The sequence below is a fragment of the Streptomyces sp. NPDC051940 genome (assembly GCF_040680895.1).
GTDB lineage: Bacteria > Actinomycetota > Actinomycetes > Streptomycetales > Streptomycetaceae > Streptomyces.
Genome location: NZ_JBFAXR010000016.1, coordinates 1 through 89,367 on the forward strand (window position 1 = coordinate 1; position 89,367 = coordinate 89,367).

Below are 89,367 nucleotides of genomic sequence, written 5' to 3' on the forward strand. Positions count from 1 at the left end.
ACCTCCTCGGGGGTGGCCTGCGAGCGATCCCCGCGCGGCTGGTAGTCGTCGTGCGCGGCCTGTGGTCGGGCGGCGAGCTCCTGGTGGTGGAAGCACCTGCGGCGGGGGCGGCGCGGGGCCTCGGCCCGGGCGTTGCGTTTGCGCCTGCGGCGGAGCGGCCCGAAGGGCGCGCGCCGCGCGCACACCTGCGGCGGGGGTGGCGTTGCGTTTGCGCCTGCGGCGGGGCGGTCCGAAGGGCGCGCGCAGCGCGTACACCTGCGGCGGGGGCGGTGCGGGGCCTCGGGCCGGGCGTTGGCTTTTGCGCCTGCGGCGGAGCGGGGGCATGCGGGTGTGTCGCCTGGGACGGGTCCGGGGCCTCGGGAGGTACGTCGCGCCTTCGGCGGGATTCGGGGTGCGTGCCGGTTTCCGGGATGCCGCGCCGGCGCGTTGACCGGGTTAGCGTCGGGTTCCGTCTGCCGCGGGCGCGGGGCCGCGCGTCGGGGTTTCGAAGCAACTCGAGCCCCACCACAGGCGAAAGCCCAACGCACGCCCTGAGCCGCCCCGCCCAGGCGCAAGCGCGACACGCGCCGAGCAGACCGCCCCGCCGAAGGCGAACCCACACTCGAGAACCGCCCCGCCAGAGGCGAAAACGCGACGCGCGCCAAGCAGACCGCCGCGCTGCAGGCGAAAGCGCAGCGCACACCCTGAGCCGCCCCGCCGCAGGCGAAAGCACAACGCACGCCCGAACCCCCCGCCGCAGGCGTAAGCGCAACGCACACCCGAGAACCGCCCCGCCGCAGGCGAAAGCGCGACACGCGCCAAGCAGACCACCCCGCCGCAGGCGACAGCGCAACGCATACCCAGAGCCGCCCCGCCGCAGGCGTAAGCGCGACGCACCCCCGTAGACCCGAAACCGCGCCGGAGGCGGGGGTGCACCGCGTCGGACCCGGGGACCCCGTGGTGGGCCTGCGGTGAGGCGGGCCGCGGTGCCGGGTCCGACGCGGGGTGGCAAGGGGTGACCGGCCCTCGCCTCCCGAGGGGGCCGCTGACAGGACGGCCCGTGAGCCACGGGGCCCCGGCCGGGGACGGCCGGCCGGGCCCTGCGGGCCCCGCCCCTCCCGTACGCGGAAGTCAGCTGCCCGTTCACCCCGAGGTCTCACCGCACAGCATCGCGCGGAGCCCCCCGCGCCGATAGGGGCCGGTCGACCCCAGGCCGCGGGGCCCACCGGCCCCACCACCGCGGCGAGTCGGTTTCCGGACAGGTCTGGGCCGAACGGCCCTACCGTCGCTCCAGGCACACGGCTTCTACTGGCGTCGTCAGTCCTGCCGCTCTGGCCCTGGCCTCCGGCCGAGCGCAGCGTGGCGGGCCCCGCACGCAGGAGGCACGGCACATGAAGACCCAGCGCCACCAGTCCGCCGGTGCCCGCCGAGAGGTGGTACGTGACCGCGGTGCCCACCGATGAGTAGCCCTGTGCAGTCCCCCAGACTCCTGCAGCTCAGCCGTGCAGAATCGCTTCAGCTGCTGACGGAGACGGCCGTGGGACGGGTCGCCTTCTCCCATCGCGCGCTGCCGGCGATACGCCCGGTCAACTACGTCGTCCACGACGGCTTCGTCGTCGTCTGCACCCACCGGGACAGCGATCTGCCCGGCCCCTCCGCGTTCAGCGGGGTCGTCGCCTTCGAGAGCGACGCGATGGACCCCCACACCCGTACCGGCTGGAGCGTCGTGGTCACCGGCACCGCGACCCCGGTGGCCGACGAGGACCTGCGGGCGCGCTACCGCGATCTGCTCGACCCGTGGCTCGGCGTGGACGTGGACCAGCTCGTCACGATCACCACCGACATGGTCAGCGGGATCCGGCTGGTGAACGAGCGCCGGGAGGCGAAGCCGCGCTAGCGGCCCCGACGACCGCCCCCGGCCGGTCAGTTGTGCGGGATCACCGCCACCGGGCACACCGCGTGGTGGATCACGGCGTGCGCGACCGCGCCGAGCCGGGTGCCCAGCGGCGGCCGGTGGCGGCGTCTGCCGACCGCCAGCAGGGCGGCGCCGGACGTGGCGGAGAGCAGGCGTGCCGCGGCGTTGCCGCTGACGACCTGGGCGGTCAGCCGGATCTCGGGGAACTTCTCGTGCCACGGCCGCAGCACGGCGAGCAGTGCGCGCTCGGCCTCGTCCCGCGCCGGCAGGCTCGACCGGGGGTGCGCGAACGGCAGCGGCGGCTGCCAGACGTTCAACGCCAGCAGGGACGCCGAGCGGCGGGCGGCGGCGTCGAACGCGAACGCGATCAGCTCGTCGCAGGGACGGCCGACGTCCAGCCCGACGACCACCGCGCCCTGGTCCGCGACGGCGGAGGGACGGCCGACGTCCAGGCCCGGGACCGCCGAGCCGCGGCCGTCACCGCCGGCGTGGCGACCGGACCGCTCGGGCCCGGCCCGAACCAGCACCACGGGGCACGAGGCGCGGGCCACGGTGGCCAGCCCCACGGAGCCGACGAGGAAGCCGGCGAACCCGCTCGCCCCGCGCGAGCCCAGGACCAGCAGCTCGGCCCGCACGGCGGCGCGCAGCAGCACCTCGACCGGGGCGTCTGATATCTGCCGTGTCTCGACGTCCAGTTCGGGATGGCGCTCGTGGAGCCGCGCCTGCGCGTCGTCCAGCATCCGGCGTCCCCACCCGGCGGCCGTCTCGTCGGCCGCGAGCCCGGCCACGCCGCGCGGCGGCCACTCCCAGGCGTGGACGAGCCGCAGGGGCAGTCCGCGGCGCACCGCCTCACGGGCCGCCCAGTCGGCGGCGGCCCGGCTCTCCCCCGAACCGTCGAGGCCGACTGCTACGAGTCCCGCCATGTCAGGCTCCTTCCGTGGGGGCTTCGTCCCAGCGTCGGCGCCGGCCCGGGCGCGCGGCAGGGGCCGTTGGTCCCGTGGTGACGAGCGCGAGTGGCCCGCGGCGGCGACGGCGATGGGCACCACCGCGTGAGGCCGGGCGGCGGGGGCCGACGGCCGTCATCCGGCGGGCCGTTCGGGGACCACCGCCACCGGACACGGGGCCCGGTGCAGCAGCGCGTGCACCACGGGGCCGAGCCGCAGCGTGGACCGGGCGCCGGTGCCGCGGGCGTCGCCCAGGACCACCAGGTCGGCGCTGACGGCCGCCTCGAGCAGCACGCGGCGCGCGGGCCCCTCGGCCGCCAGCTGCTGCACCCGCACCCCGGGGTGGCGCCGGCGGCACTCGTCGAGGGCCCCGGCCAGGAACTCGCGGGCGCGCGCGTCGTGGCCCTCGGCCGCCCCCGTGGCCAGCATCAGGTCGCCGATCTCCTCCCGGGCGGGGCAGCGCCAGCAGCGCACCGCCTGCAGCGGGCAGCCGGCCGCCTCCGCCTCGCGGAAGGCGAACCGGAGCGCCGCGGAGTCCGCGCCCCGGTCGCCGACGCCGCACAGGATCCGCCGGCGGCGCGCGGTCACCTCACCTCGTACGACGACGACCGGGCAGTGTGCCCGCGCCGCCACGGACAGGCTCGCGGAGCCCAGCAGGGCGCCGACCAGACCGCCCTGTCCGTGGGAGCCGACGACGAGCGTGTACGCCTTGTCGCCAGCGGCGACCAGCGCGTCGGCGGGCGCGGCCGGCGCCACCTCGGTGCTCGCGTCGACCTCCGGCCGGCGCAGCCGGGCCCGCTCCCGCGCCTCGGTCAGCGTCTGTTCGGCGAGCAGCCGTTCGACGGGCCGGGCGATGCCGAAGGCCGGGGCGAGCCCCTCGTACCGGTCCCAGAGCGAGGCGTGCACCAGTCGCACCGGCCGCCCGTGGAGGGCCGCTTCGTCCGCGGCCCAGTCGACCGCCCGCAGGGCGGACCCGGAACCGTCGACGCCTACGACGATGGGCAGTTCCATGCCGCTCACCTGCCTCTGCCGGGTGCTGTCCGAGCGTGCACGGTCCCACCCTGCTCGCCCGCCCGGCCGAAGGGCAGGGGCCGCGCGGCCCGCGCCGGGGACGTTCGGCCCTGGAACGTCCCCCCAGGCGGCACGGCGCCCGCCGCCCTGCTGCGTCCGGGTGACGGCAGGGCGCGGCCCGGCGGCGCGGGAGGTGATCTCTGAGAGGGTCGCGTGGCGGCCGCGCTGCGGTGTGTCCGGTGACCGGCCCGACCGGAACGCCCGGTCCCCGGGGTGTTGGAGGAGAGACGATGACCCGACTGGCAGTGCGTGCGGCGACTGCGGCCCTGGCGACCGCGGCGGCCCTCTTCGCGGCGCCCCCCGTACAGGCGGACGTGGCCCGTCCCCCGCTGCCGGACGCCACGGACGAGGCGTTCAACGAGGCGTGCCTGACGGCGCACAACGCCTACCGGGCCCGGCACGGCGCCCTCCCCCTCGTCCTGGACGACGCGGCCGTCGCGCACGCCCGGCGCCGCGCGGCGGACGCCTCCACCGTCGAGGGTCCCGGCGCGGTCCCCGGGAGCCGGGCCGGCTACGGCGAGAACCGGTACTGGAGCGCGTCGTACGAGGACGAGGCGGCGGCGTGCGCGGCGGCGGTGGACCTCTGGTACGACGGTGTCGCTCACTACGACTGGGCGAACCCCGGCTTCACCCGCGGCGCGGGCACCTTCACGCAGCTGGTGTGGAAGTCGAGCCGGAAGCTGGGCTGCGCCCGCGCCGCGGGCCGCGCGCCGGGCGCCGAGTGGCACGAGACGTACGTCGTCTGCGCGTACAGCCCTGCCGGAAACATCACCGGCCGCTTCCCCGCGAACGTGGCCGCACCGACCCCCTGACGCACACCCGTGCCGCCCGCGCAGCGGGCCGAACGGCCCTGGAGCCGGACCCTCTCAGCCCCTGCCCGATCCGCACGCGCTCGGGGGATCCTGAACCGGACCGGGTGGCGAGGGGGCCGATCCATGACCGAGTACGCGACGCGGCACCGCGAGATCGGTGCCGTCATGACGCCGGACGTGATCCGGGCGCGTCCCTGGGACACGTACCGGGACGTGGCGCGGCTGCTGCGGGAGAACGGCATCAGCGGTGTGCCCGTCGTGGACGACGACGGGCGGGTGCTGGGCGTGATCTCGGAGACGGATCTGGCCGGGGCGCCCGCCGGCCGGGCGGACCGGCTGATGACGTCGCCCGCGGTCCTCGCCCACGCCGAGGACACCGTCGCCGACGTGGCCCGGGTCATGGCCGTCCGGCGGATCGAGCGGCTGCCGGTGGTGGACGACGAGGACCGGTTGATCGGCATCGTCACCCGGAGCGACCTGCTGCAGGGTGCCGCGCGCAGCGGGGTCTGACTCCGCCCGCCGCCCTCACCCCTCCGCGTCGAGGTACACCCACGCCCCGTCCACCCGCGTGAAGCGGCTGCGCTCGCGCATCTCGCCCGCCTCCCCGTCCTGGGTGTAGTGGGCGCGGAACTCCACCACGCCGGTCTGGTGGAACGCCGAGCCGTCGACCGTGTCGAGGATCTCCAGCCGCCGCCAGCGCAGCCCGGGCTCGAAGTCGACGCGGACCGGCCGCCCCGAGGGGTGCCAGGTGCGCAGCAGGTACGCGGCATCCTGTACGGCGAAGGCGCTGAACCGGGAGCGCATCAGCTGCTCGGCCGTCGCGGCGGCCGCCGTACCGGCGTGCAGCCGGCCGCAGCAGTCGGCGTAGGCGGCGGGGAGGCCGCAGGGGCAGGGCTTGGGCTTGCTCATGGGGGCCATTGTGCCCGCGCGCGGAGCGACGACGATCACAGGGCACCTTCGCGGGCCGGATTATGCAACTGGTTGCAAAACCACTGCGCGCCGCGCTACAACAGACCCATGAGCCACCCCTACCCGCACCTCCTGCGCCCCCTCGACCTGGGCTTCACCACGCTCCCCAACCGCGTGGTCATGGGCTCGATGCACGTGGGCCTCGAGGAGGCCGAGAACGGCTTCGAGCGCATGGCCGCCTTCTACGCCGAGCGCGCCCGCGGCGGCGCCGGCCTGATCGTCACCGGCGGCATCGCCCCGAACGAGGCCGGCCGGCCCTGGGAGGGCGGCGCGAAGCTCACCACCGACGAGGAGGCGGCCCGGCACCGGGTGATCACCGGGGCCGTGCACCGCGCGGACGGGCGGATCGCGATGCAGATCCTGCACTTCGGCCGGTACGCCTACCACCAGGACCTCGTCGCCCCGAGCGCCCTGCAGGCGCCGATCAGCCCGTTCCCGCCGCACGCGCTCACCGACGCCGAGGTCGAGCAGACCATCGACGACTTCGCGCGGGCCGCCGGGCTGGCGCAGGCGGCCGGGTACGACGGTGTCGAGATCATGGGCTCCGAGGGCTATCTGATCAACGAGTTCATCGCCGCGGAGACGAACAGGCGCGACGACCGCTGGGGCGGCTCGTACGAGAACCGCACCCGCTTCCCGCTGGAGATCGTCCGCCGCGTCCGCGAGCGGGTCGGCACGGACTTCATCGTGATCTACCGGCTCTCCATGCTCGACCTGGTGCCGGGCGGCTCGACGCTCGACGAGGTCGTCACACTGGCCAAGGAGATCGAGGCGGCGGGCGCGACGATCCTCAACACCGGCATCGGCTGGCACGAGGCCCGCATCCCCACCATCGCGACCTCGGTGCCCCGCGGCGCGTACAGCTGGGTGACGAAGAAGGTGATGGGCGCGGTCTCCATCCCGCTGGTCACCAGCAACCGCATCAACACCCCCGAGCTGGCCGAGGAGCTCCTCGCCGACGGCCGCGCCGACCTCGTCTCGCTGGCCCGCCCCTTCCTCGCCGACCCGGAGTTCGTGGCGAAGGCGGCGGCGGGCCGCGCCGACGCGATCAACACCTGCATCGGCTGCAACCAGGCCTGCCTCGACCACACGTTCAGCATGAAGATCACCTCCTGTCTGGTGAACCCGCGCGCCTGCCACGAGACGGAGCTGGTCCTCTCCCCCACCCGCACCGTGAAGCGGATCGCGGTGGTGGGCGCGGGCCCCGCCGGCCTCGCCTTCGCGGTGTCGGCGGCCGAACGCGGCCACACCGTCACGCTCTTCGACGCGGCGGACGAGATCGGCGGTCAGCTGAACGTCGCCCGGAAGGTGCCCGGCAAGCAGGAGTTCGACGAGACGCTGCGCTACTACCGCACGCAGCTGTCCACGCACGGCGTGGAGGTGCGACTGGGCGCCGAGGCGGGCGTGGCCGAGCTCTCCGGCTACGACGAGGTGGTGCTGGCGACCGGCGTCACCCCGCGGATCCCCCAGATCCCGGGCCGGGACCACCCCTCGGTGCTCAGCTACCTCGACGTGCTGCGCGACGGCGCCGAGGTCGGCACTCGGGTCGCGGTCGTCGGTGCGGGCGGTATCGGCTTCGACGTGGCGGAGTTCCTCACGGACGAGGGCGAGGGCGCCGCGCAGGACCCGGAGGTCTTCTTCCGGCAGTGGGGCGTCGACACGTCGTACGAGAACGCGGGCGGACTGCGCGCCCCGCACCGCACGAAGGCGCCGCGCGAGGTGTGGCTGCTGCAGCGCAAGACCAGCAAGGTCGGTCAGGGCCTCGGCAAGACCACGGGCTGGATCCACCGCACGGAGCTCAAGCAGCGCGGGGTGACGATGCTCGCGGGCGTCACGTACGACCGGATCGACGACGCCGGACTGCACGTGACGGTGGACGGCACGAGCCGGGTCCTGCCCGTCGACCACGTGGTGCTGTGCACGGGCCAGGAACCGCGCCGCGACCTGCACGAGGCGCTGCGCGCGGCCGGCGTCGAGGCGCATCTGATCGGCGGCGCGGACGTGGCCGCGGAGCTGGACGCGAAGCGGGCCATCGACCAGGGCACGCGGCTGGCGGCGCGGATCTGAGGGCCGCGCCGGCTTCCCGGGGATCCCTAGGATCTACGTCATGTCCCTCCCGCACGCCATCCTCACCGCGCTGCTCGAGAAGCCGTCGTCCGGTCTGGAGCTGACCCGCCGGTTCGACAAGTCGATCGGCTACTTCTGGTCGGCGACGCACCAGCAGATCTACCGCGAGCTGGGCCGGCTGGAGCAGGCCGGGCTGATCCGCGCCCTGCCCTCGGACCAGCCGGCCCGCGGGCAGAAGCGCGAGTACGAGGTGCTGGCCGCCGGCCGGGAGGAGCTCACGGCCTGGGTCGGGACCCCGCAGGAGCCGAGGGCGCTGCGCGATCCGCTGTTCCTGCGGATCCGGGCTGCGGCCGTGGTCGGCACGGCCGGCCTGCGCGTGGAGCTGCTTCGGCACCTCGAGCTGCACCGGCGACAGCTGGCGGAGTACGGGGAGATCGAGAAGCGGGACTTCGCGGCGCCGGGGCTCGGTGCCGCGCAGCGGATGCAGTACCTGGTGCTGAAGGCGGGCATCGGGCTGGAGAGCCACTGGGTGGCGTGGCTGCGGGAGGCGATCGCGGAGCTGGCGGAGATCGACGCGGCGGCGGCACGCGGCGCGGGCCCGGGCGCGGGCCGCTGAGCCCGGTGCGGCGCGCTTCCCGGCCGTTTGCGACCATGGACGTATGACGGAGCGCAAGCCAACCGGCATCGACTTCGAGTCGTGGATCGACCGGCAGATCCGCGAGGCCACCCAGCGCGGCGAGTTCGAGAACCTGCCCGGCAAGGGCAAGCCGCTGACCGACGACGACGCGCCCTACGACGAACTGTGGTGGGTGAAGCAGAAGCTGGCGCGGGAGAACTTCTCCGCGCTGCCCCCCACGCTGGTGCTGCGCAAGGAGGCGGAGGACGCGCTCGCGGCGGCCCGTACGGCCCCCTCCGAACGCGTGCTGCGCAAGCTCCTGGACGAGGTCAACGACAGGATCAGGGAGGCGATCCGCCGTCCCCCGATGGGCCCGCCGCTGAACATGGGCCCCATCGACGTGGACGCCGTGGCCGCCGAGTGGCGGGCGGCACGGCCCGAGGAGCCCGTTACGGAGCCCGAGCCCGCCCCGGCCCCCGAGCGGCGCTCCCGCGCCGCCTTCCTGTTCCGCCGCCGACGGGCGGCCCCGCCCCGGTAAGGGGTCACGCCGAACCGTCGCGCGCAGCCGGTGGCCGCACTCCGCGGGCCACCGGCCGCGTTCAATAGGGCAGTTGCCGGCCGGACGGGGTTCTCAGGTCCAGCTCGCGGTCTCGTCGCGGCACTGGACGGGGTCGTACGCGGATACGGATCTGCTGGTTCATCTCGCCCTCCCTGATCGCGCGCCCTGTTCGCGTCCTGCCCCTCATACCCTCCTCCGCGCCCGCTCATCCCACATCGCCCGGCGGAAGGCTCCCGCCCTCCCTCCCGGGGAGCAGCACCGCTTCCGAAAGTACTCCCGGGGTACGACAATCCGGGCCCGCGCCCCTTCGCGGGACGTAGGGGGCAGGTGTCAGCGGGGCACGGAGGCGCAGTCCATCATCCGGTGCATCACGGACACCGGGACGGCCGGGTTCTCCGCGGCGTCGCGGGCGGTGGCCAGGTCGAGGAGCAGCGGCGCCAGGGACGAAGGCGGCAGCGCGGGGTTGCGCAGGATCGGACCCTGGACCGCGAACGCGGGGTCGCCGAGCAGCCGTACGGCGGACTCCGGGCTGAGCCGCGCGTCCCCGGCCGCGCGGCCCCGCACCTCGGCGTCGGCGTCGCGGCTGAACCGCTCGACGAGTGCGGCGGTGGACGCGGGGTCGTCGAGCGCGAGCATCCGCACCCGCGGGCGCGGATCATCCGCGAAGCGGAGCAGGTCGCGGCGGGGGAAGTGGGGATGGCTGCGGGGGCGGCCGGGGAACGAGAAGCTGCCGTGCCACCAGCTCCACACGTCGAGCAGTACGCCGGCGGTGGCGTCGTCGCAGGATTCCGTGAGGAAGAGCCGTACGACGCGGTCCTCGTCGCCGGCGAGGGCCTCGACGACGTCCGGCGGCAGGTGTGGGGCGCGCGCGACGCTGCGGCGGATCCGGAGCTTGGCGGAGGCGGCGAGCTGCCGCATCGCGTCCGGGTCGTCGTACAGGGCGGCGACCCACCACAGCGCGAACGTGCGGTCGTCCGCGGTGATGTCCGGGACCGCGTCCGCCATCGCGGCGATCTCCGCCGGCGTTCCGGGCGGGCGGGCGCCTAGGTCCGGTGGCCGCTCGATACCGCGGTGGCGCGTCGCGGACGCCCAGGACGGGGGCGGGTCCGCTCGCAGCTCCTGAAGGGCCTCCCGCAGGTCCCGCTCCGGGGTGGCCGCCAGCACCCCGTCCCACTGCGCGGGCGAGAGCCGTCCCGTCTCGGCGGCGGCCACCCGGGGCCGTGGCAGCGGGTGCACCACGGCCGCCTCCAGGACGCCGTCCGGCAGGTCGTCGCGGTAGAGGAAGCGCACGTGCCCGCTGCCGAGCAGCCGGATCAGCACCCCGTCCGGGGCTCCCCTGTTGAACCCCAGGCCGGTGAGCCACTCCTGCACCAGCTCCCGCGAGCGACCTCCGCAGTCGGTCACGGCGCTCCAGGCGCCGTCACCCGCGGCCCGCGTCAACTCCACCCCGGCACCCTACCGTCGCCTCTCCCCCAACCGTTGACATGCCCCCGGAACGCTGCCAACCTGACCGCTCGAAGCTGCGCGTTCACCCCCCACTTCGCTCAACACTGCGCAATCGAAGCCCGTTTCGAACGGAGATGGCCACCTTGCGAAGATTCCGGCACAAACACCAGGCGACCGCCGCCGCCGGCCTGGCCGCCGCCCTCGCGCTCACCCTGCTCGGCGCCCCCGGCCAGACGGCCGGCGCGGCGACGCCGGGCAGCGGGGTGCTCGACGCGGGCAACAAGAGCGTCACCTGGCAGAGTCCCGTGTACGCCGAGGGCAACTTCGGCGGCGCGGGCGACTGTCCGCCCGCCGCGGAGGATCCCGAGAACAAGGTCTGCGACCGGTTCGACCTCACCGTGGACGTGCCGGACGGCTACTGGTCGGACAACCCCGAGGGCGGCGTGCCGATCGCGATCCAGTGGGAGCGTCCGTCGGACGACTTCGACATGTACATCTTTGACGACGCCGGCAAGCAGGTCGCCTCCGCGGCCGGCACCGCCGACCCCGAGGCCACGGTGATCCCGAAGGCCGACGGGCGCTACCACGTGGTGGTCGTGCCGTACGACGTGCACGACAACGCGTACACCGGAAAGGCGTATCTGCCCGAGACCACCGACGCGGGCGACCTGACGGCGTTCAGCGGCGGCGACGGCAGCTACGCGATCGAGGCCGGGCAGCTGAAGGCCCGCGCGGACTTCCTGGAGAACGGTCAGCTGCGGCTGCAGGCGTCCCCGGACGGGGTGTTCACCGACCCCGCCGGCGGGCAGATCATCCGCAACCGGCCCGGGCTGCTGAAGCAGACGTCCGCCTCCGACGAGGGCGACCACTATGCGATCCGTGCGAAGGACGCCGTTCTGCGGGTCTACAAGAAGCCCCTGCGCTTCGCCCTCTACAAGGCCGACAACCGCACGCCCGTCTGGCAGGAGGACGAGCCGCTGCGCTGGTCGACCGGCGGCATGCGGCAGAGCCTGAAGCGGCAGACGGACGAGCAGTTCTTCGGCGGCGGCGAGCAGAACGGTTCCTTCTCGCACCGCGACCGCACCATGTACGTCGCGAACAACTTCAACTGGAACGAGGGCGGTTACAACAACTCCCAGCCGTTCTACCTCTCCTCCGCGGGCTACGGCGTCTACCGCAACACCTTCGCCCCGGGCGTCTACGACTTCGGCCCGTCGGTGAAGACCGGCCAGCAGGAGCGCCGGCTGGACGCGTACTACTTCCTGGGTGACGCTAAGAGCGTCATCGGCAAGTACACCTCCCTCGTCGGCCGGCCGTTCATGCCGCCGGTGTACGGGCTGGAGCCGGGCGACTCCGACTGCTACCTGCACAACGCCAACCGCGGCGAGCGCCACACTCTCGACGCCCTGAAGATCGCCGACCAGTACGTCGCCAACGACATGCCGCTCGGCTGGATGCTCGTCAACGACGGCTACGGCTGCGGCTACGAGAACCTGGAGCAGACCGCCAAGGGCCTGCAGGACCGGAACATGCAGCTCGGCCTGTGGACCCAGGACGGCATCGACAAGCTCGCCGACCAGGTCAAGGCCGGCCAGCGGGTGGCGAAGCTGGACGTGGCCTGGGTCGGCAACGGCTACGGCTTCGCGCTCGACGCCTGCGACGACGCCAAGGCCGGCATCGAGGACAACAGCGACGCCCGCGGCTTCGTCTGGCTGCCGGTGTCCTGGGCGGGCGCGCAGCGCTGCGGCGTGCTGTGGTCCGGCGACCAGTCGCTCAGCTGGGACTTCATCCGCTGGCAGATCCCGACGTACGCGGGCGCCACGATGTCCGGCATCGCGTACAACACCGGCGACGTGGGCTCGATCTACCGCCACGACGCCAAGATGTACACCCGTGACCTGCAGTGGAAGACATTCCTCCCGGCCATCATGACGATGGACGGCTGGGCCCGGGACATCACCACCCGCCAGCCGGCCGATCAGCAGCCGTGGCGCGACCCGGAGCCGTACCGCTCCATCAACCGCAAGTACCTGCAGCTGAAGGAGCGGCTGCTGCCGTACATGTACACCCTCTCCGCCCAGGCGGCGAAGACGGGCGTCGGCGCGGTCCGCCCGCTGTGGCTGGAGTACCCGGACGACCCGGCCACGCTCGGCCCGAACGCCAAGTACGAGTTCCTGACCGGCGAGGACTTCCTGGTCGCCCCGGTCTACCAGGACTCCGAGACGCGCGACGGCATCTACCTGCCGAAGGGCACGTGGACGGACTACTGGACGGGCAAGACCTACCAGGGCCCGACCACGGTCAACGGGTACCACGCCCCGCTCGACACCCTCCCGCTCTTCGTCCGCGGCGGCGCGATCGTGCCGATGTGGCCCGAGGGCACGCTGTCCTGGCAGACCCGCGACCGCGGACAGCTGGGCTGGGACCTGTACCCGCAGGGCCACAGCTCCTACACGCTGTACGAGGACGACGGCGTGACGCGTGAGTTCAAGGGCGGCAAGTCCGCGACCCAGCAGGTCGTGGTCGACCAGGAGACGGCCCGCACGGTGGTACGGGTCGGGGCGAGCGTCGGCTCGTACGACGGGAAGGTCCGCGCCCGCTCGTACACCTTCACCGTGCACGGTGAGAGCGCGCCGCACCAGGTCGTGCTCGGCGGGACAGCGTTGCCGCGCTCGGCGTGGTCGTACGACGCGGGGACCGGCGTCACCACGGTGACGACGCCGTCGCTGCCCATGGACCGCGACTTCACGCTGCAGCTGCTGCGCTGAGCCGCGCCCTTCCAGCGCCCGACGGGGGCGCCCGTGCCGGTCCACCGGCCGGGCGCCTCCGTTCGCCGGGGGTTAAGCCCCCGGCCAATTTCATCTCGTACAGATAACGGGTCTAGTCCAGAACACTCCTCCGAGGCATCCCAAGGAGCCCCGATGCACGCTCCCCTGTCCAGAAGATCCCTCCTCGGCGGGGCCGCCGGCGCGGCCCTGCTGTCCGCCCTCCCGCTCAGCGTCCGCGACGCTCTGGCGGCGCCCGCCCGGCCCGGCAGCCTCCAGGACATCGAGCACGTGGTGATCTTCATGCAGGAGAACCGGGCCTTCGACCACTACTTCGGCACGCTCCCGGGCGTCCGCGGCTTCGGCGACCGCACCGCCGTCCGCGGCGTGAACGGGCGCTCCGTCCTGCACCAGCCGGACGCCTCCCGCGCCGAGGGCCGTCTGCTGCCCTTCGCGATGAACGCCGCGCACACCAACGCCTACCGCCAGGGCGCCCCGGCCTTCGGCTACACCGACTCGATGAACGCCTGGAACGGCGGACTGGCCGACGGCTACGTCGCCCGCCGCAGCGGCGGCTGGCTCGGCCAGGGCTACTACGAGCCGGCCGACATGCCCTTCTACAACGCCCTGGCCTCGGTGTTCACGGTCTGCGACGCCTACTACGCGTCGATGAACTGCAACACCAACCCCAACCGCGACCACTTCATGACCGGTACCAGCGGCGGCACGGTCCGCGATGTGGCGGTCTCCGACAACAGCTACATCGGCGGCGGCTACGAGTGGACGACGTACGCCGAGCGGCTCGAGGCGGCGGGGGTCAGCTGGCAGACCTATCAGGCGATCGACAACTACGACGACAACGCGCTGGCCTGGTTCACGCCGTTCCAGCAGGCGAAGCCCGGGGACCCGCTGTACGAGCGGGGCATGCGCCGGGTGGGCGATCCGGCCCAGCAGGGCGACCCGTTCGCGATGGGCGACGCCCTGGTGAAGGCGTTCTCGGACGACGTCGCGGCCGGGAAGCTCCCCCAGGTGTCGTGGATCGTGGCCCCGGCCGCGCTGTCGGAGCACGCGAACTACGCACCGCCGAACGGCGAGCACCTGACCGCGCGCCTCATCGGGGCGCTGGCCGCGCATCCGGAGGTGTGGGCCAAGTCGGTGTTCATCCTCAACTACGACGAGCACGGCGGCTTCTTCGACCACGCCCTGCCGCCCGTCCCGCCGCTCGGCGAGGGCCGCGGCGCCTCCACGGTGCCGACGGACGGCGAGGTGGTGATGCGCGTGACGAAGGCCGGGAAGACGTACCACCGGATCATGCGGCACGACGGCGCCTACCGGGTGCGGGCGGCCGACGGTTCGCTCGCCTGGTCGGCGGCGCTGCCGGAGGGCGAGACGGTGGTGTCCGGCCCGTATCCGCTGGGGCTCGGCACCCGGGTGCCGATGATCGTGGCGTCGCCGTGGACGCGGGGCGGCGCGGTCGACTCGACCGTCTTCGACCACACCTCCGTGATCCGGTTCCTGGAGCGGCGGTTCGGTGTGCGCGAGCCGAACATCAGCCCCTGGCGGCGGGCGGTGACCGGTGATCTGCTCTCCGCCTTCGACTTCTCCGGCGAGGAGCCCGCCTGGCCGCAGCTCCCCGACACCAGCGGCAACAAGGCGAAGAGCGACGCCGCCGCCTCCCGGCCGTCGATCAAGGTGCCGAGCCCGCAGTCCGTGCCGCGGCAGCAGCGCGGCACCCGCACCCACCGCCCGCTGCCGTACGCGCTGACCGCGACGGCCCGTGTCCGCGACGGCCGGACGGCGCTCACCCTCGCCAACTCCGGGAGCCAGGCGGCGGTCTTCCATGCCTACGCCGAACCGGGCACCCCGCCACTGCACTACACGGTGGGCGCGGACGGCCGGCTCACGGACACCGTGGACACCCGGGACCTGCGGATCCACGGGCCGAGCGGCTCGCTGTGGCATGTCCGCGGCGGCGGGGACGGCCTCGACGCGGAGATCAAGCCGGACGACGGCGCCCTGGAGGTGGAGCTGATCAACGACAGCCCGCGCGCCCGCACCCTGAAGGTCGCCGATCTGGCGTACGGCGGCGGGCTCACGGAGATACGGCTGGCCGCGGGCGAGTCGCGCAAGCTCACGGTGCCGGTGGCCGAACACGGCTGGTACGACGTGGCGGTCACCGCCGCCGACGACCCCTTCCACCTCAACCGGGCCGCCGGGCGGCTGCCGTCCGGGCGCGGCGGGCAGACGGACCCGGCGATGGGCCGGCCCGACCCGCTGACCCTGGACGTCGCCCTGGAGTCGGCCTCGACCACGATCGACGAGCCGATCCTCATCCCGGGCCGGCCGGCCCGGATCGACGCCGTCGCCTCCGCCGCCGCGGCGCTGACCGATATCGAGGCGCGGCTGGTCGCCCCCGACGGCTTCAAGGTCCGCGAACTCACCCCCTTCCCCGCCGAACTGGCCGCGGGCGCCCGCGCGACCGCCGTCTGGGAGCTCACCCCGCCCGCGGACCTGGACCCGAAGGCGAGCCCGCGGCTGCTCGTCGTGTCCCGTGCCGCGGCCGGCGCGGAGCTGGCGCTCGCGGAGGGCGAGGTGCGGGCCCGGATCGCGCCGACGATGGCGGGTCATCTGCTCGGTGAGGACTTCGAGTCCGTCGCCCCCGCCCTGCTGCCGGGCGTCGACCGCCCCGCCCCCGCCGGCCTCCTCGGCTGGACGGCCACCGGGCCGGAGGGCTGGTCGGTGGTGAACGCGGAGGGCATGCCGCAGGGGACGACGGAGCTGCAGGGCTGGACGTTCATGACCAAGCGGCTGTGGTCGACCGGCGGTCAGAACCGGTCCGACTTCACGCGGGGCCTCGGTGTCCTGGCCGTCGCCGACCCCGACGACTGGGACGACAAGGGCGGCCCCGCGAGTCGGGGCCGCTTCGACTCCACGCTCGTCTCCCCCGCCGTCGCCGTCCCCTCCGGCACGCAGCGCCTGCACCTCGGCTTCGACTCGCACTACCGCCAGGAGGCCCCGCAGAAGGCGTCCGTGACGGCCGTGTTCGACACCGGCGAGGAGGTGCGGCTGCTGTCGTACAGCAGCGACACCTCCGGCAACGACAACGCCGGCAAGGACGTGGAGAACGCCTTCGTCGCCCGGAGCTTCGCCGTGCCGTCCGGCGCCGCGTCGGTGCGGCTGAGGTTCCGGATGTACGACGCGGGCAACAACTGGTACTGGGCGGTGGACCACGTCCGCCTGGACACCGCGCCCGTCACCGGCTGACGCTCAGCGACAGCAGGCCCGACGGCGGTACGGCCACCGTCGTCGGGCCGGGCCCCAGCGCCACCCGGGACTCCGTCCGTACGAGACGCCCGCACGCGTCGTGCACCCGCACGTCCGCGCTCGCCGGCCCGCCGGAGGGGACGAGCACCAGCCGGCCGGCGGGCGTCGCGTTGACCACGTCCACCTGCCGGTGCCGCGTCAGGTCCACGCCGACCGCCGCCTGTTCCTGGTGCACGACGACCGCCTGGTGCTCACCGGCGGTCGCCCGGATCACCGGGTACATCTCGTCGGGGCGGCCGGGCTCCAGCTCGCCGTCCAGCAGCACGGGGCGCAGCCGGCGCCACTGGGCCAGCCAGAACTCCACCGTCTGCCGCTGCTCGGGCAGCAGCTCCGCGATCCGGCAGGACAGCTGCGGCACGGCGTGCAGCACGCCGAGCAGTTGCCGGGCGACCCACTCGGGCGCGGCGGCCGGGTCCCACATCAGCATGTCGGAGTGCACCGCCCCGCCGACGGCGCCGAGCGCGATGTCCACGGTGCGCACGCGGTTGGCGACGGCGTCCGCCGGGCAGTCGTTGGCGCGCAGCAGGTTCCCGTACGCCGCCATGCCCGGGCCGAGGTACGGCTGGCGCAGCTCGATCAGCGGACCGGCGGGACACAGCCCGCCCAGCCGGTCGCGGAGTTCGCCGAGCAGCAGCTCCATCGCGCGGCCGATGTCACCGCCGCCGTCGCCGGCGTAGACGCCCGCGTTGTCCAGGAAGTCGATCTTCAGTCCGTCGAGCCCGTACTCCCCGACCAGCCGGGCGCAGGTCTCGACGACGTGCGCGCGCACGGCCGGCTCGCGCGGGTCGAGCACGTGGGCGCGGGGGGCGGTGGGACTGGGCCGGGTCGCGTACGGGGCGAGGTCCGGCCACACCGGCGAGTCCGGGCCGGCGAGCAGCGGCGCCACCCACGCCAGATACGCCATGCCCAGCTCCCGTACGGCGGCCACATGGGCACGCAGATCGGGGAACTTGGCGGTGTCGACCGTCCAGTCGCCCGCCCACGCGTAGCCGCGCTCGCTGCCGCCGCGCTGCCAGCCGTCGTCGAGGATGAGCATCCCGCAGCCCAGGTCGGCGGCGAGCCGCGCCTCGTGCTCGACCGCGTCGGCGGTGAGGTCCTGCCCGAAGGCGTACCAGGTGGAGTACACCGGCACCCGCCCCGACTCGGGCAGGGGCAGCGGGGCCCGCGCGGCGGACGACGCCAGATGCGTACGCAGGGACCGCAGCGCGGCGGCCGGGGTGGCCGAGCGCGGCGCGAGCACCACGGTGCACGGGCTGCCGGTGGCCGTGTACTCCAGGTGGACGACGAAGACGCGGCGCTGCTCCGACACCCCGAAGACCAGCTCCGTCTCGGTCACCGCCTGTTCGGCCGCGAAGGCGAGCAGGGTGGCGCCGGACGCCTCGTACAGACAGCCGAGGGCGTGCCCGTCGATGAGCGAGGTGTGCGCGCGTCCGGTCCAGTCCGGCGGCAGCGACCGCTCCCAGCCGCGTACCGGCGGCCAGTAGCCGACGGCGTCGCGCAGCGGGACGCCGAAGCGGATCTCGACGGGCGTCCCGGCGGGGGCCGTCACGTCCAGGGCCGTGAGCCCGCCGGGCAGCCGGCGGGTGGCGTGGCCGGCGGGTCTGCCGTCCGCCAGTACGGCGACGGTCACCGCGTCGAGCAGCGGGGTCGTGGGGGCGGGCGGGCGCTCGGCGGTGGTCACCGCGCTGGTGGTCACAGGGCTCCTTTGACGGGGACGGGGGTTCCGGTGCGGGCGGAGGCGAGGGCGGCGTCGACCATGGCGAGGCTGCGGAGGTTGTCGCGGCACTCGCCCTGCGGCGGGGCGCCCGTGCGCAGGGCGGTGACGAACTCGTCGAGCGCTTCCGCGAGTCCGGGGAACTCGGCGTCCGACCGGCCGCACGGCACCCGGGCCGGCGGCTTGTGGTCGAGCCGCAGCTCGGGGGCGCCCAGACCGTCCCACAGGGCGGTGCCGTGCTCGCCGGTGAACCGCCACGAGCCGCTCCAGGCGGTCTCGTCGCCGCGGCTGGTCCAGCATCCGCTGAAGGAGAAGCGCAGCCCGCCGCTCATCCGGAACTGGGCGAGCGCCGAGTCGTTGCCCGCGTAGCGGCTCCACGGGGTGCGGAAGGTCTCGCAGTACGCCGACTCCGCCTCCGTGCCGGTCAGGGCGCGCACCGTGTCGAAGAGGTGGATGGCCATCTCCTCCATCAGCGGTTCGGCCGCCGCCAGCACGTAGGGCACCGGCCGGTGGTCGCGCCGGTGCGCGACGCTCACCGAGGACAGCCGGCCCAGCCTCGGCAGCGCCCCGCGCAGGGCCACCACGCCGGGCTCGTAGCGCCGGTTCTGGCTCACCATCAGCAGCCGGCCGACGGCGGACGCGGCCGAGGTGAGCGCCTCGGACTCGGCGAGGGTGGCGGCCATCGGCTTCTCCGACAGCACGGGGATGGCGCGGGTCAGCGCGGCGAAGGTGGTGTGCTGATGGGCGGCGGGGGTGGTGCAGTTGACGAGGAAGTCCGGCCGGGTGCGGCCGAGCAGCCGGCCCAGGGACTCGTCGGCGGGCGCCCCCGTGAGGCCGAGCTCGCCGAGGAGCCGCTCGGCACGCACCGGATCGGCGTCGGCGACCCCCGCGATCCGCACCCGGGGATCGGCCGCCAGCGTCAGCGCCCAGTGCCGGCCCATGAACCCGGCCCCCGCGATCACCACGGTCAGCGGCTCGTCCCCGGGGACGGTCGCGAAGGGGGCGGTGCTCGTCTCGTACGGGGTGGGGTCGGCGAGTGTGCCCCGCGAGGCCGTCGTCATCGCCACCACCCCACCGGGGCCTGCTCGTTGCGCGGCGGCGGCCCGACGGGCGCGGCGGGGGCGGCCCACCAGACGGCGTTGGCGATGACCTGCCGGACCTCGGGGAGGTGGTAGACGGGGCACTCCTGGTCCCCGGGGCTGAACAGGAAGACCCGGCCGGCCCCGCGGGTGTAGCAGGCGCCGCTGCGGAAGACCTCGCCGCCGGTGAAGCCGGAGACGAACACCAGCTCGTCCGGCTCGGGTATGTCGAAGGGTTCGCCGTACATCTCGTCCTCCTCGATCACGAGCGGTTGCGGGATCCCGGCCGCGATGGGATGGCCGGGTTTGACCGTCCACACGAGCTGCCGGTCGTCGCCGTGCCGCCAGCGCACCGCGCAGCTGGTGCCCAGCAGCGCGCGGGTCAGCCGCGACCCGATGCCGGAGTGCAGGACGACCAGGCCCATCCCCCCGAGCACCCGCTCCCGCAGCCGCTCGACGAGGTCCCGCGGCACCTCCTCGTGCCTGAGGTGGCCCCACCAGACGAGGACGTCCGCGCCGAGCACCCGCTCGCCGTAACCGTCCTGGTCCTGGGTGGCGGTGGTCACGTCGTACGGGGTGAGTGCGGCGAGGGACGGCGCGAGCAGGCCGTGGATGCCGTCGGGGTAGCGGGCGCGGACCTCGGGGCGGGTGCGTTCGTGGTGGTTCTCGTTGAAGACGACGACGCGCATGCGGCTCAGCCCTTCGTCGCGCCGCCGGTGAGGCCCTTCACGAACTGCTTCTGCAGCGCGAGGTAGAGCGCGAGCACCGGCAGGGTGGACAGGAACATCAGACCGAAGACCGTGCCGAAGTCGGCCTGGTACTGGCCGATGGCCCGGTAGATACCGGTGGTGATGGTGGTGCCCTGGCTCGGCCCCAGGATGATCAGGGGGTTCAGGAAGTCGTTCCAGATCCAGACCCCGAAGAAGATCACCGAGCTGGCGGTGGCGGGCCGCAGCAACGGGAAGACGACCTGCCAGAAGGTGCGGAACCAGCCCGCCCCGTCGATCGCCGCCGCCTGCTCCAGCTCCACCGGCACGGACTTCACGAACCCGGCGAAGACGAAGACCCCGAAGGGCACGTAGTAGCCGACGTTGAACAGCACCAGCCCCTGCACGCTGGCCATCAGGTCGAAGGTGCGCAGCACCTGGGTGATGGGCAGCAGGATGACCTGCGGCGGGATCATCAGCCCGGAGAGCAGCACCAGGGTGGCGGCCTTCCCCCAGCGGGAGCCGGTACGGGCCAGATAGTGGCCGAGCATCGCTGACAGGACGGTCAGCACGATCACCGACAGGGTGGTGACCAGCAGGCTGTTCCCGAGGCTGACCCAGAACAGGTTGTCCGAGCGGGTCATCACCCGGGTCAGGTTGTCCAGCGTCGGCGGGGACGGCAGGTCCGCCGGGTGCGGGGCGATGTCCGCTCCGGTCTTGAAGGCGTTGGCGAGTACGACGTACAGCGGCACGGCGAAGAAGCAGCCGAGCACGGTGACGGCCAGCGGCCGCAGCCAGAGGGTCCTCACAGCTCCACCTCCCGGCGCTGGAGCAGCTTGAGGGCGACCGCGGAGGCGGTCGCGACGATCACCAGCATCACGATGGCCATCGCGGCGGCGTAGCCCTGGCGGTTGGCGGTGAAGCCGGTCTGCAGGATGACGAAGGCGACGGTGGCGGTGGTGCCGGAGCCCGGGCCGCCGTTGGTGATCACCTGGATATGGTCGTACGCCTTGAACGCCGTGATCAGCATGACGACGGTGTTGATGGTGAGCGCGGGGGCCAGCAGCGGCCAGGTGACGTGCCGGAACCGCGCGAAGGGGCCGGCGCCGTCGATGGCGGCCGCCTCCAGCAGTTCGCCGGGCACGGACTGCAGCCCGGCGAGGTAGACGACCACGCAGAAGCCGAGCATCTGCCAGGACATGATCACGCCGAGGGAGTACAGGGCGAGCGTGGGGTCGGAGAGCCAGCCGACGGGGTCGACGCCGATCCAGCCCAGCGCCTGGTTGACCACGCCGTCGTCGGCGAGGAGGCGGGTCCACACGATGGACACGACCACCGAGCTGAGCACGACGGGCACGAAGAACACCGCCCGCCAGGCGTTGTAGAACCAGCCCTTGCGGTCGAGCAGCATGGCGATCGCCAGACCGCCGGCGTTCGGCAGGACGACGAGCATCACCGTGAGCTGCACGGTGACCTTCAGCGCCTGGTGGAACTCCTCGTCCTCCATCAGCAGCCGGTAGTTGCGCAGGCCCGTGAACTCGGTGGGCGGGTTGAACGGGTTGTAGTTCGTGAGGCTGTAGCCCAGGCTCAGCAGGACGGGCGCGAGCACGAAGCAGCCGTAGACCAGCAGCCCCGGGGCGCCGAAGACGGCGAACCTGCCGAGCCGGGAGCGGAGCCTGCGGCCGCGCCGCGCGGCGGCGGGGACGGGTGTCGCCGCCGGTGCGGGCGGCCGCAGACGTGTGTCGGTCGCCATGGGTCAGGAAGCCTTCTCCCACTCGGCGTCCAGGAACTCGGCCGCCTCCTGCGGGCTCTTGCGGCCGAGGATGACGTCCTGGGCCGAGGCGTGCACCTTGGCGTCCAGGCCGGGCAGCAGGGCGTCGTCGCCGGTCTCCCAGGCGAACGCCTTCACCGTGGCGTTCTGCTGGGCGGAGGCCTGCCACAGGTCGTACGACGCCTGGTAGACGGGTCCGGTGTCGGCGGGCGGGGTGTAGCCCTTGATCGCCGGGTAGAGCGCGTCGGACTTCACCGAGTTGTCGAGGTTGGACTTGTCCAGCTGGAAGGCCAGGGCGAACTTCTTCGCCGCGTCCAGGTGCCTGGACTTGGCGTTCACCGACAGGCCGCCGCCGGTGTAGCCGGCGGAGAGCACGGAGCCGTCGTCGGTGGGCCAGTTGAAGACGCCGATGTCGTCCTTCAGCTCGCTCTTGTCGGCCGCGGCGGCGAACCAGCAGCCCATCGGGTACATCGCGCCCTTGCCCTTGAGGAACGCCTGCTCGGTGGCCGCGTAGTCGAGGGAGACCATCTTCTTGTCGATGTAGCCCTCCTGCGCCAGCTTCTGCAGCTTGGTGAGGGCGCCGACGAACGCGGGGTCGGTGAACTTCACCTTGCCGGCGCGGCGCTGGACCATCCAGTCGGGGGTCGTCTTGTAGACGTCGGTGCCGACGATGCCGGTGAGCGGCAGCACCGTGGGGAAGGCGTCCTTGCCGCCGCCGACGACGAACGGCTGGATGCCCTTCGCCTTCAGCTTGGCGGAGGCGTCGAGCAGTTCGTCGTATGTCTTGGGCGGGGCGGCGATCCCCGCTTCCTGGAACATCGACTTGCGGTAGTAGACGCCGGGGATGGACTGGGTGTTGGCGGGGAGCTGGTAGACGTTGCCGTCGATGGCGCCGCCGTCGGGGACCGTGAAGTCCTTCAGCTCCGCCGGCTTCCAGGAGTAGAGGTTGCCCGCGTCGCCGAGGCCGGTCGGGGCGACGGCGATCATCACGTCCGGGAACTGACCGGACGCCAGCAGCTGCTTGGCGTAGGCGGTGCGGTCGGTGGTGGGGGCGACCAGCTTCTTCACCTTGATGTCCGGGTACTTCTTCTCGACCCGGCCGATGGCCGCGTCCCAGTACTCGGGGGTCAGGTTCGGGGTCTCGAAGGTCAGGAAACTGATCTCCTGCCTGTCCTTGCCGCCGGAGTCCCCGCCGTCGTCGGCGCCCTCGTCGACCGAGCACGCCGCGAGCGAGACGGTCAGGGCGCCGGTGACGAGGGTCGCTGCGATCCGGCGGGTCCGGTGCATCGCGCTTGTGCGTCGGCTCAGCATCACGAGGTCCTTCGGCTCAGGGTCGTGAGCGTTCCCGTGAACGCTCACGGAGAACCATCAGGGCAGTACGGCGATCGGGTCAAGACCCGTGCAGAAGACGGTAGATGGCAGTTGGCGCGGTATGAGATCGGCAGTGCGCGCGACTGTTGACAGCGCGTCACGGGATCCGCATGATGGCCCGTGAACGCTCACGTGACCCCTCACGGAGGACACCTTGCCCGCAGCACCACGGCCCCGGCGACGGGTCACGATCGACGATGTCGCCCGCTCGGCCGGCGTGTCCCGGCAGACGGTGTCCCGGGCGATCAACGACAAACCGGAGATCGACCCGGCCACCCGCGAGCGTATTCTGCAGATCGCCCAGGCGATGGGATACCGGCCCAGCCGCTTCGCACGCGGCATGGTCAGCCAGGGCGTCACGACCCTGGGGCTGGTCATCGCCGATGTGCTGAACCCCTTCTTCCCCGAGGTCGTCGCCGGGGTGATGGCCGCCGCGGACGAACGCGGCTGGCAGGTCGCCGTCTACAGCACCGGCTCCGCGATGGAGCGGGAGCAGGCGGTGGCGCAGACGGTCGCGGACCATGTGGACGCGTGCGTCGGCTTCTTCCTCGACGACGGCGCGATCGACAAGGTGCAGGGCAGCGGCATCCCGTTCGTCCTGCTGGACCACGACAGCCGGCCGCCCGCCATCGGCGGGGTGCGGATCGACTTCGAGGCGGGCCTGCGCCAGGCCATGGAGCACCTCGTGGCGCAGGGCCACCGCCGGATCGCGATGCTCGACGACCGCGGCCGCGAGGACGCGGGCGCCCCGCGCACCCGGCACTCGCTGTTCCTGTCGATAGCCGCGGAACTGGGCCTCCCGGCCGACGAGTCCTGGGTCCAGCCCACCGCCAACTCGATCGCCGGCGGAGGCGACGGCCTGGACGCGGTGCTGGCGGCGCGCCCGGACATCACGGCGGTCGTGGCGTACAACGACATGCTGGCGATCGGCGCGATGCGCCGCGCCCGCAGCCGCGGGCTGCGCGTCCCGGAGGACTGCGCGTTCGTGGGCTGCGACGGGCTCAGCCTGGGCGAGCTGGTGGACCCGCCGCTCTCGACGGTGCACATCGACAAGCAGCAGCTGGGACGCGCGGCGGTGGAACAGCTGGCGGCGCTGATGGCGGGGTCCCGACCGGGCGAGACGGTGATGGTGCCGCGGCTGGTGGTGCGGGGGTCGAGCTGACGGGCGCCCCCGATCCGGGGGGCGGCCTCGCGTCCGTCCCGGGGGCGGGCGCGCGCCGCGTCAAGGGGCGCGCCGCGCGCCGTGTCACGGCTCCGTGACCCCCTGCTCCTCCAGGATCAGCCGCAGCGCCCGCAGGGCGTAGTACGTGCGGGACTTGACCGTGCCCGGGGGGATGCCCAGGCGCTGGGCCGCCTCGGCCACCGTGTGCCGGCGGAAGTAGACCTCCGCCAGGACCGCGCGGTGCTCCGGGCGCAGTCGCTGCAGCGCGTCGCTGAGGAGCCAGCGCTGCAGGGCGTGGTCGAACTCGTCGCCGGTCGCGGGGAGTTCCTCCTCCGGCAGCTCCGTCTCCGGCGGCCGGGCCGCGACCCGGCGGTGCGCGGAGATCGCCAGGTTCCGGGCCACCCGGCGCAGCCAGGGCCAGGCACGTTCGGTGTCGAGGGCGTCGCCGAGCTGCCAGGCCCGCAGGAACGTCTCCTGGACGATGTCCTCGGCCCGCTGGTGGTCCCCGCCGGCCCAGTGCAGCACGTCGGCGTGCAGGGCGCGGCCGTGGCGGGCGTACAGACCGGCGAGCACGCAGTCGTCCTGCGCGGGGTGTGCCGGTGACCTGTCCACAGTAGGGGTACGCGAGTGGGGTGGGCGCGGTTCAACACCCCGGCGCGCGTACGGGCGGCTGTCAGTGGCGGGTGCGAGGATGCGGGGGCAGGAGACCCACACGTACGGCCGACGGAGCGAGGGCGACATGGCCAGGCAATTCCAGGTGACCTACGACTGCGCCGACCCGGGCGCACAGGCGGAGTTCTGGGCCGCGGCGCTGGGCTACCGGCTCCAGCCGCCGCCTGAGGGCTTTCCCGACTGGACGGCGGCGCTGACCGCGTGGGGCGTGCCGCCCGAGCACCACAACGACCGTTCGGCGATCACCGACCCGGACGGGGACGGCCCGCGGGTGTTCTTCCAGAAGGTCCCGGAGCCCAAGACCGCGAAGAACCGCGTGCATCTGGACGTCCGCGCGGCCCCGGGCCTCACGGGCGACGAGCGGATGGCCGCGCTGGAGGCCGAGGCGGACCGCCTGACGGGCCTCGGCGCGAAGCGGTTCGCCCGGGTGGAGCCGGGCGGGCTCGACATGGGGCACATCGTGATGACGGACCCGGAGGGCAACGAGTTCTGCCTGGACTGACCGCGGCGCGGGAACCCGGAGGGCAACGAGTTCCGTCTGGACTGACCGCGGCGCGGGGCGCATACCGGACAGGGGGCTGTTAGCGTGCGCGCATGCCTTCTGAGCGCGCGACCTCGGACGCACCGGAACCCGGGCCGGCGGAAGCGGCCACCAGCCCCGGGCCGTCGCCCTGGCAGGTGCTCGCGCCGCTGACGGACCTGGTGACGCCGATGGCGGTCCGGGTGGCCGCCACGCTGCGGCTGGCCGACCTGGTGGCCGACGGCGTCGAGGACGTCGGGCGGCTGGCCGAGCGGTCCGGCACCGATGCCTGGGCGCTGGGCCGGCTGTTGCGCCTCCTCGTCCGCCGCGGCCTGTTCGCCGAGCCGTCGCCCGGGCGGTTCACCCTCAACGAACCGGCGAGCCTGCTGCGCTCCGACGATCCGTCGGGCATGCGGCTGTGGTTCGACCTGGAGGGGTTCGGCGGCCGGATGGACCTGGCGTTCACGGAGCTGCTGCACACGGTCCGCACCGGGGAGCCGGCCTGGGAGACGGTCTTCGGCGCGCCGTTCTGGGACTACCTCGCCGCCCGCCCCGCGCTGGCGGCGTCCTTCGACGAGACGATGGCCAACTCGCTGCGCACCACGGCGGCGGCCACCGGCCACGACTGGTCCGGGGTGCGGCACGTCGTCGACGTCGGCGGCGGGACGGGCGCGCTGCTGGCCGAACTGCTACGGGCGCACCCGGCCTTGCGGGCCACGCTGGTCGACCTGCCGGAGACGGTCGCCCGGGGACGCCGCTTCCTGACGGACCTCGGACTGGCCGACCGCTGCGAGTTCGCCGGCCAGAGCTTCTTCGACGCACTGCCCGCGGGCGCCGACGCGTACGTCCTCAGCGGCGTGCTGCACGACTGGGCGGACGAGCCGGCCACCGCCGTCCTGCGCCGCTGCGCCGAGGCGGCGGGGCCGACGGGCCACGTCCTCATCCTGGAGTGGCAGGGCGAGGGCGACGACGAGCAGGGGACGCTCGCCGAGATGGACCTGCGGATGCTGGTGCTGTGCGGCGGGCGCGAGCGCGACGCCGACGAGTACGGCGCGCTCGCCGCGGCGGCCGGACTCACGGTGACGGGGGTCCGGACGACGTCCTCGGGACACCGGCTGATCGACTGCCGGGCGGCCTGACCGCCGGGGAGCGGGATCCCGCGTCTCCTTTTGCGACGCCGACTCCACCCTTTTACGACGCCGACTCCACCCGCACCCGCGCGGCATCCCGCGCCGACGCCACCGGACCGCCGGCGTCCTTGCGGAGCAGCCCCGCGCCCAGCAGCAGTCCGCTCGCCAGCACCGTCACCACCCCGAACGACGCCGCCAGGGAGCTGAGATCGGCGATACCGCCGATCAGCGACGGGGCGATCAGCCCCGAGGCGTACGTGATCGTAGCCACGCCCGCGATCGACTGGGCCGAGGACGGGCCGCCGCGGGCCGCGGCCGCCGCGTAGGCCAGGGGTACGACGACCGCCACGCCCAGCCCGATCAGGGCGAACCCCGCGATCGCCGCTGCCGGTCCGGGTGCCGTCACGACCAGGACGCCGCCCGCCGTGGCCATGGCCCCGCCGGTGCGTACGGTGCGCACCGCGCCGAAGCGGTTGACCACGCGGTCCCCCAGCAGCCGGGCCAGCGCCATCATCAGCATGAACGCCGTGGTCGTCGCCGCGGCGAGTCCCGGTGACGCGCCCAGCGCGTCCTTCAGGTACACGCCCGACCAGTCGAGGCTGGCCCCTTCGGCGAACACCGCGCAGAAGGCCACCATGCCGATCAGCACCGCGGACCGCGGCGGCCGGGCGTACCGCGGCGGGGCCTCCGCGTCCGGGTCGGGCCGTACGTCCAGCACGGACCGTACGATCACCAGCCCGGCCACCGTGAGCACGAGCGCCGCCAGCGCGTGGTGCAGCCGGGTGTCCACGCCGAGGTGCGCGGCCAGGGTGCCGCCCGCCGAGCCGATCAGGGCGCCGGCGCTCCACATGCCGTGCAGGCTCGACATGATCGAGCGGTCGAGCCGCTTCTCGGTGTCCGCGCCCACCGCGTTGATCTGCACCCCGGAAGAGCCTGCCGCCGCGCCGAAGAGGAACAGCGCGGCGCACAGCACGCCGAGGTTCGGCGCCAGGCTGGGCAGGGCCAGCGCCAGCGTCCACAGCACGAGCAGCCCGCGCAGCGCCCGGCGGGCGCCGAGGCGGTGGCTGATCGCGGCGGCCATGGGACCGGCGAGCGAGCCCCCGATCGCGGGCAGCGCCAGCGCGAGGCCGAGCTGGCCGGCGGACAGCCCGGCGTGGTCCTGGATCCACGGGATGCGGGTGGCGAAGCTGCCGGGCACGGCGCCGTGCACGCAGAACACCGCGGCGATCGCGATCCTCCCCCGCTTCACCTGCCGCCGGTCGTCGACGGCCTGTTCGCGCGGTTCTCCGCATGGCAATGGCATGACGCCGTCCTCCCCTGGGTCCTGCACCTCTCACGACGTAAACTATCAGGGACCCTTCCAGAAAGAAAAGAAAAAGCAGGAACCCTTCCAGAAAATTCTCCGACCGTCTGACAGGATCGCTCCATGCCACCCGCCACCCCCAGCACCGCGCGCGCCATCAACGACCGCCTCGCCCTGCGCCTCCTGCAGGAGCGCGGCCCGCTGTCGGTGACCGAGCTGAAGGAGCTGACCGGCCTCGCCCGCCCCACCGTCGCCGATCTGGTGCAACGGCTGCAGGACGGCGGGCTCATCGAGATCGCGGGCGCCTCGGAGGTCAAACGGCGCGGTCCGAACGCCAAGTTGTACGGCCTGGTCGCCGACCGCGCCTATCTCGCGGCCCTCGACGTGCGGGAGCAGAGCGTGCACGTCGTCGTCGCGGACCTGGTCGGCGCGGAGCGGGCGCGCGCCGAACTCCCCGTCGCCCGCTCGGTACCGGCCGGCGAGGCCGTGCAGCAGGCGGTCGCGCTGGTCGAGCGCGCGGCGCGGGAGGCCGGGGCGGAGCAGCTGCACAGCATCGCGGTCGGCGCGCCCGGCCTGATCGACCCCGCCACGGGCGACCTGCGCAACATCAGCGGACTCGACTGGCACCGCGAACTCCTCGCCGCGCTGGAGCGGCGGCTGGGCGCCGCGGTCACGGTGGAGAACGAGACGAACCTCGCGGCGGTCGCCGAGCACCGGCTGGGTGCCGCCCGGGGCCGCGACTCGTTCGTGTTCTTCTGGCTGGGCGAGGGCACGGGCGGCGCGGTCTTCCTCGGCGGGCGGCTGCTGCGGGGCTTCTCCGGCGGCGCGGGCGAGATCGCCTTCCTGCCGGTGCCCGGCTCCTCCGGCCTGCCGTCCGCCCGGGACTGCGCGGGCGGCTTCCACGAGCTGGTGGGCGCGGCGGGCCTGCGCGAACTCGCCGCGGCGCACGGCCTGGACGCCACCCGCCCGGTGGAGGACGTGCTGCGCGAAGCGGACCCGGACGGCCAGTTCCTCGCCGAGTACGCCGAGCGCATCGCGATCGGCGCCGCGGCGGCCACGGCCATCCTCGACCCGGGCTGCGTCGTCCTGGGCGGCGAACTGGGCCGCGCGGGCGGCCCGCCCCTGGCCGCGCGGGTCGCGGACCGGCTGGCGACGCTCTCCCCGCTGCGTACGGAGGTCCGCGCCGCGGACTTCGGCGGTACGGGCGTCCTGCGCGGCGCTCTCCTCGCGGCCCGGGAGGCCGCCCAGGAAGCCCTGTTCCCGCCGGTGGGGTGACCCCCGGTAGAGTCGGCCGCGCGGGCCGTGACTGGCGCTGAGGTGGACGACCACCGGGGAGCGGTCCGACAGAGCAGTGCCGCGCGCCTGGGCCGAACGGTGAACGAGCGCCCGGGAGGCACCCCATGACCGCAACGACGACAGCCCGCCTGATGGACGGCACCGGCCCGGCCCGCCGGCTCCTCGACGAGACCGCCGCCCGGGCGGCCGCACTCACCCGCCGTACGGGCGTGGCGCCCTGTCTGGCGACCGTGCTGGTGGGCTCCGACCCCGCCTCCGTCACTTACGTCCGGATGAAGCAGCGCCGCTGCGCGCAGGCCGGCATCGAGTCCCGGCACGTGGGGCTGCCCGCGCAGACGACCACCGCGGAGCTGGTCGCCGTACTCCGGGAGCTCTCGCAGGACCCCGGCGTGCACGGCATCCTGCTGCAGCACCCGGCGGGCCCGCACATCGACGAGCGCGCGGCGTTCGAGGCCATCGCCCCGCACAAGGACGTCGACGGTGTCACGACCCACTCCTTCGGCGCGATGGCCTTCGGCGGGCCCGGGTTCGCCTCGTGCACGCCGGGCGGGATCATGCGGCTGCTGGACGCGTACGACGTGGAACTCGCCGGGAAGCACGCGGTGGTCGTCGGGCGCAGCGCGATCCTCGGCAAGCCGGTGGGCATGCTGCTGCTGGCCCGCGACGCCACCGTGACGTACTGCCACTCCCGCACCGCCGGCCTGTCCGCGCACCTGCGCTCCGCGGACGTCGTCGTGGCGGCGGTGGGGCGGCCCCGGCTCATCCACGGCGACGACATCGCGCCGGGTGCCGTGGTCGTCGACGCCGGGTACAACGCGGGCAACGTCGGGGACGTCGACTTCGACAGCGCCGTCCGCCGCGCCCGGCTGATCACCCCCGTGCCGGGCGGCGTGGGGCCGATGACCATCGCGGTGCTGCTCGCGCAGACCGTACAGGCGGCGGAGGGCCAACTGGCCGGCTGAGCGCCCGCACACACACGAAGGGCCCGCCGCGTGAACGCGGCGGGCCCTCCCCGTATCAGACCGTCAGTCCTGCCCCAGCCACAGGTCCGGGCCGAACACCTCGTAGTGGATGTCCGCCGCGCCGACACCCGCCGCCAGCAGCTGCGCGCGTACGGCCCGCATGAACGGCAGCGGACCGCACAGGTACGCCGTGGTGCCCGGCGGGATGTGCAGGCCCGAGACGTCCACCAGGCCGGTGCGCCCGGCGGGCCACGGGGTGACGGGGTGCTCGTACCAGACGTGCGCCTCACCGGACTTGAGCTTGCCGGTGAGCTGCAGGAGGTCGGTGCGGAACGCGTGCGAGAACTCGTCGCGGTCGCCGTGCACCGCGATCACCCGGCGTGCGGAGTCCGTGGCGGCCAGGTGCGCGAGCATCCCGAGCATCGGCGTACCACCGATCCCCGCGGAGGCCAGCAGCACCGGGCCGTCGCCCCCGTCCAGCGCGACATCGCCGAACGGCGGGCCGACCAGCAGCGTCCCGCCGACGCCGACGTGGTCGTGGAGGTGGTTGGAGACCTCGCCCGCCGGGTCGCCGGCCGCGCGCTTCACGGAGAACTGCAGCGCGCCGTCGGGGTGGCCGGACAGACTGTACTGCCGGATCTGCTGGGCGCCGTCGGGCATCCGCGCCTGCACCGAGACGTACTGCCCGGGCCGCGCGGCGGGCACGGGTCCGCCGTCCGCGGGGCGGACGAGGAACGTCGTGACGTCGGCCGTCTCGGGGAAGCGCGCCAGCACCCGGTACCGGCGCCAGTGCTGCCCGGGCTCCACGCCGGCCTCGGCGTACAGCCGCGCCTCGACGGCGATCAGGGCGTTGGCCATCAGCCAGTACACCTCGTCCCAGGCCGCCGCGACTTCGGGGGTCACGGCGTCGCCGAGCACGTCCACGATGGCGGCGAACAGGTGCTCGTGCACGATCGGGTACTGGTCGGCGGCGATCCCCACCGAGGCGTGCTTGTGCGCGATCCGCGCGAGCATCGCGTCGGGCCGCTCGTCGGGGCGCTCGAGCAGGGCCGTGGCGAAGGCGGCTATGGAGCCGGCGAGCGCCTGCTGCTGGGAGCCGTCGGCCTGGTTGCCGCGGTTGAACAGGTCGCGCAGCAGGTCGGGCCGGGCCGTGAACATCCGCTCGTAGAAGCGCGGGGTGATCTCCCCGATGGCGGCGCCGACGACGGGGAGGGTGGCCCGCACGGTGGCGGCGGATGCGGTGGACAGCATCAGGACTCCTTGGTTGGTGTCTGCGGCAGCCCCAGCAGCAGCGCCGCAGTCGGTGGACCGACGAGGTCGTCGATCGTGAGCGGGTCGAGGGCCGCGTAGAACGCCTCCTGCGCCTGGCGCAGCGCGCCGCGCAGCCGGCAGGCGCCGCGCAGCGGGCACGGGGGGTCGTCCTCGCAGCCGACGACGTCGCCGGCTCCCTCGAGTTCGCGGAGCAGCCGCCCGAGCGACTCCGTCCGGCCGGACGCGGTGAGCGCCAGCCCGCCGCCCCGGCCCCGGCGGGCCTCGACGACCCCGAGGTGCTGCAGCCGGCTGACCACCTTCGCGGCGTGGGTGTACGGAACGGCGACCGCCTCCGCCACCTCGCGGGTGGTCGGCGTGGCGGTGTCGCCGAGTACCGCGAGGCGCATGGCGATGCGCAGTGCGATGTCCGTGCCCTTGGTCAGCCTCACGAGCGGCAGGCTATCTAATGCGCATCTGAAATACCAATTCAGAACCCCCGGCCCCCGGGGGGCCGTTCCGGGTCGGCGGCCCGGGGGGCCGGATGAGACATGCGCCACATCCGGGGAGGCGATGTCACATTCCCGGGCACCGGTTCCGTCTTGTCTCCGAGACCAGGACAGGAGGACCGTCATGCCCGACCACCCGGTGCGGGATCCGGCAGCCGCCACCGAGGTGTTCATGGAGCACCGTGAGCTGTTGTTCTCGATCGTCTACAACATGCTCGGCAGCGTCGCCGACACCGAGGACGTGCTGCAGGACTCCTGGCTGTCCTGGGCCGGGCGCGGCGAGTCGGCTGACATCGCGAACCCCCGGGCGTACCTGGTGCGCATCGCGGTCAACCACGCCCTCACCCGCCAGGCGGCCGCCCGCCGCCGCCGGGAGGCGTACGTCGGGCCGTGGCTGCCGGAGCCGCTGGCCACCGACGAGGCGCCGGACGCGGCCGAGCCGGCGCTGCGGGCCGAGTCGGTGTCGCTGGCGCTGCTGGTCGTGCTGGAGACGCTGTCGCCGCTGGAGCGGGCGGTGTTCGTCCTGCACGAGGTCTTCGGCTATCCGCACGGCGAGATCGCGGCGGTCATCGAGCGCTCCCCCGCCGCGGTACGGCAGCTGGCCCGCCGCGCCCGGGAGCACGTCCAGGCGCGGCGGCCGCGGTTCGAGGCGCATCCGCGCGTCCAGGAGGAGGCCACCCGGCGCTTCGTCGAGGCGGCGCTGGGCCGTGACGTCGAGGCGCTGATGGAGGTCCTCGCACCCGACGTGACGGTGTGGACGGACAGCGGCGGCAAGGTGCGCGGCTCGGCGCTGCGTCCGGTGCACGGACGCGACAAGGCGGTCCGCCTGCTGACCGGTTACGCCCGGCGCGGCACCGCCGAGAACTACGCGAGCCGCCACCAGACCCTCAACGGCGACGCCTCGCTGGTCTTCTTCAGCGAGGGCGCGCCGTACGCGGTGATGATGATGGACCTCACCCCCGACGGCCGTCACGTCACCGACATCTTCATCGTGACCAATCCCGACAAGCTGGGCGGAGTCCCCGGCGAGACGGCCGAGGAGGAGCAGGAGCAATGAGCACCGAGGTACGCCGCGGCAAGGCGCCCGCCGGTGAGCGGGCGGCGGACTGGGCGGACGGCAGGCTGGGGATCTACGGGCTGGGCCGCGCGTATCTGCGCAAGGCCTTCCCCGACCACTGGTCGTTCCTGCTGGGCGAGATCTGCCTGTGGAGCTTCACGGTCATCATCCTGACCGGCGTCTATCTGACCCTCTTCTTCCACCCGTCGATGAACGAGGTGGTGTACGACGGCAGTTACGCCCCGCTGAACGGCGTCCGGATGTCCGAGGCGTACGCCTCCACCCTGGACATCAGCTTCGAGGTGCGCGGCGGGCTGCTGGTCCGGCAGATCCACCACTGGGCGGCGCTGATCTTCCTGGCCGGGATGCTGCTGCACATGATGCGGCACTTCTTCACCGGCTCGTTCCGCAAGCCCCGCGAGATCAACTGGCTGATCGGCTTCACGCTGCTGGTGCTCGGCATGTTCGAGGGCCTCTTCGGCTACTCACTGCCCGACGACCTGCTCTCCGGTACGGGCATGCGGTTCATGGAGGGCGCGATCCTCGCGACGCCGCTGGTCGGCTCGTACGTCTCGATGTTCTTCTTCGGCGGGGAGTTCCCTGGCGACGACGTCGTACCGCGCCTGTACTCCCTGCACGTGCTGCTGATCCCGGGGCTCATGCTCGGACTGGTGGTGGCGCACCTGATCTACGTCTTCTACCACAAGCACACCCAGTGGGCGGGGCCGGGAAAGAACGAACGGGTCGTGCGCGGCGCGCCGTTCTTCCCCCACTACACCGCCAAGGCGGGCGGCTTCTTCTTCCTGGTCTTCGGCGTCATCACGGCGATCTCCGCGGTCGCGACGATCAACCCGGTCTGGCTGTACGGGCCCTACCGCCCGGACCAGGTGTCGACCGGGGCGCAGCCGGACTGGTACATGGGCTTCGTCGAGGGCATGATCCGGGCGATGCCGGGATGGGAGATCAACGTCGGCGGGTACACCCTCGCGCTCGGGGTGCTCATACCGCTGGCGCTGTTCCCGGTGATCCTGCTGGCCATCGCGTTCTATCCGTTCATCGAGTCGTGGGCCACCGGCGACAAGCGCGAACACCATCTGCTGGACCGGCCGCGCAACCGGCCGGTGCGCACCGCGCTGGGCGCCGCGTGGATCGCCCTGTACCTGATCCTCCTGGCAGGCGGCGGCAACGACCTGGTCGCCACCCGGCTGCACCTGTCCATCAACACGATCACCTGGTCGATCCGCATCGGCGTCTTCGTGGTCCCGGTGCTGGTCTACCTCGCGACCAAGCGGATCTGCCTCGGTCTGCAGCGGCGCGACCGTGAACGGGTGCTGCACGGCCGCGAGTCGGGCATGATCAGGCGGCTGCCGCACGGCGAGTTCACCGAGGTCCACGAGCCGCTGTCGCCCAGCGAGCGGTACACCCTGACCGCCCACGAGCAGCCGGTGCCGCTCGACGGTGAGCCGCGGACCGACGCCAACGGCGTCCCGCGCCCGCTGACGCGGTCGATGCGCCTGCGGGCCCGGGTGTCGCGGATGCTGTACGGCGAGGGCGCCCAGGTGCGCAAGCCGACGGCCGAGGAGTACCGGGAGCTGCACGACGGCCGTCCGCACGCCGAGGTCGGCTCAAGCGTCGGCTCGGACGTCAGCTCGAGCGGCGCAGAGGCTCACCCACCTCGTGCATATGCGCAAGGGCCTGACGGTACGAGTCGATGATGCCCGTCTCCGTGTAGGGCAGTCCCAGCGTCCGGCAGTGGGCGCGGACCAGGGGCTGGGCGCGGCGCAGCTGGGGGCGCGGCATGCTGGGGAAGAGGTGGTGCTCGATCTGGTAGTTGAGCCCGCCGAGCAGCCAGTCGGTGACCGCGCCCCCGCGGACGTTGCGCGAGGTGAGCACCTGGCGGCGGAGATGGCCCCAGTCCCGGCCGTCCCCGTCGTACGGCATGTCCATCCCCTTGTGGTTCGGGGCGAAGGACATGCCGAGGTGCAGCCCGAACAGCGCGTGGTGGACCAGGGCGAACACCAGCGCCTGTACGGGGGACATGGCGATCAGCAGCAGCGCCGCGTAGCCGGCGAGGTGGGCGGCGAGCAGCCGCCGCTCCACGCGGCGCTCCGCGGGCGGCAGCTCCTTCAGGTACTGCCAGCCGTAGATCTTCAGGGCGATGCCCTCCAGGAGCAGCATCGGGAAGAACAGGCGGGCCTGGTTGCGGGTGAGCCAGCGGGCGAAGCCCTCCCGGCCGGCGGCCTGCTGCTGGGTCCACACCAGGGCGCCGACGCCGACGTCGGGGTCCTTGTCGACGTGGTTGGGGTTGGCGTGGTGGCGGTTGTGCTTGTCGTTCCACCAGCCGCTGCTCATGCCGACGAGCAGATTGCCGTGGAAGAGGCCGACAGCGCGGTGCAGCCGCCGCTCGCTGCCGATCTGCGAGTGTCCGGCGTCGTGGCCGATGAAGGCGGTGCGGGCGCTGAACACGGCGGCCGGCACGGCCAGGAGCAGGACCCACCAGGAGCCGCCGAGGGCGAGGACGCCGGCCGCGATCGCGGCGAGGGCCGCGAGGTTCACGGCGATCTCCCGCGCGTACCAGCCTGGTCGGCGGTCGAGCAGGCCCTCCTCCTTCACCCGCCGGAGCAGGGGTGCGAACTCCGATCCCCTGCTCCGCTGGACAGTGGCCTGCAGCATGGCGCCTCCGGTCGTCTCGTCGTGACCTTCGACGCTACGGATCACCGCGGGCGGGCGCGCTGGCGCTGGCACCCGAAGCGGCGGTGGGCCCGGTGCCACCCCTAAGGGTGGGGATAACCCCCGGTCACTCCCAGCCGGACTCGGTGCCGCCGTCACCGCCGGCGCCCGGGAGCAGGGTGCCGTCGTCACCGGTACCGGTGTCCTGCTCCGTGCCGCCGGTGCTCTGGCCCTGGTCCTGGTCCGGCTGTGCGGACGGGGAGGCGGCGGGGGCCGTGGGGTCCGCCGGGTCCTGCGGGGTCCCCGTCTCCGGCTCCGCGGACGGCTCCTGGGTCGGGTCCGTGACGCCCATGTTCGGGGGCACCTCGACCGGCTCCTGCATCGGCCGCAGTTCGAAGTCCGCCCACGGCTCGCCGTCCAGCACCTGGGCGGTGTACGCGCCCCAGATCGCCGCCGGATAGCCGCCGCCGTTGATCCGGCTCTCGCCCAGCACGCCGTGCAGCGACTTCTGGGCGCCGGTCTGCGGGTCCTGGCCGAACACCGCGACCACCGTGGACAGCTCGGGGGTGTAGCCCGCGAACCAGGCCGACTTGTTGTCCTCGCCGGTGCCCGTCTTGCCCGCGGCGGGGCGGCCGGCGTCCTGGGCGGCGGTGCCGGAGCCGTTCTCGACGACGCTCCGCAGCACCTCGGTGGTGGTGTCGGCGGCGGTCCGCGAGATCGCCCGGGACGTCTCGTGCGCCGGGAGGGCGATCTTCTCGCCGCCCTTGCCGACCGACTCGACCATGGTGCTGTCGCGGTGCTCGCCGTGCGCGGCGAGGGTGGCGTACGCCTCCGTCATGTCCAGCACGCTGGCTGTGGCCGTGCCCAGCGCGATGGAGGGCGTCGCGGAGAGGTCGGGGGTGTTCGCGGGCAGGCCCAGGTCGATGGCCGTCTGCTTCACCTTCGCCGGGCCGACGTCCTGCGCCATCTGCGCGTAGACGGAGTTGACCGACTTGTCGGTGGCAGTGGTGACGTCGATGTCCCCGTACGACGCCTGGTCCTCGTTCTCCGGGCTGTAGCCCGTGCCCCGGCCGCCGTCCACGACCTCGCGCCCGTTCTCGCCGCTGTAGAGCGTGTCGGGGCCGATCAGCGTGCCGTCCTGGGTGGTGGACCCGTTCTCCACGGCGGAGGCGAACACGAACGGCTTGAACGTGGACGCCACCTGGTAGTCGCGCCGGGTGGCGTTGTTGACGTAGGCCCGGGTGTAGTCGCTGCCGCCGTACATGGCGACGACCTTGCCGGTCTTGACGTCGATGGAGGCGGCGCCGGCCCGTGCCCGGGCGTCGGCGGAGCCGTCGCTGCCGTCGAGCTGGTCGACCAGCTGCTCGTTCACCTGGCGGGTGAGGGCCTTCTGGGCCTTCGGCTCGATGGTGGTCGTGATGCGGTAGCCGCCGGCGGCCAGCTCCTGCTCGCTCACCACGCCCTCGCTGATCAGCTCCTGGTTGACCGCCTCGACGAGATATCCGCGCTGGCCGCTCAGCCCCGCCGGGGCGGTGGACTGCTCCTTCGGCTCGGGGAACGTCAGCTTCTCCCGGGCGGAGGCGTCCAGCCAGCCCTCCTTGACCATGCCGTCCAGGACGTAGTTCCAGCGCGCCAGGGCGCGCTTCTTGTTCTCCGGGTGGGCGGACGTGTCGTACAGGCTCGGGGCGTTGAGGAGCGTGGCGAGGTAGGCGCCCTCGGCGGTGGTCAGCCGGTCGACGTCCTTGCCGTAGTACGCCTGCGCGGCGGCCTGGATGCCGTAGGCGCCCCGGCCGTAGTAGCTGGTGTTGAGGTAGCCCTCGAGGATGTCGTCCTTGCTCACCTCGCTGCCGAGCTTCACCGAGATCAGGATCTCCTTGATCTTGCGGCTGACGGTCTGCGCCTGGTCCAGGTAGTAGTTCTTGACGTACTGCTGGGTGATCGTGGAGCCGGACTGGGTGCCCTTGCCGGTGGCGGTCTTGAAGGCGGCCCGGGCCATGCCCTTCACGTCGATGGCGGGCTGCTTGTAGAACCCGCGGTCCTCGGCGGCGAGCACCGCCTCGCGGACGTTCTCCGGGACGGTGTCGAGGGGGACGTTCTCCCGGTTCACGTCGCCGGTGCGGGCCAGGACGGAGCCGTCGGCGTAGAGGTAGACGTTGCTCTGGGCGGTGGCGGCGGCGTTGGCCGCGGGGATCTGGACGCGGGAGTACGCGAGCGCGACGCCGCCGATGCCGAGCGCGGCCAGCAGCACGGCGGTCAGCAGCGTCGTACGCCAGCCGGGCAGCAGCCGGCGGACCCGGCCGCGCCGCCTCGGCGGCTGTGTCGCCGCGGGGGTGGCCTCCTGCTCCGTCTGCTGCTGCTCGTCGCTCATCATTCAAGGGTCGCTGCTGGGAGGACGTGACGCCCAAGACTGGCATGTCGGATTTGTCACATGGCGGCAGGTTGCAGCCGGTTTCGCGACCGTTGGTGATCATAACGTCACGCGGAGTGGATACCGGCCGGTGGGGCGGTCCGAACCGCCCCGCGGCCGCCCGGATAGGGTCGCCGAATGGATCATCAGCGAGTTCTGGGCGCGTTCGATGCGGAAGGCCTGCGGCTGGCCGAGGAGATGGCGGCCGTGGGCGGCGACGGCTGGGCGCGGCCCACCCGTTGCGAGCCCTGGACGGTGGCGGAGCTGCTGGCGCATGTGCGGATGACGGCCGGCCGCCTCCCCGGCATGCTGGCCGAGCGTCCCGCCCCGGCGCACGCGGAGGTCACGGCGCGGGGGTACTACCGGCCCGACGAGCGGTTCTCGGCCGGGACGAACGCGGTACGGGTGGAGTCCGCGCAGGAGCTGGCGGCGCGGGACACGGGGCACGCCGAGGCGTTCACCGCGACCTGGCGGGAGGCCGCCGGCCTGTGCGCCGCCGAGCCGGAGTCACGGGTGGTCCGCACCCGGCACGGGGACCCGATGCTGCTCACGGACTTCCTGGTCACCCGGGTCGTGGAGCTGGCCGTGCACGGCCTCGACCTGGCGGACGCGCTCGGCCGCCGGCCGTGGACCACGGAGCCGGCGGCGGACGTGGTCGAGGAGCTGCTGCTCGGCGCCCCCGCCCCGCAGGGCCTGCCGGCGCTCGGCTGGGACCGGTCCGTCTTCCTGTGCAAGGCCACGGGCCGGGCGGCCGTCACCGGGGAGGAGAAGGAACGGCTGGCGGAGCTGGAGGTGCACTGGCTCACGCTGGGGTGAGCTGGGCGCGGGGTCGTACCGGGGCGGTACGACCCCACCGTCACCAGGGGCTCGGGGCGTAGTCCTTCAGGAAGCAGCCGTGCAGGTCCTCGCCCTGCTCGCCGCGCACGATCGGGTCGTACACGCGGGCCGCGCCGTCGACCAGGTCGAGCGGGGCGTGGAAGCCCTCGTCGGCCAGGCGCATCTTGTCCGGGTGCGGGCGCTCGTCCGTGATCCAGCCGGTGTCGACGGCCGTCATCAGGATGCCGTCCGTCTCCAGCATCTCCTTGGAGCTGGTGCGGGTCAGCATGTTGAGCGCGGCCTTCGCCATATTGGTGTGGGGGTGGCCCGCGCCCTTGTAGCCGCGGCTGAACTGGCCCTCCATGGCGGAGACGTTGACCACGTACTTACGCCGGGCCGACGCCGCCGCCAGCGCCGGGCGCAACTTGCTCACCAGCAGGAACGGCGCGGTGACGTTGCAGAGCTGGACCTCCAGCATCTCCAGCGGGTGCACCTCGCTCACCGTCTGGATCCAGCTGTTCGACGCGTCCAGGTCGGGGATCAGCCCGCCCGCGTCGATCGCCGTGCCGGCCTCGATGCGCGCCAGGGAGGCGTTGCCCTTGGTCAGCGCGAGCGCCGTCACCGCGTCGGCGTCCAGGCCGCCCGCGCCCTGCCCGGAGGGCAGCGCCTTGGGCGCACCGCTGCCGAAGGCGCCCAGCACGGTCATCGCCGGCAGCTCGCCGGCGGGCAGCGGCGCGTCCTCGGCCGCGACCAGCGAGGCGTACGCCTGCGGGCTGCGGCGCACGGTCTGCGCGGCGTTGTTGATGAGGATGTCGAGCGGGCCCTCGGCCGCCACCTCGTCGGCCAGCGCGACGACCTGGGCCGGGTCGCGCAGGTCGATGCCGACGACCTTCAGCCGGTGCAGCCACTCCGCGCTGTCGGGCATGGCCTTGAACCGGCGTACGGCGTCGGACGGGAAGCGCGTCGTGATCGTGGTGTGCGCGCCGTCGCGCAGCAGTCGCAGCGCGATGTACATGCCGATCTTCGCGCGGCCGCCGGTGAGCAGCGCACGCCTGCCGGTGAGGTCCGCGCGGGCGTCGCGGCGGGCGCGGTTCTCCAGGGCGCAGGCCGGGCAGAGCTGGTGGTAGAAGGCATCGACCTCGACGTACCGGGTCTTGCATATGTAGCAGGACCGGGGCCGCTGCAGGATGCCGACGATCTCCGTGCTCGCGGTGGCCTCGAGGAGCCGGCCGGCCGTCTCGTCGTCGATCCGGTCGGCGGCGCCCGTGGCGGTGGCCTCGGTGACGGCCTTGTCGTGCGCGGTCTTGGCGGCGCGGCGCTCGGAGCGGCGGCGCTGCTTGACCGTGCGGAAGACGTGCGCGACGGACTGGCGGACGCTGATCGCGTCCGGGTGGTCCAGGGGGAGGCCGTCGAGCTCGTCGAGGACGCTCATGAAGAGCTTCAGGCGCTCGGGGTCGATCCCGGGGTGCTCGTGCTCGTCACCCGGGTACTGCTCACTCGCTGTCATTGCCCTGTCGCCTTCTGGTCCTTGCGCTGCGCATACGCCGGATCGACTGTACGGACTGGGGGCCCCTGGCACCAAACCCGTGATCACCGGATCGACCCGCGGGGGCTTCCGCGGCGGTGCCGCCGGTGGCAGGATCCCGGCGAGCCCATGGCCGGACGACCGGAGGAGCGCCGCCGTGACCGCAGACCCGCGCCTGGAGAAGATCACCCCGGCGAACGTCGACGCTGCGTGCGGGCTGCGGCTACGTCCGGGCCAGGAGCGCTTCGTGGCCTCGGTCTCCTTCTCCCTGGCGGAGGCGTACGCGTACGGGGAGACGGCCTGGCCGCGGGTCGTGGCCGACGGCGACGAGGTCGTCGGGTTCGTGATGGCGGGGTTCGACCCCGCGCACGTGGTCCCGCAGTACCGCACCTATCTGTGGCGGCTGGCGATCGCCGCGGACCACCAGGGGCGGGGGTACGGGACCTTCGCCGTCGCGGCGGTCGTCGACGAGGCGCGGCGGCGGGGCGAGCGGGAGCTGTGGACCTCGTGGGTGGAGGGCGAGGGCTGCCCGAAGCCCTTCTACACGCGCCTGGGCTTCCGCGCGACGGGCGAGGTGGTGGAGGGCGAGCCGGTGGCGGTGCTGGCGCTGTAGGGCTGTTCGCCGGCCGGTCGCGGCCGACGGCCTACGGGTGGTCGTGCCAGGCGTAGCAGGAGATACGCCAGCCGTCGGGCGTACGGACGAACTGGATGGCCTGGACGCCCGCGCCCTCGAAGGGCTCCCCGTCCAGGACGCCGGACTTGGCGTACTCCCCGGTGCGGGACGCGACCCCGTCCGCGATGTCGGTGTGCGCGGCGGTCTCCCATTCGGCGAACTCCGTGAGCCGGCCGCCGTCCGCGAGCATGCCCTCGCGGGGAGCGATGAAGTCCTCGACGCCGTAGACCGTGAGCTCGGCTCCGGTGTGGATGATCAGGCCTCCCGGCACGAACAGGCGGCGCAGGCGGGCCAGGTCGGCCTGCTTGCCTCCGCGGTTGTCGAAGGCACCGTAGAACTCCGACGTCAGGACGTCGACCTCGCGCTGGGACATGCCCCGAAGCTAGCACCCTGGGGGTACCCGGGCCCGGGCGGGTCGCCTCGCGCTGCGGAGGCCACTGGCTTCACCGACCGTCGAATCGCTCCAGCACCGCACGCACATGCCTGCTCATGGCGGCACTGCCCTGGTGTCCGGCGTCGTCGACGACCACCAGTTCCGCGCCCGGCCAGGCCCGCGCGAACTCCCACGCGGCACCGAGCGGGCAGCTCAGATCGTGCCGGCCATGGATGATCACACCGGGGATCCCGGCCAGGCGCCCGGCACCTCGCAGCAGCGCGCCGTGCTCGAACCATCCGTCATGGGCGGCGTAATGGGCGCAGATCCGCGCGAACGCCTGCACGGCGTCCGAGGCGTGGTCGCTGTAGGGAGCCGGTCTGCCATGGGGCTCCAGGGACAGGACCGCGTCCTCCCAGGCTGCCCAGTTGAGGGCCGCCCGCGCCCTCACCGACGCGTCAGGGTCTTCCAGGAGCTTCACGTAGCCGGCGACCAGGTCGCCGTCGCGCCCGTCTTCGGGCACGCCGTTCCTGAACCGCTCCCACGCCTCGGGAAAGAGCCGTGCGACCCCTCCCCGGTACAGCCAGTCCACTTCCGAACGGCCCATCATCCAGAACGCGGGAAGCACCAGCTCCGACACTCGGTCCGGATGCCGTTCGGCGTAGGCGACCGCCAGTGCCGAGCCCCACGACCCGCCGAACAGCAACCACTGTTCGACTCCCAGGTGCGCACGCAACCGCTCCATGTCGCCAAGGAGCAGCTCAGCCGTGTTGAGACGCATGTTCGTCGCGGGATCGCCCGCATGCGGCGTGCTGCGTCCGCAGCCCCGCTGGTCGAACAGGATGATCCGGTAGCGCTCCGGGTCGAATGCCTTCGGGGTGCCGGACGGACTCCCGCTCCCGGGTCCGCCGTGGACGATGAGCGCGGGCTTGCCGTCCGGGTTGCCGCGCACCTCCCAGTACACGAGATTGCCGTCCCCGGCGTCCAACATGCCGCGGTCATGGGCCTCGTGCGAGGTGAAGGCGACAGGCATGTGAGAACTCCGACTTCGGTGATCCGGTTGTTCTGGACGGTACACGCCACCCGGTCGGGGCCCCGGCCTCACCCCCGACGACCGCCGACCGACGCCGTCGGCGCGGCCGCTACCCCCGCGGCGGAGGCGCGGCGCGGGGCCGGGCGACGCGACGCGACGAGCACCGCCACACCCGCCGCGCACGCCAGGACCGCGCACAGGGGCCACAGCAGCGATGGCGCCGTGTCGTAGACCGTCGCCCCCAGTGGCGGTGCCAGGACCACCCCGCTCACCGAGACTCCCGCGTACAGGCTCTGGAAACGGCCCTGGGTGTGGGCGGGTGACTGGTCCGCGACGTACGCCATCGCCGGGGTCTTGTAGAGGATCTCCCCCGCGCTGAGCAGCAGCATCATCCCCACCGCCAGCGGGATCGCCGCGCCGCCGACGAGGAGCGCGTAGCCGAGGCCGACCAGCGCCAGCCCGAGGCCGATGACCCGCAGGGGGGCGTGGCGGCGCAGGGCGAAGGAGGCCGGGAGTTCGAGGCAGAGGATCACGCCGCCGTTGATCGCGAGCAGCCAGCCGTACACCGAGGGGTCGACGCCGTGGTCGGTGAGGAAGACGGGGAGCGTGGAGTACTGCTGGCGGTAGACCGTGTCCGTGACCAGCACGGCCGCGAGCATCACGAGCACCGCGGGACGCGCCCGCAGCGCGCTCCACAGTCCGGGCCCTCCGGTGGCCGCCGGAGCGGCGGCGGCACCACGCGCGGGGAGCACCTTCGCGGCGTAACAGGCGAAGAGCAGCGTCCCGATGCCGTTGACCACGAAGAGCCAGCCGTACGAGTAGTGCGCCGCGAGCAGCGCGCCCGTCGGCGGGCCGACCGTGAAGCCCGCGTTCGCCGCGAAGCGCATCACCGCGAACGCCTGCCGGCGGCCGCCCTCCTGCACGGTCACCGCGACGAGCGAGGCGTTGCCGGCGCGGACGACGCCCTGCGCGTACTGGGCGACCGGCAGCACGGCGTACAGCAGCGCGACGGGCGTCGCGGGCAGTGCGATCAGCCCGGCACCGGCGACGACCGCGCCGGTGAGCATGACGCGGCGGTGCCCGAAGCGGTCGCCGAACCAGCCGCCGGTGAAGTTCCCGGCGACCTGGCCGACGCCGGCGATGCCGCTGATCAGGCCGGCCCGGGTGACGGAGAGGCCGCGTTCGGCGGTGAGGTGGACGAAGAGGTAGACGAAGGTGAACGCCACCACGTTGTTGAAGAAGTTCCCCCCGGCCAGCAGCCACACGGTCCGCGGCACGTCGCGCAGCGCGCGCATCCCCCACCCCTCCCATGGCGTGAGCCACCACGCTCGCCGCCAGTCAGTTCCATTTCGGAACTGACTCTGGCATCCTGTGCTCCGGAACGTCAACCACCGCCCAGGAGAAGCCAGAGGAGCCGCCATGCCGGGCCGGACCAGCCTGGAGGACGCCGACTGCGCCATCGCCCAGGCGCTGGACGTGGTCGGGGACTGGTGGACGCTGCTGATCGTGCGCGACGCCGCACGGGGGCTGAGCCGGTTCGACGAGCTGCAGCGGGAGTTGGGGCTGTCCCGGCGGGTGCTGACGGAGCGGCTGCGGATGCTGGTCGACGCGGGGGTGCTGAGCCGCGAGCCGTACCAGGAGCGCCCGCCGCGGTTCGCGTACCGCCTGACGCCGCGCGGCCGGGGGCTGCTCCCGGTGCTGGTGGCGCTGCAGGACTGGGGCGACGCGTGGGTGCTCGGCGACGGCTCGCCGACGGCGACGGCCGGCGAGGCGTCCCGCGAGGCCGCCCGGGTGCACGGCCTGAAGGGCACGCGCGTCCCGCACCTGAGCCTGCCCGGCTCGGACGGCGAGGAGCACGACCCGGCGGCCGGGGCGACCGTCCTGTACTTCTTCCCGGGCGCCTACGCCCGCCCCGAGTCGTATCCGCCCGGCTGGTCGGGCATCCCGGGCGCACCGGGCTGCACGCTGGAGTCGTGCACGTTCCGCGACCGCGGGGCGGACTTCGCGGCGGCGGGTGTGACGGTACGGGGCGTCTCGACGCAACGCCCGGACGAGCAGCGTGCGTTCGCCCAGGCACAGAACCTGGACTTCCCCCTGTTGTCCGACGCCGCCCTGGACCTCACGGCGGCCCTGCGCCTCCCGACGTTCCGCGCGGCGGGGACGACGCGCCTGAAGCGCCTGACGCTGGTGGTGGACGGGGACCGGACGGTGCGCGAGGTCCTGTACCCGGTGACGGACATCGCGGGAAGCGTGGACGCGGCGCTGGCGGCGGCCCGGAGCTGACGCATGGCGTCGGGCTGGGCCGGGTCACCGCTTACGGGCCAGCAGCTGCACCCCCCGCGACCGGTGCCCGTTCATCGTCGCGACCTCGACGCGGTCTTCGCCCTCCAGGTCGAAGTCCGCCAGGAGAGCGCGCAGGGCGGCGAGTTCGTGATGGCGGCAGCGGGCGCCGTCCTCCGTGGTGAACACGCCGTGGACGGCGCCCGGGTCCGCGGCGTACCGGGCGCGGTTGCGGGCGTCGTCCTGGAGGAGGAGGTCGCTGACGTACAGGAGGCCGCCGGGAGCCAGGACGCGGTGCAGTTCCGCGATGAGCGCCCGCTGGTCGGCGTCGTCCGGGACGCACGTCAGCACCGCGAACAGCAGCACGGCGTCGAAGGCCGACGCCTCGCCGGGCATCGACGGCGGGGATTCCAGGACCGCGAGGCCGAGGCCCGGGTGGAGGGCGCGCCCGCGCTCGATCAGCGGGCGGGACACGTCCACGCCCGACACGTCCGTGAAGCCCAGGTCGCCCAACTCCGCCGTCAGGCGGCCGTATCCGCAGCCGTAGTCCAGGATCCGGGCGTCCGGATCCAGCTCCGCCAGCCAGGCGGGGTTCAGGGGGTGGGTGAACGTCTTCGTCGCGCCGACGCCGTCCCAGTAGCCGGTCTGCCGGCCAGAATCAGTCATACGAGCGCAGCCTAGGGCACGGCCCACGCGGTACCCGACGCACCGCGGCACAACAGCGGGCGCCCCCACGCAGCAGGTCGGTGTGGGGGCGCCCGGGTCTTCCGTCAGCGGCGGGTCACTCCGACCACCACACCGTGGTGTCGGGCGCCAGCACCGCCTCGCCCCCGCTCACCGCCGGGGTCTCGCCGCTGGCGAGCAGCACCCGGCCGGCCGGGGCGGGGATGCGGACCGGCTCGCCGGTCACGTTCGCCGTGCAGACGAACGCGCCGCGCCGCAGCACCAGAACGCCCTCCGGCGCGTCCACCCAGGCCACCGACTCGCCGGCGCCCAGGTCCGGGTGCTCGCGGCGGGTGGCCAGGGCGCGGCGGTACAGCTCCAGCGTGGAGTCCGGGTCGCCGGTCTGCGCCTCGACGCTGAGCGAGCCCCACACCTCCGGCTGGGGCAGCCAGCTGCCCCCGGGCCCGAAGCCGTACGACGTACCGCCGGTGGTCCACGGGATCGGCACCCGGCAGCCGTCGCGGAAGCCGTCCTGGCCGGCGCCGCGGAAGTACGCCGGGTCCTGGCGCACCTCGTCGGGCAGGTCGGTGACGTCGGGCAGGCCCAGCTCCTCGCCCTGGTAGACGTACGCCGAGCCGGGCAGCGCCAGCATCAGCAGGGTGGCGGCGCGGGCGCGGCGCAGGCCCAGCGCGCGGTCGCCGGCGTCGCGGATCTGCGTGCCCAGGTGCTGGTCGTGGGCGAAGCGGGTGGCGTGCCGGGTCACGTCGTGGTTGGACAGCACCCAGGTGGCGGGGGCGCCGACGGGTCGCATGGCCTCCAGGGAGTTGTCGATGACGGAGCGCAGCTCCGCCGCGTCCCAGTGGGTGCCCAGGTACTGGAAGTTGAACGCCTGGTGCAGCTCGTCGGGGCGGACGTAGTTGGCGGTGCGCTCCACCGTCGGCGTCCACGCCTCCGCGACGGCGATGCGGTCGCCGTCGTACTCCTCGAGGATCTTGCGCCAGCTGCGGTAGACGTCGTGGACGCCGTCCTGGTCGAAGAAGGGCATCGCATCGCTGCCCAGCAGCTTCAGCTGGTCGGCGCCGCCGAGGTCCGGCAGGCCCTCGGCCTTCACCAGGCCGTGGGCGACGTCGACGCGGAAGCCGTCGACGCCCATGTCGAGCCAGAAGCGCAGGATCGAGCGGAACTCGTCGGCGACGGCCGGGTGTTCCCAGTTGAAGTCGGGCTGCTCGGGGGCGAAGAGGTGGAGGTACCACTCGCCGTCCTCGACGCGGGTCCAGGCGGGACCGCCGAAGATGGACTCCCAGTCGTTCGGGGGCTGGGAGCCGTCCGCGCCCTTGCCCGGCCGGAAGTGGTAGCGGGCGCGGGCCGGCGAGCCCGGCCCCTCGCGCAGCGCGCGCTGGAACCACTCGTGCTGGTCGGAGGAGTGGTTCGGCACCAGGTCGACGATGATGCGCAGGCCCAGCTCGTGGGCGTCGCGGATCAGGGCGTCGGCGTCCAGCAGGGTGCCGAACATGGGGTCGATCGCCCGGTAGTCGGCGACGTCGTAGCCGGCGTCGGCCTGCGGGGAGGCGTAGAAGGGGCTCAGCCAGACGGCGTCCACGCCGAGCTCGGCGAGGTACGGCAGCCGGCTGCGGATGCCCTCCAGATCGCCCATGCCGTCGCCGTCGGCGTCCGCGAAGCTGCGCGGGTACACCTGGTAGATCACGGCGTCACGCCACCAGCCGGTGGCGCGGGCCTCGCCCACGGTTTCGGGCAGGGCGGTGTGCTGCGTCATACGTCGATCCCTTGGAAAGTGCGTACGGGGGATGGGAGCCGCGGGGGCGTCAGGACTTGGCCGCGCCTGCGGTGAGACCGGTGACCAGGTGCCGCTGGACCAGGTAGAAGAAGGCGGCCGCGGGGATGGCGATGAGCACGCCGGTGGCGGCCATCAGGTTCCACTGCTGGTCGTGTTCACTGACGAAGGTGGCGAGTCCGATGGGCAGGGTGTACTTGTCCTCACTGAGCATGAGTACGGAGGCGAAGGCGAACTCGCCCCAGGCGGTGAGGAAAGTGTAGAACGCCGCCACCGCCAGACCCGGCCGCGCGAGCGGCAGGACCAGCCGGTAGAAGGTGCCGAAGGGGCTCAGGCCGTCCACCCGGCCCGCCTCGTCGATCTCCACCGGGATCGTGTCGAAGTAGCCCTTCATCAGCCACGCGCAGTACGGGAACGCCGTGGTGCAGTTCGCCAGGATCAGCACCCAGTACGTGTCCAGCAGGTCCAGGCTCGCCGCGAGGTTGTAGATCGGGACGATCAGGATCGCGATGGGGAACATCTGGGTGACCAGGAAGGTCCACATCAGCTGCCGGTGGCCGGGGAAGCGCATCCGGGAGACGGCGTAGCCCGCGCTGGCGGAGACGAACAGGCCCAGCACGCAGGTGCCGATGCCCACGACCAGCGAGTTGAGCATCCAGTTGAGGAACTCGGTGTCGCCGAGCACCTTGGTGTAGTTGTCCAGGGTCATCTTCCCGGCGATGTCGCCGGCGTGCAGGAAGTCCATCTTGTCCGGGCCGAGCGAGACCCAGGCGATCCAGATGACGGGGAAGACGGCGATGAAGCTGGCGACGATCAGCGTGGCGTGCAGCGCGAGTGAGGCGCCGCGGCCGCGCTCGCCGCGGCGCAGCGTGCGGGGGGCGGGCCCGGCCTCGGCGGGGGCGGCGGCCTGCGGTGCGGCGGTGCCGCCGGCGGTGGTGGTGGTCATGGCGGTGGCAGTCCTCTCGTTCGTCATCAGGCCGCGGCCTGCTCGTTGCGGGCCAGCCAGCGCCGGTAGAAGGACACCAGCACGATCAGCATCGACAGGATGATCACGCCGTACGCGGCCGAGCCGGCGTAGTCACGCGGCTGCCGGTCGAAGCCCAGCTCGTAGGCGAAGGTGACGAGGATCTGCGCGTCCGGGGCGGAGTTGCCGAAGAGCAGGAAGATGATGATGAACTGGTTGAAGGTCCAGATGAACCCCAGCATGATCACCGTGCTGCTGATGGAGCGCAGGCCCGGCAGGGTGACGTGGCGGAAACGCTGCCAGGGGGTGGCGCCGTCGGTCTCGGCGGCCTCGTACAGCTCGCTCGGTATGGACTGCAGTCCGCCGAGCAGCGAGAGCATCATGAACGGCACACCGCACCAGGTGTTGACCATGATGGCGGCGAAGCGCTGCCAGAACGGCTCGCTCAGCCAGGCGGGTTCGGGCAGTCCGGCCCAGCCCAGCGCGGAGTTCAGGATGCCGCCGTCGTCGGCCAGGATCAGCCGCCAGGCGAACACCGTGACGAAGGTGGGCACCGCCCACGGCATGATCAGCGCCAGCCGGTAGAAGGTGCGTCCGCGCAGCTCGCGGTTGAGGAGCGTGGCGAGGGCGAGACCGATGCCGTAGTGCAGGGCGACGCACGCGACCGTCCAGAACAGCGTCCAGACGAACTGCGTCCAGAACTCCGAGGAATCGCTGCCGGTGAGGATGTCGACGTAGTGGTCGAGGCCGACGAACTCGAAGGAGTCGGGGATCTTGTTGACGCCGATGGTGCGGCCGACGTTGTCGCTGTTGGCGTCGGTGAGGGAGAGGTAGATGCCGCGGCCCAGCGGATAGGCGACCAGCAGGCCGAGCACGGCCACGACCGGCGCCACCATGGCATAGGCATACCAATGGCGGTTGTAGGACTGCTTGATTCGGCTGATCACTTAGGTCACCTTCGGGGGCTGGGCCTGGTGGATCGGGTACGGCTCCGCACGCCGGGCGGCGCCGGACGTACGGCGGGACCGCCGCGGCCTAGTCGCCGGCCGCGGCGGTCCTCACGGGTGTTACGAGAAGTCGGGGACGAGCTTCTTGAACTTCTCGGCGATGGTGTTCAGACCGTCCTGGGTGCTGGTCTTGCCCTGGAGGATCTTCGTCAGGTTCTGCCCGAAGTCGTCACCGAGCAGCGAGCTGTACTCGGCGAGCTCCGGCCGCGGCTGCGCGGACTCGGCCAGCACCTTCTGGAAGTCGGCGACACCCGGGGTCGCGGTGACCTCGGCGGTGTAGGCGGAGGTGCGGGTCGGCAGGGTGCCGTTCTTCACGGCGATCTTGGCCTGGGTCTCACCGGAGGTCATGAAGCCGACGAACTTGAACGCGGCCTCCTGCTTCTCCTTCGAGGAACCGGCGTAGACGGAGAGGTTGTGGCCGCCGGTCGGGGCGCCCGACTTGCCGCTGGAGCCGGCCGGGACGTTCGCGACGCCCAGGTTCGCCTTGTCGGCGAAGGCGGCGCCCTTGAAGACGTTCGTCAGCTCCCAGGGACCCTGGACGATCATCGCGACCTTGCCGTTGTTGAACGCGTCCATCATGTGCGCGTACGCGTCGGCGGTCACGTCGAGCTTGGCGACGCCGTCCGAGGCCAGGATGTCCTTGGAGACGTCCACGCCCTTGACGGCCTCGGGCGAGTTGATCGTGATCTTCTTGCCGGCCGCGTCCACCATGTCGGTGCCCTCGCCGTAGAGGAAGGGCAGCTCGTAGTAGGTGGCGTTGTTCAGCCAGAAGCCGTCGACGCCGGCCTTGGACTTGACGTCCTTGGCGACCTGCTTCAGCTCGTCCCAGGTGGTCGGGGGCGCGTCGTGGCCGGCCTTCTTCAGCAGCTCCTTGTTCCACATCAGGCCGAGCGTGTCGGTGACGATGGGAGCGCCGTAGGTCTTGCCCTCGTACTGGGCCTGCTTCAGCAGGGACGGGGTGATGTCGTCCTGCTTGTCCAGGGCGGCGGTGCCGTCCAGCGGGGCGAGGAACTGCGACTTGGCGAAGCCGGGGGTCCAGCCGACCTCGGCGCGCAGCACGTCCGGGGCGCCCTTGGAGCCGGCGGCGGTCTGGAACTTGTCCTGCGCCTGGTCGAAGGGGACGTTGACGTACTTGACCTTGATGTTCGGGTTCGCCGTCTGGAACTCCTCGATCAGGGCCTTGTAGGTCGGGGCTTCGTTCGTGGCGTTCGAGGTGTCCCACCAGGTGATGGTGACGGGACCGCTGGCCTTGTCGTCGCCGCTGTCGCCGTCATCACCGCAGGCCGTCGCCGCGAGCGCAAGGGTTGCGACAAGGGCGGTGGCGGTCACTACCCGTCGGGGTATGCCACGTCGCATGTGAACTCCTTCTGAGGGGAACCGCTCCTTCGCGGCGCCGGTCGCGGAGGAAGCTAACAGTTCTGCAAGGTGCGCGAAAGGCTTTGCAGACGATTTCTGCAAGGCGGATCGATCGTTACCTTCGCGTGTCCTGCACGTTGCCGCTCCGCGTCCGCGCAGCGTAGGGGCGGTGGCCTGCGCTACCGCCCCGATGGCCCGCAGCGTCTGGGGTGAGGCGGCCTGGGCCACATCTGCAAGGACTACCGCAAAGCCTTGCAAGGCTGTTACGGTGCCTCCGCCAGTACGACGGGGAAGAAGGATCGCCGCATGACGGGACTTGCCGATATCGCCACCCAGGCGGGTGTCAGCGCGGCCACGGTCAGCCGGGTGCTCAACGGCAAGCCGGGGGTCGCGGCGGCCACCCGCCAGTCGGTGCTGGCCGCGCTCGACGTGCTCGGGTACGAGCGCCCCGTACGGCTGCGGCAGCGCAGCGCGGGCCTGATCGGCCTGATCATCCCGGAGCTGGAGAACCCGATCTTCCCGGCCTTCGCCCAGGTCATCGGCGAGGCGCTGACCCGCCAGGGATACACCCCGGTGCTGGCGACCCAGTCGCCCGGCGGATCCACCGAGGACGAGCTGACCGAGATGCTCGTCGACCACGGCGTCGACGGGATCATCTTCGTCTCGGGCCTGCACGCCGACACCTCCGCGGACATGGGCCGCTACGAACGGCTGCGCGGCCAGGGTGTGCCGTTCGTGCTGATCAACGGCTTCTCCGAGCAGGTGAAGGCACCCTTCGTCTCACCCGACGACCGCGCGGCGATGAAACTCGCGCTGACACATCTTGCATCGCTGGGCCACCGCCGCATAGGGCTCGCGCTCGGGCCGGTGCGGTTCGTCCCGGTGCAGCGCAAGACGGAGGGGTTCCTGACCTCGATGCGCGAGCTGCTGTCCGTACCGGAGGGCGAGGCGCGGGAGCTGATCCAGCACTCGCTGTACTCGCTGGAGGGCGGGCAGGCGGCGGCCTCCGCGCTGCTGGACCGCGGCTGCACGGCGATCGTCTGCGCGAGCGACATGATGGCGCTCGGCGCCATACGGGCGGCCCGCCAGCGGGGCCTGTCGGTCCCGGAGGAGGTCTCGGTGGTCGGCTTCGACGACTCCCCGCTGATCGCCTTCACCGACCCGCCGCTCACGACGATCCGCCAGCCGGTCACGTCCATGGGCCAGGCGGCGGTAAGGGCCCTGCTGGAGGAGATCGGCGGCACACCGGCGCCGCACAGCGAGTTCGTGTTCCTGCCGGAACTGGTGGTGCGGGGGTCGACGACGGCGGTGCGGGCGTAGGGTCTGCCTTTCGGATCTTGCCGGGTGCGCGCCAGGCCCAGCCGGCCTGTCAGAGCGCGGCTGAGTCGCCGCGCAGGAACCCGTCGACCCGGGCGGCCGTCTCCGGCGTGAGGTCGGGCGGCGTGAGCGTCAGGACGTCACGCCGGTAGTTGCGGATCCGCAGCCAGCTGTCCGGCTGCGCCTCCGCCAGCAGCCGCAGTACCCGTTCCACCGTCGTGCGCGGGTAGACCTTGAACTTCTTCTCCCGTACGGACAGCGTGCCGCCCAGCTCCGCGAAGCCGCCCAGGCTCCGCAGGTCGAAGGTCAGGTCGATCACGGGACAGGGCTTGCGGTCCCAGGTGGTCGAGGGCATCGCGTCGCGGCCCTGGAGCCGCGCCGCGACCAGCACCTCGGTGTCCTCGTCGGCGATCTCGCAGTCGAGGACCGGGAGGGCCTTGCCGAGCCGGCCGCCGTAGCGGTCGTGGTTCAGCGAGGGGGCGCAGAACAGCACGTGGTCGAACTGGCCGATGGGGGACGGCAGCCGCACCTTGTGGTGGGACCGGCCGTCGAAGACCAGCCCGAGGCGGGGGCGGACGAAGTCGAGGAAGGCCGCGATGACGGCCGGGTCGTGGCCGGGCCTCTTGACCACGAATTCCAGACCCCGGCGCTCGTCCTCGCTCAGGACGAGGTAGTCGTAGAAGGGGCCGGGTCCGCCCGTGAAGTCGTGGAACTTCGCATACGTCCCCGCGTACCCGGGGACCGGCTCGTAGCCCGACCAGTGGAAGTCCCAGGCGCCCGCGTAGCGCTTCTCCTCCTGCGCCCGCATGACGTCGAGCAGGGGGAGGTCGGCCGCGACCTTCGCCGGCTCGGCGACAGGGGTGACCTCGACGTATCCCTGCCGCAGCTTCTCGCTGACCTTCTTCGCGAAGTGCCGCGCGGCGTGTGCCTCATCGTCGAGCGTCATGGTCAGCCCCTTGGACACGCCGCCCACCCGTCCCCAGGCCATGTGGCAGCGGATGCCGACGTGGCGGATCTGCCAGAACCGCACGACACCGGCGCTGTCCTTCTCGAAATACCGCGTCTGCGCCATCACGCCCCCTGCCACGCTCGGTCCCCCGCCCCTCGACGGCATTGACACATGATCGCCCAGCTCGGAGACTCCCCCTGCACAGGTACGCCGCCGGCGAAAGGGACGACAGACGTGAGCGACCAGCCCACCGTACGCAGGTTCGGCTCGGTGATCCGGCTGCTTCCGGAGAAGCGCGAGCAGTACCTGGCGCTGCACGCGGAGCCGTGGGAGGGCGTGCTGGAGCGGCTGCGGGCGAGCCATGTCGGGAACTACTCGATCTTCCTCCACGGGGACCTGCTGTTCAGCTACTTCGAGTACAGCGGCACGGACTACGAGGCCGACATGGCCGCGATCGCCGCGGATCCCGTGACGCAGGAGTGGTGGAAGCTCACCGACCCGTGCCAGGAGCGGCTGCCGGACACGCCGGACGGGGAGCAGTGGCTGGCGTTGCCGTCGGTGTTCTTCATGGAGTGACCGGCCCCGGCACCTCCCGTACCAGCTCCGCTATCCCCTCCGGGCAGCCGAACCGCACCCGGTCCGGGAGGACCTCCGCGAGCTTCGGGTCGTGGTCGGCGGCCGGGATCAGGCGGGCCGAGACCACCGGGTACTCCTGGCCGCCCACCACCGCGAACGCCCGGGGGTAGGGGCCGAGCAGCGCGCGTACCAGGGCGTCGATCCCGGCGTACGGCATCGTGTGGTCGATCCGGCCGTCCGCCGGGCGACGCCTGGGCCAGCGCGAGGCGGACTCCTCGCTCTGCACCGTGCCGCGCACGGTCCGCGTGGCCAGCGCCTCCGCCAGGTCGTGGCCGGCGGTGAAGTGGGTCTGCGCGACCCGGTAGAAGAGGGACGCGGAGGTTTCGCGGGGCCGCACCGGCAGGTCGTGCTGGGCGATGACCGGGCCGGTGTCCGCCTCCGCCTCCAGGAAGAACACCGACAGGGCCGTGGACTCCAGCCCCTTGATGATGGTCCACGGGATCGGGGCCTGGCCCCGGCCCAGCGGCAGCCGTGTCGGGTGCATGCCGATGCAGCCGGCGCCCTCGGCGCCGTGCAGGGCGGCGGGGATGCGCAGGACCTCCGGGTGCACGAGCCGGGACCAGCCGACGACCAGCAGGTAGTGCGGCTCCCGCGCGCGGATGGTGGCGGCGAGGGAGCGCAGTGAGCCGTCGGCCGCGGTGATGAAGTCCGCTCCCTGCTCCCGCGCCAGGTCCGCGATCGAGGAGTACCCCACCGTCGACGCGGTCTTCTCCCCCGGCAGTCCGATCACCAGCGGGACCTCGATCCGCCCTTCGAGATACGGCGCGGACGCGAAGACTCCCTCGTACGCCCGTCGGCCGAAGGTGTGGCCGGAGACCAGAACCAGACGTGTGCTCAACTTCAGGGTCCTTTCGGGAAAACGGTGCCGTGCTGTACGTCCAGGACCTCGAGTGCCCCCGTCGCGACGTCGACCGAGTACGCGACCTGGGCGATGAGCTCGCGGTCGAAGACATCGGCCAGCTCGGGGCACGAGCCGGGATCGGCGAGCAGCTCCACGCCGGTCCGGGACGCGAACTCCGTGGCGCCCGCCGTGGTGACGGCTAAGGCGCCGTGCTGGAACGGGCTCTCGATACGGGCGAGATATCCCACGTGCCCCGGGTGGCGCCGGCCCGTCGCCAGGTCGCGCAGACCACCGTCCGCCACGTCCCAGGCCACTCTTCCCGACTGACGCAACTTCCGTGCGATCTGGTTGGATTCGGCGCTTCCGGTGGTGACGATGCTGCCGCCCGCCGCGATGACAAGCGCCTCGTCCGTGTTCGCGTAGTGCTCCCGCAGCGGATACGGCGGCGGCCAGCAGTCGATGAACGACTGACGGAGCATGTCCTGGGCGGAATTGCGATGGATCAGCGCTTGCGGACCCTGGCAGCACACCGCCTCGTACAGGAGGGTGATCCTGCCGTCTGCGACGACCGGCTCCCAGAACCGATGGAACGCGGAATCGCTGAGGCCGATGGTCCTCAGCAGCGCGTCCTGGGTTCCGTACTGGATGCCGACCTCGAAGCCCTCGGCCCGGTCCATCCGGGCCAGCTGCCCCAGTTTGGCCTCGTACTTCGCCAGGTCCAGCCGGCTGATCCGGGTCTGCTGCGAAGGGAAGCAGCCCAGCGCCCGGTCCTTCACACCGAGCCGTTCCGGAGTGAGCCGGATGAAGACCCGCGGCGAGAACCGGTCGATTTCGGAGGAGATGTGTATCGAGTAGTGGAGAAACGCGGTGTTCCGGAACGCCGCGTGCGCGATCCGATGGGCTTCCACATGGTCGTTGTGGCTGTCGGCCAGGGTATGGGTGACGACCACGTCGGGGCGGATGCGATGCCGGCGCATCAAGTCCCTGACCCGTCTGACGGAATCGCCGTCGGCACGCAGCCCGCCGTCCCGGAATCCGGCGAAGACGACGTCACCGGGATCGACCCCGAGCTCCGCCGCGGCCCGCACCGATTCGCGGCGCCGCTGCGGTCCGCAGCCGTCCTCGTCGGTGAGGATCAGCAGCGACACCCGGTGGTCGAGCTCCCCGGCCTTCGCCATCAGCGCCCCGGCACCGAGCTCGATGTCGTCGGGATGCGCACCGACGGCCAGAATCCGCAGGCGGGCATCACGACGAGTCAGGTCAACCACAGTCATGCTGCCTCCTGTCCCACTCCGACCCCGACCCCGACCGGTCTACAAACCGGCGTCACGCACGTGCCGCGTCAGCGTGTCCTGGTAGTGCCGGCCCCAGGCCGAGAGCTCCCGGTCGGCGTGCGGCGACAGCCAGCCGGACACACCGCCGTCCGAGCGGCAGGACGCGGGCAGCGTCACCACCTCCTGGTCACCGGTCTCGAACCGCTGCTCCGCGGCGTCCACCTCCTTCAGTACCGACTCCCAGGGCAGCCCTTCCTCGCGCAGCCGTGCCGCGGTCGCGGCGCGTGTCTCGACGGTGCCCTTCCAGCCGCCGGTCACCAGCTCGGCCAGGGCCACCAGTGCCCTAGGTTCGAGTCGCTCGCAGGCCAGCGCGACCAGCGTCGTGTTGCCGGAGGTCTCGCTCAGGTGCTCGCCCAGCCAGCGATAGGGAAGGCGGCGCGCCGGGTCGGCGTCGGCGTGCCGGGCACAACCGCGCGTCTCCAGCCGGATGTCCGGCAGCTCCTCCGGGGCGGGACGCAGCAGCCGCGCGGCTTCGCGCCGGGCCATCCGCTCGACCAGGGCGCGCGCCCCGGCGAAGCGGCGTCCTGCCTCGACGGCATGCCCGCACCAGGAGACCGCCGTCCCGCATCCGTCCGGTCCGAGCCGTGCCTGGTCCTCCCGCCGTAGCCCGGCCGTGATCCACGAGCGCAGCGCCTCGGTACGGGTGGCGGCACTCAGGTCCCGGTGAGCGGGCGGCTGGTCGGCACCGCCGGGGGAGCATGTTCCCGGGAGGAACCCCGGGGAGCATGCCCCCAGGAGGAACCCCGCCGCCCACACCTCCCCCGCCAGCGGCGCGTCCAGGACCTCGGGGGCCGGCGGGGCGGCCTCGGCTATCGACTCCTCCGTGACGCCGAGCAGCCGCGACCACGGCCGCCACGGCCAGGTGAACGGCTGCTCCGCCGCCTCTCGTACCTCGCTGCGGCGCATCCGGATGTTGCAGCGGGACTCCACCAGCTCGACCGCGTAGCCGAGCCCGTCGTACACCCCGGGGTCCTCGAGCTCCGGTCCGCTCCAGTAGCCGGTGTCCATGGGCCGGTTGACGTAGGAGACGGCCAGCCTGATGCCGTGGTGGTCGTTGCCGGCGACGCTCGGCCGGGTGCTGTGGTCCAGCAGATGGGGCACCGGGGCCACGACCGGGATGTTCCGCTGGGCGCAGAACACCGCGATGTGCTCGTCGTCGTCGCGGGTGACATCGGGGAAGGTGCGCAGGAAGGCGGCCAGCTCCCGGGCGGTGTCGGCGGGCAGGACGAGCCCCAGCGACGGCACCCACTCCCAGGGCGCGAGCCGCACGACGGGGTGCCCCTGCACGGCGGCCTGTCTGACCCGGTAGGAGTTGTACGGCGACACCCAGAGCACGCCGAGCGCGATGGCGCTGCCCGGATACCGTTCGATCAGGGCGTGGACGTGGTCGGCGAAGCCGTCGTGCAGATGGACGTCGTCCTGGAGGACCACATGGTGGGTGGCCCCCTCGGCGACCGCCCCCCACGCCACCTTCGCGGTGCGCAACGGGCTCGGGATCCCGTCCGGTTCGGGGTCCTCGACCAGGCGCGCGCGCAGCGGCAGGCACTCCTGCGCGATGCGGTCGACGCCGGCCCGCCGCGACGGGTGGTACATGATGACCGTGCTCAGTTCGTACGTCATGGCGTCACCGCCGTCGTTGCCGCCGCCGCGTCGACGATCAGGGACTCGAATCCGTACAGCATCGCCTCCGTGGCCGCCTCGTCGATCAGGCTCGTGTCCACGGTGAGCGTCAGGGGCATCAGATGCGCGCTGCTGTACATGTGCCAGGCCAGCGAGGTCTGCGACTGGGCGCCCAGCCTCTCCCCCCACTCGATGAAGGACTCCGTCACCCGACCCGCCTGGTGTTCGCGTACGTCGGTCGTCCGGGTCCGCGCGGTCATGTCCCGGAGGTCGTTGTACCAGCAGGTGAGATCCGCGCCCGCGCCACGCTCACCGGCGTCCTTCCGCAGGTCCTCGTTGAGTACGGCCTTGTCGTAGTAGGCGTGGTAGTAGGTCTTCATCGCCGACCGGGCCGCACGCCGGGCAACGGCCTCGAAGCCGTCCTCGCCCACATCCACGATGAACAGCCCTTCGAGAGTGATCGGGCTGACCGTCTCCCGCAGATGCGGCAGGAACCGGTTGCTCACCATGACCTGCAGGACACAGCGGTCGCTCCCGGACTGCCGGGCCATCACGGTGGAGGCGGCGGCGAGCAGGATCGCCGAGGAGGGGACCTGCCAGCGGTCGCTGAGCACCTCCAGCGCGGCGGGCAGCGGCGGTGAGGCGAGCACCGCCTGCCGGAACTCCGGTGCGGCGCCCTCGCGGCGTTCGAACAGCCGCTCAGGGCAGTCGCGCAGGGCCTGCCGCCAGTGCCGCCGGGCCGCCTCGTCGCGCTTCCGGCCCTTCTCCGACGCCTGGTAGGCGGCCTCGGCCAGCGGCTGGAACCCCGGGCTGTCCTTGCGCAGCACCGCGGGATCCGCGCCGTCCAGCAGAGCGGCGAAGGTCCGGTGGACCAGCGAGAGGCCGAGCGCGTCCGAGGCGATGTGCGACAGGACCATGACCGCGTGCACGATCCGGCCGTCCACCTGGATCAGTGCGGTGCGGATCGGCCATTCCCGGTCGTAGGCGAAGCTGACCGCGTGCCACTGCTTCTCGATCTGCCGGGCCAGGGCGTCGGCCGCGTCGGCGTCCTCGGCCTCGAACACGCAGACGTCGTGCGTCCCTTCGCTGTCGAGGTGCTGGCGCATGGTCTTGTCGTCGCCGATGACGATGCGGGTGCGCAGCGAGTCGTAGACGCTCAGCAGTCCGCGTACGGCGGTCAGGGCGGTCTTGGGGGCGACCGCGGGGGCGATGGGGTGCAGCACCCTGATGTTCGTGCCGTGGTCGTCGGGCTCCATGTCGAGCATCGCGGCCCGGATCGCCCACTGCCCCCAGGTCACGGGACCCTCACCGGTCGGAGCCCCGGTGATCGGGACCGGGACGACGCGCGCGGTGTGGCCGGACACGCTGCTCAGCTCAGTGCGCACAAGTCCCTCCAGTCGCAGGTGTGGTAGTCGACGGGGTCGGGGGTACGTCCACTCGTGGCGATCGCGGCGGCGAAGCCGGGACCGACCGATAGGTCGGCGAGGAAATAGTCGTCTCCGTTCCACTGTTTCGGCGCCGGCCCGCGGGCGTCCCGGCGCAGGAACTGCAGCAGTCGGCCGCCTGCGGCCTTGGCCCAGGCCTCCTTGCGGGACAGCAGCCGACACAGCCGCGACACCCGGGTCCTGCTGTCGGGCGCGGCCTCGATCCGGTCCGCCTCGGCGGCGGCGAAGAACCGCCGGGCCAGCGCCGCCGGGTCGCCGTGCGGATGTTCGGTCTGGATGTCGACGCCGACCGCCGAGCTTGCGGTGACGGCGAGCAGCGCGCGGGTCCCCGAGCGGGACAGGTTCCACTCGCAGCCGCCGGCGGTCAGGGCCGGTTTGCCGTGCGGGCCCGTCGTCCAGCTGATCCTTCCGGCGGGCACACCGACGTACCCGGCGAGCAGCCCGCGCACGGCGGCGTGCGAGCGGAGCAGGGCGGAGCGGCGGGCCGGGTCGGCCAGCCGGGCCGCCCGGTCCCGCTCCTCGGCCGTGAGCAGGCCGTAGAGGCTCGCGTCCGGCGCCTCCGGCGCCAGATCGATGTCCCACACGGAGATCGTGGACGTGTCCATCTAGCTCGTCTCCGCCAGCCGCCCGAAGCGGTGCCAGGCCGTGACGAGCAGCAGGCTCGCGATGACCACGTTGCCGATCGCCAGTGCGGCGAAGTACGCCTTCGGCTCGTCCATGGCGCGGGCGATCAGCCCGCCCCCGACATTGACCGCGGCCAGATACGTCAGGTCGGTGGCGATCGTGATGTGGCCGCTCCTGACCTGCTGCAGCGTCATGGTGATCATGTTGATCACCCCGAAGGCCAGCCAGCTGGGGCCGACGATCGTCAGGTAGTCGGTGGCGTACGAGGACGTTCCGGCGTCGTCGCTCATGAGGCTGCCGAGCGGTCCCGCCAGCGCGAAGACCGCCACGGCGGTGACCGCGTTGACGGTGAGGATGTAGCGGACCCCCACCCGGACGAACGGCCGCAGCAGCTGCGGCTCCCCCGCGCCGAGGCTCTGGTTCATGTTGATGGCCACGGCCGAACCCAGGGCGATGCCGGGCGCCATGCTGAGCACCTGGATGGCCTGCGCTCCGCCGTAGCCGGCGACGGCGTCCGCGCCGAAGTCCGAGAGCACCCACAGCGAGGTGTAGTTCATGGCGCTGACCAGACCGAAGGCGATGGCGACCGGGACACCGACGGTGAGCAGCATGTGCACCGTCTGCGCGAACGGCTCGGCGGCCGGCCCCGTCCTGCGCAGCATCCCGGCCCGGGTCAGCAGGTACAGGCCCGTGGCCAAGGTGATCACCGAGGCGCCCGCCACGGACACCGGCACGGCGTACACGCCGAGCTCCGTGTAGTACCCGAGCAGCCACACGCCGAGTACCTGGGTGACCGCGACGGCGATCGTGATGGACGAGGCGGAGCGCGCCAGACCCCAGCCGCGCAGCGTGCCCGCGACCACCGAGTTGAGCACGGCGAGCATGAAGGACGCCGCGAGGAGCCTCGCGAACAGCACGAAGGTGTCGGTGGAGTCGGCACTGACCTCCAGGGTGTCCGCCATCTGCGGGGCGAACACCGCGACGAGCCCGGCCAGTACGGCGAAGCAGCCGAGCGCGATGCCGCCGATGCGGAAGATCGGCGGCAGCACGCTGTCGTCGGCGCCCTTCTGCCGGGCGGCGATGACCTGGCTGCTGATCTCGATGCCTTCCTCCACGGCGAGGAAGACGAAGCCGATCGGGATGAACAGCGCCCGGACGTACAGCGCGTCGTCCCCCATATGCCCGAGCAGGGCGGCGATCGCGAACTGCGCGCTGAATCCGGTGATCACACCGAGGAAGATCGGGAAGGCCAGCCGCCGCACCCGCGGACCGAGGTCCAGGGGTGCGGCAGGCGTGCTCTGGTCCTTGACGTCAGTCATTGAGGATGCGCCTCTTCATGTACCCCTGCGCGAGGTTGAGCCGCTGCATGTTCCCCGCGCCCTCCATGAACTCGAAGGCCCGGGCGTCGCGGTGCAGCTTGTCCAGGAGGGGGTGCTCGAAGCGGGCACCGGGACCGAACAGCCGCAGGGCGAACTCGGCACATTCCAGCACCAGTTCCGCCGCCTTGAACTTGGCGGCGGAGGACATCGTGCCGTCGCTCGGGTCGTTGTCGGCGCGGGCGGCGGCGGTCAGGGTCAGGTGCCGCGCCCCGAGGTGCCGCTGCCGCAGCTTCTCCAGCGCCGTGCGCTCTTCGCCGCGCAGCTCCCGGCGGTGTTCCTCGGCGTAGTCCAAGGTCGCCTTCGCGACGCCGAGGGCCATCGCGGCCACGATGGGCCGCGCCAGGCAGAAGGTGCGCATCGCGCCGGCCATGCCGCGCCGGGTGGGTGAGAGGTGCTTGCCGAGGATGTCGTCCTCCTCGACCGGCATATCGTCGAAGTGGATCTCGGTGAGCCCGAAGGCCCGCATGCCGAGGGTGGCGATCGGCGTGGCGTGGTAGCCCGGCCTGCTCGGGTCGACGGCCACGGCGACGATGCCGAGGGGTCCCGGCTTGACGCGGGCGAAGGCGACCCCGAGGTCGGCGCGCGCCGCGTTGCCGACGTACTTCTTGCGGCCCCGCATCACCTTGCCGCCGTCGACCTCCACCACCGCGTTGCTCATGTTGGTGGCGTCGGAGCCGGCCTGGGGTTCGGTGACCGCGAAGAAGGTCCAGGTGGGGCCCTTGGCGAGGCGGGTGTAGTAGCGCTCCAGCTGGACGGGGTCGGCGAGCTGCTCGGTGACGACGCCGGAGAGGGACGGGCCCGGGGCCGAGATCAGCAGTGCCGCGTCGCCCCAGGCGAGCTCCTCGTAGACCACGGCCCGCTCCACGCAGCTGTACAGATAGCTGGGGTTGCCGTCGACCATCAGCGGGTCCTGGTTGTACTCGGGCGGCAGCGACAGGAAGAGCTGGTTGTAGGCGTCGCTGACGACCGGGTTCAGTGTCTTCGGGTCGGACTCGGGCCTGTCCATCTCGAGCGCGGTGGAACGGAAGGAGCGGGCGTAGTCCCCCACCGCCGCGCGGAGACGGTCCGGCTCGGGTATCGCGTAGGACGTCATGAGCCCACCTCCGAGGTGTGGAAGATGTCGCCGAGCAGGTCGATGGCCCGGCCCAGCCGGCCGGGCTCCTCGTCGAGGAATCCGGAGGCGCCGAGCATCCGGAGGCTGGTGCGCTGCGCGTCCGCCACCGCGGTGATCGCCCGCGGCAGGCCCGCCTCGCCGTCGTGTTCGAGGAGCAGGTTCGCCTCGGCGAGATTGCCGGCGGCGTCGCCGATCATGACGCCCACCGCCGACACGGAGGACAGCGGCTGGCTGCCCCGCTTGCGGCCCGAGACGTAGGCGGTGGCGAGCCGCAGCAGCCGCTCGGCCAGGCCGACCCGGATCCAGGCGACGCCGAGGCTCCAGGGCCCGGCATCCCCGTCCCGCTCCCGCTCGTCGAGCCATACGCCCACGTCACCGGAGTCGACGGCCAGGGTGAGCAGCAGGACGGCATCCGACGGATCCGGTGCGCTGCGGGGCAGCAGCGTATGGCCGCCGGGTCCCCACCCCGCGCCGAGCGCCGAGTGCAGCTCCGCCAGGGCCGCCGCAGGGCCGGTGTCGCGGGCCAGAGCGCGGACGCGGAGCCCTAGTTCGATGTCCACCACCGGTGCGGCGGCGAGGGGTTCGGTGGTCATGGCCGGGCCTCCAGGGTGAGTGCGGGTACGAGCCGGTCCGCTGCGTGCGCGGCTCCGGCAGCGGTGAACCGGACCCGGCAGTCGTAGCCGAGCCCGTCGTCGCGGTCGGCGACGGCGAGCTCGGTCTCGGGCTGCTCGGCGTGCCGCCGCGCGAGCTCGTACCACGGCTGCAGATAGCCGGCCCGCGGCACGGGGCGCCGCTCGGCCGGGGGGATGCGGCGGATCGACAGGCCGTCCACGGGCCGGCCCGATTCGGTGCCGAGCACGAGGACGACGGCACCGGCCCGCGGGGGCGGGGTGTACGACGCCTCCGGCGGGTGCGTGGACTGCTCCATCAGTACGACGGCCGCCCGCCGGACCTGGCCGGAGGTGAGATGGGTCGCCGCCAGTCGCAGCGCGGTGAACGGTCCCGCCGCGCCCTGGTCGTTGACGCCCAGGACCAGTGGCATACCGCCCAGCCGGACGGCCAGCAGGGCTCCCGGCAGCAGCCGGGCCTGGCAGTCCGGGACCGGGGTGACCGTCACCACCATGTCCACACCGCTGTCCTCGCCGAGCTGCCCGGCGGCGGCCTCGGCGAGGTCCGCGTAGGAGACGCGCTCGCCGAGCTCCAGCCAGTCGAGGTCCTTGTGCGGGCCGTACAGGACTTCCAGGTCGAGCGCGTGCTCGTGCAGGTCGGCGGGCGTCGTACCGCCGTATCCCGGCGGGGGCGCCGGGACGTGCGCGACACGCTCCAGCAGGACCGGCATCGGGTCAGACCTCCTGGGACGCTGCGATGAAGTCGCAGACGGCGCCCACGGTCTGCAGGTGCTCCGGCTCCAGTTGCTCGGGGTCGACCTCGATGCCGTGGTCGTCCTCGAGCGTCATCAGCAGTTCGAGGACGCTGGTGGAGTCCAGGCCGAGCTCCTCGAAGAGCTTGGTCTCCGCGGTGGCCTGGCTGAGGTCCTTGCCCAGGACGCCTTCCAGCGCCTTGATGACCAGGGCCTGCAGGTCTGACCGTCGTTCTTCCACGGATGTGGTCATGTTCGTGTCTCCCGGGTATGTGGTGGGACTGGTGGGGGGGCGGAGGGATCAGGTCAGACCGGACTGGCGGTCCAGCAGGTCGTCGACGGTGTCGCGGCGCCGGACGAGGTGCGCGCGACCTTCACGGACAAGGACTTCGGCGGGGTAGCCGTGGCTGAGGAAGAGCACCGGCGATGCCGTCGGCCCGTAGGCACCCGACCGGGTCACGCCGATCAGGTCGCCGGCCGCCAGTGCCGGCGGCAGCTCGACGGCTTTGCCGAGGGTGTCGTTGGGGGTGCACAGCGGGCCGGTGACGTTCCAGGCGACCGGTGCGTCGTGGGCCGTCGACCCGACGCGGTACATCGGGAAGTTGCGGCGGAAGGGCGAGCCGATGCCGACGGCGGCCATGTGGTGGTTGGTGCCGCCGTCGCAGATCGCGAACCGTTCGCCGCGGGACTCCTTGGTGTAGCGGACCCGGGTGACGTAGAGGCCGGCCGGGGCGGCGAGGAACCGGCCGAGTTCCATGACCAGCCGGGTGTCCGGGTGTTCGGTGTGGAAGGCATCGATGACCGGGTTGAGGCCGTCCGTGAGTACCGCGACGTCGAGGTCGCGTTCCTTGGAGTGGTACGCCACCCCCAGGCCGCCGCCGACGTCGACGGTCGCCAGCTCGAAGCCGAGCTTCGCGGAGAGACGTTCGGCGAGGTCGAAGATGCCGCGGGTGTTCGCGACGATGGCGGCCTCGTCGAGGATCCGGGTGCCCATGTACGCCTGCACGCCGCGCACCCGCAGACTGCCGTACTGCAGCGCGGCCGGTTCGAGGGCCAGCAGGGTCTCCTCGTCGATGCCGAACTGCCGCGGCTTGCCGCCCATGGTCAGCCCGCCGCCCTTGAGCTCGAAGGCCGGGTTGACCCGCAGCAGCACCTCGGCGGTCACCCCCTGGTGCCGGGCCTCTTCGTCGATGACGTCGAGTTCCGGCAGCGACTCGGCGATCAGGCAGGCACCGGCCTTGAGGCTGGCGGCGATCTCGTCGCGGCTCTTGCCCGGACCGAGGAACAGCAGGCTCTCGCCCCCGGCGCCCGCGCGCTGCGCCGTCGCCAACTCCGCCATGGACGACAGCTCCAGCCCGGCGCCCAGCTCCAGCAGCGACTGGGTGATCGCCAGATTGGGGTTGGCCTTGAGGGAGTAGAAGATCCGGATGGCCGGGTGGAGCCGGTCGCGCAGGCCCTGGTACTGCTCGCGCAGCCGGTCGCCGTCGTAGAGGTACAGCGGAGTGCCGTACTCCTCGGCCAGCGCGGACAAGGGGATCCCCTGGATGTGCGTGGCATGGATCATCGTGGTTCTCCGAACTCGGCGAGGCGGTCGGCCACCGTGGCGTCCAGGGCGTCGACTTCGGCCTGGACGGCGGCGACGAGCATGAGGTAGAACCGGCCGTCGGCCGGCGTGTCCGTGGCCGGCTTGTCAGTGGCCGGCGCGTCCGTGGCCGCGAAACCGGCGTTGACTGTGGCGTAGTTGTTGACGAGGGCGCCGCGGCCCGTCTCGCGGCGGAACAGGGCGTCGCCCAGCGCGTCGGCCAGGCGCGCGAACCCGACCGGTGCGGGCATCCGCAGGTCGTACTGCCGGGCCACCATCACCGAGCCGGCCGGGACGCAGGTCTCCTGCACCCGGGTCTGATAAGTCGACATGTTGTTACGGGCATTGATCTCCAGCAGCGGCAGCAGGGACCCGTCCCCGCACACGATCGCGTCGACTCCGACCGGCCCGTGATAGCCGTCCTCGGCCAGCCTCCCGCCGATCCGGTGGGCGGTGTCCTCGATCTCCGCCACCTGCTCCGGCGTGAGCCGCGCCGGGAAGCGGTGCCCCTTGTGCACACCGCCGTCGGTCAGCGCCTCCTTGACGAAGTCGAACCGCACCGAGCCGTCCCGGCCCACCGTGAAGTGGTAGTTGAGGTCGGCGGCCTTGTCGGCCCAGACCTCGACGACCACGGACAGCCGGTCGTCGCCGGTCCGCTCGGCCCGTCTGCGGATCATCCGCGTCAGCTGTTCGAGGCGCCGCACCCGGTCCGCGACGACGATCCCCTTCCCGGAGACCCCGTACGCGTCCTTGACCCCGACAGTCCGCCCCTCCGCCAGATGCGCGGCGGCCTTCTCCAAGGCCGCCTCGAACGCGGCGACCGACTCGCACTCCCAGCCCTCCGCCAGTGGGATGCCGAGCTCGGCGGCCGCACGGCGGCTGTAGATCTTGCTGTTGACCCGCTTGGACACAGCGGCGGACGGAAGGGCCGGCTCAAGCCCTGCACGTCGGCAGAGCTCCTCCTCCGCCTCCGACATGCCGTGCGGAAGCAGCCGGGGAGCCCCCTCCAAGGCCCGCAGGCGCTTGATCAACTGCTCCGAGTCGAGCGCCTCGTGGGTCACGGTGACCGCCGGACGGCACTGGTCGGTCACCTCGACCTGCGGAAGAGCAAGGCCGAGGCCGCGCAGGTAGTCCAGATACCCCGGATCCGGTGCGGTCTTCAGGATCACGTGGTCGTCCACACCGCCCAGCAGCAGCGCCAGCTCGTCCATCCGGGCCACCACGGCGGAGGGCGCGTTGTCGCCCACGGTGGGCACACCGCTCTCGCCGTGCGCCCATTCCCGCTCGACCTCGACGTTGCCGAGGAGCACCAGCGGAGTCGACATGTCGCCGGTACAGCCGAGTCTGACGCCGCTCATGAAATCCAGCGACCGGATGTCGGTCATCTCATCCCTCCCAGTGCCCAGTGCTTCCAGCGACGTCCGCTGCCGGTCCGTACCGGCCCCACTCACGTGACCACCTGCTCCCAAGGGGGTCCGGGGGCGCAGCCCCCGGAACCTGTTTCGACGCGCACCCCGCGGGAGGCGTTCAGTGGCGGAACACGGCCGCCGCGAACGTGGCGCCGAGACCCACCACGGCCGTCAGATAGAAGTCCCCGGTACGGAGCTGGGCGCTGTCCCGCAGGCCCGCGAAGTTGACGAAGGGGTCGGCGCAGAACGAGTGGCCGAGCAGCGGCACGTTGTCCAGGTAGATCCGCGACCGCGGGTAGCCCAGCAGCTTGGCGGCGCGGGCCCAGGAGATCCGGTTGACGTTGTGCGGCAGGATCCACGCCAGGTCCTCCAGCTCGATCCCCGCCGCGTCCACCGCCTCCCTGATGACCGAGGTCAGCATGTGCGGGTACTGGCGTTCGAATTCCTCGCCGTGCGGGGCCGGGAGGTCGACGTTGTAGTACTCGCCGTAGGTGCGGGTGACGTAGCTGCGCAGGACGTCCCCGCTGCCCCGGGCCGAGACCAGGCAGGCGGCCGAGGACTCGCCCATCACGGTGGTGCCCGGGAGCATCTGGGACCGGTGCCACAGGGCCTTCTCCCCGGTGAGGACCAGCGCGAGGGCGTCGGGATCGCCGTCCTCGGCGAGGAGTCGGCCGGCCAGGTCCACGGCCGCCAGCCCGGACGCGCAGGCCTGCTGCGTCACGGTGAACACCTGGGCGTGCGAGAGACCGAGTTCGTCGACCGCGGCATGGACCGGGTTCTCGGAGGCACGCGCGCACAGCGGGATGGTGCGGGCGCTGACCACGTACGACACGCGGTCCTCGTTGCCCTTCAGGCCCGCCAGCTCCCGGGCCGCGGAGACGATCTGGTCCCGCAGGTCCGCGTCGGGGGCCAGCCGGACCTCCTTCAGCCCGAAGTAGCGGTGGAACAGCGCCAGATCCCGGTCGCTGAGGCGGAGCCTCGGCGCCATGTCGGCTATCGGGACCGCCTCGGGTGCGAGATGCGCGGCGACCTCGATCAGTGCGGTCATCGGGGACCCTTTCCGGCCTCGGACAGGCGAACCGCCGCCCGTTTGTCTCTCGTGGTCAGCCCTGTGAAGGCGAACAGCACCCGGCCGGCGGCGTCGACCGCTTCGCACCGGGACGGACTCTGTGCGTAGTGCAGGCCGACGGGCCCGAGAGCGGCGTCGTTGCCGCCCGTGTACACGTCGAAGCGTTCGAAGCCGACGGGTACGGGCACCGCCGGTTCGGCCTCCGCGCGGGAGGTCGCCGCGGTGGCGCGCAGCAGGCTGTCCATGGCCAGCGCCGGCAGCAGGAACTCCCGCAGCGGGCCGAGCCGGCCGGGCGGCGGCAGGTGCAGCCGAGCCGAGCCGCCGCTCCCGTACGTCCGCGGATCGCGGACCGAGTCGAAGATGCCGCTGACCCGTACCGGGGAGTCCGGCAGGGCGTACGGGTCGACGGCGGGATCCGCGTCCGGCCGGACGGGCAGGGTCGCACGGCAGCCGTCGTACGAGCCGAGCAGCACAGTCATCCGGCTGTACTCCTGGGCGGGTATCACGCCGCGCGGCGGGCTGCTGACGACGACGTCCACCCGGTCGTCCGCGCCGTGCGCCGTCACCACCAGCCGGCGCGGCCACTGCTCCTCGGCCGCGCGGATGAAGCGCGAGAACACCGCGTCGGTGATCGCGACAGGGCGCCCCTTGCCGACGACGGCCGCCGCCTCCGCCGCGAGCTCCATGATGAAGGTGCCGGGCAGTGTGGGCCGTCCGTCCACCCGGTGGTCGCGCAGGTACGGGTGGACGTCGAGCGGCAGCTCCAGCTCCCACACCGCCGCCCCGTCCGGCTGTCGTACGGGCTCGCCCTGGACGAACGCCCCGCACAGCTCTCCCGCCGCGCGCAGGGCGGGCGCGGTGGCGGCGAGCATGCGCCACTCGGTCTCGCCGAGCCAGACCGTGGTGAGGTCGTCGGTACGGCGGCGGGTGAGTTCGGTGCCGAAGTAGCGGCGGCCCAGGTCGTCGTCGAGCTGGGTGAAGTTGTCCTCGCGGGCGAGGTACTCGTCCTGCACCTGGGTGTGGGTGACCATGCCCGTCTGCGCCCACAGCCCGGACACCAGCGCGTGCGCGTCCTGCCCGGCGGCGCGCGCGTGCGCGGCGGCCTGGGTGAGGTACTCGTTGGCGGAGATGTAGTCGGCCTCGCCGGGGCGGGCCACGACGGTGGTGACGGAGCTGATCGTCAGCCAGAGCGCGGGTTCGTACGCGGCGAAGGCGTCGCGCAGGTTCAGCCAGCCGCGCACCTTCACGTCGCGGACCGACCGGAACTCCGCCGGGGTCTTGCGCCGCAGCGCGGACGCCCGTTCCACACCGGCGCCGTGCACGACGACGTCGGCACCGCCTATCTCGTCGGCGATCCGGCGGACGGCTTCAAAGTCGGTCACATCGCACTGTCTGTAGTGCACGCGGTGCGTGCCGTAACGATCCTGCAAGAGCTTTACGGTGCGGGTTCGCTCGACGGCCTGCAGCATACGGTTGTACCGCCGGTTGAGCGCGGCGATCTTCTCCCCGGGGTGCGCGGCCATCAGCCGGCGCAGCGCGGTGGGCCGGTCGGCGGGCAGCTCCTCGACCTGCTCCGGGCCGGAGCCGAGCAGCCAGATCGCGGCGGGGCCGGAGCGGCGGGCGAGCTGGTCGACGAGTTCGGCGGTGATACCCCGCCCGCCGCCGGTTGCAATGATCACGGGGGCGGGCGGGAGTTCGCGGCGGGCCGGGCGGGCCGGCTCAGGGGTCAGGACGGTCTCGTGGCGGCGGCCGTCGCGGTAGTACGCCACGCCGAGGTGGCGGTCGCGGGCGGATTCGCCGGCGAGTTGCGCGAGGGCGGCGTCGAGGTCGCCGGAGTCGGTGACGACCGCGTAGACCAGGGCGTCCGGGATGTCCGCGGTCAGTGCGCGGACCAGTCCGGTGAACAGGCCCGTGGTCGGACGGGACTCCTGGTCCAGGACGAGTACGGCGAAGGATCCGCCGTACTCGATCCCGTCCGCGCAGTGGTGCGCGGCGGCGAACGCCAGCTCCTGCAGGGGCAGTGCGCCGGGTGCGGCGGCGTCGAAGACGACGTGGACGTGGCGGGGACGGCGGCCGGTCACGAGGGCGCCCGGGTCGTCGGCCGGGGTCTCGCCGGGGGTGAGGACCGTGCAGCCGGCCGGCGCGTACGCCGGGACGTTGGTGAGCACCAGGGTGTCCGGGCCAGGTGCGGGCAGCGCCGCCCGCACCTCGGGCCGCTCCAGCCACCGGGTGCGCATGACGTACGGGCGCAGCTCGCCGAGCTCCGGCGTACGCGGCGCGGGTGCGCACAGCAGGGCCGGGGTGCCGGGGGCCCGCGGGGCGAGCAGCACCGGGTCGTCGGCTTCGCGCAGCGCCCGGTGCAGGGCGAGCAGGCCCTCGGCGCCGTGCACGTAGCGTGGGGTCGTCGGCGCCGCGTCGGCCTGGCGTCCCTCGGCGAGGCGCAGTTCGCCGAGCGGGGTGAGGCCCAGCGCCTCGGCGGTGGAGCGCCGCATCAGCACGACGCCCGCCACCGCTTCGCCGGACTCCCGCTCGTCCGGGGAGCGGACGAGTTCGGCACAGCCGGCCACGCCCATCACGATCGCCGCGTCCAGGGAGCCCGCGGTCAGCTCGCGGCAGGCGGCTGCGAGCGCCGCGTGGCTGGAGTCGGGGCCGGCGTCCAGCGTCATGTTCGGGCCGTGTACGTCGAGGAGCTGGGCGACCCGGGAGGCGATGATGTTGGGCATGAGCCCTGGCAGCGAGTCGCTGTTGGCCTCGGGGGCCAGCGTGCGCGCGGCGGCGCCGAGGGCCGTGGCGGCGGTTCCGGCGGAGCGGTTGGCGATGTCGTCGAGGTACGCCCGCAGGGTGCACGCCATGGCCTGGCGGACCTGCCCGGAGTGGCCGACGTAGAGCCCGGTGCGGGCCGCCGTCGCGGGCTCCTTCAGCCACTCGCCCCGCAGGTCCAGGGCGCAGCGCAGGGCCATCAGCTGGCTGAGGTCCAGCCGGGCCAGCACGGCGGGCGGCAGCCGCACCTCCAGCGGCGCGGGTACGGGGAAGGTGTCGCCGAACACGGCCGCCCCGCCGCCCGGTTCGGTGGCGGTGGAGGCGACGATCACGAGGGGGTCGGCGGCCGGCGCGGCGTCCTCGGGTGCGGCGGCCTGCGGCCGGTCGCCGAGGTCCTCGCGGGCGGCGGCGCGCGGCCGGTCGCCGACACCCCCGGGCGCGGCGGCGCGCGGCCGGTCGCCGAGGATCAGGTGCGCGTTCGTACCGCCGAAGCCCATCGCCGAGACCGCCGCGGTGCGGCCGTCCGCCGTGGCGGGCCAGGCCCGTGACACCTGGGGGATGTCGACGGCGTCCGACGCGGGTCCGGAGAACAGCCGCTGGGCGGGGATCACCCCGTGTCGCAGGGCCAGCAGCGCGTGGACGACGTTCACCGCGCCCGCCGCCCAGCCGGTGTGCCCGATCAGGGACTTGTTGGAGGTGAGCGTCCACCGCTTGGCGGGGGCGGCGGTGGTGAGGGCCTCGATCTCCGCCTGGTCGCCCGCGGAGGTGCCGGTGGCGTGGGCCACCACCCAGTCGATCTCCTCCGGAGCGACGCCCGCCGCGTCCCAGGCGCGCTCCAGCGCGATCCGCTGACCGGCCGGGTTCGGGGCGTACACGGCCTTGCCGCGGCCGTCGGAGGAGCCTCCGAAGCCCAGGACGAAGCCCAGCACGGGATCGCCGTCCGCGACGGCGCGGGCGTAGGTCTTCAGCGCCACCACGGCGGCGCCGTCGGAGAACAGCACGCCGTCCGCGCCGGTGTCCAGCGAGCGTACGAGGCCGCCCTTCGCCAGCCCGTCCAGCTTGGAGAACAGCACCATGGTCTGCGCGTTGACGGAGTACACGCCGCCGCACAGGGCCAGGTCCGCCCGTCCCTCGCGCAGCGCGCGCATCCCGAAGTCGAAGCTGTACAGCGACGAGGAGCAGGCGGTGTCCACCACGACGGTCTCCGCCGGTTCCACCAGACCGTCGAGCGCCTCGCGCACCACCCGGTACGGGGCCGTACGCGCCAGGTCGGGGTCCCCGGCCGGATACAGCCCGGCCAGCGGATCGGCTTCGCCCGTGAGCAGCCCCCCGGCGCGGCGGAGCAGACTCTGCTCGGCCGCGTGTCCGCCGTCGGCGGTCATGCCCACCGCGGCGAAGGTGCGCACCCCGGCACCATGGTGCACGCCCTCCAGCGCCTGCAGCACGCCGTGGCGCAGCCACCGTCCGCTCAGCTCACGCCCGTTCCCGTCCTCGTCCGCCAGCGCGGGGTGCGGGCGGAACGGGGCGATGCGGGGGTCGGTGCCGGCGGTGTGGATGAACCCGGCGGTCCTGGTGTACGTCTTGTCGGGCGCCGCCGGGTCCGCCGACCACAGGGCGTCGATGTCCATCCGCTCGCCCGGCTCGCTGAACTGCGGCTCGCGGTCCCGGAGCAGTTCCCAGAACTCGTCCGGCGAGCTGGCACCGGGGACGGCCAGGCCCATGCCGACCGCCACCACGGCGTCCGGGGCGGGCTCACCGGCGAACGCCGGCAGGGAGGCGGCGTTGCGCAGGGCGGCGTCGCGGCCTTCGGCGCGCAGGGCGGCGACGACCGCCTCGGCGGTGGCGCGGTCTCCGATCTCGACGAGGTAGCGGCCGGCGCGCCCGCGGTCAGCCATCGGTCGGCTGGCCCGCGCCGCTGGTCTCGGCGATCAGCCGGGCAAGTCCGGCGAGGTTGGACTGCAGGGCGAACCGGGTGTCGTCGACGACGTGGTGCAGGTCGAACCGGTCGGTCAGGGTGCCGAGGATCTCCATCCGCTTCAGCGAGTCCACACCGAGGTCGCCTTCGAGGTCGGCGTCGGGGTCCATCGCCTCGATGGGGTAGCCGAGGCGGTCGGCGTAGATCTGCTGGAGGGTGGCGACGATGGCGTCGGGGGACTGCGGGGACGGGGGCTGTGCCACGCCGCCGGCCTGCGGGAGCGGGGCTACACCGTTGCCGTGCGGGAGCGGGGCCTGTGCCACACCGGCGGCCTGCACGGCCGGGGCGGCTTCGAACGGTACGGCGGTGTGCGGCACGACGACGGGCGCGGCCGGGGCGACCGAGGGCGCCGGGGCCTGCTGCGCTGCCGGAGCCGCCGCGGGCGCCACCGGTATCGGCGCCTCCGCGTCGCCGTCCGTACGCAGCCACCGCTCCGCCGGCGTCGCGGCGCAGCCCGTGGCGGCGGTGACCAGCTCGCTGAGCCCCGCCCGGCCGCACTCCACGACCGACTCCAGCCCGTACGACTGGAGTTCGCGCAGCGCCGCGAGGAAGTCGACCGGCCGGGTCAGCTGCGCCACCAGCATCGCCGTCAGGTCGGTGTCGTCGCTGACCAGCTCGCCGAGCGCGGGCGAGTAGAGCCGGGTCGCGGTCGGCCGGAGGGGGATGTCCGCGATCGCCGCGGCGAACTCGGCCTGTGCCGAGGCCAGCAGCGGATTGTGGAACGGGTACGGCGCGGGGAGCCGCACCGCCCGTACACCGAGCACGTCGGCCAGCGCGGCGAGGATCCCGAGGTCGGCCTCCGGACCGGAGAGCACCGTGTGCCGGGGCGCGTTGACGACGGCCAGCCGCGCGCCGGGCAGTTCGGCGGCGCCGAGCAGCGCTCCGGCCCGCCGGGCGGACAGGGTGACCGCGAGCATGCCGCCCGCACCGGCCGCCGAGTGCTCCAGCGCCCGCGCCCGGTGCGCGACGATCCGCGCGCCGTCGGCCACGCTGAGGCAGCCGGCGTGCACGGCCGCGGCCATCTCGCCCATGCTGTGGCCGAGTACGACGTCCGCGGGCCGGCGCCGGACGACCTCGGCGGCGTACACGAGGGCGGCCGCGAAGATCGCCAGTTGCAGGGAGAACGGGTCGGAGGCCGACAGCTGGCGGGCGTCCGGCGCGTCCGGGTCGGCGAGGAGGGGGGAGATCGCGGGGCGGCCGAACTCGGCGGCGACCGCGTCGACGGCCTCCAGCACCTCCGCGACCGGGGCGCTGCGCGGGCCGGCGAACACCCCCGGCCGGTAAGCGCCCTGTCCGGGCAGCAGCAGGGCGGTTCTCAAGTCCATTCCGACTCGCTTTCGGGCACGGTGCACGGTGCTGAAACTCAACAACTGTGGAACGTCGAACGCGTTGCGGCGGAACTCCAAGGGCCGGCCCATGACCGGTCGGGACCGCACACAGGTCTAGGCCACTTGGCGCGGTCAGACTACAGAGATTCCCGGCTCACGCAACAGGTCTAAACCGGTTGCCCACTGCAACAACTCCCCCGTCTGCCCCACGTGTTGGCCGGATCATGTCGGTCGAGCACCTGGGCGGACGTGCAGCGGAGCACGCGGAGCATCAGCTTCCGGAACGCCCCTGAAGCGCGCCGGGACCCTTGCCCCGCCGCCCGTGCACGGGAGCGCGAGGGGCCGGTGAGGGCCGTCGGCCGAACCGGCCGGGAGCAGCCCGCGCCCGAGTCCCCGATCACCCGACATCTGGCCGGATCCGCCCCGGAACGCCGCGCGGCCGCTAGATGACCCTGATGGTGCCCGACGGATCCGCACCCTACGATGCCCTGACTCGGTAGACCGGGTGATCACGCCGCCGCTCGCCGCCCCTCGAAGGGAATCGCTCACATGCCACAGATCGAGCTGGGCAGAATGAACGCCGAAACGGAACGCGGATTCGTTCTGTTCATGGTCGGAATGCGATTCAACAGCCTGTGGAAGATACACAAGTGGTGGCCGGCGCTCAACGCCATGCCCAAGATGCTGATCGAGCTCGCCCAGGACCCCGAACTCGGACTACTGGGAACCCGGTTCAGCCGCCACCGGCGCACGATCACGGTCATCCAGTACTGGGAGAGTTTCGAGAAGCTCATGGAATTCTCCCGCTCGGCGGAGCAACAGCACCGCACCTACTGGAAATGGTTCAACTCCAGCGTCGGCAGCAACGGAGACGTCGGCATCTGGCACGAGCTCTACCGCATCTCCCCCGGCTCCTACGAAGCCCGGTACGTCAACATGCCCGTCTTCGGCCTGGGCGAGGCGGTCGGCCACACGCCGGGGCGGTCCGCCGACCCGGCGTGACGGGCGCCGGGGGGGCGGTCCGCCGGCCCGGCGCGACGGGCGCCGGTCATCATGCCGGGTGTTCGGATCAGCGTCCGGAGATCACCCTGAGAGCGTCGAGGTCCTCGATCCGACGCCCGTGCACGGGCGTCCGGGGCCCGGCGACGGCGAGCGCGGGCATGCCGGCGGCGCGTGCGGCGAGCAGTCCCACCTCGGAGTCCTCGATCACCAGACAGCGGGCGGGATCGGCGTCGAACCGGCGCGCCGCGGCGAGGTAGCCCTGCGGGCTCGGTTTGCCCTGGGCCACGTCGCCGGCGCAGACCAGCAGCTCGGGCACGGGCAAACCCGCCGCGGCGAGCCGGGAGTACGCGACAGGCCGGGTGGCGGACGTGACGACGGCCCAGGAGCCGGCGGGCAGGTCCGCCAGCAGCCGGCGGGCGCCGGGCGCCGGCGCCACATCCCCGGAATCGGCTACGGAAACCTCGTCGAACCAGGCCAGTTCGGCCTCCGCGTCGGCGTGCGGAACGAGCTCACGGATGAAGTCGATATCGCGTCTTCCCTGCGAGACGCGGACAACGGTGTCGGGGTCGAGGGCATGCCGGTGCGCCCATCGGACGGTGTGCCGGTGAATGGCGGGATCGGAATCCACCAGGGTGCCGTCCAGATCGAAGAGGACGGCCTGTATTTCGACGAAGTGGTGCCGGACCTGGTCCGGATCGGTGAATTCCGCGGTGAGCGGCTGACGCGCCACTGGTGTCGCCTGGGACATGTACGGATGCATCCGTTCGACGAAAGCTTGACTTCCGGCTGACTGCGGGGAATGGGGAATACGGGGTGATGACAGCGCGCTGGGGGCGGCGAGCGGCGGTCATGCTACCCGACGCGGACGACGCGCCGACGCGGGATCCCGCCAACACCCCCTGCCCCACGGCCAGTCCACGCGGCGGCCCTTCAGGGCGACCCGCACACCCGCAGCCGTACGGCGTCGCCGCGCACCGCGACGGCCGCCCCGAACCCCGGCGGTACCGGCACCTCGGCGAACGCCCAGCCCGGGGGCCTGCCCGTGAGCCCCACATGGTCGGTGGCGAGCCCACGGCCCAGTCCCGCGCCGGTCCCCTTGAGCCATGCCTCCTTGCGCACCCACACCCGGGTGAATGCGTCCCGCCTCCTCTCCGCCCCGCGGATCTCGGCCTGTTCGGCCGGATGCAGCAGCGGCAGCACGCGCTCCACGGCAGCCGCCGAGGCGGAGCGCTCGACGTCCACCCCCACCGCGACCGCGGCCAGCGCGATCAGCACCAGGTCCCCACTGTGCGAGAGGGAGAACTGCGGCACCCCGTCCCCCGCCAGGGCCGGCCGGCCGTGCGGTCCGCCGCAGCCGGGGCACGCCTCGCGGACGAACTCCAGGTCGGCGGGCGCCCGCCCCACGGCGCCGGCGAGCACCCGGCGCAGCGCGGTGTGCGCCACGACGTAACGGACGCGGTCCGCCTCCCGCAGGAAGCGTGCGGCCCTCGCGCGCTCCCGTTCGTCGAGCGGGCCGAGGCCGGCGGGAGCCGGGGTGCCGGGCGTCAGCCGCAGCAGGTGCAGCCTCACCTCGCCGTCCGCGACGGTCGCCGGTTGCGGAGTCGGTCGGTCGCCGGTCGTGGGAGTCAGCGGGCAGCCTCCTCGACGTGTTCCCCCGCGGGGTCGACCCGGACGGTCCTGACATCCCGGGAGAGCAGCGAGAGCAGCGTGACGCCCAGCAGGATCGCGCCGCACGCCGTCATCGCGTCGCGTACGCCCAGAACCGCGACGGCCGGCCCCGCGAGCAGCAGGCCCACCGGCTCCATCACGCTCGACCCCAGCGCGTCGTAGGAGCTGACGCGCGACAGGGCCCGCGTCGGCACCTTCACCTGGACCGTGGTCGCCCACAGGACGGCGATCATGCTCATCCCGATGCCGTTGAGCACCATCGCCGCCATCACGGCGCCGAGCGGCGCGCCGGCGCCCAGCAGCAGGAACGGGGTGGGCATCGTGACGGCGGTGGACACCACGCCCGCGAGGATCGTGCGCCGGGGCCGCCACTTCATCGCGACGACCACACCGGCCAGCATGCCCGCGGACTCGCAGGCCAGCAGCCACGACCACGGCCTCGCCCCGCCGAGGTCCACGACGGCCAGCGCCGGCCCCACGACCGCCACCGCAGCCGTGTACGCCATGAAGTGCAGCGAAGACTGCAGGACGACGACCCACAGCCACTCGCGCCGGGTGAACTCCGCCCATCCGTCGCGCAGATCGGCCACGAAGCTGTTCCCCGCCGGCGGCTCCGCCCGCGGACCGCGGGTGCCGATCAGGGCGAAGGGCAGCGCGGCGACGACGAACACCGCGCCGCACACCAGCAGCGCGTCGCCGCCGCCGACGGCCGCGACGAGCGCCCCGACGGCCACCACGCCCAGGATCCGGGCGACGTTGCGCACCAGCCCGATCAGGTTGTTCGCCGCGTGCAGGGCGGACGCCTCGACGAGTTCGGGGACGATTCCGGCCAGCGCGGGATTGAGCACCGACGCGCCGACGCCCGCGACGGCCGCCGCGAGGCCGGCCGTCCACCAGGGCAGCCAGCCGGTGGCCAGGATCACGCCGACCAGCGTGAACGCGACCGCCGACAGGCCGAGGCCCACCACGATCACCCGGCTCCGCCGGTACCGGTCGGCCACCACGCCGCCGGCGAGCATGAAGACGAGCATCGGCACCGACTCGCAGGCCATCACGACCGACAGCCGGGTCGGATTGCCGCCGGGCGCCTCCAGCACCCCGAACGCGACGGCCGCGGGCGCGCCGACGGTCCCCATGACCGCGAGGAACCGCCCGACGAGCAGGAAGACGAAGCCCCGGTCGCGCAGCAGGTCCTTCTCGCCCATTCCGGCCCCCACCGTGTACGGACGGCTGAATTCGCGCCGCTCCCCGATTAAGCCAGCATGTCCTGGCCTTGACAAGTGGATTGGTCTGGACCAAGGTTCCATAGCAGCCCCACCTGTCACGCACCTTCCCCGTTCCCGCACGGCCGAGGGAGACCCCCCATGCGTAGAACCCCGGGCCTGTTCGCCACGCTGGCCACGGCGTTGGCCGCACTTCTCGCACCGTCCGCCGCCGTGGTCCTCGCCTCCCCGGCCACCGCGGCGACACCGTCGGCCGTCTTCGCCAAGACCGCCGACTGGGAGACCGGTTACCAGGCGCAGTACACCGTCACCAACACCTCCGCCGCGACGATCACCTCGTGGCGGCTGGAGTTCGACCTGCCGTCCGGGACGAGCGTCGGCACGTACTGGGACGCCCTGCACACCGCGAGCGGCAGCCACCACACCTTCACCAACCGCGAGTACAACGGCACCCTCGCCCCCGGCGCGAGCACCACCTTCGGCTGGGTCTCCGCGGGTACGGGCCTGCCGGCCGGCTGCACCTTCAACGGCGCGTCCTGCGCGGGCGGCTCCGGTGGCGACACGACGCCGCCGAGCGTTCCGGGCGGGGTCTCCGTGGGCTCCGCGACCAGCTCGTCCCTGACCGTGAGCTGGGCCGCCTCGACCGACGACTCGGGCTCCGTCGCCGGGTACGAGGTGTCCCGCGACGGCGGCAGCCCCGTGACCGTGACCGGCACGTCGTACACGGCGACCGGGCTGGCCGCGAGCACGTCGTACGCCTTCCGCGTCCGCGCCAGGGACGCCGCCGGCAACCTCTCCGCGTACAGCGCCGCCGTCTCCGGCACCACCACGTCCGGCGGTACGCCTCCCGGTCCCGGGGGCGTACGCACGGCGCCGTATGTCGACATGGGCGCCTGGCCGACGCCGAGCATGCCCGAGATGGCGGCGGCGAGCGGGCTGAAGAGCTTCACCATGGCCTTCGTCACCGCCTCCGGGTGCAAGGCGATGTGGTTCAACGCCTACGATCCGCGCTCCGGCTGGGCCAAGGACCAGGTCGACGCGATCCGCGCGGGCGGCGGCGACGTGAAGATCTCCTTCGGCGGCGCCAGCGGCATCGAACTCGCCCAGGCGTGCCCGACGGTCGACGCGCTGTTCGCCGAGTACGACGCGGTGGTACGGGCGTACGGGCTGGCCTACGCCGACTTCGACATCGAGGGCTCAGCCACGGCCGAACCGGCGTCCGTCGCCCGCCGCTCCCAGGCGCTGGCCCGGCTGCAGCAGGCACACCCGGGGCTGCGCGTCTCGCTCACCCTGCCCGTACTGCCCGAGGGGCTGACGGCGGACGGCCTCGCCGTGGTGCGTTCGGCGCGGGACGCCGGGGTGGTGCTGGACGTGGTCAACGTGATGGCCATGGACTACTACCGCTCCGCCGACTACGGCGACGCCGCGCTGCAGGCCGCGCAGAGCACGTTCGACCAGCTCAAGTCCCTCTACCCGGGGCGGACCGACGCCCAGGTGTGGGCGATGGTCGGGGTGACGCCGATGCTCGGGCAGAACGACGACGGCCGGATCTACGACCAGGCGGACGCGCGGCAGCTCGTGACGTACGCGCAGGGCAAGCACCTCGGGCTGCTCGCCTTCTGGGAGACGACACGCGACCGCAACGCGTGTACGGGGGCGCTGTACCGGTGCACGAACATCGCGCAGTCGCCGTACGAGTTCTCCCGGATCTTCGCGCCGTACACCGGCTGAGGTCCGCCCCGACAGCCGGCCGGCCCACTTCACCCCCCACGCGCCGGCCGGCGCCTGGTACGCCGCCCGCCCCGCGGTCTTCGGCGGGGCGGGCGGCGTGCGGTGCGGGTGGCGTGCGGTGCGGATGGCCGGGCTTGACATGATCACCTCCTGTGGGGGTATTCGTCCCGGCAGACCGTTTCGACCGAGGGGGGTTCCGGCATGCGCGTCGCGGCTCGGAAGGGAACGCCCGGCGTCCGCCGGCGCGCCGAGGACGTGAGCCCCGCCGGGGGGTTACCGATCCTGCCGCGGGTGCTGGTCATGATGGTCGCCCTGGCCTCGATGACCGCGTTCGCGGCAGTGCTGGCGCGGCTGACGCTGGAGCCGTCCACCGCCTCCGAGCCGCTCACGCACACCAATCTGCGCCCGGGTGACTCCATCCGCACGTACTGGTCGCAGCCGGCGTTCCAGGACACCGTCAAGCAGCTGGGCGGCAACATCGCACTCGGGGTCCCGTTCGGGGTGCTGCTCCCGGTCCTGGTACCGCAGCTGCGCGGCCTCCTGCGGGTCGCGGCGGTCACGGCCGTGGTCATGGTCTGGGTCGAACTGACCCAGGGCCTGCTGATCACGGGCCGGGCCTTCGACATCGACGACGTGATCCTCAACACCACGGGCGCACTACTGGGTTACCTACTCCTGGGCCGCCGCCTCGGCCACGCGGTACACCCGCGCCCTCGGCGCTGGTGGCAGCGGTGGCCCCGGCCGGGGAGCCCGGGCACGGGGGGCGGGGGGCGTACGGCGGCGAAGGGGTCGGGCGGGGCGAGGCCGCGGGCCAAGGCGAAGACGGGGTCACGGGCGAAGGCGAAGGCGCCTGCGAAGGCGCCTGCGAAGTCGACCGCAAAGGCGAAGACGGCGACTCGGGCGAAGGCGACCGTCAAGGGGAAGGCGACTGCTGCAGGAAAGAAGAAGGCGGCAGCGGGGACGAAAGCACGGCCGAAGAAGGATGACCGCACCAAGCGGGACCCCTGAGGTCGGCGGCGCTGTCCGGTGTACTACTCCGCGGTGGCGATCAGCCTGTCAGCCGTGGCCGTCACCTCAGCGGCCTTCGTGCGTGATGCCTCCAGGGCGGGCGCGTTGTCTGCGATCAACCGCTTCTGAATGGCTTCTTCCTCGTCGAACCAGGTCTGGACGAGGCTGGTCGTGGTCTTGCATTCCACGTCGGCGACCGTGATCGCGACCTCTTCGCCCGAGGCTGCGTCTCCCGTCGTCCCGACTCGATCGCTGATTCCCCAGACCGTGTTGACGTCGTAGCCTTTGTCCTTCATGCACGCGGACCACTTCGACATGGCCCGCAGCACGGTCGGCGCCTTCTGGGATTCCGTGAAGCTGTCGCCGTTCAGGCGCTCCACCAGGGATACGTCGAGGTTTCCGACGTCCCTGCCGACCTTGCCGAGACACCCGTCCTCAGGGACCGGCCTGCCGTTCTTCTCGGTCAGTGGTTGTCCGTCAGCCTTCATGCCGTTCAGCACTTCAACCGCCTGGGGATCTTCTCGGCTCGGCGGCGGAGTGCTCTCGTAACCCAGCTGCGGTGGGTGCTGACCGTACTTCCTCGCGTCCTCGAGGTCGCTCACGCCGTACCGCAGGGGCATGTTGGCCGCCGTGGCGGCCACCGGCGGCGACGTGCCGAGAGGCTCCGTCTCCCAGTCGGTGAAGCCGAACGACGCCATGCACCGGATCTCGGTGATGTCCCTGGCCTGCTGCACCGCCACCTCTTGCGCGTAGGTGACCATGTACTTCTCCAGCGGAAGCACCATGCCCCGTGTCAGGCCCCGCTGCGGCACCGCCGGTGGCCAGTTCTTCTTGACCACCTCCGGCATGTGCGGCGTTGGCCGCTCCGCGGCCGATGGCGACGCCTCGGAGCTGACGACCTCTGCGGGCGACGTGCCGCAGGCCGTGAGCATCGCGGCTCCCATGACCAGGACGATCGCTCGGATCCCTCTCGGCATCAGGACCTCTAACCGTTCGCGAGTCTCGGTCGACAGCGGGCGGTTAGGTTACATGCACATGCTAAACATGACAAGAGGCACGGGTTCCTTGTCGAACGGGGAGGGCGACCCTGATCCGCCTCGCGCCGGGCTCACACCGCCCGGGGCGCTCCTGTGGTCCCCCGGATCACCAGGCGGGGTTCCAGGACCAGTTCGCGGGGTGGGAGCGAGGGGTCGTCGAGGCGCTCCACCGCGAAGCGCACTGCCTGGGCGGCCTGGGCCACCGCGTCCTGGCGGACCGTCGTCAGGTCGATGTGCGACAGGTGGGAGAGGTGGCTGTCGTCGAAACCCGCCACCGAGAGGTCGCCCGGGACCTCCAGGCCCGCGCCCGCGAGGCTGTGCAGCAGGCCCACCGCGCAGCGGTCGTTCGCGGCGAGGACCGCGGTGGGGCGGGTCGCCGAGGCGTCGTCCTCCTTCGCCAGGAGGCGGCCCGCCGCTATGCCCGCCTCCTCCGTGTGCGCGCCCGGGATGACCCGGATGTCCTCCGCGAGGCCGTGCCGGCGCATCGCGGCCCGGTACGCGCGGCGGCGCTCCGCCGAGCCCGCGCTGCGGCCGCCGTCGATGTGCGCGATACGGCGGTGGCCGAGGGCCACGAGGTGGTCGATGACCTGGCGGACGCCGTTGCCCTCCGCCGTGCGGACGCTGTCGGCGCCGCCGCCGCCCGGCGCGTCCGCGCCGACCACTACCAGGGCTGCGCTGCGGCGCGCCAGTTCGGCGAGGAACGCGGCGTCGGATTCGGGGCCGAGCAGGATCAGCGCCTCGCAGCGGTGGCTGAGCAGGGCCTCCGCCGCCACGCGTTCGTCCCTGCCGGGGGCGCGGGCGGAGAGCAGTACGTCGTAGCCGAGGCGCTCGGCCTCCGGGTAGATCGCCTCGACGAGGTCCGCGTGGAAGGGGTGGTGCAGGGTCAGCAGTACGCCGATCGTGCGGCTGCGGCCGCGGGCCAGGAGCCTGGCGGCGCTGTCCGGGCGGTAGCCGAGTTCGTCCGCGGCGCGCAGTACGCGTTCGCGGGTGGTGTCGCTGGCGCCCGGCTGGTTCCGGAAGACCAGGGAGACCAGGGCCCGTGACACGCCGGCCCGCGCGGCGACGTCCGCCATCGTGGGGCGCCTCTGCTCGCGCTTACCTGTCACGTTCTGTGTCACCTCGCCTCGCGGGGCTGGGCCCCGCGTTGTCCGTCCCTCGCGGTCGCGGGCGGCCGGCGCCGCCCCGCGCCTTCGGCGCGGGGAATGTCCCCAGCCACACGCCATCCGTGGCTGTCCGTCTTGCCTGACGCCGGCGCCTCGGGGCGCACGCGCCCCACCCACCGCTGTCCGTCCCCCGCGGCGGCGGGCCTGGGCCTCGGCGGCCGGCGCCGCCCCGCGCCTTCGGCGCGGGGAATGCCCCCGCCCACACACCACCCGTGACTGTCCGTCTTGCCTGACGCCGGCGCCTCGGGGTGTGGGCAGGCCGCCCCGCCCGCCGGGCGGGCCCCCGGGCTGCGTCCGTCCGGCGCGCACCGGCGCGCACCGGCCCGGGCCGCAGACGCAGACCATGCCTCCAGGCGCCGGGCCGCAGCCGCACGCCCGGCCTCCCGGCGCCGGACCGCCGACGCACGCCCGGCATCCCGGCCCCGGACCGCCGACGCACGCCAGGCATCCCGGCCCCGGACCGCCGGCGCATACCCGCGACCGTCCCCCGCGGCGCCAGGGGTGCGACCCCCGGTCCCGCTCCGACGTATCGACCTCACCACCGCAACCACCCAATCCGCCGGGCCCCCGGCCCGTCTCTCCGGGGCGTGTGCCCCGCCCGGGCTCTTGACATCGCCGCCCGACAGGAAGATCGTACTCGCATCTAGCGCGCTCTAGTAGAGCGCGACAGGAGGGATTCAATGGCACTGGATGTGCTGACGATGGGGCGGGTCGGCGTCGACATCTACCCGCAGCAGAGCGGCGTGGGGCTCGCCGAGGTCACCTCGTTCGCCAAGTACCTGGGCGGGAGCCCCACCAACGTGGCCGTCGCGGCGGCCCGTTACGGCAGGCGCGCCGCCGTCGTCACCAAGACGGGCGCCGACCCCTTCGGCGAGTTCGTCCGTACGGCGCTCGCCGGCTACGGCGTGGACACCGCGCACGTCGGCGTCTCCGCGGGGCTGCCGACCCCGGTGACGTTCTGCGAGATCTTCCCTCCGGACGACTTCCCGCTGTACTTCTACCGCTTCCCCAAGGCCCCGGACCTCGACATCGCCGCCGAGGAGCTGGATCTGGACGCCGTCCGCTCGGCCGCGGTCTTCTGGATGACCGGCACCGGGCTGTGCGAGGAGCCCAGCCGCTCCGCGACGCTCGCCGCCCTGCAGGCCCGCGGGCGGCGCGCGCACACGGTCTTCGACCTGGACTGGCGGCCGATGTTCTGGACGGACGAGCCGCGCCCCTACTACGAGCGGGCCCTCGCGCACGCCACCGTCGCCGTCGGCAACATCGACGAGTGCGAGGTGGCCACCGGCGAGCGCGACCCGTACGCCGCCGCCCAGGCCCTGCTCTCCGCCGGTGTGGAGCTGGCCGTCGTGAAGCAGGGGCCGCGCGGCGTGCTCGCCGTGCACCGCCACGGCGCGGTCGTCGAACAGCCCCCGGTGCCCGTGGAGGTCGTGAACGGCCTCGGCGCGGGCGACGCGTTCGGCGGCGCCCTGGTGCACGGGCTGCTCGCCGGCTGGCGGCTGGACCGCGTGATCGCGTTCGCCAACGCGGCCGGCGCCCACGTGGCCGGTCAGCTCGCGTGCTCCGACGCCATGCCCACCGAGGCCGAGGTCAAGGAGCGGCTGAAGGCGGTCGACGTCCAGTGAGTCCCGAGGAGCACGACATCGGCGCCCGCATCGCCGAGCTCACCGCCCGCCGCGTCCGCGACCCCGAGGCCGTGACCGCCGCCGCCGCGAGCCGGATCCGCGCCAAGTCGCCGCTCGGCGACACCGGCCGGGCGATGATCATCGCCGCCGACCACCCCGCCCGCGGGGCCACCGCGGTGGGCGGCGACGAGCTGGCCATGGCGGACCGGGCCGAGCTGCTGCGCCGGCTCTGCGTCGCGCTGGAGCGGCCCGGGGTGACGGGGGTGCTGGGCACCGCCGACATCCTGGAGGACCTGCTGCTGCTCGGCGTACTCGACGGCAAGTGCGTGTTCGGGTCGATGAACCGCGGCGGCCTGGCCGGTTCGGTCTTCGAGATCGACGACCGTTTCACCGGGTACGACGCGCAGACGATCGCCGCGCTGCGTTTCGACGGCGGCAAGATGCTCACCCGCATCGCGCCGGACGACCCGGCGACGGCGGGCGTGCTGCAGGCCTCGGCGCGGGCGGTGGACGAGCTGGCGGAGCAACGGCTCCTCGCGATGGTGGAGCCGTTCCTCTCCCGCTGGGAGGGCGGCCGGGTGCGCAACGACCTCTCCCCCGACGCGGTGATCCGCTCGATCGCCGTCGCCTCGGGTCTGGGCCGGCGCAGCGCCTACACCTGGCTGAAGCTGCCGGTGGTGGACGACATGGAGCGGGTGCTGGCGGCGACCACGCTGCCGGTGCTGCTGCTCGGCGGCGATCCGGGCGGCGCCGAGGGTGAACGGGAGGCGCTGGCCCGCTGGTGGCGGGCGCTGCGGCTGCCCGGGGTGCAGGGTCTGGTGGTGGGCCGTTCGCTGCTGTATCCGGCGGACGGCGACGTGGCGGGAGCGGTGGACAGGGCGGTGGGACTGCTGTGAGCAAGCGATACCTGAAGGCGGGGTCGACGGCCGAGGGTGCGTACCGGACGGTCGTCACCCCGGAGTCGGCCGACTGGGGCTACTCGGGTCTGCGGATCCTGGAGCTGGCCCCCGGCGAGGAGCACACCGTCACGACCGGCGACGCGGAGCATCTGGTGCTGCCGCTGAACGGTTCCTGCACGGTGACCGTCCACGACACGACGTACCGACTGGACGGCCGGGACACCGTCTTCGGCTCCCCCACCGACTTCCTCTACCTCCCCCGCGACTGCGAGGCCGTCGTCGCCAGCCCCGGCGGCGGCCGTTTCGCCCTTCCCGGCGCGCGCTGCGAGCGGCGGCTGCCGGTGCGCTACGGAGCGGCCGCCGACGTCCCCGTCGAGCTGCGCGGGGCGGGCAACTGCAGCCGCCAGGTGCACAACTACTGCCTGCCGCAGACCTTCGACGCCGACAAGCTGCTGGTGTGCGAGGTGCTGACGCCGGGCGGCAACTGGTCGTCGTATCCGCCGCACAAGCACGACGAGCACCGGCCCGGCGAGGAGAGCGAGCTCGAGGAGATCTACTACTTCGAGGTGGCCGGCCAGGGCATGGGCTACCAGCGCGTGTACGGCACGGACGACCGGCCCCTCGACGTGCTGGAGGAGGTCCGCACCGGCGACGTGGTCCTGATCCCGCACGGCTGGCACGGGCCGTCGATGGCGGTGCCCGGCTACGACCTGTACTACCTCAACGTCATGGCGGGACCCGGCGCCGACCGCGCCTGGCTGATCTGCGACGACCCGGCGCACGGCTGGATCCGGACCACCTGGGACGGCCAGGAGACCGACCCGCGACTGCCCATGGGAGGGGCACGATGACGAGACTCACCACCGCACAGGCGCTGGTCCGCTTCCTGGCGAACCAGTACAGCGAGCGCGACGGCCGCGAGCGGCGGCTGATCGACGGCGTGTGGGGGATCTTCGGGCACGGCAACGTGGCCGGGGTCGGCCAGGCGCTGCTGCAGTACGGCGACGACCTGCTGTACTACCTGGCCCGCAACGAGCAGGCCATGGTCCACGCGGCCGCCGCCTACGCCAAGATGACCGACCGGCTGGCGACGTTCGCCTGCACCTCCTCCATCGGCCCCGGCGCGACCAACATGGCCACCGGCGCCGCCCTGGCCACCGTCAACCGGCTGCCGGTGCTGCTGCTGCCCGGCGACACGTTCGCCACCCGGGTCGCGGACCCGGTGCTGCAGCAGCTGGAGGACGCCCGGCACGGCGACGTGTCGGTGAACGACGCGCTGCGGCCGGTGTCGAAGTACTTCGACCGGATCGAGCGCCCCGAGCAACTGATCCCCGCCGCCCTCGCGGCGATGCGGGTGCTCACCGACCCGGTGGAGACGGGCGCCGTGACGCTGTGCCTGCCGCAGGACGTACAGGCGGAGGCGTATGACTGGCCGGAGGAGTTCTTCGACCGCCGCGTCTGGCACGTCGGCCGCCCGCAGCCCGAACCGGACGCGCTGCGCCGGGCGGTGGAGTTGCTGCGCGGGTCCGCGAAGCCCCTGATCGTGGCCGGCGGCGGCGCGGTGTACTCCGAAGCCTGGCCGCAGCTGCGCGCGTTCGCCGAGGCGACCGGCATCCCGGTGGCCGACACGCACGCCGGCAAGGGCGCCGTCGCATGGGACCACCCCTGCGCGGTCGGAGCCCTCGGGGCCACCGGCACCAGCGCCGCCAACGCGCTTGCAGCCGAGGCGGACGTGGTGCTCGGGATCGGCACCCGCTACAGCGACTTCACCACCGCGAGCCGTACGGTCTTCGCCAACCCGGACGTACGCTTCGTCAACCTCAACGTGGCCCGTCTGGACGCCGTGAAGCACGCCGCCGAGCCGCTGGTCGCGGACGCACGGGCCGGGCTGGAGGCGCTCTCCCGGGAGCTCCAGGGATGGCGTACGGATGAGGCGTACCGGGCGCGGGTCCGCGCGCTGGCGGCCGACTGGCGTGCGGCCACCGACCGCGCGTACCACCTGGACCACGGCCCGCTCCCCGCGCAGACGGAGATCCTCGGCGCGCTGAACGAGCAGCTCGACGACCGCGACGTGGTCGTCAACGCGGCGGGTTCCATGCCGGGCGACCTGCAGGCGCTGTGGCGGGCCCGCGACCCGAAGGCGTACCACGTGGAGTATGCGTACTCCTGTATGGGCTACGAGATCGCCGCCGGCGTCGGGGCGAAGCTCGCCGCGCCGGACCGCGAGGTCGTGGTGCTGGTCGGCGACGGCTCGTATCTGATGATGTGCCAGGAGCTGGTCACCGCCGTCTCCGAGGGGCTGAAGCTGACCGTCGTCCTGGTCGACAACGGCGGCTTCGCCTCCATCGGCGCCCTGTCGGAGTCCCTCGGCTCGCAGCGCTTCGGCACCCGCTACCGCTACCGCGACGAGAAGAGCGGGCAGCTGGACGGCGGCGTGCTGCCGGTGGACCTGGCGGCGAACGCGGCGAGCCTGGGCGCACGGGTGCTGAAGGCCGCGAGCGTGGCGGAGTTCAAGGCCGCGCTCGCCGAGGCGAAGGCCGCCGACACCACGACCGTCGTGCACGTCGTCACCGACCACCTCAGCCCCGGCCCGCCCGGCTCCGCCTGGTGGGACGTGCCGGTCGCCGAGGTCGCCGAACTGGACTCCACCCGGCAGGCCTACGAGGCGTACGAGACCGCGAAGCGCGCGCAGCGCCCTTACCTGTGAACCGCCAGAGCCCGAGCACACCCGAGGAGCCGCCCGACATGTCCGCTGTACCCCGTATCACCGCCGGGAATCTCTGCCTCGGCTCCGCCCCCGACTCCTGGGGCGTGTGGTTCGCCGAGGACGACAGGCAGGTCCCGTACACCCGCTTCCTCGACGAGCTGGCCGAGGCCGGCTACAGCTGGCTGGAGCTGGGCCCGTACGGCTATCTGCCCGTCGAGCCGCAGCGCCTGGCCGACGAGCTGGCCGCGCGGGGCCTGAAGGTCTCCGGCGGCACCGTCTTCGGCGCGCTGCACCGGCCGGAGCAGTGGGACGAGATGCTCACCCACGTCCGCCGGGTGGCGGCGCTGACGGCCGCCGCGGGGGCGCACCATCTGGTGTTCATCCCGCCGCTGTACCGCGACGAGAAGACCGGCGACTTCACCGAGCCGCCGGAGCTGACGGCCGCCCAGTGGGCGGGCGTGGGCGAGGCGGCGGACCGCCTCGGCCGGATCCTCCTCGACGAGTACGACGTCCGCCTGGTCGTCCATCCGCACGCGGACAGCCATATCCAGACGCAGCCGGAGATCGAGCGCTTCCTGAACGCCACCGACTCCCGCTGGGCCAACCTCTGCCTGGACACCGGCCATGTCGCCTACGGCGGCGGCGACAACGTCGACCTGATCCGCCGCTTCGGCGAGCGCGTCGGCTACGTGCACATCAAGCAGATGGACCCGGAGATCCTCGCCCAGGTGGCCGCGGAGAAGCTGTCGTTCGGCGAGGCGGTCAAGCGCGGCGTGTGCGTCGAGCCCCCGGCGGGCGTGCCGAGCCCCGCGGACATCGTGCCGGAGCTGGCGAAGCTGGACGCCGAGCTGTTCGTGATCGTCGAGCAGGACCTCTATCCGTGCGCCCCCGACGTCCCCCTGCCCATCGCGGTGCGCACCCGCGAGTACCTGAACGGCCTCGGCCTGAACGGAGACCCGACCGCATGACCGTACGGATAGGCGTGATCGGCACCGGCGCGATCGGCCGCGAGCACATCGAGCGCGTCACCCGCCGGGTGAGCGGCGCGCGGATCGGCGTCGTCACCGACATCGACGCCGCGTCGGCGGAGAAGGCCGCCGCGGAGGCGGGCGGCGCCCGGATCGCGGCGGACGGGGCCGAGCTGATCGGCTCGGGCGACGTGGACGCGGTGCTGGTCACCTCGTGGGGGCCGTCGCACGCGGAGCACGTGCTGGGCGCGATCGCCGCGGGGAAGCCGGTGTTCTGCGAGAAGCCGCTGGCGACGACGGCGGCGGACTGCCTGGCGATCATGGCGGCTGAGGAGGCGTTCGGGCGGCGGCTGGTGCAGGTGGGCTTCATGCGCCGGTACGACAAGGGGTACGGCGAGATGAAGCGGATCATCGACGCCGGGGGCATCGGCCGCCCGCTGATGATGCACTGCGCGCACCGCAACCGGGCGGTGCCGCCGGGGTACACCACGGAGATGGCTGCGCAGGACTCCGGCGTACACGAGATCGACGCGGCGCGCTGGCTGCTGTCGGAGGAGATCGTCTCCGCGCAGGTGGTCATGCCGCGCTCGACGAGCCGCCGCCACCCGCATCTGAAGGACCCGCAGTTCATCCTCTTCGAGACCGAGGGCGGGGTGCGGATCGACCTCGAGGTCTTCGTCAACTGCCAGTACGGCTACGACATCCAGTGCGAGACGGTCGGCGAGGAGGGCCTGCTCCGCCTCCCCGACCCGGCCCACGTCGAGCTGCGCGGCAGTGCCCGCGTCGGCACGGCGATCGACCAGGAGTGGGACGACCGCTTCTCGGCGGCGTTCGACACGGAGCTGCAGGCGTGGGTGGACTCGGTGACGGCCGGCACGGCCACGGGCCCGACCGCCTGGGACGGTTACGCGGCGACGGCGGTGGCCGCGGCGACCGTCGAGGCGCAGCGGACCGGGGGCGTGGTCGAGGTGGAGATGGTGGAGAGGCCGGCGTTCTACGCGTAGGGCGCCCAAGGCGGGCCGGGACTCCCGGCCCGCCGAACGCCGAAGAGGGGGCCGGATTTCCGG

74 protein-coding genes, 2 pseudogenes and 1 riboswitch are annotated in these 89,367 nt (G+C 72.9%); of the genes and pseudogenes, 29 read left to right on the forward strand and 47 right to left on the reverse strand.

Annotation, left to right across the window (positions count from 1 at the left end):
- Positions 1-185: pseudogene (locus tag AB0M28_RS09535) on the reverse strand (hypothetical protein); the annotation flags it as partial.
- A gap of 1,265 nt (positions 186-1,450) precedes the next feature.
- Here AB0M28_RS09535 and AB0M28_RS09540 point away from each other — a divergent pair.
- The gene (locus AB0M28_RS09540; protein ID WP_365400411.1) at positions 1,451-1,876 is read left to right on the forward strand and encodes a pyridoxamine 5'-phosphate oxidase family protein; all 426 of its coding nucleotides are present in this window, start codon (positions 1,451-1,453) and stop codon (positions 1,874-1,876) included.
- A gap of 26 nt (positions 1,877-1,902) precedes the next feature.
- Here AB0M28_RS09540 and AB0M28_RS09545 read toward each other — a convergent pair whose 3' ends face one another.
- Positions 1,903-2,817: a universal stress protein gene (locus AB0M28_RS09545; protein ID WP_365400414.1), complete on the reverse strand. Its 915-nt coding sequence runs from the start codon at positions 2,815-2,817 to the stop codon at positions 1,903-1,905.
- A 156-nt stretch (positions 2,818-2,973) separates the two neighbouring features.
- Entirely contained in the window at positions 2,974-3,849 is an 876-nt protein-coding gene (locus AB0M28_RS09550) for a universal stress protein (RefSeq protein ID WP_365400417.1), read from the reverse strand.
- 290 nt (positions 3,850-4,139) lie between these two features.
- On the opposite strand from AB0M28_RS09550, the gene AB0M28_RS09555 reads away from it, so the two are divergent.
- Both AB0M28_RS09555 and AB0M28_RS09560 read left to right on the forward strand, forming a co-directional pair.
- The gene (locus AB0M28_RS09555) at positions 4,140-4,721 is read left to right on the forward strand and encodes a CAP domain-containing protein (protein ID WP_365400420.1); all 582 of its coding nucleotides are present in this window, start codon (positions 4,140-4,142) and stop codon (positions 4,719-4,721) included.
- A 123-nt stretch (positions 4,722-4,844) separates the two neighbouring features.
- The gene (locus AB0M28_RS09560; protein WP_365400423.1) at positions 4,845-5,231 is read left to right on the forward strand and encodes a CBS domain-containing protein; all 387 of its coding nucleotides are present in this window, start codon (positions 4,845-4,847) and stop codon (positions 5,229-5,231) included.
- 15 nt (positions 5,232-5,246) lie between these two features.
- On the opposite strand, the gene AB0M28_RS09565 is transcribed toward AB0M28_RS09560, so the two are convergent.
- Positions 5,247-5,630, reverse strand: coding sequence for a YchJ family metal-binding protein (locus AB0M28_RS09565; protein WP_365400426.1), 384 nt, complete (start codon positions 5,628-5,630; stop codon positions 5,247-5,249).
- Between the two features lie 108 nt (positions 5,631-5,738).
- Between AB0M28_RS09565 and AB0M28_RS09570 the strand changes: the two genes are divergently transcribed.
- The 3 genes from AB0M28_RS09570 to AB0M28_RS09580 are packed head-to-tail and all read left to right on the forward strand — an operon-like array spanning position 5,739 to position 8,911.
- Complete coding sequence (locus AB0M28_RS09570) at positions 5,739-7,757, forward strand: NADPH-dependent 2,4-dienoyl-CoA reductase (RefSeq protein ID WP_365400429.1); 2,019 nt, start codon at positions 5,739-5,741, stop codon at positions 7,755-7,757.
- A gap of 40 nt (positions 7,758-7,797) precedes the next feature.
- Positions 7,798-8,373, forward strand: a complete 576-nt coding sequence (locus AB0M28_RS09575) for a helix-turn-helix transcriptional regulator (protein WP_365400432.1) — start codon at positions 7,798-7,800, stop codon at positions 8,371-8,373.
- A 43-nt stretch (positions 8,374-8,416) separates the two neighbouring features.
- Positions 8,417-8,911, forward strand: a complete 495-nt coding sequence (locus AB0M28_RS09580; RefSeq protein WP_365400435.1) for a DUF1992 domain-containing protein — start codon at positions 8,417-8,419, stop codon at positions 8,909-8,911.
- A 351-nt stretch (positions 8,912-9,262) separates the two neighbouring features.
- On the opposite strand, the gene AB0M28_RS09585 is transcribed toward AB0M28_RS09580, so the two are convergent.
- Positions 9,263-10,378, reverse strand: coding sequence for a hypothetical protein (locus AB0M28_RS09585; protein WP_365400438.1), 1,116 nt, complete (start codon positions 10,376-10,378; stop codon positions 9,263-9,265).
- Between the two features lie 143 nt (positions 10,379-10,521).
- Here AB0M28_RS09585 and AB0M28_RS09590 point away from each other — a divergent pair, with 143 nt between their 5' ends.
- Together AB0M28_RS09590 and AB0M28_RS09595 are read left to right on the forward strand one after the other, a co-directional pair.
- Positions 10,522-13,146, forward strand: coding sequence for a TIM-barrel domain-containing protein (locus AB0M28_RS09590; RefSeq protein WP_365400441.1), 2,625 nt, complete (start codon positions 10,522-10,524; stop codon positions 13,144-13,146).
- A 153-nt stretch (positions 13,147-13,299) separates the two neighbouring features.
- Positions 13,300-16,407, forward strand: a complete 3,108-nt coding sequence (locus AB0M28_RS09595; RefSeq protein ID WP_365400444.1) for a phosphocholine-specific phospholipase C — start codon at positions 13,300-13,302, stop codon at positions 16,405-16,407.
- Here AB0M28_RS09595 and AB0M28_RS09600 read toward each other — a convergent pair.
- Genes AB0M28_RS09600 through AB0M28_RS09625 form a run of 6 tightly spaced genes read right to left on the reverse strand, consistent with a single transcriptional unit; the run spans position 16,397 to position 23,049 of the window.
- Complete coding sequence (locus tag AB0M28_RS09600; RefSeq protein ID WP_365400447.1) at positions 16,397-18,163, reverse strand: glycoside hydrolase family 36 protein; 1,767 nt, start codon at positions 18,161-18,163, stop codon at positions 16,397-16,399. The two genes, AB0M28_RS09595 and AB0M28_RS09600, sit on opposite strands and share 11 nt — an antisense overlap.
- Entirely contained in the window at positions 18,160-19,242 is a 1,083-nt protein-coding gene (locus AB0M28_RS09605) for a Gfo/Idh/MocA family oxidoreductase (protein WP_365400449.1), read from the reverse strand. Before AB0M28_RS09605 ends, AB0M28_RS09600 begins: the two co-directional genes overlap by 4 nt.
- Entirely contained in the window at positions 19,239-19,949 is a 711-nt protein-coding gene (locus AB0M28_RS09610; RefSeq protein WP_365400452.1) for a ThuA domain-containing protein, read from the reverse strand. Before AB0M28_RS09610 ends, AB0M28_RS09605 begins: the two co-directional genes overlap by 4 nt.
- Before the next feature lie 5 nt (positions 19,950-19,954).
- Positions 19,955-20,776 carry a carbohydrate ABC transporter permease gene (locus AB0M28_RS09615; RefSeq protein WP_365400455.1) on the reverse strand — a complete coding sequence of 274 codons (822 nt, stop codon included), beginning with the start codon at positions 20,774-20,776 and terminating at the stop codon, positions 19,955-19,957.
- A complete protein-coding gene (locus tag AB0M28_RS09620; RefSeq protein WP_365400458.1) occupies positions 20,773-21,720 on the reverse strand; it encodes a sugar ABC transporter permease in 948 nt (315 codons plus the stop codon). The genes AB0M28_RS09615 and AB0M28_RS09620 overlap by 4 nt, the downstream gene beginning before the upstream one ends.
- A gap of 3 nt (positions 21,721-21,723) precedes the next feature.
- A complete protein-coding gene (locus tag AB0M28_RS09625; protein WP_365400461.1) occupies positions 21,724-23,049 on the reverse strand; it encodes an extracellular solute-binding protein in 1,326 nt (441 codons plus the stop codon).
- Between the two features lie 214 nt (positions 23,050-23,263).
- Between AB0M28_RS09625 and AB0M28_RS09630 the strand changes: the two genes are divergently transcribed.
- A complete protein-coding gene (locus AB0M28_RS09630; RefSeq protein WP_365400464.1) occupies positions 23,264-24,271 on the forward strand; it encodes a LacI family DNA-binding transcriptional regulator in 1,008 nt (335 codons plus the stop codon).
- A gap of 84 nt (positions 24,272-24,355) precedes the next feature.
- On the opposite strand, the gene AB0M28_RS09635 is transcribed toward AB0M28_RS09630, so the two are convergent.
- Positions 24,356-24,883 (reverse strand): sigma-70 family RNA polymerase sigma factor, encoded by a 528-nt coding sequence (locus tag AB0M28_RS09635; RefSeq protein WP_365400467.1) that lies wholly within the window; start codon positions 24,881-24,883, stop codon positions 24,356-24,358.
- A 127-nt stretch (positions 24,884-25,010) separates the two neighbouring features.
- On the opposite strand from AB0M28_RS09635, the gene AB0M28_RS09640 reads away from it, so the two are divergent.
- Both AB0M28_RS09640 and AB0M28_RS09645 read left to right on the forward strand, forming a co-directional pair.
- Positions 25,011-25,445, forward strand: coding sequence for a VOC family protein (locus AB0M28_RS09640; protein WP_365400470.1), 435 nt, complete (start codon positions 25,011-25,013; stop codon positions 25,443-25,445).
- A 92-nt stretch (positions 25,446-25,537) separates the two neighbouring features.
- Entirely contained in the window at positions 25,538-26,602 is a 1,065-nt protein-coding gene (locus AB0M28_RS09645) for a methyltransferase (protein WP_365400473.1), read from the forward strand.
- Between the two features lie 52 nt (positions 26,603-26,654).
- On the opposite strand, the gene AB0M28_RS09650 is transcribed toward AB0M28_RS09645, so the two are convergent.
- Positions 26,655-27,896, reverse strand: a complete 1,242-nt coding sequence (locus tag AB0M28_RS09650) for an MFS transporter (protein ID WP_365400476.1) — start codon at positions 27,894-27,896, stop codon at positions 26,655-26,657.
- Between the two features lie 123 nt (positions 27,897-28,019).
- On the opposite strand from AB0M28_RS09650, the gene AB0M28_RS09655 reads away from it, so the two are divergent.
- Both AB0M28_RS09655 and AB0M28_RS09660 read left to right on the forward strand, forming a co-directional pair.
- Positions 28,020-29,171, forward strand: coding sequence for an ROK family transcriptional regulator (locus AB0M28_RS09655; protein ID WP_365400479.1), 1,152 nt, complete (start codon positions 28,020-28,022; stop codon positions 29,169-29,171).
- A 17-nt stretch (positions 29,172-29,188) separates the two neighbouring features.
- A riboswitch (ZMP/ZTP riboswitch) is annotated at positions 29,189-29,271 on the forward strand.
- 25 nt (positions 29,272-29,296) lie between these two features.
- A complete protein-coding gene (locus AB0M28_RS09660) occupies positions 29,297-30,154 on the forward strand; it encodes a bifunctional 5,10-methylenetetrahydrofolate dehydrogenase/5,10-methenyltetrahydrofolate cyclohydrolase (protein ID WP_365400482.1) in 858 nt (285 codons plus the stop codon).
- A 63-nt stretch (positions 30,155-30,217) separates the two neighbouring features.
- Here AB0M28_RS09660 and AB0M28_RS09665 read toward each other — a convergent pair whose 3' ends face one another.
- Positions 30,218-31,405, reverse strand: a complete 1,188-nt coding sequence (locus AB0M28_RS09665; protein ID WP_365400484.1) for a globin domain-containing protein — start codon at positions 31,403-31,405, stop codon at positions 30,218-30,220.
- The gene (locus AB0M28_RS09670; protein WP_365400487.1) at positions 31,405-31,854 is read right to left on the reverse strand and encodes an Rrf2 family transcriptional regulator; all 450 of its coding nucleotides are present in this window, start codon (positions 31,852-31,854) and stop codon (positions 31,405-31,407) included. The genes AB0M28_RS09665 and AB0M28_RS09670 overlap by 1 nt, the downstream gene beginning before the upstream one ends.
- Positions 31,855-32,035: 181 nt before the next feature.
- On the opposite strand from AB0M28_RS09670, the gene sigJ reads away from it, so the two are divergent.
- Both sigJ and AB0M28_RS09680 read left to right on the forward strand, forming a co-directional pair.
- Positions 32,036-32,968, forward strand: coding sequence for an RNA polymerase sigma factor SigJ (gene sigJ / locus AB0M28_RS09675; RefSeq protein ID WP_365400489.1), 933 nt, complete (start codon positions 32,036-32,038; stop codon positions 32,966-32,968).
- Positions 32,965-34,683 (forward strand): cytochrome bc complex cytochrome b subunit, encoded by a 1,719-nt coding sequence (locus tag AB0M28_RS09680; RefSeq protein ID WP_365400492.1) that lies wholly within the window; start codon positions 32,965-32,967, stop codon positions 34,681-34,683. Before sigJ ends, AB0M28_RS09680 begins: the two co-directional genes overlap by 4 nt.
- Here the strand turns inward: AB0M28_RS09680 and AB0M28_RS09685 are convergent.
- Both AB0M28_RS09685 and AB0M28_RS09690 read right to left on the reverse strand, forming a co-directional pair.
- Positions 34,613-35,641 (reverse strand): acyl-CoA desaturase, encoded by a 1,029-nt coding sequence (locus AB0M28_RS09685; protein ID WP_365400495.1) that lies wholly within the window; start codon positions 35,639-35,641, stop codon positions 34,613-34,615. The genes AB0M28_RS09680 and AB0M28_RS09685 overlap by 71 nt on opposite strands.
- 124 nt (positions 35,642-35,765) lie before the next feature.
- Entirely contained in the window at positions 35,766-38,006 is a 2,241-nt protein-coding gene (locus AB0M28_RS09690; protein WP_365400498.1) for a transglycosylase domain-containing protein, read from the reverse strand.
- Positions 38,007-38,183: 177 nt separating this feature from the next.
- Here AB0M28_RS09690 and AB0M28_RS09695 point away from each other — a divergent pair, with 177 nt between their 5' ends.
- Entirely contained in the window at positions 38,184-38,861 is a 678-nt protein-coding gene (locus AB0M28_RS09695; RefSeq protein WP_365400501.1) for a maleylpyruvate isomerase family mycothiol-dependent enzyme, read from the forward strand.
- Between the two features lie 40 nt (positions 38,862-38,901).
- On the opposite strand, the gene AB0M28_RS09700 is transcribed toward AB0M28_RS09695, so the two are convergent.
- Positions 38,902-40,368: an SDR family NAD(P)-dependent oxidoreductase gene (locus AB0M28_RS09700; protein ID WP_365400504.1), complete on the reverse strand. Its 1,467-nt coding sequence runs from the start codon at positions 40,366-40,368 to the stop codon at positions 38,902-38,904.
- Positions 40,369-40,543: 175 nt separating this feature from the next.
- On the opposite strand from AB0M28_RS09700, the gene AB0M28_RS09705 reads away from it, so the two are divergent.
- On the forward strand, positions 40,544-40,999 hold the full coding sequence (locus tag AB0M28_RS09705) for a GNAT family N-acetyltransferase (RefSeq protein ID WP_365400507.1): 456 nt from the start codon (positions 40,544-40,546) through the stop codon (positions 40,997-40,999).
- Positions 41,000-41,030: 31 nt separating this feature from the next.
- Here the strand turns inward: AB0M28_RS09705 and AB0M28_RS09710 are convergent, their stop codons facing one another.
- The 3 genes from AB0M28_RS09710 to AB0M28_RS09720 all read right to left on the reverse strand — a co-directional run bounded on the left by AB0M28_RS09710 (position 41,031) and on the right by AB0M28_RS09720 (position 43,760).
- On the reverse strand, positions 41,031-41,432 hold the full coding sequence (locus tag AB0M28_RS09710) for a DUF4440 domain-containing protein (protein WP_365400510.1): 402 nt from the start codon (positions 41,430-41,432) through the stop codon (positions 41,031-41,033).
- A gap of 70 nt (positions 41,433-41,502) precedes the next feature.
- Positions 41,503-42,465 carry a prolyl aminopeptidase gene (gene pip, locus AB0M28_RS09715; protein WP_365400512.1) on the reverse strand — a complete coding sequence of 321 codons (963 nt, stop codon included), beginning with the start codon at positions 42,463-42,465 and terminating at the stop codon, positions 41,503-41,505.
- Positions 42,466-42,533: 68 nt separating this feature from the next.
- On the reverse strand, positions 42,534-43,760 hold the full coding sequence (locus tag AB0M28_RS09720; protein ID WP_365400515.1) for an MFS transporter: 1,227 nt from the start codon (positions 43,758-43,760) through the stop codon (positions 42,534-42,536).
- A 124-nt stretch (positions 43,761-43,884) separates the two neighbouring features.
- On the opposite strand from AB0M28_RS09720, the gene AB0M28_RS09725 reads away from it, so the two are divergent.
- Positions 43,885-44,748 carry a winged helix-turn-helix transcriptional regulator gene (locus AB0M28_RS09725; protein WP_365400518.1) on the forward strand — a complete coding sequence of 288 codons (864 nt, stop codon included), beginning with the start codon at positions 43,885-43,887 and terminating at the stop codon, positions 44,746-44,748.
- Between the two features lie 24 nt (positions 44,749-44,772).
- Here the strand turns inward: AB0M28_RS09725 and AB0M28_RS09730 are convergent, their stop codons facing one another.
- The 5 genes from AB0M28_RS09730 to AB0M28_RS09750 form a co-directional block, all read right to left on the reverse strand.
- A complete protein-coding gene (locus AB0M28_RS09730) occupies positions 44,773-45,411 on the reverse strand; it encodes a class I SAM-dependent methyltransferase (protein ID WP_365400521.1) in 639 nt (212 codons plus the stop codon).
- 115 nt (positions 45,412-45,526) lie between these two features.
- A complete protein-coding gene (locus AB0M28_RS09735; RefSeq protein WP_365400524.1) occupies positions 45,527-47,182 on the reverse strand; it encodes a glycoside hydrolase family 13 protein in 1,656 nt (551 codons plus the stop codon).
- 49 nt (positions 47,183-47,231) lie between these two features.
- Positions 47,232-48,146: a carbohydrate ABC transporter permease gene (locus tag AB0M28_RS09740; protein WP_365400526.1), complete on the reverse strand. Its 915-nt coding sequence runs from the start codon at positions 48,144-48,146 to the stop codon at positions 47,232-47,234.
- A 26-nt stretch (positions 48,147-48,172) separates the two neighbouring features.
- Entirely contained in the window at positions 48,173-49,111 is a 939-nt protein-coding gene (locus AB0M28_RS09745) for a sugar ABC transporter permease (protein ID WP_365400529.1), read from the reverse strand.
- A gap of 120 nt (positions 49,112-49,231) precedes the next feature.
- Complete coding sequence (locus AB0M28_RS09750; RefSeq protein ID WP_365400532.1) at positions 49,232-50,527, reverse strand: extracellular solute-binding protein; 1,296 nt, start codon at positions 50,525-50,527, stop codon at positions 49,232-49,234.
- 306 nt (positions 50,528-50,833) lie between these two features.
- On the opposite strand from AB0M28_RS09750, the gene AB0M28_RS09755 reads away from it, so the two are divergent.
- The gene (locus AB0M28_RS09755; RefSeq protein ID WP_365400535.1) at positions 50,834-51,847 is read left to right on the forward strand and encodes a LacI family DNA-binding transcriptional regulator; all 1,014 of its coding nucleotides are present in this window, start codon (positions 50,834-50,836) and stop codon (positions 51,845-51,847) included.
- A gap of 49 nt (positions 51,848-51,896) precedes the next feature.
- On the opposite strand, the gene AB0M28_RS09760 is transcribed toward AB0M28_RS09755, so the two are convergent.
- On the reverse strand, positions 51,897-52,916 hold the full coding sequence (locus AB0M28_RS09760) for a WGR domain-containing protein (protein ID WP_365400538.1): 1,020 nt from the start codon (positions 52,914-52,916) through the stop codon (positions 51,897-51,899).
- A gap of 111 nt (positions 52,917-53,027) precedes the next feature.
- On the opposite strand from AB0M28_RS09760, the gene AB0M28_RS09765 reads away from it, so the two are divergent.
- Positions 53,028-53,369 (forward strand): L-rhamnose mutarotase, encoded by a 342-nt coding sequence (locus AB0M28_RS09765; protein ID WP_365400541.1) that lies wholly within the window; start codon positions 53,028-53,030, stop codon positions 53,367-53,369.
- On the opposite strand, the gene AB0M28_RS09770 is transcribed toward AB0M28_RS09765, so the two are convergent.
- The 15 genes from AB0M28_RS09770 to AB0M28_RS09840 all read right to left on the reverse strand — a co-directional run bounded on the left by AB0M28_RS09770 (position 53,359) and on the right by AB0M28_RS09840 (position 73,266).
- Positions 53,359-54,267: a formyltransferase family protein gene (locus AB0M28_RS09770; RefSeq protein ID WP_365400544.1), complete on the reverse strand. Its 909-nt coding sequence runs from the start codon at positions 54,265-54,267 to the stop codon at positions 53,359-53,361. The genes AB0M28_RS09765 and AB0M28_RS09770 overlap by 11 nt on opposite strands.
- A 2-nt stretch (positions 54,268-54,269) precedes the next feature.
- Positions 54,270-55,544 (reverse strand): PIG-L deacetylase family protein, encoded by a 1,275-nt coding sequence (locus AB0M28_RS09775; RefSeq protein ID WP_365400547.1) that lies wholly within the window; start codon positions 55,542-55,544, stop codon positions 54,270-54,272.
- A gap of 39 nt (positions 55,545-55,583) precedes the next feature.
- Positions 55,584-57,224, reverse strand: a complete 1,641-nt coding sequence (locus AB0M28_RS09780) for a hypothetical protein (RefSeq protein WP_365400550.1) — start codon at positions 57,222-57,224, stop codon at positions 55,584-55,586.
- Entirely contained in the window at positions 57,221-58,609 is a 1,389-nt protein-coding gene (locus tag AB0M28_RS09785) for a condensation domain-containing protein (protein WP_365400552.1), read from the reverse strand. The genes AB0M28_RS09780 and AB0M28_RS09785 overlap by 4 nt, the downstream gene beginning before the upstream one ends.
- The gene (locus AB0M28_RS09790) at positions 58,594-59,274 is read right to left on the reverse strand and encodes a 4'-phosphopantetheinyl transferase superfamily protein (RefSeq protein WP_365400555.1); all 681 of its coding nucleotides are present in this window, start codon (positions 59,272-59,274) and stop codon (positions 58,594-58,596) included. Before AB0M28_RS09790 ends, AB0M28_RS09785 begins: the two co-directional genes overlap by 16 nt.
- Entirely contained in the window at positions 59,275-60,612 is a 1,338-nt protein-coding gene (locus tag AB0M28_RS09795) for an MATE family efflux transporter (protein WP_365400558.1), read from the reverse strand. It lies immediately after the preceding gene.
- Positions 60,605-61,765, reverse strand: coding sequence for an acyl-CoA dehydrogenase (locus tag AB0M28_RS09800; RefSeq protein WP_365400561.1), 1,161 nt, complete (start codon positions 61,763-61,765; stop codon positions 60,605-60,607). Before AB0M28_RS09800 ends, AB0M28_RS09795 begins: the two co-directional genes overlap by 8 nt.
- On the reverse strand, positions 61,762-62,379 hold the full coding sequence (locus AB0M28_RS09805) for a hypothetical protein (RefSeq protein WP_365400564.1): 618 nt from the start codon (positions 62,377-62,379) through the stop codon (positions 61,762-61,764). The genes AB0M28_RS09800 and AB0M28_RS09805 overlap by 4 nt, the downstream gene beginning before the upstream one ends.
- Complete coding sequence (locus AB0M28_RS09810) at positions 62,376-63,125, reverse strand: hypothetical protein (protein WP_365400567.1); 750 nt, start codon at positions 63,123-63,125, stop codon at positions 62,376-62,378. The genes AB0M28_RS09805 and AB0M28_RS09810 overlap by 4 nt, the downstream gene beginning before the upstream one ends.
- A 4-nt stretch (positions 63,126-63,129) precedes the next feature.
- Positions 63,130-63,399, reverse strand: a complete 270-nt coding sequence (locus tag AB0M28_RS09815) for an acyl carrier protein (protein ID WP_365400570.1) — start codon at positions 63,397-63,399, stop codon at positions 63,130-63,132.
- 48 nt (positions 63,400-63,447) lie between these two features.
- A complete protein-coding gene (locus AB0M28_RS09820; RefSeq protein ID WP_365400573.1) occupies positions 63,448-64,710 on the reverse strand; it encodes a type III PLP-dependent enzyme in 1,263 nt (420 codons plus the stop codon).
- The gene (locus tag AB0M28_RS09825) at positions 64,707-66,113 is read right to left on the reverse strand and encodes a hypothetical protein (RefSeq protein ID WP_365400576.1); all 1,407 of its coding nucleotides are present in this window, start codon (positions 66,111-66,113) and stop codon (positions 64,707-64,709) included. Before AB0M28_RS09825 ends, AB0M28_RS09820 begins: the two co-directional genes overlap by 4 nt.
- Positions 66,114-66,255: 142 nt before the next feature.
- Positions 66,256-67,185, reverse strand: coding sequence for a 3-oxoacyl-[acyl-carrier-protein] synthase III C-terminal domain-containing protein (locus AB0M28_RS09830; protein WP_365400579.1), 930 nt, complete (start codon positions 67,183-67,185; stop codon positions 66,256-66,258).
- Positions 67,182-71,861: an SDR family NAD(P)-dependent oxidoreductase gene (locus AB0M28_RS09835; RefSeq protein WP_365400582.1), complete on the reverse strand. Its 4,680-nt coding sequence runs from the start codon at positions 71,859-71,861 to the stop codon at positions 67,182-67,184. Before AB0M28_RS09835 ends, AB0M28_RS09830 begins: the two co-directional genes overlap by 4 nt.
- Positions 71,854-73,266 (reverse strand): acyltransferase domain-containing protein, encoded by a 1,413-nt coding sequence (locus AB0M28_RS09840; protein WP_365400585.1) that lies wholly within the window; start codon positions 73,264-73,266, stop codon positions 71,854-71,856. The genes AB0M28_RS09835 and AB0M28_RS09840 overlap by 8 nt, the downstream gene beginning before the upstream one ends.
- Positions 73,267-73,878: 612 nt before the next feature.
- On the opposite strand from AB0M28_RS09840, the gene AB0M28_RS09845 reads away from it, so the two are divergent.
- Positions 73,879-74,271, forward strand: a complete 393-nt coding sequence (locus AB0M28_RS09845) for a DUF4188 domain-containing protein (protein ID WP_365400588.1) — start codon at positions 73,879-73,881, stop codon at positions 74,269-74,271.
- A 67-nt stretch (positions 74,272-74,338) separates the two neighbouring features.
- Here AB0M28_RS09845 and AB0M28_RS09850 read toward each other — a convergent pair whose 3' ends face one another.
- From AB0M28_RS09850 to AB0M28_RS09860, 3 genes are all read right to left on the reverse strand, one after another.
- Positions 74,339-75,031 carry an HAD-IA family hydrolase gene (locus tag AB0M28_RS09850; RefSeq protein WP_365400591.1) on the reverse strand — a complete coding sequence of 231 codons (693 nt, stop codon included), beginning with the start codon at positions 75,029-75,031 and terminating at the stop codon, positions 74,339-74,341.
- 170 nt (positions 75,032-75,201) lie between these two features.
- Positions 75,202-75,840 (reverse strand): 4'-phosphopantetheinyl transferase superfamily protein, encoded by a 639-nt coding sequence (locus tag AB0M28_RS09855; protein ID WP_365400594.1) that lies wholly within the window; start codon positions 75,838-75,840, stop codon positions 75,202-75,204.
- Positions 75,841-75,896: 56 nt separating this feature from the next.
- Positions 75,897-77,144, reverse strand: coding sequence for an MFS transporter (locus tag AB0M28_RS09860; protein ID WP_365400597.1), 1,248 nt, complete (start codon positions 77,142-77,144; stop codon positions 75,897-75,899).
- A 159-nt stretch (positions 77,145-77,303) separates the two neighbouring features.
- Here AB0M28_RS09860 and AB0M28_RS09865 point away from each other — a divergent pair, with 159 nt between their 5' ends.
- Complete coding sequence (locus AB0M28_RS09865; protein WP_365400599.1) at positions 77,304-78,893, forward strand: cellulose binding domain-containing protein; 1,590 nt, start codon at positions 77,304-77,306, stop codon at positions 78,891-78,893.
- Between the two features lie 201 nt (positions 78,894-79,094).
- Positions 79,095-79,625, forward strand: a pseudogene (locus tag AB0M28_RS09870) (VanZ family protein); the annotation flags it as partial.
- Positions 79,626-79,924: 299 nt separating this feature from the next.
- Here AB0M28_RS09870 and AB0M28_RS09875 read toward each other — a convergent pair.
- Both AB0M28_RS09875 and AB0M28_RS09880 read right to left on the reverse strand, forming a co-directional pair.
- A complete protein-coding gene (locus AB0M28_RS09875; RefSeq protein WP_365400602.1) occupies positions 79,925-80,845 on the reverse strand; it encodes a hypothetical protein in 921 nt (306 codons plus the stop codon).
- Between the two features lie 164 nt (positions 80,846-81,009).
- Complete coding sequence (locus tag AB0M28_RS09880) at positions 81,010-82,011, reverse strand: LacI family DNA-binding transcriptional regulator (RefSeq protein WP_365400619.1); 1,002 nt, start codon at positions 82,009-82,011, stop codon at positions 81,010-81,012.
- A 770-nt stretch (positions 82,012-82,781) separates the two neighbouring features.
- On the opposite strand from AB0M28_RS09880, the gene iolC reads away from it, so the two are divergent.
- The 6 genes from iolC to AB0M28_RS09910 are packed head-to-tail and all read left to right on the forward strand — an operon-like array spanning position 82,782 to position 89,304.
- On the forward strand, positions 82,782-83,726 hold the full coding sequence (iolC, locus tag AB0M28_RS09885) for a 5-dehydro-2-deoxygluconokinase (RefSeq protein WP_365400605.1): 945 nt from the start codon (positions 82,782-82,784) through the stop codon (positions 83,724-83,726).
- Positions 83,727-83,743: 17 nt separating this feature from the next.
- Positions 83,744-84,622, forward strand: a complete 879-nt coding sequence (locus AB0M28_RS09890) for an aldolase (protein ID WP_365400622.1) — start codon at positions 83,744-83,746, stop codon at positions 84,620-84,622.
- Entirely contained in the window at positions 84,619-85,476 is an 858-nt protein-coding gene (iolB, locus tag AB0M28_RS09895) for a 5-deoxy-glucuronate isomerase (RefSeq protein ID WP_365400608.1), read from the forward strand. Before AB0M28_RS09890 ends, iolB begins: the two co-directional genes overlap by 4 nt.
- Positions 85,473-87,332, forward strand: a complete 1,860-nt coding sequence (gene iolD / locus AB0M28_RS09900; RefSeq protein ID WP_365400611.1) for a 3D-(3,5/4)-trihydroxycyclohexane-1,2-dione acylhydrolase (decyclizing) — start codon at positions 85,473-85,475, stop codon at positions 87,330-87,332. The genes iolB and iolD overlap by 4 nt, the downstream gene beginning before the upstream one ends.
- A gap of 38 nt (positions 87,333-87,370) precedes the next feature.
- Complete coding sequence (locus AB0M28_RS09905) at positions 87,371-88,300, forward strand: TIM barrel protein (protein ID WP_365400613.1); 930 nt, start codon at positions 87,371-87,373, stop codon at positions 88,298-88,300.
- Positions 88,297-89,304 carry a Gfo/Idh/MocA family oxidoreductase gene (locus AB0M28_RS09910; RefSeq protein WP_365400616.1) on the forward strand — a complete coding sequence of 336 codons (1,008 nt, stop codon included), beginning with the start codon at positions 88,297-88,299 and terminating at the stop codon, positions 89,302-89,304. Before AB0M28_RS09905 ends, AB0M28_RS09910 begins: the two co-directional genes overlap by 4 nt.
- Positions 89,305-89,367 lie beyond the last annotated feature (63 nt).

What these genes read in the sequence shown, in the direction of transcription:
- AB0M28_RS09845 (WP_365400588.1), top strand. Translation starts at nt 73,879, where the DNA reads ATGGTCGGAATGCGATTCAACAGCCTGTGGAAGATACACAAGTGGTGG.
- AB0M28_RS09910 (WP_365400616.1), top strand. Translation starts at nt 88,297, where the DNA reads ATGACCGTACGGATAGGCGTGATCGGCACCGGCGCGATCGGCCGCGAG.
- AB0M28_RS09650 (WP_365400476.1), bottom strand. Translation starts at nt 27,896, where the DNA reads ATGCCATTGCCATGCGGAGAACCGCGCGAACAGGCCGTCGACGACCGG.
- AB0M28_RS09685 (WP_365400495.1), bottom strand. Translation starts at nt 35,641, where the DNA reads ATGCTGCAGGCCACTGTCCAGCGGAGCAGGGGATCGGAGTTCGCACCC.
- AB0M28_RS09700 (WP_365400504.1), bottom strand. Translation starts at nt 40,368, where the DNA reads ATGACAGCGAGTGAGCAGTACCCGGGTGACGAGCACGAGCACCCCGGG.
- sigJ (WP_365400489.1), top strand. Translation starts at nt 32,036, where the DNA reads ATGCCCGACCACCCGGTGCGGGATCCGGCAGCCGCCACCGAGGTGTTC.
- AB0M28_RS09780 (WP_365400550.1), bottom strand. Translation starts at nt 57,224, where the DNA reads ATGACGTACGAACTGAGCACGGTCATCATGTACCACCCGTCGCGGCGG.
- AB0M28_RS09625 (WP_365400461.1), bottom strand. Translation starts at nt 23,049, where the DNA reads ATGCTGAGCCGACGCACAAGCGCGATGCACCGGACCCGCCGGATCGCA.
- AB0M28_RS09760 (WP_365400538.1), bottom strand. Translation starts at nt 52,916, where the DNA reads ATGGCGCAGACGCGGTATTTCGAGAAGGACAGCGCCGGTGTCGTGCGG.
- AB0M28_RS09755 (WP_365400535.1), top strand. Translation starts at nt 50,834, where the DNA reads ATGACGGGACTTGCCGATATCGCCACCCAGGCGGGTGTCAGCGCGGCC.
- AB0M28_RS09545 (WP_365400414.1), bottom strand. Translation starts at nt 2,817, where the DNA reads ATGGCGGGACTCGTAGCAGTCGGCCTCGACGGTTCGGGGGAGAGCCGG.
- AB0M28_RS09665 (WP_365400484.1), bottom strand. Translation starts at nt 31,405, where the DNA reads ATGCTGTCCACCGCATCCGCCGCCACCGTGCGGGCCACCCTCCCCGTC.
- AB0M28_RS09720 (WP_365400515.1), bottom strand. Translation starts at nt 43,760, where the DNA reads ATGCGCGCGCTGCGCGACGTGCCGCGGACCGTGTGGCTGCTGGCCGGG.
- AB0M28_RS09695 (WP_365400501.1), top strand. Translation starts at nt 38,184, where the DNA reads ATGGATCATCAGCGAGTTCTGGGCGCGTTCGATGCGGAAGGCCTGCGG.
- AB0M28_RS09710 (WP_365400510.1), bottom strand. Translation starts at nt 41,432, where the DNA reads ATGTCCCAGCGCGAGGTCGACGTCCTGACGTCGGAGTTCTACGGTGCC.
- iolC (WP_365400605.1), top strand. Translation starts at nt 82,782, where the DNA reads ATGGCACTGGATGTGCTGACGATGGGGCGGGTCGGCGTCGACATCTAC.
- AB0M28_RS09610 (WP_365400452.1), bottom strand. Translation starts at nt 19,949, where the DNA reads ATGCGCGTCGTCGTCTTCAACGAGAACCACCACGAACGCACCCGCCCC.
- AB0M28_RS09730 (WP_365400521.1), bottom strand. Translation starts at nt 45,411, where the DNA reads ATGACTGATTCTGGCCGGCAGACCGGCTACTGGGACGGCGTCGGCGCG.
- AB0M28_RS09805 (WP_365400564.1), bottom strand. Translation starts at nt 62,379, where the DNA reads ATGACCACCGAACCCCTCGCCGCCGCACCGGTGGTGGACATCGAACTA.
- AB0M28_RS09820 (WP_365400573.1), bottom strand. Translation starts at nt 64,710, where the DNA reads ATGATCCATGCCACGCACATCCAGGGGATCCCCTTGTCCGCGCTGGCC.
- AB0M28_RS09740 (WP_365400526.1), bottom strand. Translation starts at nt 48,146, where the DNA reads ATGACCACCACCACCGCCGGCGGCACCGCCGCACCGCAGGCCGCCGCC.
- AB0M28_RS09595 (WP_365400444.1), top strand. Translation starts at nt 13,300, where the DNA reads ATGCACGCTCCCCTGTCCAGAAGATCCCTCCTCGGCGGGGCCGCCGGC.
- AB0M28_RS09655 (WP_365400479.1), top strand. Translation starts at nt 28,020, where the DNA reads ATGCCACCCGCCACCCCCAGCACCGCGCGCGCCATCAACGACCGCCTC.
- AB0M28_RS09815 (WP_365400570.1), bottom strand. Translation starts at nt 63,399, where the DNA reads ATGACCACATCCGTGGAAGAACGACGGTCAGACCTGCAGGCCCTGGTC.
- AB0M28_RS09840 (WP_365400585.1), bottom strand. Translation starts at nt 73,266, where the DNA reads ATGGACTTGAGAACCGCCCTGCTGCTGCCCGGACAGGGCGCTTACCGG.
- AB0M28_RS09875 (WP_365400602.1), bottom strand. Translation starts at nt 80,845, where the DNA reads ATGGGAGCCGCGATGCTCACGGCCTGCGGCACGTCGCCCGCAGAGGTC.
- AB0M28_RS09775 (WP_365400547.1), bottom strand. Translation starts at nt 55,544, where the DNA reads ATGACTGTGGTTGACCTGACTCGTCGTGATGCCCGCCTGCGGATTCTG.
- AB0M28_RS09580 (WP_365400435.1), top strand. Translation starts at nt 8,417, where the DNA reads ATGACGGAGCGCAAGCCAACCGGCATCGACTTCGAGTCGTGGATCGAC.
- AB0M28_RS09825 (WP_365400576.1), bottom strand. Translation starts at nt 66,113, where the DNA reads ATGACCGACATCCGGTCGCTGGATTTCATGAGCGGCGTCAGACTCGGC.
- AB0M28_RS09680 (WP_365400492.1), top strand. Translation starts at nt 32,965, where the DNA reads ATGAGCACCGAGGTACGCCGCGGCAAGGCGCCCGCCGGTGAGCGGGCG.
- AB0M28_RS09565 (WP_365400426.1), bottom strand. Translation starts at nt 5,630, where the DNA reads ATGAGCAAGCCCAAGCCCTGCCCCTGCGGCCTCCCCGCCGCCTACGCC.
- AB0M28_RS09835 (WP_365400582.1), bottom strand. Translation starts at nt 71,861, where the DNA reads ATGGCTGACCGCGGGCGCGCCGGCCGCTACCTCGTCGAGATCGGAGAC.
- AB0M28_RS09570 (WP_365400429.1), top strand. Translation starts at nt 5,739, where the DNA reads ATGAGCCACCCCTACCCGCACCTCCTGCGCCCCCTCGACCTGGGCTTC.
- AB0M28_RS09905 (WP_365400613.1), top strand. Translation starts at nt 87,371, where the DNA reads ATGTCCGCTGTACCCCGTATCACCGCCGGGAATCTCTGCCTCGGCTCC.
- AB0M28_RS09860 (WP_365400597.1), bottom strand. Translation starts at nt 77,144, where the DNA reads ATGGGCGAGAAGGACCTGCTGCGCGACCGGGGCTTCGTCTTCCTGCTC.
- AB0M28_RS09690 (WP_365400498.1), bottom strand. Translation starts at nt 38,006, where the DNA reads ATGAGCGACGAGCAGCAGCAGACGGAGCAGGAGGCCACCCCCGCGGCG.
- AB0M28_RS09555 (WP_365400420.1), top strand. Translation starts at nt 4,140, where the DNA reads ATGACCCGACTGGCAGTGCGTGCGGCGACTGCGGCCCTGGCGACCGCG.
- AB0M28_RS09560 (WP_365400423.1), top strand. Translation starts at nt 4,845, where the DNA reads ATGACCGAGTACGCGACGCGGCACCGCGAGATCGGTGCCGTCATGACG.
- AB0M28_RS09660 (WP_365400482.1), top strand. Translation starts at nt 29,297, where the DNA reads ATGACCGCAACGACGACAGCCCGCCTGATGGACGGCACCGGCCCGGCC.
- AB0M28_RS09645 (WP_365400473.1), top strand. Translation starts at nt 25,538, where the DNA reads ATGCCTTCTGAGCGCGCGACCTCGGACGCACCGGAACCCGGGCCGGCG.
- AB0M28_RS09810 (WP_365400567.1), bottom strand. Translation starts at nt 63,125, where the DNA reads ATGCCGGTCCTGCTGGAGCGTGTCGCGCACGTCCCGGCGCCCCCGCCG.
- AB0M28_RS09790 (WP_365400555.1), bottom strand. Translation starts at nt 59,274, where the DNA reads ATGGACACGTCCACGATCTCCGTGTGGGACATCGATCTGGCGCCGGAG.
- AB0M28_RS09880 (WP_365400619.1), bottom strand. Translation starts at nt 82,011, where the DNA reads ATGGCGGACGTCGCCGCGCGGGCCGGCGTGTCACGGGCCCTGGTCTCC.
- AB0M28_RS09750 (WP_365400532.1), bottom strand. Translation starts at nt 50,527, where the DNA reads ATGCGACGTGGCATACCCCGACGGGTAGTGACCGCCACCGCCCTTGTC.
- AB0M28_RS09575 (WP_365400432.1), top strand. Translation starts at nt 7,798, where the DNA reads ATGTCCCTCCCGCACGCCATCCTCACCGCGCTGCTCGAGAAGCCGTCG.
- AB0M28_RS09735 (WP_365400524.1), bottom strand. Translation starts at nt 47,182, where the DNA reads ATGACGCAGCACACCGCCCTGCCCGAAACCGTGGGCGAGGCCCGCGCC.
- pip (WP_365400512.1), bottom strand. Translation starts at nt 42,465, where the DNA reads ATGCCTGTCGCCTTCACCTCGCACGAGGCCCATGACCGCGGCATGTTG.
- AB0M28_RS09830 (WP_365400579.1), bottom strand. Translation starts at nt 67,185, where the DNA reads ATGACCGCACTGATCGAGGTCGCCGCGCATCTCGCACCCGAGGCGGTC.
- AB0M28_RS09865 (WP_365400599.1), top strand. Translation starts at nt 77,304, where the DNA reads ATGCGTAGAACCCCGGGCCTGTTCGCCACGCTGGCCACGGCGTTGGCC.
- AB0M28_RS09550 (WP_365400417.1), bottom strand. Translation starts at nt 3,849, where the DNA reads ATGGAACTGCCCATCGTCGTAGGCGTCGACGGTTCCGGGTCCGCCCTG.
- AB0M28_RS09795 (WP_365400558.1), bottom strand. Translation starts at nt 60,612, where the DNA reads ATGACTGACGTCAAGGACCAGAGCACGCCTGCCGCACCCCTGGACCTC.
- AB0M28_RS09640 (WP_365400470.1), top strand. Translation starts at nt 25,011, where the DNA reads ATGGCCAGGCAATTCCAGGTGACCTACGACTGCGCCGACCCGGGCGCA.
- AB0M28_RS09850 (WP_365400591.1), bottom strand. Translation starts at nt 75,031, where the DNA reads ATGCATCCGTACATGTCCCAGGCGACACCAGTGGCGCGTCAGCCGCTC.
- AB0M28_RS09620 (WP_365400458.1), bottom strand. Translation starts at nt 21,720, where the DNA reads ATGGCGACCGACACACGTCTGCGGCCGCCCGCACCGGCGGCGACACCC.
- AB0M28_RS09725 (WP_365400518.1), top strand. Translation starts at nt 43,885, where the DNA reads ATGCCGGGCCGGACCAGCCTGGAGGACGCCGACTGCGCCATCGCCCAG.
- iolD (WP_365400611.1), top strand. Translation starts at nt 85,473, where the DNA reads ATGACGAGACTCACCACCGCACAGGCGCTGGTCCGCTTCCTGGCGAAC.
- AB0M28_RS09800 (WP_365400561.1), bottom strand. Translation starts at nt 61,765, where the DNA reads ATGACGTCCTACGCGATACCCGAGCCGGACCGTCTCCGCGCGGCGGTG.
- AB0M28_RS09605 (WP_365400449.1), bottom strand. Translation starts at nt 19,242, where the DNA reads ATGACGACGGCCTCGCGGGGCACACTCGCCGACCCCACCCCGTACGAG.